At 72.4% G+C, this 115,343-nt stretch carries 76 protein-coding genes (2 of these 76 cut by a window edge); 38 read left to right on the forward strand and 38 right to left on the reverse strand.

The window, feature by feature from the left end:
• On the forward strand, window positions 1-1,220 hold the 3' portion of the coding sequence (locus tag IG62_RS0104365) for a DUF2252 domain-containing protein (protein WP_030797785.1). Its footprint begins 181 nt before the window's first position; only the last 1,220 of its 1,401 coding nucleotides appear in the window; its start codon lies beyond the left edge, outside the window; its stop codon occupies window positions 1,218-1,220.
• A gap of 27 nt (window positions 1,221-1,247) precedes the next feature.
• Here IG62_RS0104365 and IG62_RS0104370 read toward each other — a convergent pair whose 3' ends face one another.
• Entirely contained in the window at window positions 1,248-2,558 is a 1,311-nt protein-coding gene (locus IG62_RS0104370) for a cation:proton antiporter (protein WP_051797577.1), read from the reverse strand.
• Window positions 2,559-2,912: 354 nt separating this feature from the next.
• Here IG62_RS0104370 and IG62_RS0104375 point away from each other — a divergent pair, with 354 nt between their 5' ends.
• Together IG62_RS0104375 and IG62_RS0104380 are read left to right on the forward strand one after the other, a co-directional pair.
• On the forward strand, window positions 2,913-4,418 hold the full coding sequence (locus tag IG62_RS0104375) for a hypothetical protein (protein WP_063755328.1): 1,506 nt from the start codon (window positions 2,913-2,915) through the stop codon (window positions 4,416-4,418).
• A gap of 83 nt (window positions 4,419-4,501) precedes the next feature.
• A complete protein-coding gene (locus IG62_RS0104380; RefSeq protein WP_030797792.1) occupies window positions 4,502-4,903 on the forward strand; it encodes an SHOCT domain-containing protein in 402 nt (133 codons plus the stop codon).
• Between the two features lie 25 nt (window positions 4,904-4,928).
• Here the strand turns inward: IG62_RS0104380 and IG62_RS0104385 are convergent, their stop codons facing one another.
• The 4 genes from IG62_RS0104385 to IG62_RS0104400 form a co-directional block, all read right to left on the reverse strand.
• Complete coding sequence (locus tag IG62_RS0104385; RefSeq protein ID WP_030797794.1) at window positions 4,929-5,801, reverse strand: DUF4231 domain-containing protein; 873 nt, start codon at window positions 5,799-5,801, stop codon at window positions 4,929-4,931.
• A 583-nt stretch (window positions 5,802-6,384) separates the two neighbouring features.
• A complete protein-coding gene (locus IG62_RS0104390) occupies window positions 6,385-6,996 on the reverse strand; it encodes a hypothetical protein (RefSeq protein WP_030797795.1) in 612 nt (203 codons plus the stop codon).
• 64 nt (window positions 6,997-7,060) lie between these two features.
• Window positions 7,061-7,525, reverse strand: coding sequence for an SRPBCC family protein (locus IG62_RS0104395; protein WP_030797797.1), 465 nt, complete (start codon window positions 7,523-7,525; stop codon window positions 7,061-7,063).
• Window positions 7,506-8,408: an RNA polymerase sigma-70 factor gene (locus IG62_RS0104400; RefSeq protein ID WP_030797799.1), complete on the reverse strand. Its 903-nt coding sequence runs from the start codon at window positions 8,406-8,408 to the stop codon at window positions 7,506-7,508. The genes IG62_RS0104395 and IG62_RS0104400 overlap by 20 nt, the downstream gene beginning before the upstream one ends.
• Before the next feature lie 232 nt (window positions 8,409-8,640).
• Here IG62_RS0104400 and IG62_RS0104405 point away from each other — a divergent pair, with 232 nt between their 5' ends.
• Window positions 8,641-9,378, forward strand: coding sequence for a DUF6333 family protein (locus tag IG62_RS0104405; protein WP_030797801.1), 738 nt, complete (start codon window positions 8,641-8,643; stop codon window positions 9,376-9,378).
• Window positions 9,379-9,488: 110 nt separating this feature from the next.
• Here IG62_RS0104405 and IG62_RS0104410 read toward each other — a convergent pair whose 3' ends face one another.
• The 3 genes from IG62_RS0104410 to IG62_RS49775 all read right to left on the reverse strand — a co-directional run bounded on the left by IG62_RS0104410 (window position 9,489) and on the right by IG62_RS49775 (window position 13,999).
• Window positions 9,489-12,395, reverse strand: coding sequence for a BTAD domain-containing putative transcriptional regulator (locus IG62_RS0104410; protein ID WP_030797803.1), 2,907 nt, complete (start codon window positions 12,393-12,395; stop codon window positions 9,489-9,491).
• Window positions 12,396-12,443: 48 nt separating this feature from the next.
• Window positions 12,444-13,220 (reverse strand): SDR family NAD(P)-dependent oxidoreductase, encoded by a 777-nt coding sequence (locus IG62_RS0104415; RefSeq protein ID WP_030797805.1) that lies wholly within the window; start codon window positions 13,218-13,220, stop codon window positions 12,444-12,446.
• 371 nt (window positions 13,221-13,591) lie between these two features.
• The gene (locus IG62_RS49775; RefSeq protein ID WP_078871811.1) at window positions 13,592-13,999 is read right to left on the reverse strand and encodes a chaplin; all 408 of its coding nucleotides are present in this window, start codon (window positions 13,997-13,999) and stop codon (window positions 13,592-13,594) included.
• A gap of 401 nt (window positions 14,000-14,400) precedes the next feature.
• Between IG62_RS49775 and IG62_RS0104425 the strand changes: the two genes are divergently transcribed.
• On the forward strand, window positions 14,401-15,387 hold the full coding sequence (locus IG62_RS0104425; RefSeq protein ID WP_030797809.1) for an LLM class flavin-dependent oxidoreductase: 987 nt from the start codon (window positions 14,401-14,403) through the stop codon (window positions 15,385-15,387).
• Window positions 15,388-15,539: 152 nt separating this feature from the next.
• On the opposite strand, the gene IG62_RS0104430 is transcribed toward IG62_RS0104425, so the two are convergent.
• Together IG62_RS0104430 and IG62_RS0104435 are read right to left on the reverse strand one after the other, a co-directional pair.
• Window positions 15,540-16,667, reverse strand: coding sequence for a tetratricopeptide repeat protein (locus IG62_RS0104430; RefSeq protein WP_030797811.1), 1,128 nt, complete (start codon window positions 16,665-16,667; stop codon window positions 15,540-15,542).
• The gene (locus IG62_RS0104435; RefSeq protein ID WP_030797812.1) at window positions 16,664-18,010 is read right to left on the reverse strand and encodes an ATP-binding protein; all 1,347 of its coding nucleotides are present in this window, start codon (window positions 18,008-18,010) and stop codon (window positions 16,664-16,666) included. The genes IG62_RS0104430 and IG62_RS0104435 overlap by 4 nt, the downstream gene beginning before the upstream one ends.
• A gap of 513 nt (window positions 18,011-18,523) precedes the next feature.
• On the opposite strand from IG62_RS0104435, the gene IG62_RS0104445 reads away from it, so the two are divergent.
• The 3 genes from IG62_RS0104445 to IG62_RS0104455 all read left to right on the forward strand — a co-directional run bounded on the left by IG62_RS0104445 (window position 18,524) and on the right by IG62_RS0104455 (window position 21,848).
• Entirely contained in the window at window positions 18,524-19,267 is a 744-nt protein-coding gene (locus IG62_RS0104445) for a TetR/AcrR family transcriptional regulator (protein WP_037837755.1), read from the forward strand.
• Window positions 19,264-20,502, forward strand: coding sequence for a cytochrome P450 (locus tag IG62_RS0104450; protein WP_030797819.1), 1,239 nt, complete (start codon window positions 19,264-19,266; stop codon window positions 20,500-20,502). The genes IG62_RS0104445 and IG62_RS0104450 overlap by 4 nt, the downstream gene beginning before the upstream one ends.
• Window positions 20,503-20,783: 281 nt before the next feature.
• The gene (locus IG62_RS0104455) at window positions 20,784-21,848 is read left to right on the forward strand and encodes an NAD(+)/NADH kinase (protein WP_030797820.1); all 1,065 of its coding nucleotides are present in this window, start codon (window positions 20,784-20,786) and stop codon (window positions 21,846-21,848) included.
• Window positions 21,849-21,984: 136 nt separating this feature from the next.
• Here IG62_RS0104455 and IG62_RS0104460 read toward each other — a convergent pair whose 3' ends face one another.
• The 3 genes from IG62_RS0104460 to IG62_RS0104470 all read right to left on the reverse strand — a co-directional run bounded on the left by IG62_RS0104460 (window position 21,985) and on the right by IG62_RS0104470 (window position 25,190).
• Window positions 21,985-23,373, reverse strand: coding sequence for a WD40 repeat domain-containing protein (locus tag IG62_RS0104460; RefSeq protein WP_030797821.1), 1,389 nt, complete (start codon window positions 23,371-23,373; stop codon window positions 21,985-21,987).
• A 27-nt stretch (window positions 23,374-23,400) separates the two neighbouring features.
• Window positions 23,401-24,453: a hypothetical protein gene (locus IG62_RS0104465; protein WP_030797823.1), complete on the reverse strand. Its 1,053-nt coding sequence runs from the start codon at window positions 24,451-24,453 to the stop codon at window positions 23,401-23,403.
• A gap of 275 nt (window positions 24,454-24,728) precedes the next feature.
• Window positions 24,729-25,190: a GNAT family N-acetyltransferase gene (locus IG62_RS0104470; protein WP_030797825.1), complete on the reverse strand. Its 462-nt coding sequence runs from the start codon at window positions 25,188-25,190 to the stop codon at window positions 24,729-24,731.
• A 274-nt stretch (window positions 25,191-25,464) separates the two neighbouring features.
• Between IG62_RS0104470 and IG62_RS0104475 the strand changes: the two genes are divergently transcribed.
• Together IG62_RS0104475 and IG62_RS0104480 are read left to right on the forward strand one after the other, a co-directional pair.
• The gene (locus IG62_RS0104475; protein WP_030797827.1) at window positions 25,465-26,046 is read left to right on the forward strand and encodes a TetR/AcrR family transcriptional regulator; all 582 of its coding nucleotides are present in this window, start codon (window positions 25,465-25,467) and stop codon (window positions 26,044-26,046) included.
• A 36-nt stretch (window positions 26,047-26,082) separates the two neighbouring features.
• Window positions 26,083-26,910 (forward strand): alpha/beta fold hydrolase, encoded by an 828-nt coding sequence (locus IG62_RS0104480; RefSeq protein ID WP_030797830.1) that lies wholly within the window; start codon window positions 26,083-26,085, stop codon window positions 26,908-26,910.
• Between the two features lie 155 nt (window positions 26,911-27,065).
• On the opposite strand, the gene IG62_RS44225 is transcribed toward IG62_RS0104480, so the two are convergent.
• Window positions 27,066-27,398 (reverse strand): chaplin, encoded by a 333-nt coding sequence (locus IG62_RS44225; RefSeq protein WP_267887854.1) that lies wholly within the window; start codon window positions 27,396-27,398, stop codon window positions 27,066-27,068.
• A 278-nt stretch (window positions 27,399-27,676) separates the two neighbouring features.
• Here IG62_RS44225 and IG62_RS0104490 point away from each other — a divergent pair, with 278 nt between their 5' ends.
• Both IG62_RS0104490 and IG62_RS0104495 read left to right on the forward strand, forming a co-directional pair.
• Window positions 27,677-28,726, forward strand: coding sequence for a bifunctional class I SAM-dependent methyltransferase/NUDIX hydrolase (locus IG62_RS0104490; protein WP_030797835.1), 1,050 nt, complete (start codon window positions 27,677-27,679; stop codon window positions 28,724-28,726).
• A gap of 33 nt (window positions 28,727-28,759) precedes the next feature.
• Window positions 28,760-29,875 (forward strand): hypothetical protein, encoded by a 1,116-nt coding sequence (locus IG62_RS0104495; RefSeq protein ID WP_030797837.1) that lies wholly within the window; start codon window positions 28,760-28,762, stop codon window positions 29,873-29,875.
• 40 nt (window positions 29,876-29,915) lie between these two features.
• On the opposite strand, the gene IG62_RS0104500 is transcribed toward IG62_RS0104495, so the two are convergent.
• The gene (locus IG62_RS0104500) at window positions 29,916-31,082 is read right to left on the reverse strand and encodes a PP2C family protein-serine/threonine phosphatase (protein WP_051797582.1); all 1,167 of its coding nucleotides are present in this window, start codon (window positions 31,080-31,082) and stop codon (window positions 29,916-29,918) included.
• 188 nt (window positions 31,083-31,270) lie between these two features.
• Window positions 31,271-32,017, reverse strand: a complete 747-nt coding sequence (locus IG62_RS0104505) for an AraC family transcriptional regulator (protein WP_030797842.1) — start codon at window positions 32,015-32,017, stop codon at window positions 31,271-31,273.
• A gap of 53 nt (window positions 32,018-32,070) precedes the next feature.
• On the opposite strand from IG62_RS0104505, the gene IG62_RS0104510 reads away from it, so the two are divergent.
• From IG62_RS0104510 to IG62_RS0104525, 4 genes are all read left to right on the forward strand, one after another.
• Complete coding sequence (locus tag IG62_RS0104510) at window positions 32,071-33,423, forward strand: MFS transporter (RefSeq protein ID WP_051797584.1); 1,353 nt, start codon at window positions 32,071-32,073, stop codon at window positions 33,421-33,423.
• The gene (locus IG62_RS0104515) at window positions 33,420-34,181 is read left to right on the forward strand and encodes a class I SAM-dependent methyltransferase (RefSeq protein ID WP_030797845.1); all 762 of its coding nucleotides are present in this window, start codon (window positions 33,420-33,422) and stop codon (window positions 34,179-34,181) included. Before IG62_RS0104510 ends, IG62_RS0104515 begins: the two co-directional genes overlap by 4 nt.
• Before the next feature lie 194 nt (window positions 34,182-34,375).
• Entirely contained in the window at window positions 34,376-34,933 is a 558-nt protein-coding gene (locus tag IG62_RS0104520) for a hypothetical protein (protein ID WP_030797848.1), read from the forward strand.
• 19 nt (window positions 34,934-34,952) lie between these two features.
• Window positions 34,953-35,519: a hypothetical protein gene (locus tag IG62_RS0104525; protein ID WP_030797850.1), complete on the forward strand. Its 567-nt coding sequence runs from the start codon at window positions 34,953-34,955 to the stop codon at window positions 35,517-35,519.
• A 44-nt stretch (window positions 35,520-35,563) separates the two neighbouring features.
• Here the strand turns inward: IG62_RS0104525 and IG62_RS0104530 are convergent, their stop codons facing one another.
• Window positions 35,564-36,157, reverse strand: coding sequence for a TetR/AcrR family transcriptional regulator (locus IG62_RS0104530; protein WP_030797851.1), 594 nt, complete (start codon window positions 36,155-36,157; stop codon window positions 35,564-35,566).
• Window positions 36,158-36,367: 210 nt separating this feature from the next.
• Between IG62_RS0104530 and IG62_RS0104535 the strand changes: the two genes are divergently transcribed.
• Window positions 36,368-37,210, forward strand: a complete 843-nt coding sequence (locus IG62_RS0104535; protein ID WP_030797853.1) for a class I SAM-dependent methyltransferase — start codon at window positions 36,368-36,370, stop codon at window positions 37,208-37,210.
• A gap of 34 nt (window positions 37,211-37,244) precedes the next feature.
• Here IG62_RS0104535 and crcB (IG62_RS0104540) read toward each other — a convergent pair whose 3' ends face one another.
• The 9 genes from crcB (IG62_RS0104540) to IG62_RS0104585 form a co-directional block, all read right to left on the reverse strand.
• Window positions 37,245-37,619 (reverse strand): fluoride efflux transporter CrcB, encoded by a 375-nt coding sequence (gene crcB, locus IG62_RS0104540; RefSeq protein WP_030797855.1) that lies wholly within the window; start codon window positions 37,617-37,619, stop codon window positions 37,245-37,247.
• Window positions 37,616-37,969 carry a DUF190 domain-containing protein gene (locus IG62_RS0104545; RefSeq protein ID WP_030797857.1) on the reverse strand — a complete coding sequence of 118 codons (354 nt, stop codon included), beginning with the start codon at window positions 37,967-37,969 and terminating at the stop codon, window positions 37,616-37,618. Before IG62_RS0104545 ends, crcB (IG62_RS0104540) begins: the two co-directional genes overlap by 4 nt.
• Window positions 37,966-38,430, reverse strand: coding sequence for a fluoride efflux transporter CrcB (gene crcB / locus IG62_RS0104550; protein ID WP_030797859.1), 465 nt, complete (start codon window positions 38,428-38,430; stop codon window positions 37,966-37,968). Before crcB (IG62_RS0104550) ends, IG62_RS0104545 begins: the two co-directional genes overlap by 4 nt.
• A 202-nt stretch (window positions 38,431-38,632) precedes the next feature.
• Window positions 38,633-39,292: a class F sortase gene (locus IG62_RS0104555; RefSeq protein ID WP_051797586.1), complete on the reverse strand. Its 660-nt coding sequence runs from the start codon at window positions 39,290-39,292 to the stop codon at window positions 38,633-38,635.
• Window positions 39,293-39,466: 174 nt separating this feature from the next.
• A complete protein-coding gene (locus IG62_RS0104560; RefSeq protein ID WP_158794977.1) occupies window positions 39,467-39,946 on the reverse strand; it encodes a hypothetical protein in 480 nt (159 codons plus the stop codon).
• 286 nt (window positions 39,947-40,232) lie between these two features.
• The gene (locus tag IG62_RS0104565) at window positions 40,233-40,910 is read right to left on the reverse strand and encodes a DUF5825 family protein (protein WP_030797867.1); all 678 of its coding nucleotides are present in this window, start codon (window positions 40,908-40,910) and stop codon (window positions 40,233-40,235) included.
• Window positions 40,911-40,973: 63 nt separating this feature from the next.
• On the reverse strand, window positions 40,974-42,905 hold the full coding sequence (locus IG62_RS0104570) for a RiPP maturation radical SAM C-methyltransferase (RefSeq protein WP_030797869.1): 1,932 nt from the start codon (window positions 42,903-42,905) through the stop codon (window positions 40,974-40,976).
• Between the two features lie 247 nt (window positions 42,906-43,152).
• On the reverse strand, window positions 43,153-45,036 hold the full coding sequence (locus IG62_RS0104580; RefSeq protein ID WP_030797871.1) for an alpha/beta fold hydrolase: 1,884 nt from the start codon (window positions 45,034-45,036) through the stop codon (window positions 43,153-43,155).
• On the reverse strand, window positions 45,033-46,388 hold the full coding sequence (locus IG62_RS0104585) for an MFS transporter (protein ID WP_078871814.1): 1,356 nt from the start codon (window positions 46,386-46,388) through the stop codon (window positions 45,033-45,035). Before IG62_RS0104585 ends, IG62_RS0104580 begins: the two co-directional genes overlap by 4 nt.
• Window positions 46,389-46,745: 357 nt before the next feature.
• Between IG62_RS0104585 and rox the strand changes: the two genes are divergently transcribed.
• A complete protein-coding gene (gene rox / locus IG62_RS0104590) occupies window positions 46,746-48,176 on the forward strand; it encodes a rifampin monooxygenase (protein ID WP_030797877.1) in 1,431 nt (476 codons plus the stop codon).
• Window positions 48,177-48,286: 110 nt separating this feature from the next.
• Here the strand turns inward: rox and IG62_RS0104595 are convergent, their stop codons facing one another.
• The 3 genes from IG62_RS0104595 to IG62_RS0104605 all read right to left on the reverse strand — a co-directional run bounded on the left by IG62_RS0104595 (window position 48,287) and on the right by IG62_RS0104605 (window position 52,044).
• Window positions 48,287-50,248 carry a collagenase gene (locus IG62_RS0104595; protein ID WP_030797879.1) on the reverse strand — a complete coding sequence of 654 codons (1,962 nt, stop codon included), beginning with the start codon at window positions 50,246-50,248 and terminating at the stop codon, window positions 48,287-48,289.
• Between the two features lie 185 nt (window positions 50,249-50,433).
• Window positions 50,434-51,393: a LysR family transcriptional regulator gene (locus IG62_RS0104600; RefSeq protein WP_030797880.1), complete on the reverse strand. Its 960-nt coding sequence runs from the start codon at window positions 51,391-51,393 to the stop codon at window positions 50,434-50,436.
• 150 nt (window positions 51,394-51,543) lie between these two features.
• On the reverse strand, window positions 51,544-52,044 hold the full coding sequence (locus IG62_RS0104605) for a peptidylprolyl isomerase (RefSeq protein ID WP_030797882.1): 501 nt from the start codon (window positions 52,042-52,044) through the stop codon (window positions 51,544-51,546).
• Window positions 52,045-53,257: 1,213 nt separating this feature from the next.
• Here IG62_RS0104605 and IG62_RS0104610 point away from each other — a divergent pair.
• The 6 genes from IG62_RS0104610 (at window position 53,258) to IG62_RS0104635 (ending at window position 95,680) form a co-directional block, all read left to right on the forward strand.
• Complete coding sequence (locus tag IG62_RS0104610) at window positions 53,258-54,466, forward strand: cytochrome P450 (protein WP_030797885.1); 1,209 nt, start codon at window positions 53,258-53,260, stop codon at window positions 54,464-54,466.
• A gap of 62 nt (window positions 54,467-54,528) precedes the next feature.
• On the forward strand, window positions 54,529-55,878 hold the full coding sequence (locus IG62_RS0104615) for a serine hydrolase domain-containing protein (RefSeq protein ID WP_030797887.1): 1,350 nt from the start codon (window positions 54,529-54,531) through the stop codon (window positions 55,876-55,878).
• Between the two features lie 143 nt (window positions 55,879-56,021).
• The gene (locus tag IG62_RS0104620) at window positions 56,022-74,648 is read left to right on the forward strand and encodes a non-ribosomal peptide synthetase (RefSeq protein WP_030797889.1); all 18,627 of its coding nucleotides are present in this window, start codon (window positions 56,022-56,024) and stop codon (window positions 74,646-74,648) included.
• Window positions 74,649-74,659: 11 nt separating this feature from the next.
• Window positions 74,660-94,708, forward strand: a complete 20,049-nt coding sequence (locus IG62_RS0104625) for a non-ribosomal peptide synthase/polyketide synthase (protein ID WP_030797891.1) — start codon at window positions 74,660-74,662, stop codon at window positions 94,706-94,708.
• A gap of 77 nt (window positions 94,709-94,785) precedes the next feature.
• Window positions 94,786-94,989 carry an MbtH family protein gene (locus IG62_RS0104630; protein ID WP_030797894.1) on the forward strand — a complete coding sequence of 68 codons (204 nt, stop codon included), beginning with the start codon at window positions 94,786-94,788 and terminating at the stop codon, window positions 94,987-94,989.
• 145 nt (window positions 94,990-95,134) lie between these two features.
• Complete coding sequence (locus IG62_RS0104635; RefSeq protein WP_051797588.1) at window positions 95,135-95,680, forward strand: GNAT family N-acetyltransferase; 546 nt, start codon at window positions 95,135-95,137, stop codon at window positions 95,678-95,680.
• Window positions 95,681-95,822: 142 nt separating this feature from the next.
• Here IG62_RS0104635 and IG62_RS0104645 read toward each other — a convergent pair whose 3' ends face one another.
• Entirely contained in the window at window positions 95,823-96,212 is a 390-nt protein-coding gene (locus IG62_RS0104645) for a VOC family protein (RefSeq protein ID WP_030797898.1), read from the reverse strand.
• Between the two features lie 248 nt (window positions 96,213-96,460).
• Between IG62_RS0104645 and IG62_RS0104650 the strand changes: the two genes are divergently transcribed.
• A complete protein-coding gene (locus IG62_RS0104650; protein WP_030797900.1) occupies window positions 96,461-96,961 on the forward strand; it encodes a hypothetical protein in 501 nt (166 codons plus the stop codon).
• A 31-nt stretch (window positions 96,962-96,992) separates the two neighbouring features.
• On the opposite strand, the gene IG62_RS0104655 is transcribed toward IG62_RS0104650, so the two are convergent.
• Complete coding sequence (locus IG62_RS0104655; protein ID WP_030797903.1) at window positions 96,993-97,799, reverse strand: amidohydrolase family protein; 807 nt, start codon at window positions 97,797-97,799, stop codon at window positions 96,993-96,995.
• 97 nt (window positions 97,800-97,896) lie between these two features.
• On the opposite strand from IG62_RS0104655, the gene IG62_RS0104660 reads away from it, so the two are divergent.
• Complete coding sequence (locus IG62_RS0104660) at window positions 97,897-98,298, forward strand: MerR family transcriptional regulator (protein ID WP_030797905.1); 402 nt, start codon at window positions 97,897-97,899, stop codon at window positions 98,296-98,298.
• A gap of 37 nt (window positions 98,299-98,335) precedes the next feature.
• Here the strand turns inward: IG62_RS0104660 and IG62_RS41390 are convergent, their stop codons facing one another.
• Window positions 98,336-98,545: a hypothetical protein gene (locus IG62_RS41390; protein WP_158794978.1), complete on the reverse strand. Its 210-nt coding sequence runs from the start codon at window positions 98,543-98,545 to the stop codon at window positions 98,336-98,338.
• A 102-nt stretch (window positions 98,546-98,647) separates the two neighbouring features.
• On the opposite strand from IG62_RS41390, the gene IG62_RS49455 reads away from it, so the two are divergent.
• Entirely contained in the window at window positions 98,648-98,782 is a 135-nt protein-coding gene (locus IG62_RS49455) for a hypothetical protein (RefSeq protein ID WP_267887855.1), read from the forward strand.
• A gap of 57 nt (window positions 98,783-98,839) precedes the next feature.
• Here IG62_RS49455 and IG62_RS0104675 read toward each other — a convergent pair whose 3' ends face one another.
• A complete protein-coding gene (locus IG62_RS0104675; RefSeq protein ID WP_030797908.1) occupies window positions 98,840-99,397 on the reverse strand; it encodes a TetR/AcrR family transcriptional regulator in 558 nt (185 codons plus the stop codon).
• 187 nt (window positions 99,398-99,584) lie between these two features.
• Between IG62_RS0104675 and IG62_RS0104680 the strand changes: the two genes are divergently transcribed.
• The 3 genes from IG62_RS0104680 (at window position 99,585) to IG62_RS0104690 (ending at window position 102,584) form a co-directional block, all read left to right on the forward strand.
• Window positions 99,585-100,742: an FAD-dependent monooxygenase gene (locus IG62_RS0104680; protein ID WP_030797910.1), complete on the forward strand. Its 1,158-nt coding sequence runs from the start codon at window positions 99,585-99,587 to the stop codon at window positions 100,740-100,742.
• A 103-nt stretch (window positions 100,743-100,845) separates the two neighbouring features.
• Entirely contained in the window at window positions 100,846-101,883 is a 1,038-nt protein-coding gene (locus tag IG62_RS0104685) for a MerR family transcriptional regulator (protein ID WP_051797590.1), read from the forward strand.
• 104 nt (window positions 101,884-101,987) lie between these two features.
• Window positions 101,988-102,584, forward strand: a complete 597-nt coding sequence (locus tag IG62_RS0104690) for a hypothetical protein (protein ID WP_030797914.1) — start codon at window positions 101,988-101,990, stop codon at window positions 102,582-102,584.
• A gap of 26 nt (window positions 102,585-102,610) precedes the next feature.
• Here IG62_RS0104690 and IG62_RS0104695 read toward each other — a convergent pair whose 3' ends face one another.
• A complete protein-coding gene (locus IG62_RS0104695; RefSeq protein ID WP_051797593.1) occupies window positions 102,611-102,952 on the reverse strand; it encodes a hypothetical protein in 342 nt (113 codons plus the stop codon).
• 507 nt (window positions 102,953-103,459) lie between these two features.
• On the opposite strand from IG62_RS0104695, the gene sbnA reads away from it, so the two are divergent.
• From sbnA to IG62_RS0104720, 5 genes are read left to right on the forward strand one after another with little or no spacing between them, the layout of a single operon-like run.
• Window positions 103,460-104,428, forward strand: coding sequence for a 2,3-diaminopropionate biosynthesis protein SbnA (sbnA, locus tag IG62_RS0104700; protein WP_037837797.1), 969 nt, complete (start codon window positions 103,460-103,462; stop codon window positions 104,426-104,428).
• A gap of 17 nt (window positions 104,429-104,445) precedes the next feature.
• Complete coding sequence (gene sbnB / locus IG62_RS0104705) at window positions 104,446-105,447, forward strand: 2,3-diaminopropionate biosynthesis protein SbnB (RefSeq protein ID WP_030797919.1); 1,002 nt, start codon at window positions 104,446-104,448, stop codon at window positions 105,445-105,447.
• Entirely contained in the window at window positions 105,444-107,384 is a 1,941-nt protein-coding gene (locus tag IG62_RS0104710; RefSeq protein ID WP_199812410.1) for an FAD/NAD(P)-binding protein, read from the forward strand. The genes sbnB and IG62_RS0104710 overlap by 4 nt, the downstream gene beginning before the upstream one ends.
• Entirely contained in the window at window positions 107,381-108,583 is a 1,203-nt protein-coding gene (locus IG62_RS0104715; protein WP_030797924.1) for a trans-sulfuration enzyme family protein, read from the forward strand. Before IG62_RS0104710 ends, IG62_RS0104715 begins: the two co-directional genes overlap by 4 nt.
• Window positions 108,580-109,950, forward strand: coding sequence for a benzoate/H(+) symporter BenE family transporter (locus IG62_RS0104720; RefSeq protein ID WP_051797597.1), 1,371 nt, complete (start codon window positions 108,580-108,582; stop codon window positions 109,948-109,950). Before IG62_RS0104715 ends, IG62_RS0104720 begins: the two co-directional genes overlap by 4 nt.
• A gap of 141 nt (window positions 109,951-110,091) precedes the next feature.
• Here IG62_RS0104720 and IG62_RS0104725 read toward each other — a convergent pair whose 3' ends face one another.
• On the reverse strand, window positions 110,092-111,084 hold the full coding sequence (locus IG62_RS0104725) for a hypothetical protein (RefSeq protein WP_030797930.1): 993 nt from the start codon (window positions 111,082-111,084) through the stop codon (window positions 110,092-110,094).
• 168 nt (window positions 111,085-111,252) lie between these two features.
• Between IG62_RS0104725 and IG62_RS0104730 the strand changes: the two genes are divergently transcribed.
• On the forward strand, window positions 111,253-112,215 hold the full coding sequence (locus tag IG62_RS0104730) for a quinone oxidoreductase family protein (protein ID WP_030797932.1): 963 nt from the start codon (window positions 111,253-111,255) through the stop codon (window positions 112,213-112,215).
• A gap of 5 nt (window positions 112,216-112,220) precedes the next feature.
• On the opposite strand, the gene IG62_RS0104735 is transcribed toward IG62_RS0104730, so the two are convergent.
• Entirely contained in the window at window positions 112,221-112,814 is a 594-nt protein-coding gene (locus IG62_RS0104735) for a hypothetical protein (protein ID WP_030797934.1), read from the reverse strand.
• A gap of 88 nt (window positions 112,815-112,902) precedes the next feature.
• Window positions 112,903-113,559: a sigma-70 family RNA polymerase sigma factor gene (locus IG62_RS0104740; RefSeq protein ID WP_234326270.1), complete on the reverse strand. Its 657-nt coding sequence runs from the start codon at window positions 113,557-113,559 to the stop codon at window positions 112,903-112,905.
• Between the two features lie 77 nt (window positions 113,560-113,636).
• Here IG62_RS0104740 and IG62_RS0104745 point away from each other — a divergent pair, with 77 nt between their 5' ends.
• Complete coding sequence (locus IG62_RS0104745) at window positions 113,637-114,476, forward strand: alpha/beta fold hydrolase (RefSeq protein ID WP_234326272.1); 840 nt, start codon at window positions 113,637-113,639, stop codon at window positions 114,474-114,476.
• Between the two features lie 112 nt (window positions 114,477-114,588).
• Complete coding sequence (cpt, locus tag IG62_RS0104750) at window positions 114,589-115,122, forward strand: chloramphenicol phosphotransferase CPT (protein WP_030797941.1); 534 nt, start codon at window positions 114,589-114,591, stop codon at window positions 115,120-115,122.
• 123 nt (window positions 115,123-115,245) lie between these two features.
• Here the strand turns inward: cpt and IG62_RS0104755 are convergent, their stop codons facing one another.
• A protein-coding gene (locus tag IG62_RS0104755) for a CGNR zinc finger domain-containing protein (protein WP_030797944.1) crosses the window boundary here: on the reverse strand, window positions 115,246-115,343 show its 3' portion. 436 nt of this gene lie beyond the right edge of the window; only the last 98 of its 534 coding nucleotides appear in the window; its start codon lies beyond the right edge, outside the window; its stop codon occupies window positions 115,246-115,248.

A 115,343-nucleotide genomic window follows, 5' to 3' on the forward strand; every position in this document is an offset into this window, starting at 1 on the left:
ACGGGCGGATGCTGGAGTCGCCGTTCGCCTTCTACCGCGGCGCCGCGGCCCTCATGGCCGCGGACCTCGGCACCCGCCCGTGCACCGGGATCGAGACCCAGCTGTGCGGTGACGCCCACCTGCTGAACTTCGGGCTCTACGCCTCGCCCGAGCGCCGGCTGGTCTTCGACGTCAACGACTTCGACGAGACCCTGCCCGGCCCGTGGGAGTGGGACGTCAAACGCCTGGCCGCCAGCATGGCGATCGCGGGGCGCGCAGGCGGCTTCGCGGCCGAACAGCGCCGGGACGTCGTGCGTGCGACCGTCCGCTCCTACCGGCAGGCGATGCGCGGCTTCGCCGGTATGCGCAACCTCGACGTGTGGTACGCCCGGTCCGGCACCGATGACCTGCGCGTGCTGTTCGCCGACCGGCTCGGCAAGCGAGGACGCCGCCGGCTCACCCGGACGCTGGAGACCGCGCGCAGCCGGGACCACCTGCAGTCCTTCGAGCGGCTCACCGAGGTCGTCGACGGCACCCGGCGGATAGCCGCCGACCCACCCCTGATCGTCCCGCTGGGCGACCTGATGACCGGCACCGACCGGGCCGCACTCGAAGGACACCTCCGCCTCCTCGTCGAACGCTACGGCCAGAGCCTCCCCGCCGACCGCCGGCACCTCCTCCGGCAGTTCCGGATGGTCGACGCGGCCCGCAAGGTCGTGGGTGTCGGCAGTGTGGGCACCCGCTGCTGGATCGTGCTGCTGCTCGGCAGGGACGCCGACGACCCCCTGTTCCTGCAGGCCAAGGAGGCCGGCCCGTCGGTCCTGGCGCCCTACACGGACCCGACGGCGTACCCCAACGAAGGCCAACGCGTGGTGCACGGCCAGCAGTTGATGCAGGCCGTCAGCGACATCTTCCTCGGCTGGGAACGCGTCACCGGCATCGACGGGCGTCAACGCGACTTCTACGTACGCCAGTTGCGCGACTGGAAGGGCAGCGCCCACACCGAGCGGATGCCGCCCGGCCGGATGCGGCTCTACGGCGAGTTGTGCGGCGCGACACTGGCCCGCGCCCATGCCCGGTCCGGCGACCGGATCGCGATCGCGGCCTACCTGGGCGGCAAGGACGTCTTCGACCGGGCCCTGGCCGAGTTCGCCGAAACCTACGCCGACCACAACGAGCGCGACTTCCGGGCACTCGCCGAGGCCGTGCACCGCGGCGAGGTCACCGCCCGACGGGACTGACCGCCGGGGCCCGCTGGCGCGCCGTGGTCACTCGCTCTTCCACTCGGGCGGCCGGCGCTCGTCGGGCAGCCGGTCCGTCACGCCCTCGCGGAGCGACGGCCGGCGGGCCGCGGCTCCCTCGTACCACCGCCCGTACCGGTCCGCCAGGACGACGGACGAGAGCCCGTGCAGCAGGATGCTGAGCCCGACGGTGAGGGCGACCACGGTGCCCGTCGGCAGGGCCCCGGGTGCCGCTTCGGTCGCCACGAGCAGACCGAGGACGAGGGACGGCAGACCGCGGGAACCGAACCAGGCGGTGTAGAGCACGGTGGGCGCACGCAGCCCGCTGCCCGCGAACGCGACGGCGGTGGGCAGCAGCCGGACGACGGTCAGGCTCAACACCGCGTAACCGACGGCCTGCCAGGTCAGACGCGTGAGCGCGGGGCCGAGCAGCACCGCGCCGAAGATCAGGAAGCTCAGCGCGGCCAGCAGCGCGGCCAGATGCTCGACCGCCTCGAGGGTGTCGTCCTCGCCGTCCCGATCGGTGCCGGGCCGGGCCGCCGGGCGCTGGGCCACCGAGAAGACGAAGCCCGCCACCCAGGCCGCGACGAAGGGACTGCCCTCCGTGACCGCCGCGAGCGCGCCCGCTCCGGCGGCGAGGGCCAGCGGAAGGATGCGTCGCCAGTCATGGGCGATCCGGTCCGCGGCACGCGACCGGCGCAGCAGCAACCCACCGGCGCCACCGACCGCCAGTCCCAGCGCGGGGCTGAGCAGAAGCACCCGCTGGAGAGTCCCCACCACGCCCTGGTGAGCGGCGGCCGTGCCGGGCAGCCCGGCGAGGAGGACGGCGAAGAGCGGCAGGACCAGGCACTCGTTCAGGCCGCACTCGGCGTTGAGCCCGTGTCGCACGACCGCGGGGATGCGCGGGGCGAACACCGCGCTCTTGCTCACGGACGCGTCGGTGGGCGCGAGGATCACGGCGACCAGCACCAGTTCCCAGCCGCTCAGCCCCGGCAGCAGTGGCCACGCCAGCAGGGCGCCGCCCGCGATCGTCAACGGCAGTCCGACGGCGAGCAGACGGGCGGGGAAGAACCAGCCGCTGCGGAACTCCTCGGAACGCACGGTGGCGGCGTCGGAGAACAGGACCAGCGCCAGGGCCGCCTCGACGAGGGTGAGCACCGGCCCGGTGTCGTGCTCCAGATCGAGCAGCCCGAGACCTACCGGACCGATGAGCACGCCGGCCGCGGTGAACACCATCGGGGCCGATACGGAGCGTGCGGCCAGTCGCCGGGAGACCAGGGCGTATCCGCCGGTGACGGCGGCCACCGCAGCGATGGCCCACCCGCCGTTTCCGCTCACCTGTGCTCCTTCGGCTGGGCGCGGCGGGTGCCGGGCCTCGGGCACCGCGGGCTCCGGCCCGCCTGTTCGCCCGGGGGTTGCGCGGTCGCACGGAGCGTAACGCCGGCAGCCCGCGCCGTGCCGCAGCACGGGCGGCGTCCGGCCGCCGGGTCCCCTGAGTGGAGGCGGCTGCCGCCCCGCCGGCATCCCGCAGGCGGCGCGCCAAGGCCACCCGCAACGGGTGATGGCCGCCCCTCCCGGACGCGGCAGCCTACGAGGGATTCCGCCGGCCCGTGAGCCGAGCCGCGGGCCGCGCCCGGGCGGGAGACCCGCGCGGGCGCCTCAGGGCAAGGGCCGGCCAGGGAGGAGCCGCGCATGTCCACGTCCGCCACCCCCGGCCCGGACGGCCCCGACCGCCCGAACGGTCCCAACGGTCCCAACGGTCCCAACGGCCCGGACGGCCCGGACGGCCCGGACGAAGGCCGCGAGCGCTGTCGCCCGAAGGACCCTCGCCCGGAGGACCGCCGCCCCCTCAGCCCCGCCGAGCGCCACGAGTACGAGCGGCTCCGGCGCGCGTCCCGCGTACAACACCGGAAGCTGCGCACCGCCTGCGCGGCCGTCCTGCTCGTCCTGGCCTTCCTGCTGGCCCCGCTCGGAGCCGTAGCCGCCTGGGCGCAGTCCCAGGTCTCCGACGCCCACCGTTACGTGCAGACCGTCGCCCCGCTGGCCCGCGAGCCGGCGATCCAGAACGCGGTGACCACGAGGCTGACCAACGACGTGGTCAAGGAGCTCGACGTCAAACGGGTCACCGACGCCCTCGCCAAGTCGCTCGCCCAGCGCAACGCGCCGCCCGTGGTGGTCAACCAGACCAGGCGACTGGGCGGCCCGCTGGAGAACGCGGTGACCGACGTGGTCCACAAAGTGGTGTACAAGGTGGTCACCAGCGAGGAGTTCGCGAAGGTCTGGGACGCCGCCAACCTGCGCGCCCATGCGGCCGTGGTCAAGGTCCTCACGGGCGAGGGCAACAGCGCGATCCAGGCCCGCGGCGACACCGTCGTCCTGAACATCGGGACCCTCGTGGACAAGGTCCAGCAACGGCTCATCGACCACGGCTTCGAGAAGGCGAAGTACATCCCCGACGTCGACCGGCAGGTCGTCCTGTTGAAGACGGACAAGCTCCAGCAGGCGCAGAACGCCATGATGGTGCTCGACATCGTCGGTGTCTGGCTGCCCGTGACGGTTCTGGTGCTGGTCGTGGTGGCGGTGTGGACGGCACCGGCCCACCGGGCCACGCTGCTGACCGCGGGCGTCGGGCTCGCCGTGATGATGCTCCTGCTCCTGGTCGGGCTCGCGTTCGCGCGCCGCCAGTACCTGGATTCGGTGCCCCCGAGCACCCAGACCCAGCAGGCCGCGGCAGCCGTCTTCGACACGCTGGTGCGCTTCCTGCGGAACAGCACCTGGACGGTGTTCGTCGTCGCCGTGATCACCGCGATCGCCGCCTACCTCTACGGACCCGGCCGCCCTGCCCGCGCGGTACGCTCCGGCACCGCCCGAACCACGGGCGCGGCCGGCGGACGGCTCACCCGCATCGGCGTGCGCACCGGGGGAGTGGGCCGGTGGCTGGATGCCCACCGGGCCTGGACGACCGGGCTCGTCATCGCGCTCGGTGCGCTGGTCCTGGTGCTGTGGAACTACCCGACACCGGCCTCGGTCGCCCTCGTCCTCGGCATCGTCCTCGTCGTGCTGGTGCTGCTGGGCGTGCTCGCCGCGACCGGTGCTCCGCCGTCCACCGCCCCACCGACGCCCGCGCCGACCGGCACCCCACCCGGCCCTGGCCCCCGTGCGGACGATTCCCCGCCCGGCCCGCCTGTTCGCCCGTAGCGGGTGATGCCGTCGGCAGCCGGCGCGCGCGACGGTGGGGACGTACCACTGGTGATTGATCGGCTGGTGATCAGGAGAGAGCGATGGAGTACTTGGCGTACGACTATCCGGTCCTCGGTGCCTTCTGGACCGTGATGTGGATCTTCCTGTGGATATGGTGGCTGGTCCTGCTGTTCCGCATCATCGTCGACATCTTCCGCGACCGGAAGATGAACGGCTGGGCGAAGGCCGGCTGGCTCATCTTCGTGATGGTCATCCCGTTCCTCGGCGTGCTGGTCTACGTGATCGCGCGCGGCCGTGACATGGGTGAACGCGAGATCCACCACGCGCGGGCACAGCAGGAGGCCATGAACGCCTACATCCGGGACGTGGCGGGAGGCCCCGCCGAAGACGTGGACAGGCTGGCCAAACTCTCCGAGCTCAAGAGCAGGGGCGACATCACCGAGGCGGAATTCCAACGGGCGAAGGAAAAGATCCTGCACTAGCGGGCCGCCGCCGTGGCCGCCGGACCTACCCCGCGCCGCGGGACGCCCGCCACATGGTGTGCTCCCGGCTGATGGCCTCCTCCGCGTCGGCCACCTCCTGCGCCCACCGTGACTCGTCGTGCACCGCGGTCAACCGCTGGTGCACGATGCTCAGTTCGGTCGCCGCGAAGGTGTAGGCCCGGCCGAGCGACTCGTACTGCCGGACCGCGAACCACGCGGCCCCGGCGCCCAGCACCGCCGCCAGTACGCCGGGCAGGTCGAAAGGGATGATCTCCAGGAGGCGCAGTACGGCGGCGAGTACCCCCAGCCCCTCGATGGTGATCAGGCCGATCCGCCAGCGGCGGGCGAGGGTGGTGTTCATGGTGGCCTTGGTCCCGTACCACTGTTGTTGATCGGCGATGCGTCCGGTGAGGTAGGCCTGTTTGCGGTCCGCGAACGGGCCCCGGCGCAGCTCGGCCATGACCTCGGTGGCGGCCATCGAACCGACCGGGACGATGCTGTCGCTGGGCGCCTCCCGCAGCAGCAGTGCCAGGCGTTGGTGAAACCTGCGCTCCGCGGTGTCCGCGGGCAGGTCGGCGGGGAAGGGATCGCCGGCCACCGCGTACCGCCAGGACAGCGTCTTCGCCGACTCGGCCAGGGCACGCCCGTCGTACCAGGCGCGCTCCGGCCGCTCGGTCAGCATCCAGACCTCTACGTAAACGGTCGCCAGGAATGCCAGGAGCACCATCGCCACCGCCGCGACCGCGTTCGACACCGCGCAGCCCGCGGCGGCGATGGCCAGCAGCAGCCGCCACTTCGTGCCGGTCATGTAACGCCGCTGCCCCGACAGGGAAGCGGCGTCGGCCGACCGGAACACCGCCGGGAAGTCCTCGTCCCCGAGTGTGCGCACCTCGCCCATCCGCAGCCCGCCCCCCGCCCCAGCAGAATGAGTCCGACTTACCAGAGGAAGGTGAAGTCTAGAGGCGATCGGAGGCGCCCGGGCAGGAACGCGGATCGTGGCCCGCGGTGGCTGCAACTCACTCCCCCGGAGGGGACGTTGCCGAACCACCCATCCGCCCCAATGGCCCCTACGGCACCAGCCGAAGGGGCCATCGCGTCAGCGGGTTCGTCGGCGCGTCAGTGGGTTTGCACCCACCACACCACGAAACTGATGGCCGCGGTACCGCACGCATAGGACGCGCCGCGCAGGAAACTGGTGGCGACGAGCCTGCGGTAACGGCGCCATCGGCCCAACCGCCGGGGTGCCGGCGGCCGTGCGTCCGTAGACTGCATGGGGATCCCCTCTCTCGAAGCTGAGTGATGACGGTGATTCCAGGCAGGGAGCCCTCCTCAGCCGGAGGTTGGTCGCCGGACGGCTGAGCGGGCTCCCTCGCACGGAAGACAGCTTACGAGGTTGTGCGTTTGTGAAAGCGAGGGGGGTCCCATGGCGCCGGCCCCCGCCGCGCGCCGGTGCCGGGGGGCCTTGTGCGTCAGCGCGTTCGTCAGTGCGCGAAGGGCGGTTCGAAGCAACCCGACTCCAGGTACGGCCCGTTGACCTGCACCTGGTAGTTGGTCTTCTGCACGAACGCGGTGACGCAGGCGTCGTTGTGGACGCGGAGGCCGATACGGGCGCCTTCGTGCGTGACGTAATGGTCGCTCTCGAAGCGGGGTTCCATGCCCCGCACGTCGAGCTTCCCGCCGAGCTGCTCGCCCTTGGGGCCGGTCCGCTGCTCCTCGTACCCGAGCGCGAGCATCGCCGAGCGGACGCTCTTCGGGTCCCACTTCCCCTGCTTCCAGAGGTGTTTGAGGACCGGCTCGATGCGGTGGGCCTCCCGCTGCGCGTCCTTCTCGCTGGCCGGGGACATCTCGCGGGGTTGCCGGCCGGCGTTGTTCTCGTTGTAGTGCGGGGCCCCGTCGTGGGCCCCTGGCTCCACGTAGGGGGAGGCGCCGGGCCCGGACGGGGTGGGGCGGGAGCTGGGACTCGCACCGGCGGACGTGCTCGGCGCACCGGCCGCGACACGCTGCTGACCACAGGCCGTCAGGGGTATCGCGGCGCCCAGGAGGAGGAGCGCGGCGGCGAGACGTCTTCGCCGTTGCGGCGTGGAGAGGGACATGCGAGCACTCTGCCACGACCGCCGACATTGCGGCGGTCGTGGCCTCGGTCCCGGTCCCACGGGGTCATACCTGGCGGCGTTGGGGCCGTTGGGTCAGTGCGGTGTTGGCGGCGTTGAGGATGTTGCCGAAGGTGCGGCTGAGGATCGGTCGTAGGAGGAGCCCGGTGAGCGGACGGCCGAGCAACGGGAGGCGGATCTCGGCGCGGGTGGTCCAGCGCACCTCGGTACCGCCGTCGACCTCGGCGAACGTCATGCGGCCGAGTTCGTGCCTGGATGGCGGCAGGCTGCGTTCGACGACGTACTCGGTGGCGTACGGCGGGTCGTAGTGCGTGATGCGCTCCCGGAACCAGCCCACCAACCACAGATGACTGCGCACCGCGCCGACCCCGTAGGGCGCGCCCTCGCCGTGCCGGGTCAGCCGGCAACGCACCACCAAGGGCGAGCTCGTGTAATGGGTGGTCGTGGTGAGCCAGGCGAAGACCTCGTCGATCGGGGCGTCGATGACGCGTTCAACGGTCACGGTTTCCACGGCTGGGTACTCCTCTGTCGAGTGGGCACACCGCATCCGCGCGGTGCAGCTTGTCCGGGTTGCGCATGCCGTAGAGGCCGGTGATCCGTCCGTCCTGGATCTCGAACGCGACCAGCCAGTCGAGTGCGTCTCCGGTGACGAACCGGGCCGCGGGCATGCCGTTGTACGTGGCGGGCTCGGCGCGGGACGTGGCGGCGCTGGTGCGGACCACGCCGAGGACGAACCGGGCGACGTCGGCGGGGCCGACGATCGGGCGGCGGGCGGCGGCCACCTTCCCGCCACCATCGGAGAGCACCACGACATCGGGTGCCAACAGGTCCATCAGCACCTGGACCTCGCCGGTCGTCGCGGCGAGCAGGAACCGCTGGGCGATCTCCTGGCCGGTGACGGAATCGGGTGCGAAGCGGCGGCGCCGTGCGTGGACGTGTCCGCGTGCGCGGTGGGCGATCTGCCGGACGGTGACCTCGGTCTTGCCGATCGAGGCGGCGATCTCGCCGTGGGTGTAGCCGAACACGTCGTGCAGCACGAACACCGCGCGCTCGGTCGGGTTCAGCGTCTCCAGGACGAGCATCATGGCCATCGACACCGACTCGGCCAGGATCGCGTCGTCGCTCACCTCCGGTGCGGTGCGGATGGGCTCGGGCAGCCAGGTGCCGACGTACTCCTCCCGCCGCGCCTTGACCGCGCGCACGTGGTTCAGGGCCTGCCGGGTCACCGTACGGACCAGATAGGCGCGCGGATGCTCGACCCCGGCCGGATCGACCGTGCGCCACCGCAGATAGCTCTCCTGCAGCACGTCCTCGGCGTCGGCCGCGCTGCCCAGCATCTCGTAGGCGATGGTGAACAGCAGCGGACGGTGTTGGGTGAAGGCGTCCTCAGTCATGGCCCGCCCCCACCCCGCGTACGCGTCGGCCCCCCGGCAGCACGCCCGGCATCACCCTGCTCCTCTCGTCGGCTGCCCATCGAGACACTCCGCACCGGCAAACCGTGACAGCCCCCTGCTGTGATTCGCTTCACAGCACACGGAGTCCATGCCGCCCCCATCCCTCAGCACTCCCCGCACCTGAACTCCCCACCCGAAAGCCGTAGTTCACCGAAAAGCTAAGGTGACACCCATGACGGACCCCGTACTCCCCGAATCCTCCTTCTGGGACGTCCCGCCGGACACGGACGTCGTCCGGTACGGCGCATACGGTCTGACCCTCGTCCGGCCCGGAACCCGCACGGACCCGGCCGGCCTTCCGGCGCACGACCCGGCAGCGGCCCGCCGGTTCGCCTCATCCTTCGGCACCATCGACACGGTCCTCGAAGACCTCGGCACCGTTTCCGCGACGGCTGACACCTCCGCCGGGATCCGCGCGGACCTGGAACTCGTACGGGTCGGATGCTGGGGCGGCGTCACCGAGATCACCGACCCCGGACTCGTGCACTGCAACGGCATCTACCCGGTCGAGGAGGAAGCGGAATCCCTCGCCGAGCGCTTCCCCGACGCCGTGATCGTCGCCTCGTGCACCATCGACTACCCCATGACCTACGGCGCCTGGAAGATCATCCACCCCGACGGGCCCCGGCTGTTCGCCGCCGGCTGGTACGGAGAAGACGTGGACCACTGGGACCTCGCAGGCTCACCGGCCGACGTGGCCGCCGCCTTCGGCATCACCGCACCAGACCTGACCGACGCGGGCATCGACCTGCACGCCGCCGCCAACGTCTTCTCCTGGGGCAGCCTGTGCCGCCTCGCCCTCAAAAAGGTCGCACCCCTCGACCACACCGGCCGCACCGAGTCCCTCTTCCGCGTGCGGCACACCGAAGACGCCACCGGGAACATGGAAGAGATCTGGCTCGAAGCGTAACGCCGGGGAAAGGGAGGCCACCTACATCAGTCGCCCGACGTGCGGCAGGACTCCTTGAGCTCGTCGATCTCGGCGTCGGACATCTCGTCCGGATTCACCCGGAGTCCCGTTCACCCGGAGTCCCGTCGCATCTCTTCTCCGCCCACCACCTCGACCAACGCCTCGGGCAGTCCCAGGAAGCGCAGCGCGTCGGGCAGGGTCGCTCCGGGGACGGCGGCGGACCGGGCGGCCTGTTGGTAGTGGGCCCGGGCCGCGGCCCGGTCGCCGCGGGACTCTGCTGCGCGGCCGAGTCCGGCCAGTGCACGGACCCGGTGGCCGAGCCCCTTGATCCAATGCGGGTCGAGCCGCGCCAGGGCCTGTGCGTACAGCTCCTCCGCCGCGGCCGGATCCCCCGCCAGGAGGGCGAGGTCGCCGCATGCGCGCCGGGTGGCCGCCGTCGCCGAGGCGCTGCCGGCCCGTCGGGCGAACTCGGCGGCCTGGGCGTAATCGGCGCGAGCCGCCGCCGGGTCGGCGTCAATGCGGTGGTCGCCCCGGTTGACCAGCAGGTCAGCACAGTCTTCCCAGGCGCCCAACTGCTCGGCGAGGGCGAGGGCTTCTTGGGTGAGCGCGAGCGCCTCCTCGCGGGCGCCGCGCGCGGCCGCGAGACCGGCCAACGCGTCCAGTGCCAGCGCGGCACCCCACCGCTCGCCCAGCGCGCGGAATCCCGCCACCGCGGTACGGAGCGCCGGATCGGCCTTCTCCCCCTGCCCGTTGCCGAGGAAGCCGAAGGCGCGGACGTAGTGCGCGACCGCGCGCACCCACGGCTCGGGGCGGTCACATTGGGCGGAGACGAGGGCGAGGGCCGCGGGCCCGTCGCCGTCACCGGCGTTGTGCATCATCCAGAGCAGCAGAGCGGCCGGGTAGCGACCCGCCTCGGGGCCCGACCACGCCGCTGCCAGGGCCCGTTCGGCCGCGATCCGGTGACGGCGCCACACCTCGCGGCCCGCCGGGCCGGACGCCGCGAGCAGCACACAGATCGCGTACGCCTCGCCGTGCCCGGCCGGTGGGGCGTCGCCCACGGTGTCGAGCAGTGCGACCGCCGGTGGCGCCAGCGCGCCGGAGACACCTCGGATCCACCCGTACGTCGAGGCCGAGGCGAGCAGCTCAGCGGCGGTCCCGGCCTCCCCGGCCGCCACCGCCCACTGCACGGCCGCGAGCAGATCGGAGTGCTCGGCCGCGAGGACCGCCAGCCACCGGAGCTGCTCATGCCGGCGCAGCCACGGCTCGGCGTCGCGGGCCAGCTTCAGCAGCGTCCGGGCGTGCGCCCGCCGCACCGCCGCCGTTTCGCCCGCGGCGTCCAGCCGTTCGGCGGCGTAGGCACGGATCGTCGCCAGCATGCGGTACCGGCCGCCCGCCCACTCCAGCAGCGACTTGTCGGCCAACGACTCCAGCGTCTCCTCGTCGGTGTCACACACCCGCAGCGCGGACTCGACGCTCGCCCCCTCGGCGAACACCGCGAAGCGCCGCGCGGCCCGCATCTCCGGCTCGGACAGCAGGTCCCAGCTCCAGGCGATCACCGAGCGCAACGTCCGGTGCCGCTCGTCCACCGTCCGGGTGCCGCGCGCGGCCACGGCGAGCCGATCGGTCAGCCGCGCCGCCAGCTCGTCGAGGCTGACCGTACGCAGCCGGGCCGCCGCGAGCTCGATGGCCAGCGGCAGGTTGTCCAGCGCCAGGCACACGCGCCGTACGGCCTGCGGGTCGGGCACGAACCCGCGTCGCACCGCGCGCGCCCGGGCGGTGAACAGCTCCACGGCCGCGCCGTCGTCGAGCGGCCGTACGGGATGGAGGTGCTCACCGATGACGCCCAGCGCCTCCCGGCTGGTCGCCAGCACCTTCAGCCGAGGAGACGCCGCCAGCAGGCGCGCCGCCAACGCGGCGACCTCCTCGACCAGATGCTCGCAGTTGTCCAGAACGAGAAGGAGAGCCCGCCCTGACAGCGCCGCGACCAGACGCTCCAGCGGATCCCGGTCACCGGCCGCCACATGCAGTCCCCGCTCCCGCAGGCCGAGGGCGCGCAGCAGCGCCGGCGGTACGAGCGCGCCGTCGCGCACCGCGCCCAGCTCCACGAAGCAGACCTGCCCGGTCTCCGTCGCGCAGACCTCCACCGCCAGCCGGGTCTTGCCGACGCCACCCGGCCCGGACAGTTTCACCAGCCGTGCCTCGCCGAGGAGTTCGGCGATCGCGGCCACCTCGCCGGCCCGGCCGACGAAGGCCGTCAGCGGGGCGGGCGGTGCGGCGAGGGAGGGGGACGGGTCGGCACTGAGCAGTTCGTGGTGCAGTCCGACGAGTTCCGCCGACGGATCGGCGCCCAGCTCATCGGCGAGGTGCCGCCTGGTCTCCTCGAACAACACCAGCGCCTCGGCCTGCCCGCCGTCGGCGAACAGCGCCCGCATCAGCAGCCCGGCCAGCCGTTCCCGGAGCGGATGACGGTCGTGGAGTTCACGCAACTCCGGTACGACAGCGCGGTGTTCGCCCAGTCGCAGCGCGGCCTCGATCCGGTCCTCGTGCGCGGAGAGCCTGAGCTCCTCCAGCCGTGCGGCGGCGGCCCGGGCCGGCTCGCTGTCGGCGGCGTCGGCGAGCGCCGGCCCCCGCCACAGCTCCAACGCCGCACCCAGCAGGGAGGCCGCCCGCTCTGCCTCGCCCTCCCGTAGAGCCGTCCGGCCCTGCTCCGCCAGCCGTTCGAACCGCCCGGCGTCGACGTCGTCGGCGGGGACGACGAGCCGGTAGCCCGCTCCGGTCCGCTCGATCGCCGCCGCCTCGCCCAGGGCCGAGCGCAGCCGGGAGATCTGGGACTGCAGCGCGTGCGGCGACGGGGTGCCCTGCGGCCCGGTGCCGTCGGCCAGCCGGTCGGCCGGGACGACCTCCCCGGGGCGGACGAGCAGCAGGGTGAGCAGTGCGCGCCGCGCGGGTCCGCCCAGGGAGACCTCCGCCCCGTCGTCGCCCCACATCAGCGTCCCGCCGAGGATTCCGAAGCGCATGTGGGTGATTATCCACAGCGCCTGCGGGTGGTGAGCCACCCGCACCGGTCAGACGATCGGTCCGAGGTACGTACCGCCGGAGACATCGATGGTCCGGCCGGTGATCCACCGTCCCTGCGGGCCCGCCAGGAATCCGACGACGTCGGCCACGTCCTCGGGCTCCCCGAGGCGCCCCAGCGCGGTGACCGCCTCCAGCCCGGCCACCACCTCGGGCACGGACGTGTAGGCGGCGGTCAGGTCGGTCCGGACCGCGCCCGGCGCGACCGTGTTCACCGTGATCCCGCGCCGGCCGAGCTCATTGGCCAGCGACGGGGCCAGGGACTCCAGCGCCGCCTTGGTCACGGTGTAGCCGATCTGCGTGGAGACGGCGAACCGGCTGGCCGTGGAGCCCATGTTGACGATGCGGCCGCCGTCGTTCAGCAGCGGCAGGGCCCGCTGGATGACGAAGAACGGTGCGGTGATGTTGACCGCGAGCAGCCGGTCCCATTCCGCACGGGTCACCTGAGCCACGGAATTCCCCGAAGAGATGCCCGCGTTGTTGACCAGGATGTCCAGCCCCTGCCCCGCGAGCCCGGCCGTCAACTCCTCGAACAGCCGGTCCACCGCACCGTCGTCACCGAACCGGGCCCGTACGGCGAAGGCCCGTCCGCCCGCCCCCTCGATCCGGTTCACCGTCTCCCGGGCCGCTTCCTCGTTGTCCCCGTAGTGGACCGCGACCCACGCGCCTTCGGCAGACAGCCGCAGCGCCACCGCCCGGCCGATGCCCCGGGACCCGCCCGTCACCAATGCCGTCTTCCCAGTCAACGCACCCGTCGTCGCAGCCATCGTCAGCCCCTCACTCGGCGGCCGGTCCGCTCCGTGGAACCGGCGATGCCCTCACACTGCCGACGTCGCCTCACCGCACACTCACCGTCCGCTCACCGGCACCGGCACCGGCCCCGGCACCGGCACTGGCACCGGCGCCGGGGCCGGGGCTCCGGTGAGGAAAGGGAAAACCCATCTGCCCGGACACGCGAAAGTGCCCAGGCACACATACCTGCCTGGGCACACGAAAATGCCCGGGCCGGGCCGTCTCCTCCGGTGAAAGTGGAAGGGCTGTCGGAGGAAGCGACCCGGTCCGGGTGTTGTGGTACGGGCTTCAGCGATATCCCGGGTGGTGCCGTGACCGTGGGGCCACGCCCGGGACGGCTCCCGTCCTAGCCGGCCAAGCCGCCGCCACCGGTGTGAATGCCACCGGCCGGCTGGTGGTGCTTCTTCTTGTGGTGCTTCTTCTTCTTGTGGTGCTTCTTCTCGACGGGCTTGGCGTGGTGGTGGCGCTCGAAGTGACGGTGCTCGACGTCGTGACGGAGGAGCACCACGTGCCGAGACTCGTTGATGCAGGTGTTGCCGAAGGCCGGGTTCAGCAGAGCAACGATGTTGACGGTGTTGCCGCACAGGTTGATCGGAATATGGATCGGGACCTGAATGACGTTGCCCGACACCACTCCCGGGGACCCGACCGCGCCGCCGGATGCGTCACTGTCTGCGAACGCTGCCGACATGCCGCCCAGCGCAGTGCTTGCCGCCAGAGCGGCAACAGCCGTCACTCGCGTGAAGCGTGACATAAGCAAATCTCCCGATCGATCGCGGCGGCACGCTGCCGCCTCCTGTCACTTCTCTTCGGCAGCCGGGAGCTCCTGGTGAAGGGTTTGAGATCATTTCACTCTTTCGATTCACCCTGAGTGCTCTGCCTGGACGCGGGCGGCCAGCGGTTCTCCTATCCGCCGTAGGTCGGGGTACTTGCCGGTACCCGTGCGGTTGACGGCGAAAACGGACCGATGGACGGGCTGGGCCAACGGATGGAGGCTCAGGGCCGCGGCGCGGTCCGGGAGCGCCGTCCGGGGAACCAGGGCAACCCCTGCCCCGCGGCGGTGGGCTTTCGCTGTCCCAAGCTTCCGCATCACTTGTTGACGTCGAACCAGTAGATCGAGGCACGTCGTCGAACACTCGTCCTTATGCTGGCGCCATGATCGATGTACCGCTTTCAGCGCTGGAAGTCGCGATGGTCCAAACGGGTACCCGGGCCGAGGAGACCCTGCGCGACACCGCCGCCTTCGCACGGGAGATGGAACGGCTGGGCTACCACCGGATCTGGTACGCCGAGCACCACCACTCCCCGGCCATCGGCGCGTTCCCACCCGTCGTGCTGATCGCGCACGCCGCCGCCTCGACCTCGACCATCCATCTCGGTTCGGGCGGAGTGCTGGCCCCCAACCACGCGCCCCTCATGCTTGCCGAGCAGTTCGGAGCGCTGGCCGCCCTCCACCCGGACCGCATCGACCTGGGCATCGGCCGCGGTCCCGGCACCTTCGACGAGGGCATCGCCCGGGCGCTACGCCGCGGAGCCGGGCCCACGACGGACGCCGAGTACCACGACGACGTGGCCGCGATCCTGTCCTTCCTCGTCGACGAGGTCGCACTCGACCCGCTGCCGGAACCCTGGCTGCTGGCGTCCAGCACCGCGGGTGCCGCCCTCGCCGCGGACCTCGGCCTGCCGATCGCCCTCGCCCACCACATCCGGCCGGACAACACCCGGGCGGCGGTGGAACGTTACCGGGCGGAGTTCACCCCCTCCCGCTGGAGCGAGCGCCCTCGGGTGCTGGTGTGCGTGGAGACGGTCTGCGCCGAAACGGAAGAAGAAGCCGCATGGCGCATCGGGCCGATGAACGTCGTCAAGGCCGGCCTCCTCAAGGGCCTGAGCGAGATCCCCTTCCCCACGCCCGAGGAAGCGGCCACCCACCCCTTCACGGCGCAGGAGCAGCAGGCGCTGGCCGGCTTCCGCGCCCAGCAGGCCGTCGGAACACCCGAGACCGTCCTGCACCGCCTTGCCCAACTGGCCCAGGAGACCGGAGCGGACGAACTGATGCTGACCACACCGGTCTACGACCTCCGCGACCGCATCCGCTCCTACGAACTCATCAAGAAGTACTCCGCGGCCGCGACAGCACCGTAGGAACCGCGTGCCGCGGCTGACGCCGGCAGTCACTCCCGCCCGGCGGACGAACGGACCGCAGGCACCCGGCCCCCCAGTCATGGTGCAGAGACCCGTCCCGGACCCGTCCGGTGCGGCGCGCCCTTCGTTCACGGACGAACGCCGCCGTTGTGTCAGCGGGTCCTGGGCCGGTCGAACCAGACCGTGGCGAGCGTCGGCACGAGCCCGGCCCAGAACAGCACCTGCGGCAACGGCCGTTCGGCCCAGGGGACTTCGGCGATCAGCAGGGCGCACAGCATGGCCCAGGCCGCCTGGGCCACCACGACGCGGGACCAACCGTGGCGGCGGATCAGCGAGCGCACGTTGAGCCGGACGCCGGCGCGCCGACGCCGGTAGCGCCGCAGTCCGCCGACCAGCCAGATGGCGGTCATCGGCACGAGATACCACAGGCGCTGGCCGAGCGGCAGCGGCAACTCCCGCTGCACCTCGCCGTCGACGGCGAACAGGTCCACCATCGTCCCGGCGAGGCCGACACAGAGCAGGGCGAGCCACCGCACCCCACGCAGCATGCGGTACGTCGCCCGGTCCAAACCCTGTTGCAGCTCGGCGGAGTCCGGTACGGCGGCCAGCCCGCCGGCGTACAGGTCGGCGGCCTGCGCGGCCCGGACGCCCGGGGCCTCGGCGTCCTGCCGGGTCTGCCGGGCCAGGGCCTCGGCGTGCGTGGGGTCGATCCGGAGGATGGCGCGGTTGAGCTGCTCGGCGAGCGTCCGGTTGCCCGAGAAGTCGGCGATCTGCTGGGCGACTTCATGGGCGTAGACCTCGTCGGGGCCCAGGCGCAGCGCCTCCCGCGCCAGGCCGGTCGCCTCGTGCAGGACCTCGGCCATGTCCTCGTACCGGAGTTCCCGGGCGCCGGTGGCCCGGGCGTGGCGGATCACGGACATACGGCTCACGGCGTCGGCGAGCAGCGCGTAACCGAACCAGTGGTGCGGGGCGGCCCGCACCGCCTCGCGCAGTACGGGCTCCGCCTCGCGCCATGACCGGTCGGGTATCCGGGTCAGTGCCCGAGCGCGCAGGATGAGCCCGCCGAAGTCCCCGGGAGCCAGTTTGAGCGCCTCGTCAGCCGCGTCGAGGGCTCGTTCCGGCTGGTCGGTGTTCAGCTGGCAGTAGCCGATCTTGATCCAGGCGCCCGTGTCGTCCGGGTTTTCGGCGAGGTGCTGGGCGAGCAGGGCCAGGGCCTGGTCGTAGCGGTCGAAATCGATGAGGGCCTGGGCCTTCTCGACGGCCGGATGCACGGTGGTCACAGCTTGCGCCTCTTCTTCAGATAGGTCACGAGGTCGTCGTACATCCCGCCGTCGTTCGCGTACATCGCCACATTGCGGGCGGCCGCGAACCACGGCTCCGTCGAAGGCGCGACCTGCCCCGCCGCGGACAGCAGGTCCGTCATCCCGATCATGCGCACGGTCCCGGTACGCGCCGAGTCCAGCAGCGCATGCTCGGCCGCCGCCTCGCACACATGGGCCAGATCGGCGCCGGACAGCCCGTCCGTGGCCTTGACGAGCTTGCCGAGGTCGACGTTCTCGATCGGCCGCTCCCGCAGGTGGTAGCGGAGGATCGCCTCCCGGGCCGGTGCGTCGGGCGGCAGCACCAGCAAGGTCCGGTCCAGCCGGCCGGGCCGGCGCAGGGCGATGTCCACGTCCCAGGGCACGTTGGTGGCGGCGAGCACGAAGACGCCCTCGTTCGCCTCCGCCTCGACACCGTCCAGCTCGGTCAGCAACTGGTTGACGGTGTTGCGCATACCAGCGCTCTGCGTACGGCTGCGCTTGCCGCCGAGCGCGTCGAGTTCGTCGAGGAAGACCACGCACGGGGCCTGGCGGCGCGCCGTCTGGAAGAGCTCGTGCATATTGCGCTCGGAGTTGCCGATCCACATGTCGAGCACATCGCTGACCGATACGGACAGGAAGCTCGCCCCGAGCTCACCGGCGACGGCCCGCGCGATGAAGGTCTTGCCGCAGCCGGGTGGCCCGTACAGCAGAAGCCCGCCGCGCAGACTCTTGCCGTACAGGCGGCGCAGCTCCGGATTGCGCAATGGTGCCAGGAAGGCAGCCTCCAGCCGCTCCTTGACCTCCTGCATGCCGCCCACGTCGGCGAGCCGGACGGCTCCCGGTCGTTCCACGTCCCAGGCGGCAGCCTCCCCGGGATCACCGCTGCCGTCCACGCTGAGCGGCGCCTCCACGAACCGGGGCGGCACGGCATCGCCGACTTGGTCCTCGGCGGCTTTCCAGTCGAAGTTGGGGGGCGGCGCGGGCGCGGGTGCGGAGCTCTGCTGAGGTGCGGGTGCGGGGCTCTGCGCCGGCGTGGTCGGGGGGCCGGCGGGGCGGTCGGGCGCCGGGGCCTGCGGCGTCGGCGGAAGCGCGGCCGCACCGGGCTCGGGTGCCGAAGTGCCCGTGAGCGCACGGATCATCAACTCCCGTGCCTGGCCGTCACCGGGAGCGTGCTGCAGTGCCACCGCGACCTCGCTCACCGCGGCATCGCCGAGGCCGGCGGTCAGCAGCAACTCGGCGAGGTGCAGCCGCAGGGGAACGTCATCGGGCGCCGCGGCAACGGCCGAACGCATGCTCTGTATGAGGGGTGATTCCGCCGACATGACCCACACTTTACGGAGCCGATCACGGCGGCGACCGTGGGGGTGAGCCCGCTGACGTGGTGCGGAGCGAGTGACGTGGATTGTCGTGCGAATCGAGCGACGTGGGCTCAGCCTCCGAGAATGTCCTCAGATTGGCATCGGGCTCCTGCGCGGGAAGGGGAAGCCCGAGCTTGCCAGGATGCCGGCGTCCAACCGCTGGCTACCGTTGGAAGTTGAGATGCCGGTGACATCCGAACTGAAGAAAGTGAAGGCCCCGGCGAAGGTGCTGCCCAAGCCCGGGACCCCGGTATCCGTGAACTTCTGGAAGGCGAACCGCACTTGCGGACTTCCGTCGTTGTCCTCGATCCAGTCGGCCCAGCCCGCCCAGTCCGCCCAGTCATTTTCATGGAACGCCGGATGGATCCGGTGCGCCAGCAGGACCGCCGCTCGGACCGCCAGCCGGTCCTCCGCCGGGGCCCGCTTCGGATATTATGAGCTATTGACATAGTGACTGCTATCCGTAGTGTGGAAGATGTGAGCGCGGATGCCGATCACACCCCGAAGCGCCGGCCGACCAGGGCGGAGGCCAAGGCCCGCACCCGGCAGCTGCTGCTCGACGCCGCGGCGCGCACGTACGCGCGCAAGGGATTCGCCGCGGCTTCCGTCGAGGAGATCGCCGAGGCGGCGGGCTTCTCCATCGGCGCGGTCTACTCCAATTTCGGCAGCAAGGAGCGGCTCTTCGTCGAGCTGCTGAAGGAGCGTGCCAGCCAGCAGGTGTCCCGGGCGACCGAGATCGTGGCCGAGGCGCAGCACGGTGATGATCCGGTCCCGGCACTCGGCCGGCTGCTGGCGAACGCCGCCGACAAGGACCCCGACTTTGCTCCGCTCCAGGCCGAGTTCTGGCTCTACGCGGTGCGCAATCCGCCGCTGTTGGAAACCCTTGCGGAGGAGCTGCGCGGGCCCCGGTCCGAGTTGGCGAGCCTCATGGCCAAGGCGCTGAGCCATATCGGGGCGCCCGAGACCGTCTCCGCCGATGCGGTGGCCACCATCGCGATCGCGCTCTTCCAGGGTCTGGTGCGCCAGCGCCGGATCGACTCCGCCAGTGTGCCGGACGAGCTGCTGGGCCAGGCGATGCGGTGGCTGTTCGCCGGCATCGCGGCCACCGGCACCACGGACGCCGCCGCGCCCGCCCCCACGAACGACGCCGCGCCCGCCGAGACACCGGCCGCCGGCCCGCCACCCGCTGACCGGCCCGAGGACGACGAGGAGAACCCATGACCCACGTCGACGCCACGGCCGCACTGCCGTCGCTGCAGGACCTGCTCGACCCGCGTCATCAAGCCGACCCCTACCCGCTCTACTCCCGCTGGCGCACGCAGGCGCCGCTCGCGCGTCTCGACGAGCAGCTACTGGTGCTCACCCGGTACGAGGACTGCGCCGCGGTCCTGCGCGACGGGCGGTTCGGGCACCCGGACGCCGACGACCCCCGCTTCACCGGACGGGCCCGCCCGGCCCTCGAAGTCCTGGTCGATGACGACGGCCGACCCGTGCGCGGCTTCCTGGGCCTGAATCCGCCCAGCCACACCCGGCTGCGCTCGCTGGTCTCCCAGGCGTTCACCAGGCGACGCGTGGAGCTTCTGGCGCCGCGGATCGAGGAGCTCACCGCCGAGTTGTTCACCGCCATGGAGAGCGCGCCGGGACCGGTCGACCTCATCGAGGGCCTGGCCACGCCCCTGCCCGTAGCGGTGATCAGCGAACTGCTCGGCGTGCCCGATGCCGACCGCCACCGGATGCTGATGTGGTCGCACGCGGTGGCGCGTGCCCTCGTCCCCGACTTCCTCCTCCCGCCCGGCGCCGCCGAACAGGAGGCGCAGGCCCGCCGGGAGTTCACCGACTACCTGCGCGAACTCGTCGTCGAACGTCGTCACGCACCGGGTGACGACCTCCTCTCGGCGCTGGTCGGCGTGCACGACGGCGGCGACACCCTCACCGAGAACGAGCTGCTGGCCACCTGCACGCTGTTGCTGATCGCCGGTCATGAAACCACCGTCAACCTGATCGGCAACGGCACCCTCGCCCTGCTCCGCCACCCCGACCAACTGGAGCGGCTGCGCAGCGACCCGGACCTGACCGACAACGCGGTCGAGGAGCTGCTGCGCTACGACTCGCCGGTCCAGCTCACCGTCCGTTTCGCCCTGCAGGACGCCGAGGTCGCCGGAGTCCCGGTCCCGGCGGGCACCACGCTGCTGCTGCTCATCGGCGCGGCGAACCGCGACCCCGCGGCGTACGAGGACCCCGACCGGCTGGACATCGGCCGCACGCCCGTACGGCACCTCGCGTTCGGCCAGGGCATCCACTTCTGCCTCGGTGCTCCGCTCGCCCGCCTCGAAACGCGGATCGCTCTGCGGACGCTGCTCCAGCGCGCCCCACAGCCCCGTCTGGCCGGCGAACCCGAATGGAAGGACCACATCACCCTCCGCGGCCTGCGCCGCCTTCCCCTCTCACTCGGCTGACGCCCCCTCGTCCGTGTGGTCGGACGTGACCAGGGCGCCCCGGACGCGGTCGCCGCGGACATCCCTGACGAAGGCGGTAGCGCGATCCGCGCGGTCGCCAGACCGGACCAGACCAGGCAGGCGAGGTCGTTGGAAGGTCAGGGAGCCCCTTAAGATGCCCGAGAAGGTAGACAAAAGGTGTCATAAGTGGCGTTATCGGTCCGTGGAGGGTGGCCGGTGTTCGGCAGTGCGTCCATGGTCAGGCGCCTCCGAACAGGGCACCCGGAGGGAAAGGACGCTGGGTGAGCGTGCAACGGGTGGGCGTCGTCGTCCACGGGGGCCGTCCTGGCGCCGTGGCGGCCGCCGATGTTGTCCGGCGATGGTGCGAGCGTCAGGAGGTCGGCTGCGTCGCCATCGATGTGTGGGGTGAGGGCGAACAACGGCGGGATGCGGGGGAGGAGGTCGACGCTGCCGGCCGCCCCGATCTGATCGTCACGCTCGGAGGAGACGGCACCTTCCTGCGCGGAGCCCGCCTGGCCGCCCAGAACGACGCGCTCGTCCTCGGCGTTGACCTGGGCACCCTCGGCTTTCTGACCGAGGTTCCGGCCGACGACGTCGAATGCGCGCTGGACACCATCCACCGCGGCCACGTGGACGTCGAGACCCGCCTCATGCTGACGATGCGGGCGTCCTGTCCGCTGGAACTCCCCGAGGGGATGGAGACGCTCCTCCGCTATGGACGGGGTCCTGCGCTGCCGCCTCCACCGGTGCGCCCCGAGTGTGCCGTCGCCCGGGACTGGGGGGTGGCCCTGAACGTGACGGCCCTCAACGACATCGTGCTGGAGAAACTGGCACGCGACCGGCAGGTCGCCCTCGGCGTGTACCTCGCGGGCCGACTGCTCGCCTCCTACTCCGCCGACGCCGTCCTGGTCGCCACACCGACCGGATCCACCGCCTACAGTTTCGCCGCGGGCGGCCCCGTCATCTCCCCCCGGGCGGACGCCATCATCTTCACCCCCGTCGCCCCGCACATGACCTTCAACCGCTCGGTGGTCGCCGCCCCCGACGAGGCCGTCGCCCTCCGCGTCCTGAGGCACTCCGGCCGCGCGGCGGTGAGTGTCGACGGCCAGTTGCGCGGTGTGCTGGATCCGGGGGACTGGATCGGTGTCTACGCGGCCCCTCAGCGCCTGCGCGTCGTGCGGCTGGGGCCCACCGACTTCTACGGGAGGCTGCGCGAGCGGATGCGCCTGACCGATGCCCCCGCGGCCGTCGACGCCGACGTCACCCCCATGTGGCCGCACACCACTCCGGCCCCCGACGACCTGGCCCACCTGCGCCTTCCACCCCTGCCCGCGGACGTCGACTGATTTGCCGAGCTGCCGAGCAGCTGACCTGTCCACCGGCCCCGACGCCTCCGTGATCCCGGCCGCCATGCCGCCGCCCGCCGCCATTGCCTTCCGCCGCCAGCGCCTTCCGTCGCCTTCCGCCGGCCACCGCCTGGCGTCAGTCGATGGCCGCGGGCAGTTCCGGGACGGCGAGGCCCGCGAGGAACCAGGCCTCGATGGCCTCGTTGACGGTCACCATCGCCTGCCCATCGGGCGTGAAGGACACGGTCTGCTGGTTCGGGTCCGCCCAGAGCGTCCGTGCGGTCGAGTCGAAGAGCACCGAGCCGTTGCCGGTCCGGACGAAGGCGTACGGGCCGCGGTCGGTCCACACGGCGCGGGTGCCGGAACCGGCGAGGACCGAGTGTCTGCCGATCTTGACCGGGAACTCCGTCGGCCGGATCAACTCACCGACCGTGGGAGCGGGGTCCAGGCTCAGCAACTGGGCGGCGGGTGCGGTGTTGTCGGCCACAGCGCCCACCGCGAACACGGCGGTGCCCTCTGGGGAGAGGGCGAGGGCGTGCACCTGGCTGAGCCGGGTCGGGGCGGTGGCCAGTACGGCGCCGCTGTCGACCTCGCGGACCACCACACGGCCTTCCGGCGACGTGTGCACCAGCAGCCGGCCGCTCGTGTCCAGTGCGACGGGGCCGAACGCCTTCTCCTCGGCCGGAACGGTGAGCACCACCCGGCCGGTATCCGCCTCCATAACGGCGACCCGGCCCGACACGCAGGTGCCGGTGGCCACCCGGCAGCCGTCGCCACTGAAACCGATCCGGACGGGGTCATCCATGCCGAGGCTCACCTCGTCCTCGAAGCCGTCCTCGAAGCCGTCCTCGTCCTCGTACCCGTCCTCATCCCCCTCCTCGTCCTCGAAGTCGTCCTCGTCCCCCTCCTCGTCCTCGTCGTCCCGGTCGGAGGGCCCGGAGGTCACCGGAAGGGCCCACAACTGCTCCCCGGTCGCGGCGGACCAGGCGTGCAGGCGGCCTTCGACAGACGTCACCACTGTCCGGCCGTCCGGGCTGACCTGCATGTCGTGGGGCTCGTCGTGATAGTTGGCTCCGTGGAGGAACCAGATCAGCCGGTCCGTCTCCACGGTGTCCCAGCGGACGATGTCGCCACCGTTGTGGTGCCACTCGGCCGCGGCGCCCAACGCCACCCAGGACAGGTCGGAGGGCACCGCCACCGCGGTCGCCCCGTGGTAGAAGTACGCCTCGTCGAGCCCCGTCTCCTCCGCCACTTCCGCGTCCTCATCCACCACACGCTCGCCCTCCGCAACACCAAGGTGTCCGAGGTGGCGCACTCCGGCGAGGGAGTGGTACGGGCGCACCTCGCCCGCCGTCCACTGGGCCCACCAGTCGTCGGGCATCGGGCGCTGCTGCGCGGGCCAGGCCAGCACCCGCGGCGCGACAGCGGCCAGGCCTTCCTCGTCCAACTGGGCCAGGTGCAGGCAGACTTCGTGCCAGACCTGCTTGGTCGGGCGTGCCTTCAGCAGTTCGTCAAGGGAGCTCATCGCAACGGCGTCCTACGTGGTGCGGAGTCAGGGGAGGGGGTGGGCGTGCACACCGTCGACGGGCGAAGCGATCACCAGGGTGCGGCCGTCGGGCGTGAGCGTGGCGGCGATCCGCGGGCCGGGGACGTCCACCGAGTGGACCTTGGTGCCGCTGGCAAGGTTCCAGACGGTGACGCGGTTCCGGTCGACGATCGGCACGCGCGGTTCGGCGCCGCACCATACGGGCCGCAGGTTGGTCCGGTCGACGCGTTGATCGGTCGGCAGAACGAGCGGTTCCGGGTCGTCCGCCGGGTCGTTCAGGTCGACGACCGTGGCCACCGTTTGATCCGGGCGGGCACCCACGACGGCGAGCGCGGCACCGTCCGGACGGAACGCCAGGCCGTTCGCCCACGGGATACCGGTACGGTGCTCGGCGTACGCTCCGCTGCCCATTTCCTGGCCGCTGCCGCTTTCTTGGCCGCTGCCGATTTCCTGGACGACGACACCCTCGTCCTTCGTCACGATCGAGCGGCGAGGGCGGCTGAAGGCCAGGCGTGCTCCATCGGCACTCAGGGCGACGGTTCCCTCGCCCACCACTCGGTCGTCGTACGCGAGGTCCTTGAACGCTTCGTGGATGTCATGGCGGACGCTCCGGGTCTGTGCGTCCCACACGACGACGTTCTGGGTGAACGCGTTGGCCGTGGCGAACGACCCTCCGCCGACCGCGACTTGGGCGAGCCGCAGCTCGTGCGATCCGCCGCTCCCGAGCATGCCGAGCGGCCACCGCTCGCCGGTGCCGGTGAGGGCCCAGCGGTGGATGGAGTTGCCGCTGACCATGGCGGTCAGCGCCGATCCATCGGGGTCGAAGAGGAGATCCTGGACGCGTCGGCGATCGGGCACGGCCAGGCGGGTCACGGCCCCGTCCGTCACCACCAGCACCTCGGTGAACTCGCGGAACCACGGCGCGGCCGTCGCGATCGCCGTCCGGCTCAGGTCCGTGGTGACCGCGACCGCGGTGATCCGCTGAGGGACGGGCGAACGCGCGGGGAGGGGGTGCGGCGTCTCCAGGTCTTCGGGCGCAGCGAGCCGTCGGACCGACATGGCATCTCCGATCGGCCGTGTTGATCAACAAGTCGCCGAAAGTATAGGGACCACCACTGACATTCTCAGGCCGTCACGGAATCCCACGGTGAAACGGACCGACCCTCAGAAACGGACCGGGACGCCCTGCTGGCCGGCGCCCGGATCCTGCCCAACGGGCAGGTATTCGGCGCCCGTTACTGGCCCAACCTCAAGGGCCGCCACCTCGGCCCCCGCCGGGACTTCCTCGCGGCGGCCCTCCAGGGCACCAGTCCCGAACCGTAATTCTCGTCTCTTCACGTCCCGAGGGCGCCCGCGCCCGCACCCGGTCCTCGCACCATGTGAACGTCGATCGGGTCCTGGGCCTCCATGGTGAACCCGTGACGCTCGTACAGCCGCCGGGCGGCGCTGCCCTGCAGGACGTTCAGGCGGACGGGCACGCCGTCGGCATCGATCCGCTCCAACAGGGTTCGCAGCACGGCCGATCCGAGGCCCCGCCCCTGCAGGCCCGGAGCGAGATAGAAGTGCTCCAGCCACCGCCCCTCCTCGGTCGGGCGCACCGTGACGCAGCCCGCGAAGGCGTCATCGGCCACGATGACCGACGTGTACCGCGGGGAAAAGGAATCCCGCAGTCGCTGCCGGACCCGATGCTCGTCGAACCGCCCCAACCGCTCCAGGTCCGGGCGCATCACCACGGCCCGCAGCTCCACGATCGTCTCGATGTCCGCCGGCTGGGCGGAACGCAGCTCCCACTCCATCGGACGGCCCGATTCGTTCGCCGGTCCCGGCACCGGCCCCGGACGCCCCGCCCGACCTGGCCGTATCCCGTCCGCCCTCGCACTCATATCCATGGCCGGAGTATGTCAACCGACCACCCCGAGGCAGCCCGAAATATCGTCGGCAGGCCGCTCCCTAACCATGCTAGCTTTTTTCCTAGAGGCCCTAGGAAGCGAGAGCGGCCTGACGGAAGCATGGCCTGACGAAACCAACCGGGTGTCAAGTCCCGGGCCCGGAACGGAAACTGGAGGCTGCATGGTGCGCGCGGGGGTCAATGCCGCCAGGCTGACGCGGGCGGCCGCGGAGATGGCCGACGAGGTCGGGATGGACAAGGTCACGGTGTCCGCGCTCGCGCGGCACTTCGGCGTCAAGGACGCCAGCCTGTACTCGCACATCAAGAACCGGCGTGACCTGTGCGTCCGGGTGGCCCTGCTGGCGTCCGAGGAGATGATGGACCGGATCGCCGCGGCGGTGGCGGGCCGCTCCGGCAAGGCCGCGCTCGTCGCCTTCGCCAACGCCTACCGGAGTTACGCGTTGGAGCACCCCGGCCGTTACGCGGCGACCCAGATACAGCTCGGCCCCGACGAGGTCGGCGACTCCACGGGATTGCGCCGCAGTGTCGAGCTCACCTACGGCATGCTGCGCGCCTACGACCTCACCGAGCCGGACCTGACCGACGCCGGCCGCCTGCTGCGCAGCACCTTCCACGGCTACATCCACCTGGAGTTGAGCGGCGGCTTCGGCCACCCGCGCGCCGTCCAGGAGTCCTGGTCCCGCTCCCTCGACGCACTGCATGTGCTCCTGGAGAACTGGCCGACCCGACCTGATCCGACCTGACCTGCCTGATCCGACCCGACCCCAGGGGGAACGACGATGAACGAGCCCACCACCGGCACTCTCGACGTGCCCGGTGCCACCCTCCATTACGAACGGCGCGGCCGCGGCCCGGTGTTGCTGCTGATACCCGGCGGCGCCGCGGACGCCGGACTGTACGCGGCCATGACCGACGATCTGGCCACCCGCTACACCGTGGTCTCCTACGACCCGCGCGGTCTGTCCCGCAGCCGCCTCCATGGCCCGCTCACCGACCAGCGGGTCGAGGTCTGGAGCGACGACGCCCACCGGCTGCTGGAACTGCTCTCGCCGAACGAGGAGGCGTCCGTCCTCGGCAGCAGTTCGGGGGCCATCGTCGCCCTCGACCTGCTCGCCCGGCACCCGGAGCGGCTGCACCGGGTCGTCGCCCACGAACCGCCTCTGCTGGAGCTCCTCCCGGACCCCGCCCCGCACCGGGCGCTGTTCGCCGACGTACGCGAGACGTTCCGCACCCAGGGCGTCGCCGCCGCGATGGCGCGCTTCAGCGAAGGGCTGGGAGGCCGGCCGGAGGACCGGGAATCAGTGACCGAACTGCCACCGGAAATCCAGGAGATGGCGCCGCGGATGCACGCCAACCTGCCGGTCTTCCTGGAACACATCCTGTGCCCGTTCTCGGGCTCGGTGCCCGACGTCGCCGCACTGCAGCGCGCCGCGGACCGCCTGGTGCCGGCGGTCGGCCGGGACTCGCGCGCGCAGGAGGCACTGTACGGGCCGGCCACCCGGCTCGCCGAACTGATCGGCGGAAAGGCCGTGGAATTCCCCGGCGGGCACGTCGGCTGCACCGAGCACCCGAAGGAGTTCGCCCGGCAACTGCTGGCCGTGCTCTGAAAGATCACCCGGAGACGCTCCGGAAAAGCACCGGGCCGCACCATGCTCTGCATGGTGCGGCCACGGAACGCCGCGCGAAGGCGGGCCGATCCCGCCGGGAAGAGTGGAAGGGCTATCGGAGGGAAAACGGCCCGGCCCGGTCGCGGCGGCGCCGGTTACTTGCTGTGGCTGTGGTGCTTGGAGCCGTGGTGGCCCATCTTGTGCTTCCCCTTGAAGTCGTGGTGGTGATAGTGCTTGACGACGCGGTGGATGATCACACGCCGCTCCAGACCGTTGAGGCAGTTGTTGCCGAAGGCCGGGTTCAACAGGCCAACGATGTCGACGGTGTTGCCACAGACGTTGATCGGAATGTGGATCGGGACCTGGATGAGGTTGCCCGACACCACCCCCGGTGAACCAACAGCGCCGCCGGCCACGTTGCTGTCGGCGAATGCAGCCGATGTACCGCACACAGCGGTGCCTGCCGCGAGAGCAGCCAGAGCGGTCATCCGCGTGATCCGTGACATACCGAACCTTCCGATTAATGCAAGCGACCCTTTGCCGCTTCCTGTTCTCCCCTTTCGGCATACACGTGCTCAAAGTGAGGCCGGTGGAGCACTTTTCACCCATTCGGGGTGGGAATGCGCACGGGGCGGTGAGACCGATCCCGATGTCTCCAGGGGACGTTCACTTCGACGTGCCGAGGTGAAGACTGGCGACGACGGGCCGAGGAAGTCCGACGACGGACCCAGGAAGGGCCGAAGGCGGCCGGAAGGTGGGACGTGGAATGGGATACACCGCACCGCGTGAATGGGATGCGCACTACGACGACGGGAAATCCTTCCGCCCGCTCGGCGATGTGGAACGGGCCCTGTTGCACGCACTCGTGCCGGCACCGGACGGTGGCGGTCGAGCACTGGACGTGGGGTGCGGGCTGGGTGAGCTGGCCCGCCACCTGGCGGCCGACGGGTATGAGGTGGACGCGATCGACCACGCCCCGGCGGCCCTCCGGCTCGCCGCGGCGCAGCCGCCCGCCCGGGCGGCGACCCGCGTGCGTTTCGTCCGGTGCGACATCGAGAGCGACGCGCTGGACGAACTGCACGCCGGCTACGACCTCATCACCCTCCGCCTGTCCCTGGCGTTCGTCCGGGACCGCACCCGCGTCCTGAATCGGCTGCGCGAACGCCTGCGTCCCGGTGGTGGCCTGGTCGTCATCACCCCCGTCGCCGATTCCGTACCCGACGACAGGCGCGAGATCGCCCTCGACGAGGCGGAGATCGCGCTGCTGACCGCGGGTTGGCGCACGGTCCAACGCCGGGACGCCGAAGGGCTCGCCGTCCTGGTGCTGCGCACTCCGGTCTCCTGGCCGGTGGCGTACGGCAACAAGGGGCGTCCATCCCCGCACGCGCTGTCGGGCGCCGGCGTGGTGGTCACGGACGCGGCCGGCCGCGTGCTCCTGGGGCACTCCGTCCGAGGGGGCTGGGAGCTTCCGGGCGGGAAGAACGACGCGGACGAGTCGTTCACCGAGGCCGCCGTCCGGGAGTTGGCGGAAGAGACCGGGCTGCGGGCCGAGCTCGGCGACGCACGGCTGTTGGCGATCCTGATGGACTCCACCCACGGCATCCCGCGTCTGACCGCCGCCGTGCGGGTCACCGCCTTCACCGGCGAGCCGGTCGTACGGGAGCCCCACCTGATCCGCCGCTGGGAGTGGCACGAGATCAGCGACCTGCCGGCCCTGGCGTCCGGGCTGTTCACGCCGAGTGCGCAGGTGCTGGACACGGTCTGGCCCGGTCTCCTGCCCGACCTGCCGCCCGTGCACCGCCACCCGGTGGCTTGACCAGCGCTTCCGGGCGTACGACAGAATCGGCGCATGACGGAACGACACCTCACCCATGCCGGCGAACCGCTGGCCGAACTCGCCCTACGTCTCCGCACGGCGGAGACCGGAGACTGGACCGAGGACGGCGCCCGCGCCCTCGTCGAGGGTCTGGGCCGGCGGTGGGACGAGATCGTGGACCAGGCGTCGGCGGGCGACGCCGGGACCGGCGAGGCGAAGGCGGGTGACCTGAGGTTGCGGCCCGTCGGGCCGGCTGAGGAGCGGTATGTCGAGAAGGAGACCTATCTCGAACTCGTGGCGAGCGTGACGGCGACCGCACCCCAAGCCGATCACGCCTCCCGAGCCGACGCCGCAACCGACCTCGACCCTGTGCGGCAGGCGGAGATGTTCCGTACCGCGAAGGACGAACTCGCCGACGCGCTCGGCGAGCCGTCGGCCATCGGCTCGTACGGTTCCATGGGCCCGTACTACGCCGCCACGCCGGCCTGGGGTGCGCCGTTCCTGCGTTGGCGCGGGAGGCGGGACACCCTGGAGCTGCGGGCGGGCAGCCGCGGGCCGGAACTCGTCCTCGCGCCCACCGCCCCGTTCGAGAACTGGCTGTGGAGCCTCGGCCACGGCGAAGAGCACGCGATCAGCGGCTACTTCGGCAGCCGGCCGGGCCCCGCCAACAATGGTCTGAGCCTGCCCGCCCGCTGGTCGGTGCGGAGTTGGGAGACGCTGACCGACGCGCTGGCGGCCTTCTTCACCACCCTGCCCGCCGAGTTCGCCGCACTCGGCATCGCCCGGGTCATCCCGGTCTACGGCCGGGTCGGCGGCTCCGCACCGATCCTGTTCGACATCGACGCCGACCACCGCCTGATGCTGGCCTCCTATGCGGAAAGCGATATCGACCCGGCATCGTTCGGCTGGGGCACCGTTGCCGAGCACCCCATGAGCCGGGAGACCTGGCAGGACGACCACGACCCGAAGTGGCGCTTCGACGCGGGCGGCCCAGGGGAGCCGCGGGGCCGCGCACTGGCGGAGATGGTCGTGGCGACGGCACGTGCGGAAGGCGTGGCGTCCCCGCACGACCTGCTGATCGGCGGTGAGGGCGAGGACATCCGTCCGTACGCGGTCCGGTTCTACGGTCTGGGGCTGGCCACCGTCTGATCCCCACCGCCCTGGCTCACCGCCTCACCGCCTCACCGCCTCACCAGCGGGAGCCGTCGGTCTGGCTGAAGAACCCCAGACGGTGGCGGGGCTGGGGGACGGGCGTGCGCTGGATGGCGATGAGGGCCGCGTCGTCGCCGAGGTGTCCGCTGCAGTGCGCGAGGAGATCGCGGCGAATGTGGTGCAGGAGTGCCTCGGGGTCGCTCCTGGGCCAGCGGGCGACGCGCTGGGCGAGGGGGTAGAAGGTGCCGTCGCGGTCCCGGGCCTCGGTGACGCCGTCGGTGTACAGCAGCAGCGTGTCACCGAACTCGAAGGTGATCTCGTCCACGGGGTAGCTGCCCGCCCCCATTCCGCCCATGCCCAGAGGCGGAGCGGGGTGCGGGCTCGGGACGAGGGTGACGTGCCCCTGGCTGAGGAGCAGGGGCGGAGGGTGCCCGCAGTCGGTCATCCGGGTCGCGGGGCCCTCGTCGGGGATCTCCAGCAGCAGCGCGGTGATGAAGTGCTCGGGGATGTCGCGGTCCGACTCGACGAAGTCGGTCAGATAGCGGCAGACGCTGCGGTCGAGTGCGGCGGCGAGGGCGGGCAACGTCAGGTTCTGGTGGGCCGTCTCGCGAAAGGCGCCGAGCAGCAGGGCGGACTCGCCGATGGCGGCCAGGCCCTTTCCCCGTACGTCACCGATGATCAGCCGGGTTCCGCCGGCGGTACGGGTCGCGGTGTACAGATCACCGCCGATCTCCGCCTCCTGCTCGGCGGCCAGGTAGAACGAGGCGATGTGCAACGGACCGATGTGGTGGGGGAGCGGACGGAGCAGCGCCTTTTGGGCGGCCTCGGCCACCGACCGTACCTTCGCCAGCTCCTGCCGGTGTCGCTCGCGCACCACGCAGAAGAACACGATCATGGCCGAAAGCGCGGCCAGGGCGAGCACCTGCACCATCACATTGCGTTCCGTGAAGAGCACGCCGAAGTGCAGCCCGATGTACGCCTGGGCCAGCACGGCCAGGAATCCGACGAACCCGGTGAGCCAGGGGCCGGCGAACGAGGCGGTGAGCGCGGGAGCGACGACGAGCAGCGGCCCCAGATGGACATCGGCCGGGACCACGATGTCGACGAGGGTGATCACCGCGATGAGCACAAGCGGAATCAGGACCAGCGCATGACTGGCTTGCCACGGCTGCCGCAGATCACCGAAGCGCGGCCGGAGGCTCACGCCTTCCACTCTGCACCCTGAGCGCCCGACGGACGAGTGCGCCGCGGGGCGGCCCGGCCCGCCTTTCCGGCCGCGCGTCGAGGCCGGCGTGCTGCGCGTCACTCTCGGTGATGCCGGGCAGCAGGCCCGAGGGCGCCGGCCGACGCCCGACGGCCGGGGGCGTGCGGCGCTCCCGCAGGCGGCGGAGGTCAGGAGCGACGGTTGTGGGTGCCCGGCGTGTAGCCGAAGGAGCGGCGGAAGACATCGATGAAGGCGCTGGTGGAGGACCAGCCGCAGCGGTGGGCGACGGTGGTGACCGGGGTGTCGTCGGCCAGCATCCGCAGTGCGTGGTAGAGGCGTGACTGGGTGCGCCACTGCGGGAAGGTCATCCCGAGCTCCGCGCGGAAGAGGCGGCTGAGAGTGCGCTCGCCGGAGCCCGTCGCGGTGGCGAGGGCGGCCAGGGTGCGAGGTTCCGCGGGGTCGTCGTGGAGCAGCGCGCAGACGGCCGCCAGCCGCGGGTCGGTGGGGGAGGGCAGGTGCACGGGCTGCTGCGGCGAGGCCCGCAACTGGTCGCGCAGGACGGCGTGCAGACGGCGGCGTTCGGGGCCGTGGTCATCGGGGGCAGTGGTGTAGGCGCGGATCAGTTCGCGGAGCAGCGGGCTGACGGTCAGTACGGTGGGGGCGTCCAGGCGGAGCGGATTGTCGGTGGCGGGCAGGCCGACCAGGTGCAGGTCGAGGTGGCCGTGCGCGCGGTGGGCGTGCACGGTTCCGGCGGGGACCCAGAGGGCGCGGGTCCCGGGCGCGAACCAGGTGCCGGCGTCGGTGGTGACGGCCACGACGCCGGAGCCCGCGTAGACGATCTGGTGGTCGTCGTGGCGGTGCGCGTCGATGATTTCTCCGGCGGCCAGCGACTGGACGCGGGTGGGGGCTTCCGGCAGGTGGCGGATGTTCGGCATGGGTTGGCAATTTATCGGAAGCGCGACATGCGGGGAGTCGCGACGATCGACGAGTGACCACGACCCACCACCACCACACCACCGCGCCGCGCAGCAGCTCCCTCACGCTCCTGGCCCTGAGCCACGCCTGTGTCGACGTCTACCAGGGAGCGGTCGCCGCACTGGTGCCGTTCTTCGTCTCCGAACGCGCCTACACCTACGCGGCGGCCTCCGGCATCGTGCTGGCCGCCTCGCTGCTGTCATCGGTGATCCAGCCGCTGTTCGGGGCGCTCACCGACAGGTGGGCCCTGCCGTGGCTGCTGCCGGTGAGCACCGTGGTGGGCGGCGTCGGCGTCGCCCTGAGCGGCATCGCCGGCTCCTACACCCTCACCCTGGCCGTGGTCGCCGTCTCCGGCATCGGCGTGGCCGCCTACCACCCCGAGGCGGCGCGCGTCGCGCGCCAGGCCAGTCGCGGCAGCCACACCGCGATGGGCTGGTTCTCCCTCGGCGGCAACCTCGGCTTCGCCACCGCCCCGTTGATGGTCTCCGCGGTCATCACCACGGGCGGCCTGCACGCCTCCCCGCTGCTGGCCGTCCCCGCCGTCGCCGGCGCCGCACTGTGCACGGCCGCCCTCCGGGCAATGCGGGCCAGGGACGCGGTGGCGACGACGGCAGCCGGTGCGTGGGGGCTTGTGGCGGCGACAACAACCGGCGTGATTCCTGCGGTAGTTGGCGACCGGAACCCCACCATCGGCAGTCCGGACGACGTGGTCGGCGGCCGGGACGACTGGGCGTCCTTCATCAAACTCTCCGGGGCCATCGTCTGCCGCTCGATCGTCTTCGTCGGCCTGAGCGCCTTCATCTCGCTCTACGTGCGCCAGCGCACCGGCGGAGGCGACGTCTCCGGTACCGCCGCCCTGTTCGTGCTCTACCTCGGCGGCGCGATCGGCACGGTGGCCGGCGGCAAGCTCGCCGGCCACTACGGACGCATCCGGGTCGTCCAGTGGTCCTACGCGCTGACCGTCCTCGCCGTGGCCGGCGTCGTCTTCGTGCCCGGCCCGCTCCTGTACGTACTGGTCGCCCTGACCTCGGCCGGCCTGTACGTGCCCTTCTCGCTGCACGTCACCCTCGGCCAGGACTATCTGCCCCGGCGCGTGGGCACGGCCAGCGGCGTCACCCTGGGCCTGACCGTCAGCATCGGCGGCATCGCCAGCCCCCTCCTCGGCGCCCTCGCCGACGCCACCTCCCTCCGGACCGCCCTCACCCCCCTCATCGCCCTGCCCGCCCTCGGCTGGCTCCTCCTCCGCAGCTTGCCCGAGCCCGCGATGCCGGAGGGAATCGCTGGTGCGTCCCCCTCCGGGGCGGTGGCCCCAACGGCGGCCGCGAAAGGCCGACTTCAGAACGGTGGCGGCATGATGGGCAGATGACCACCGATTCGCGCGCCCGAGCATTCGACAAGGCCGCTGCCGACTACGCGATGAGCCGCCCCTCGTACCCGCCGGCCCTCTTCGACGTCATCGAGGAGCTCCTGGGACGGCCCCTCGCAGGGGCCCGGGTCGCCGACGTCGGGGCGGGGACGGGTATGGCCACCGCGCTGTTGTCCGAGCGCGGCGCCGAGGTGATCGGTGTGGAGCCCGGTGAGGGGATGGCGGCTCAGTTCCGCAGTGCCCTCCCCGGCGTGCCGATCGTCCGGGGCGACGGTAATGCGCTGCCGCTCACCGACGGCTCCCACGATCTGATCACCTACGCACAAGCCTGGCAGTGGACCGATACCGACCGCTCCGTACCGGAGGCAGTGCGCGTGCTCTCCCCGGGTGGCGCGCTCGCGGTGTGGTGGAACACCCACGCCTTCGACGTACCGTGGATCGCGGCGCAGCACGAGCGGATCGCGCACCACTGCGGGGTGAAGTCCCCCGCCGGAACGCGCCTGAGTGACGGTGAGGCCACCCGGCTCGCGGGACTTGCGGGGCTGCATGTCGTCCGCCGCCAACTGCGGTGGAGCCGTACCGTCCCCCTCGACACCCACCTCGCGAATATCAGCAGTCGTTCCGCATTCCTCGTCCTCGACGAAACCCACAACCGGGCCTTTCTCACGGCCGAACGCGGTCGGCTGCGCGACATCTTCCCCGATGAGATGGTGACGGAGACCTACGTGGTCGACCTCCTGCTGGCCCGACGTCCCTGAACCCCACTTCTTCGGGACGCTCCGCATTCGACCCCTCACGCCTGTGTCGCCGACAGCGCTCAGCAGGGGGCGGGAAAGCTCCTATGAAGGGGCGGGAAAGACAGTGAGGGCGAGTGGGGAAATCCGTCGCCTGACCAACCTGCGCACAGCCGTCTTAGAGTGGAATGAGGACGCTTTCAACGGAGGTGCGTTCGATGTCGACAGGGACCCTTCTTGCGATCATTATCCCCGTCGTGGTGGTCATTGCGCTCCTTGCGGTGGCGGCCTCGCTCGTGGTTCGGCGTCGCCGGCTCCGCGAGCGTTTCGGGCCCGAATATGAGCGGACCGTCGAGAGTGCCGACGGTCGCATGGCCGGTGAGCGTGAGCTCAGGGCCCGGGAGAGACGGCATGACTCGCTGGAGATAAAACCCCTGCAAAGCAGCACCCGCGAGCGCTACAGCCGTGAATGGACCGGCGTGCAGCAAGAATTCGTCGATCGGCCCGAGGACGCCGTGCACGACGCCGACCGCCTCGTGACCTCGTTGATGCATGAACGGGGTTATCCGACGGAGAACTTCGAGCAGCGCCTCAAGGACCTCTCGGTCGCACACGGCCGCACGTTGGAGCACTACCGGGCTGCTCATGAAGTCGAAACGCTCAGCGCCCAGCACCGGGCGACCACTGAGCAACTACGAGGAGCGATGGTGCATTACCGCGCCCTCTTCGAGGATTTGCTGTCCGACGGTGGCCAAGCGCGCCACGCCAGAGCCTGAGACCGTGAGGGAGGAGAAAATGGAACGCGATCAGGACACGAGGGCCAGGGGCCTGTCCACCGAAGACCTTGCCGCTCAGCCCCCTGCTTCCCCACCAGCGTCGGAGTCCATGCCCCCACCGGTGCCGGACGACACGACGGTACCGGCGAGCGACGTTCCCACCGCTCCCGGCGAGAGTGTCCCCATTCCGGGGGAGACCGCGGAAACGGAGGGGGCCGCGGAAACGGAGGGGGCCGCGGAAACGGAGGGGGCCGCGGAAACGGAGAGGACCGGGCGGGAAATGCCGGCTTCGGGCGCGCCACCCGACGACGAAGCGGCTCCGCAGCTTCTCGCCCCGGACGACGCGGAAAGTTTCCGTGACCGTTGGCAGGCAATTCAGACGACCTTCGTGGATGACCCGCGCGAGGCCGTACACGCCGCCGACGCGCTGGTGGCGGAGGTCATGCAGACGCTGGCCACGACGTTCGCCGAACACAAACAGACGCTGGAAGAGCAGTGGAAGCAGGGCGAGAAGGTCGATACCGAAGGTCTGCGGGTGGCCCTGCGCCAGTACCGCTCGTTCTTCCACCGCCTGCTCGCTGAATAAAGAGCTTCCTGGCCTCACGGGAGCTTCCTGGACTTCCGGGCGCCTCAGCTGCCGGCGCCGCCGATCAGTTGGGCCACCAGCCCCTCGACCTGTTCGCGGGGGTCCGGTGTGCCGGCCCAGCCGGTCATCAGGAGGTGGTGGACGGACCCGACGAGGGCGAGCGCGACCGCGTGGCTGTCGGTGTCGTTCGCGAGACGTCCGTGGTGCCGCTCGGCATCCAGGTACGCCGCGATCGCGTCCTGGATCGCCGCGAATCCCGGAGCGCCCGCCTCCAGCGCCTGACGGACCGCCGAAGAAACCGTGGGGCGGGTCATGGCGAGGCCGGCGACCGTCGGGTTCACGGACGTCAGCAGTGCGAGAGCGACCTTCCGGAGGTTCTCGGCCACGGTGGCGGTGCCCGCCTGGCCGGGGAGTTGTCCGGCCTGCCGTGCGATGCGCGCGAAGCGGTCCAGGACCAGCGCGGCGATGAACTCGTCCAGTCCGGAGAAATGCGCGTGCAGCAGTCCCTTGGCGCAGCCCGCCTCGGTGGTGATCGCCCTGCTGGTCAGGGCGGACGGGCCGGCGCCGGCCAGGACCCGTTCCGCGGCGTCGAACAGCCGGTCGCGAACGTCGGGGATCGCTACTCCACGGGGTGACATGAGCCTCTCCTGAGGGCGAGGGGAACACCGGACTGCCCGACGGGGTGTTGCCGGGAAGCGGAGTCCTGGAAGCGGGTGAGTGGAAGCGGACTGTGGGAAGGGGATTGCCGGTATGGGCAGTTGCCCATACTGTTTGGGCGGACGCCCATACTAATCCGACGGCAGCTCCGCGCCCAGTGCACGGTTCACGCCCGGCAGCAGGAGGTACGCATGTCACGCATCGTCAACACCGACCAGGCGGCGGCCTGGAACGGTTACGAGGGCACCTACTGGGCCGAGAACCAGGAGCGTTGGGACGCGGTGAACGGGGGCTTCAACGAGCCGCTGCTGACCGCCGCCGCGGTCGGCGAGGGTGACCGCGTCCTGGACGTCGGCTGCGGGGCCGGGCAGACGACGAGACTGGCCGCGCATCGGTCACGTAGTGGCCAGGTCCTGGGGCTCGACCTGTCGGGGCCGATGCTGGCGCGTGCCCGTGACACCGCCGAGCGCGAGGGGCTCGGCAACGTCAGCTTCGAAGCGGGCGACGCCCAGGCCCACGCCTTCACACCGGAGACGTTCGACGTCGTCATCAGCCGCTTCGGGGTGATGTTCTTCGCCGACCCGGTGGCCGCCTTCACCAACCTGGGGCGGGCCGTGCGGCTCGGCGGCCGGATGGCCTTCATCTGCAGTGCGGAGCCGGGAGACAACGAATGGCTCCAGGCGATCGCCGCACTGAGCGACCTCCTCCCCGTCGGGGACTTCGGAGCGCCGGGAGCTCCGGGCATGTTCTCCCTGGCGGACCCGGACCGCACCCGGGAAGTGCTGTCCGCCGCCGGGTGGCGGCACGTCACCGCGGAGCGCGTGCAGGCGGTGGGACTGTGGGGCCGCGACGCGGGCGATGCGGCCGCCTTTCTGCTGGACTCCGGTCCGGGGCGCCACCTGACCGGCCAAGTTCCCCCAGAGGTTCAGGGCCGCGCGCGGCAGAAGCTCACGGACATCCTGCGCGCCCACGAGGAGAACGGCGCGGTACGGCTCCGCAGCGGGGCCTGGTTGGTCACCGCCGCGCGGCCGTGATCCGACTCTTGAAGGCCGGGATGACCCGGATGCCCTAACCCCAGACGGCCTGGGCCAGCGCAGCGCCGGCGAAGGCGGCGCCGAGGCCCGCCACCAGGCTCGCCACGACGTTGGCCAAGGCGAAGAAGCGGGCGCCGTCCTCCGCCAGCCGCAGCGTCTCGTACGAGAACGTGGAGTACGTGGTCAGGGCGCCGCAGAAGCCGGTGCCGAGCAGCAACTGCAGATGGGAGGAGGCCGCCCCGGCAGCGGCCGCTCCCGTGACCAGGCCCAGGATCAGCGAACCGACGACGTTCACGGTGAACGTGCCCCAGGGGAACAGGGTGTCGTGCCGGGCCTGCACGGCACGGTCGGTGAGGTAGCGCAGCGGGGCCCCGACCACTGCTCCGGCTATCACGAGCAGCCAGTTCACCGTTTCCGTCCCTCCTTGGTGCGGCCCGTGTAACGGATGACCTCGCACTCGTCGAGGATGACCAGCCCCTCGTCGACGAGCTCGTCCAGTTGCGGGAGGAAGGCGCGGATCCGGTCCTCGGTGTCGACGATCACCACGGCCACCGGGAGGTCCTCGCTCAGCGACAGCAGGCGGGTGGTGTGGATCAGGGACGAAGCCCCGAAGCCTTCGATGCCGCGGAAGACGGACGCGCCGGCCAGGCCGGCCTGATGGGCGCGGTGGACGATCTCGGTGAAGAGCGGCTTGTGGTGCCAGGTGTCGTTCTCCCCGATGAAGACGGTGACGCGCAGGGCGGGGCCGGTGAGTCTCACTGCTGCCTCCACTCGACGATGCGGCGGGTCAAGGTGGCCGTGATCCAGACGGCGGCCAGCGCGGCGGCGAGGGTGAGCGCCAGGTACGCGAGCCCGGCGCCGGCCTTGCCCCGGGCCAGCAGGCGCTGGAGGTCCACGGCGTAGGTGGAGAACGTCGTGAAGCCGCCGAGGACACCGGTGCCGAAGAACGGGCGCACGAGCCTGTGGGCTGCCCACACGTCGGTGATCACGACCATGAAGATACCGATGATCGCGCAGCCGACGGCGTTGACGACCAGCGTCGTCCAGGGGAAACCGCCGGGTGCCGTGGGCCACAGGAGGGCGGCTCCGTAGCGCGCGGCCGCTCCCACGCCCCCGCCGATCGCCACGGCCGCCACGACCGGGCCCTGCCGCGCCGGGAGGCCCTTGCGGCGGACGGGCTCGCGGAGGTCGAGGTCAGGATCGACGGGTTCGTTCAGCATCGAGGGGCGGGGCTTCGGCACGTACGTCTCCTACTCGCCAGGCATGGGTGGCATTGCCCACATGCGGGTCGCAAGTAGGGACCGTTGGCGGCCTCGTCGCCGCGGTTGGGGACGGCGGGCCCCACCGCCGTAACGGTGCGCCCGAGGCCACCGTCGCAGGCCAGCTTACCTTCCGGCCCGTGCGGGGGCGGGCCTGGGCGGGTCAGGCGATGGCACTCATGCGGGCGAAGACGACGACGTTGCCGAGGTATTCGTGGTGGGCCCGGTCGTAACCGCCGCCGCAGGTGAGGACGCGGAGTTCGGGGTGTGCCGAGGCGCCGTAGACCTTTTCGTCGGGGAAGTGGGTGCCGCTGAAGACCTCCACGGCATACACCGTGAAGACCGCCGTGCGACCGTCCTTGCGGACCACGCGGATGGTGTCGCCCTTCTTCAACGCACCGAGCGAGTAGAAGACCGCGGGTCCGGTCTTGGTGTCCACGTGTCCGGTGATCAAGGCGGTTCCCGTGTCACCGGGTGTCACGCCGTCCTGGTACCAGCCGGCCAGATTGCGGTCGTCGGGGGGCGGGACGTCGAGATGACGGTCGTGGTCCAGTCCGAGCCTCATCAACGGTGCGTCCACGCCGGTGCGCGGGATCCGCACGCGCACCGGTTCCGATTCCGGAAGCGGCGCGGGGCCCGGGCGGCCCCCGGCTTCGGTGTCCGGTTGCCGGGTCAGGGTTTCGGCACGCGAGGGCTGGGGCGGTGGCGTGGAGTGATGGCTGTGCCATCCCCACACCAGGCAGGCGATGCCGGCGGCGGCCAGGAAGAGGGCCACGATGCGGGCGGTGCCACGGGGGAGGGACGCAGGCGCGATGCGTTTCACGAGGTGTCTTTCACGAGGTGTCTGTCACGAGACGTTTTTCACGAGACGTATTTCGAGGGATGACCGGCGCGGTGGGGTGGCTACGGGGCGGAGCCCTGCCCCCCGCTGCCCTGCCGGCGGCAGTTGCCACGGCCAGGCGGTGGGGGCAGAGCTCCTGTGACCGGAGAATCCGGGTCAGCCGAGCTCTTCGTCGTCCCGGCGGCGCAGCAGCCACACCCCGGCCGCACCCGCGACCAGCGCTGCGGACATGGTCAGGGCCAGGTCCGACGGACCCGACGCGGCACTCATGGCCCCGGAGCCGGCCTTCACCTTGCCGTGCGGCATGGCCTTGGGGCGGGGCTTGGCGGGCATGGACTTCTTGGGCATGGACTTCTTGGGCTTCCCGCAGGTCCGGTTCGCCATGGAGGACGCGTTGTCGGACTTCATCCTGAGCATGCCCAGGTGGTCGCGCTGCGACCGGTCCGGGTGTCCGCCCTGGTTGGTGAGGTCCCTGAGCTCCCTGTCGTAGGAGTCGTACATGGACTTGGCCGACTTGGCCGTGGCCATCGCGCCGGAGCACGAGCCCTTGGCCGTCTCGGCATGCACGGCCGGGCTGCTCAGGGCCAGCGCACCGCCGACGACCACGACACCGCAGAGAGCGGATATGGAACGCATGAGTTCCTCCAAGAGGGATGAGACTGCGGGAGGGCGTCTCCCACCTTCAGGACATGCGTTCTCCCTTCCGCCCGCCAGTTGGCCGAAGCGCGAACCGGGCCCGCGCCGAAGGCCCCGCCGGGGAGCCTGCGCGGCGGCGCGTACGGTGACCCGGACAGGGGATGAGCAGGGGATTTCCCGTGGCTGAGCGGAGCGGGGTGAGCCCGCGCCGGATCGTCCCTACCGGTGGGTTGCCGCCCGGCCACGTGTCACCCGCATGGCCCCGCGAGACCCGAGGGCGGGCCGGTCAGATCGCCATCGCCTCCTGGATCCAGCGGTTCACCCGGTACGGCAGCCACCACAGGAACGGGCCGGTGCGGCTGACCAGGCGTTCGGTCAGGAAGTCGGCGGCGATGGCTTCCGGCACCGCGGACGACGGCGCGCCGTAGGAAAGCCGCGCGATCGCCTCGCGGTAGGCGGGCTCGTCGGCGGTGAAGCGGCGCAGGTCGCCCCACCGGCGGTCGCGGATCTGGACGAAACCGGGGCCCTGCCGCCACAGGCACTTGCAGAGGTAGTGCTCGTCGCGCCATTGGGACAGTGCGGCGTCGGCATCGGCCGGCCCGGTCAGGGCCGTGGGCGGCTGGAGGTGGCTGAGGTCACGCCAGGCGTCGTCGCCGGAGCCGGCGGGCAGCCGCAGGCGCCAGTGGACGAGTACGGCGTGCGCCGTGAGGTCGCGGATCAGGCACAGCCGGCGGACGGCGTGCGCGGCGGCGTCCGGGGCTTCCACCGCCGTCAGGTCGATCTCGTCGGCGAACTGCACGCGGCGGGCGCCGAGTTCCCACAACTGGGCGGCCTGCGCGTCGGCGGGGCCGGTCAGGTCGAGCCGGCCCAGGCTCATTCCCGGCAGGGCGCAGGCCTGCTCGTCGTAGTCGCGCCAGGCGTGCAGCGTCAGTGGTCGGTCGGTGGGGGTGAGGACGGGGGGCATACGGTCTCCTGGGAAGCGCGAAGTGCTCGGCGGGGAGCGGAGGGTGGCGGCTCAGGCTCGGGCTCAGGCGCGGGCGATGGCGGGGGCCTTCGCGCCGGGCTCCGGCCGCGCGGTGGCCGCCCCGTGGCTGTGCCGCATGAAGTCGAGCCGGAGCAGGTCCTCGTTGACCGCGGCGGGCGCGAGGTGGACGTACTGGCCGCCGTCGGTGAAGACGAGTCCGAGCGTCACCCAGTGCTGGAGCAGGGCGTGCACGGCGGCGGCGTCGACGGTGTGCTCGGGCAGGCGCGCTGCGAGCTTGCGGGCCAGCGCGGCGGGTGCGTGCGGCTGGTCGAGGAGGCGGAAGGCCTCGGTCTCGACCGGGTGGGTGAGTTCCCGCGTGCCCCAGTCGAAGGCGTGCCGGCGGCTGACGAGGACGATCCGGTCACCGAGGTCGGCGTGGGTGAGCCTGCTGTCCACGTGGCGTTTCTTCCAGGCGCCCAGTGCCTCGTTGAGGGCGGTGACGGTGGGCTCGCCGATGCCGCGTTCCGGGGCCTCGAAGACGTAGGCGAGATCGAGGAGTTCGCTCTCCGGCAGGTCGTACGTGAAGCGGTAGTGCTCCTCGGGGCGCAGCCCGGTGAAGCCGAGTTCGGGCCGGTTGAAGTACGGGCTGAAGCGCTCGATGGCGATCCGCGCGGACAGGTCCACCGGCGGGTTGAGGTGTTCCAGGGCCGGGATCTGGGCGATGACCGGCTCGTAGTCGGCGGCGGTCTCGCCGGGGAAGCCGTGCAGGTAGTTCCAGGAGACGGAGAGTCCGGTCTCGGCCCCGTCGCGGAGCATGCGGACGTTCTGGCAGCCGTTGACGCCCTTGTCCATCAGGTCGAGCACCCGGCTGTTCAGGCTCTCGATGCCCGGCTGCACGTAGATCATGCCCGCGTCGGCGAGGGTGCGCAGCTGAGGGCGGCGCATATTGGCCTTGATCTCGATGTGCATGCGCAGGTCGTAGCCGCTGTCGATGATGCGCGGCAGGACGGTGCCGAGGTAGCCCATGTCGAGGATGTTGTCGACGACGTACATGTCGAGGACGCGGTGCCGGCGGGCCAGGTCCATGATCTCGGTGTAGAAGGTGTCCGGGCTCTTGCTGCGGAACTGCATGAACGAGCCGTTGAGGCCGCAGAAGGTGCAGTGGTGCTTCTCACCCCACCAGCAGCCGCGCGCCCCTTCGACGACGAGTTTGGGCTCCACCCAGTTACGGGCGACACAGGAGGCCAGGCGCTCGAAGTAGCCGCTGTAGTCGGGCGGCAGGATGTCCGCGGGCGGCAACGGGCTGGTACTCATCGGGTTGGCGGTGCTCGTGCCGTCGGCGCTCCGGTGGCACAGCCCGGGAACGGCCGCCGGGTCCGTGCCCTCGTCGAGCGCGGTCAGCAGCTGGGGGAAGGCGGCCTCGCCCTCGCCGCGGACCACGAAGTCGAGGAAGGGGAAGTTGCGGTGGGCGGCGGCGCCCTGCTCGGCGTCGCAGTTGGCACCGCCCATGACGGTCCGGATGTGCGGCGCGAGCCGTTTGACGTACTTGGCGGCGGCGAGCGCGGCGGTGTTCTGCTGGAAGGTGGAGGTGAAGCCGACGACATCGGGCCCGGCGGCCACGATCCGCTCGGCGATCTCCTGTACGAACTCCGGTACCACGCGGTGCAGTTCGTGCGACATGCGCAGCCGTTCGGCCTTCAGCTTGCCGCGCATCGCGGCGCTGAATTCCGCCGTGCGCCACTCGGGATCGTCGTAGAGCGCGGACGAGAACACCCAGTCGCCGCACCCCATGAAGTACGAGGAGAGCGCATAGAACTGGTAGTCGTCGCCGGTGAAGCCGGTGCGCCGGGTGATCCAGTCCGTGAACTCCAGGTTGGCGTGCAGGACGTCCGCCTGTCCCGTGGTGCGTTCGTCGACGCTGCGTCGGAGGATGCCGAGCGCCAGGGACGGCAGATCGATCGGGGACCAGGGCATGTTGACCAGCAGGACGCGCATGTCGGCTCCTCGTGGGCGGTGACGGGGACGTGAGGTGGCCGGCGGGTCGAGCGGGCCGGCGGGCGAGGTGGCCGGCCGGCCCGGTGGCGTACCACCGGGCCGGCCGGTGGGATCACTCCTCCTCGGTGTCTTCCGCGGTACGGAACGGGACGGTCACCGTGATGCCGATGCCCGGCTTGCGGTTTTCCTCGTCGCCCGCGAGCGGGTCGTTGTGGATGATGTCCTTCTGCATGGCTGACTCTCCTTGTCAGTGAACGGAGTTCGGGTCGTGCGATCCGGGAGCACCGGATGGGCCGGTGCTTCCGGATACCCCGCTCTCGGGGAAGCGGGGAGCTTGGTGGGCCGCCGGGACCGGGCGCAGGTGCCGGTCGAGGAAGGCCAGGGCGCGCCGCAGGACGGCCATGTGGTCGGCGCCGGTGTATCCGTCGTGTCCGGTCTCCAGCCACATCGACTCGTGCGCGATGCCGGCCGTCCGCAGTGCGGTGAGATAGCTGCGTACCTGGCCGGGCGGGCACTTGGCGTCGAGGCTGGCGGCCACCACCAGTAACGGGGCCCGGACGTCGGCGGCGTAGTGGAGCGGCGAACTGAGCCGGTAGCGGTCGGGAACGGTCTCGGGGGTGCCGCCGAACAGCCGCTCGTCCAGGGCGCGTAACGCGGGGGTGCCGGCCCGGTACGCCGCCGCGCAGTCGGCGACCGGTTTGACGGCGACGCCCGCCTGCCACAGGTCCGGCCGGGTGCCGAGCGCCAGCAGGGTCAGATAGCCGCCCCAGGAGCTGCCCCACAGACCGAGGGCGTCCTCGCGTGCCAGGCCGCGGCGCAGCAGGTCGGCACGTACCGCGACCAGGTCGGCGACCTGGGCGAGCCCGACGCCCTCGGCGTACGCGGTGTGCCAGCGGGGTCCGTAGCCGGTGGAACCGCGGTAGTTGACCCGGGCGACCGCGAAGCCGGAGGCGACCAGGGAGTGCACCTGCGGGTCGTAGGCGTCGCGGTCGTGGTCGGCGGGACCGCCGTGGACGAGGAAGACCAACGGGGGCGGCGGGCCGGGTGCCGGGTCCGGTTGGCTCAGCAGGGTGTGCACCGGGCCGTCCGGGCCGGGTGTCCACAGGTCGCGGTGCCGGCCGGGTACGGGCGCGGGCAGGCCGCCGAGCGCGGGCAGCCGGGTGCCGGCGGTGGAGCGCAGCTGCGGGGGAGTGGTGGTGTCGGTCCAGAGGTAGTGCACGTCATCGCCCGGGTGCGGGGCGGCGTCCAGCAGTGCGCCGGGTGGCGTGGGCACCGGGGTGAGGGTGCACCGGTCGAGGTCGGCGGTGGCGAGGGTGGAGCGGCCGTGCCGGTCCTGCCGGACGAGGACACGGCGTCCCGCGGGGTACCAGCGCGCCGTGATCTCGGTGTCGAAGCAGCACCAGTGGTGGCTCCGCAGTCCGGTGCCGGGACGCCAACTGGCAAGCAGATAGCCCTCGTTGACCTCCTGGACGAGCAGCAGTTCGCCGTCCGCCGCGGCCCCCGGGGCGAAACCGAGCGCCCACAGCCGCCCGCGCCTACCGGACAGCCGGGCGACCTCCGCAACCTCCCCACCGGAGCAGCCCACGAGGGTGACCGCACGGTCGGAACCGGCCGGTCCCGACACCGCCAGCAGCCGGCCCATCGGTGAGATGCCCGTGAGCAGCGCCGGCCCGTCGACGGTCAGCACCGGACGGCCCGGTCCGCCCGCAGGGCCGAGGTGCACGGTCGTCCGGCGGCCGTCGCCCAGGCCGATCGCCGCCGTCCCGGTGTCGCTGACGGCGAGGCCGTGCGGCAGTCCCGGCCGGAGACCGGCCAGGCCCGGGACGGCCGGCCCGCCGTCGAAGTCCTGGAAGTACCACCGCCCCCGGCCGCTCCGGTCCTCCGCGAACCACCACACCCGGGCCTCCGCGTCGACCGCGCAGTGCAGCGTCCCGTCGCGGCTGTCGGTGACCCGGCGGGTGGTGCCGGTACGGGCGTCCCAGGTGAAGATCTCGCACCGGCCGTCGGCGTCCGCGGCGAGCGCCATCCGCGCTGGGTCGCGCGGGCAGACCTCGGGGAGCGCCGGCCGGTAGACCTGGAATCCCGTCCCGGGGGCCTGGAGCGGGCGGGCGTGTGCCGCGGACGCGTTCATGCCCGCTCCTTCGGGGTGGCGGGGAGTTCCTGCGGGGCGAGACGCGACGCCTTCGCGTCTCGACGGGACGCCGGGGCACGGTGTGCGTACAGCGCGAGTGCGGCCAGCACCACGGCGCAGCCGGTGGAGGTGGCGACGGCCCCGGCCTGTTCGGTGACCAGCCCGGCGACCGCCGGCGCCACGGCCGCTGCCGCACCCGACGCGGTGGCGAGCACGGTTCCGGTACGGGCCTGCAGATCGGGCGGGACAACGTGGAGGACGCGGGCCTGGAGCGCCACGGTGGCGAGCGGGGTCAGCGCACACAGCAGACCGAAGAGGAGGCCGAACTGCCAGGCGTCGCGGGCCACCGCCAGGGCCGCGGCGGGCGGCACCAGCAGCCAGGACACCGCCCCCAGCACCTGCGTCGCGGAGCGCCGGGCGGCCAGGCGGGGCGCGGCGAGCGCACCGGCAAGACCGGCCGCGCCGGCCAGCGCGAGGACCACACCCAGGGGAGCCGCGCCCCGGCCGTGGTCCTGCAGAGCGAAGACCGCTGTGTAATACAGCGCGGCGAGCACGGCGTTGACGGTCGCGATCCATATCAGTGCCAGCCGGAGAAAGGGCTCCCGGCGCACCACACCGATTCCCGCCCCGGCTTCGGCGGCCGGCGCCCACCAGGGCCGGGACGGTCCGCCGGCCGCCGGGCGTCCGGTGTGCCGCGGCGACAGCCCGGCCCGCATGGCCGCGATGCAGGCCGCGGCAACGACGTACGACACCGCGTCCACGAGGAACGGCAGCCAGCGACCGGCGTGGAAGAGCAGTCCGCCCAGTGCGGGCCCCAGGACCAGGGCGGCCCGTTCGCCCGCCTGTAATCGCGACAGGACGCGGTGGTGGTCGGCGGGGGCGCACACCAGGGCGACGGTGCCCAGCGATGCCGTCTCGTAGCAGGCGGTCGCCGCCCGTTCGACGAGCACGAGGGCGAGGAGCACGGCCAGCGGGGCCGAACCGGACCATGCCGCCGCGGTGACGACGGTCATCGATGCAGCAGACACGACCGCGGAGCCCACCATGACACGCTTGCGCGCCCCGCGATCGGCGGGAACGGCGGCGAGCGGGCCGAGCAGCAGGGTCGCTGCCGCCGAGAGGCCCGCGACGGCGCCGACCTCGGCGGGCGAGTGGCCCAGGCTCAGCAGCAGCAATGGCAGGACGAGTCCGGATGCCTGGCTGCCCAGCGCGTCGGAGGTGCCGGCCCACCAGAAGAGCCGGATGTCGCGACGGGCATACGGCGCACCGCCGGTGAGGGTGCCCGGCCCAGAGCCTTGAGGTAAGTCGTACGGGGAGTCGCCTGTTGAGGGCCCCGCTGGTCTTCGTTCCATGCGAAGCCACCCCGCATCTGTGTGCCGATCGTGAAGATCGGCACACGTTTAGGTCAACTTGCGAAGGAAATGTGCTCGAAGCGTGCCGGAGCTTAGCCATACCGTGACGCAGGCCACAAGGCCCCGAAGGGGGAGTCTTGGCAGTGCCGATCCGCCGCGCCGCGAGGAGGTGGTCCGTCCGTGGCGGACCACAAGGGAAGGGCGCGAAAACAGCGGCGCAAACAAAAAAGGCAACGAGCGCAACCGCTCCTTGCCACTCCCAACATATAGCGCACGGGGGGCCTTGCGGCAAGGCCCCCGGCATCCCGCACAATCATCGCCTCAAAGCCATGACCTGCGGAAACAGACGGGGATTTCATGATCGACGTGATCGTTGCCGGCGCCGGACCGACCGGCTTGATGCTGGCCGCCGAATTGCGGCTGCACGGTGTGCAGGTGGTCGTGCTGGAGAAGGAGGCGGAGCCGACCGGCTTCGTCCGTGCGCTCGGCATGCACGCGCGCACCATCGAAGTGATGGATCAGCGGGGTCTGCTGGACCGGTTCCTCGAACACGGTCAGAAGCACGAGGTCGGCGGCTTCTTCGCCGGCATCGGCACCTCCTGGCCCGCCCACCTCGACACCACGCATGCGTACGTCCTCGGCATCCCGCAGACCACCACTGACCGCCTGCTGGAAGAGCGGGCCGCGGAGCTCGGCGCCGAGCTCCGGCGCGGCTGCGAACTGGTCGGGCTGAGCCAGGACGAGGACGGGGTGACGGTCGACCTGGCCGACCGGACGCAGCTGCGCGCCCGCTACCTCGTCGGCTGTGACGGCGGCCGCAGTACGGTGCGCAGGCTGCTCGGCGTCGACTTCCCCGGCGAGCCCACCAGGACCGAGACGCTGATCGGCGAGATGGAGGTGGGCGTGCCACCGGAGACGGTGGCCGCCGTGGTGGCCGAGGTCCGCAAGACCCAGAAGCGGTTCGGCCTCATGCCCTTCGGGGAGGGGGTGTACCGCGTGGTCGTGCCCGCCGAGGGGGTGACCGAGGACCGCACGGTCCCGCCGACCCTGGAGGAGTTCCAAAAGCAACTGCGGACGGTGGCCGGCACCGACTTCGGCGTGCACTCACCGAGCCGGCTCTCCCGCTTCGGCGACGCCACCCGGCTGGCCGCGCGCTACCGGGTCGGCCGGGTGCTGCTGGCCGGCGACGCGGCGCACATCCATCCGCCGACCGGTGGGCAGGGGCTCAACCTCGGCGTCCAGGACGCGTTCAACCTCGGTTGGAAACTGGCCGCCGAGGTGGGCGGTTGGGCACCGGAGGGGCTGCTGGACAGCTACCACACCGAACGGCACCCGGTGGCCGCCGAGGTCCTGGACAACACCCGTGCGCAGATTCAGCTGATGTCCACCGAGCCGGGGCCGCAGGCGGTGCGCCGGCTGCTGTCGCAACTGATCGAGTTCGAGAACGTGAACCAGTACCTGATCGAGAAGATCATCGCGATCGGGGTCCGCTACGACTTCGGCGACGGTCACGAACTGCTCGGCCGGCGGCTGCGGGATGTGAAGCTGGAGCAGGGGCGTCTCTACGAGCTGATGCACGGCGGCCGCGGACTGCTGCTCGACCGGACCGGCAAGCTTTCGGTGGCGGGCTGGGCGGACCGGGTCGACCATGTCGTCGGCACCAGCGAGGAACTGGACGTGCCCGCGGTGCTGTTGCGGCCGGACGGCCATGTGGCGTGGGTCGGTGACGACCAGGAGGAGCTGGTCGGACACCTGCCCAAGTGGTTCGGCACTGCGTCGGTTGAGTGAGCGGTAGCGGCCGGAAGGGCGGACCGTGAGCGGCCCCTCCCGGCCGACTCCGTCGGGGTCGGCCGGGAGGGGCGCCGGCATGAGCCGCGCGGCGGGAGGTGCCGCGTCGATCAGAGGTGCTTCGGCTTGGCGGCGCAGCCGCCGGAGGCGCAAGCGGTGAGCCAGGAGTCGAAGTCGGCGTCGTAGCGGTTGCCGATGGTGTCGTGGTAGACGGCGTAGCCGCCCGTGTAGTCACCGGTGCGGAAGTGGCCCAGCATGGTGGCGACGTCGTCGGGGTGCTTCTCCATCATGTAGCGCACCGCGAGGTAGCCCCAGGGGTAGGTCCGGGTCACGTCGCTGTTGTCGTAGGTGCTCTCGAAGAGTGTGCTCAGCTTGTAGGTGTGCTTCCCGGCCTCACTGACCGCCTCGGTGTCGGTGATCTTGCGGTAGCCGTACGAGACGTACTCGGCGAAGCCCTCGATCCACCAGATGTCCGGAACCGCCGTCTGCTGGCCGAAGTCGCCCTTCATGTCGTCGCGGGCGTCTATGTAGTGCGTGTACTCGTGGTTGAGGTTCCAGATCCGGGCCGGGAAACCGTTGTCGTCGCTCCTCTGGTACATGATGGACATGGGCTTGTTGTCCGGCTTGGTCGGGTCCCCGATCATGGTGATGCCGCCGTTGTTGGTGTCGACGCCGAAGATGGCCCCGGCGTAGGTTTGATAGTCGCCGCGACTGCCGAACACCACGAGCTGAACGGTCGATTCGTACTGGTCGGGGATCGGGCCGTTGTTCTTCACCAGGTCGTGGACGTACGCGTCCTGGCTCAGGACACTGGCGCAGGTGGCCTGGAGCTCCTCGGAGGTCAGTGCCTGCGTCTTGATGGTGTGGGTGGCATCGCACTCGTGGGTGACCGGCAGCGCCGCCTTGGTCAGCTGATCGGACAGCTCACAGACACCAAAGTACGAGCAGTTGTCCTTGTCGTAGGAGTCTGCCTGGGAGGCGACGGTGACCCACAGGGGCGCCGTCTTGCCGGTGATCTTCGAGGCGCCCAGCAGGCCCTTCATGAGCGGCCGGACCTTGTCCCTGAGGGCCTGGTGCTCGACGTACCGCGCGACATTCATCCCGGCATTGGAGTCGAGGTAGGAATTGGCGGTGCCCAGCAGGTCCAGGTGGCCGAGCGCGAACTTGTTGAGGGTGTCGATGATGCTCGGATCGGCCGTGACCGCCTTGACGTATTCGGGGTTCCAGTTGCCGCGCCACAGTGGGGTGTAGACGTTGTTGACGGCTGCCAGCATGCTGGGGATCTTGTCGTAGGAGCTGTTGTAGCCGCTGAGCACCCGCTTGTAGGTGTCCAGATACCGGCCTTGCTCGTTGGCGCTGTCGCTGAGGATGATGACCTCGCTCAGGACGTCCCCGTTTTTCGACGTCACGTCCCTGGAGCGGGAGTTGGCGAAGAACGCGTCCAGGCCGCCCTCGCTGGCCGCTGCCAGGTTCGGACCGTAGTCGCCGACGTCGTCCGGATGGTTGGACTGCACGTAGTAGCCGGCGCGCAGGAACATCACGAGCTGCAACACGTTGGCCGAGTTGTCACCGGGATAGGACGTCGCCCCGCCCTTGAAGGCGTTGGCCACGGTGACCATCTGGTCCTCGCGGAAGACCTTGCGGGCGTCTTCGCCGGTGATGCTGAACAGCGTGTTGACGCACTCCGTGGTCGAGGCCTGGACGAACGTGACCAGTTCCGACCCGGTGCGGCTGCCGAAGTCGCCCGGGCTGCAGGAGGCCTTGGCGCCCGGCTTCCGGGCGTGGTGACGTCCCGCGTCGGTCGAAGAAATGGGGGGCTTCTTCGCGCTGAGCGGGCGGAGTTGGGGGACGCGGAGGGGGTGGCGCTGTAGCGCGGGCCGTTCGTTCGTGCCGACGGTCGGACCGGTCGGCGGTACGGGGTTGGGGGTGGCGCTCCGGGACGCGGACACGGCCTGGTCCGGGGCGGCCGACGGGCGCGGTGCCGCCAGTGCCGGTGCGGTCAGGAGGCCGGCCACGGTGGCGCAGGTGGCCAGGGCGGTCACGTATCTGGGCAGGGGGAAGCGGTAGCGCATCCATGCTCCTTCGTGGGGGGTCAGATGCGCCTCGAACAGGGCTGAGGCGCGGCTCGCACCTTCTCAGCGGCGCACCGGCCGCGACAATACGGTGTGACATAGCACATGGCACACCCTTGCCATAACCTTCGGACTCAGGGACCCCAGGAACCCCAGCGGCTCATGTGAGTTGGGGCGCCCTCCGGCTACGGTCTGGTCGTCACGTTCCAGGTGCGCGAGGCCCAGGAACGGAAGTGCGGTGACTGGGCGATGAGCGCGCGGTACGCCGCGGCCGCGGAGGTGAAGAGGGTGTCCGCGACCTCGTCGGCGGGGCTCCCGCGCCGCCAGGCCAGCACGTAACGGCACCACAGGGGCGTGCCGGCCAGCGGTTTGACGAGGACGCCGGGGATCGGCCGGAACGTCGCCTGCACGATGGACGTCCCCAGTCCTTCGGCGATCATGTTCTGCAACTGCTGCTGGTCACCGAGGAATTCATGCACCGTCGCCGGTGTGAAGCCGGCCGCGTCGCAGGCCGCGTAGAAGACTCCCGGCCAGCCCGCACCGTCGTCCGGGGTGAGGAACCACGGGTCGTCGGCCAGGTCGGCGAGTGAAACTTCCTGGCAGTGCCGGAGCCGGTGCCCGGACGGCAGGGCGACGAAGCTCGGCTCGGTGACGATCCCGCGGTGCGCCACGGCGGCGGAGTGCCGCAGTTCGCGTCCGGGGTAGTCCGCGGCGATCGCGGCGTCCACCTCGCCGCGCTCCAGGAGTTCGACGATCTCCGAGGACGGATACACGCTGCTCACCGTGAGCGCGAGATCGGACAGCCGGCTGCGCAGCCGGACGAGCATCCCGGCGAGGACCGGCGAGTTGGTCGCCGCGAGGCGGAGCGGCCGGCCGGCGCGGGTGCCCGCGGCCGGCAGGCGCCCGATCGCGGCCGCACGGGCCAGGACGTCACGGGCCTGCGCCAGGACCTCCGTACCGTACCGCGTCAGCTCGACGCCCGAGGGGTGCCGCTCGAACAACGGGTGGCCGAAGTACCGCTCTATCCGCCGGAGTTGGGTGCTCATCGCGGGCTGCGAATACCCCAGTTCCGAGGCCGCCCGGCCCACGCTCCCGGCATCGGCGATCGCGCACAGCACCCTCAGGTGCCGAAGCTCCAACTCCATGCCCGAACTCCTCCCGTCCGTGTGGAAGCCACCTCATCGCGCTCCGGGCGCCGGCGCCAGAGCCGAGAGAGACCTGCCGGCCGTCGGGCGGGCGGGAAAGGCCGAGCGCCCCTGCGTGAGGGGCGCTCGGGCTCGGTTCCGGGGGAGGGGCTACTGGCCCACCACGCCCGACTTGGCGATGACGATGTCGGCGCTCGTGGCACCGCTGCGCGAGCCCAGGGCCTCGACCTTCTTCACGACGTCCATGCCCTCGACGACCTCGCCGAAGACGACGTGCTTGTTGTCGAGCCAGTCGGTGACGATGGTGGTGATGAAGAACTGCGAACCGTTGGTGTTCGGGCCCGCGTTGGCCATCGACAGCTGGCCGGGCTTGGTGTGCTTGATCTGGAAGTTCTCGTCCGCGAACTTCTCGCCGTAGATGCTCTTGCCGCCGGTCCCGTTGCCGGCCGTGAAGTCACCGCCCTGCAGCATGAAGGCCGGGATGACCCGGTGGAAGCTGGAGCCCTCGTAGCCGAAGCCGTGCTGGCCGGTGGCGAGCTCGCGGAAGTTCCGCGCGGTCTTGGGGACCACGTCGTCGAACAGGGTGAAGACGATCCGGCCGGCCGGCTCGCCGTCGATGGTGATGTCGAAGTACACGTCGTTGTTGCTCATGGAGGCATCTTCACATCCCGTCGCTCCAGGTCGCGCGCGGGGCCCACCCTCCGCGGCGGGCGACCCCTCCGGACGCCCTGGTGCGGCAAGCGTGCCTTGCCAGGGCATTCCGGTAATTCCGGCCGCCTGACCACTACTCCGGCGTACGCCTCCTGGCAATGCATGAAATTCGGCCATGAATAGACCGTCGAAAGTCAGACATCGTGTGCAGCCTCTCTCTGACTGGCCGGGCACTGCAGAATCTGCCCCGTGAAGGACTGTGCTCGCGTACACTTCCGGCCCGCCGGGAAGCCCGACGTGGCCGCCGGCCTGCGGCCTCGTTCGAACGGGCGGGCGATTTCCTCGTCCCATGTGCAACGGAGGTCTCCGGGGTTGGCGAGAGTTAAAGTAAATGAGGGTAAAAGTTACCCTCGGTTAGTCTTGGTGGGGGTTGCTAGCGCGTGACCGGGGGTGAGACTGTGGCCAAGTTGAACTGGCGCAAAAAGCTTCTGCAGCACGGATCGCGGAGAATGTCGAACGGTACTTGTCGGTAATACGTACGCTTCTCTCGTTCCTCCTTTCAGGTGCCGCCGGCTCGTATGCAATGGGCTGCGACGTGCTGAGGGGGGTCTCGTGCGCGTCGGTTGTCAGCAGCTCTTATGTGGGGGGTCTGTGGTAGCGAGTCGGGCCGTGGTGCATACGTCGCCGGGCGTCCTCGCGGGGACGTGGAGCGGGGAAAAGACCCCGCAGATGTCCGCATCGAATCGGATGTGTGCATCGAGGCGGAGGGGGTACACGGCGTGGCCTGGACGGTATCTCGTCGGCTGTCCGCGCCCGGACGCATATGCGGCCGTCGCGGGTGGCCAATGGCACCGCCCGACCCGCACATCCGCATAATCCCGTCGGCCACCGGGCCGGGGCGCTGACGGGCGCGTACGGTGCGCCATTCCGTCGGTGCCGCCGGTGACATCGTGAATACCGCTACCGCCGTTCCGGCTGCGGTCATTTCGGCATGGGCGGCCCCGGCGCGGAGCGCACGCATAACGACAACTCGGCAGCAGCAACAGGATCTGGAGTTGGTGACAGTGAGTTCCTCGACTTCCTCATGCCGTTCGGAAAGGTGCTTATCCGGCGGCATACCCGGCTGCCGACCGATAGGGGTGCCGCCCGCGCGCGGCGAACGTTCCTATTCCTGCCCCGCGCCCCGTTTCCATCCGGCCTTCAGGGAGAAGCGGTGACCAGTAAGCAGGTGAGCCAGGCACCCTTCGCCTTCGACACGCTCGTCGACCGGTGGAGAACGCGGCGGGCGGCCGGCCCGCTCCGTTACGACGAGGACCAGAAGCTGTGGCAGGTGGCGGACCACCGCGGGGTGACCGCCGTGCTCGCCGACCCGGCGACGTACTCCTCCGACTTCTCGGGGATGGTCCCGACCCAGGAGGACTTCGAGACCTTCCGCCGGGGCAACTTCGTCGGGATGGACCCGCCGGCGCACCGCACCCTGCGGACCCTGGTCAGCCAGGCGTTCACCCCGCGCGTGGTCGCCGGGCTGGAGCCGAGGATCGAGGCCATCACCGGGGAACTGCTGGACGCCGTGGCGGACCGCGACCGGTTCGACCTCGCGGACGCGCTGGCCTACCCGCTGCCGATCATCGTGATCGCCGAGTTGCTGGGCGTGCCGGTCAGCGACCGCGGGATGTTCCAGGACTGGGCGACCACCCTCTTCGCCGGGGACGGCATCGGCGAAGCGCTGGACATGGCCGATGTGGAGCAGGCGCTGGACTCCATCGCGCCGACCGTCCGCGAGATGAACGGCTACTTCCTGGACCACATCCGGCAGCAACGGAAGGACCCGGGCGACGGGTTGCTCGGCCGGCTGCTGGAGGCCGAGGTGAACGGCACCCGGCTGGCGGACCAGGAGATCGTCGGGTTCGTGGCCCTGCTGCTGGTGGCCGGGCACATCACCACGACCGCCCTGCTGGGGAACGCCGTGGTGAGCTTCGACCAGTACCCGGAGGCCGCCGCGCTGCTGCGGGCCGAGCCCGGTCGGCTGCCGGACGCCATCGAGGAGGTGCTGCGCTGGCTCCCGCCCTTCCCCGAACTGGGCCGCCGCACCACCCGTGATGTCGAGCTCGCCGGCCGCGCCATCCCCGCGAACTCCGTGGTGATGGCGAACCTGGCCACCGCCAACCGCGATCCCGAGCGGTTCGCCGACCCCGACGTCTTCGACGTGACGCGCAGCCCCAACCCCCACCTGACGTTCGGGCACGGCATCCACTTCTGTTTCGGTGCCCCCCTCGCCAGGCTGGAGGCCCGGATCGCGCTGCGGCAGCTGATGGATCGTTTCTCCGCTCTGGCGATCCCTTGTCGCGACGAGGTCGAGCTGCAGAATCCGGCCGTCATCGTCAGCGTGCGCCGACTGCCGGTGGAGGTGCAGCGGCGATAGCCCGCCCGGCGGGCCCGCGCGTCACCCCCTCCTTCGTCCCCGATTACGGGAGTTCCCTTCTCATGCCCTACGCCACGCCTGCTCCGGTCACCACCAGGGAGCCGACGCAGATACGACGCCTCTTACAGAAGCGTCTGGAAACCCTCGCCCGCGCCCACCAGGTGCCCGGAGCCCAACTCGCGGTGCACACGGGCGGGGTGACGTACGCGGTGCACACGGGTGTCGCGGACGTCACCACCGAGGAGGCGTTGGGCAACGGCACCGCGGTGCCGCTGGGATCCGTCACCAAGGTCTACACCGCGGCCGTGGTCATGCTGCTCGTGGCCGACGGCGATCTGTCGCTGACCGACCCCGTCGGCACCTACGTACCGGAGCTGGCGCGGTTGCCGCGGATGACCGTGCGGCAGCTGCTCAGTCACACCGCCGGCCTCCCGACCGGACCCGACTCCGACGACGCGGCGGCGCTGACCCCGGCCCGCTATCTGTCCGGCCACGCCACCGACACCGTGTGCCCGCCCGGCAGCGGCTTCTCCTACTCCAACGCCGGATATGTCGCCGCCGGACGGCTGATCGAAGAGGTGACCGGCATGTCCTGGCAGGAGGCCGTGCGGGCCTTCCTCCTCGAACCCCTGGGCACCGCCCCGGCCTTCCTCACCGGCCCCGCACCGGTCAGACCGGTGGCGCGCGGCCATTCCGCGAACGCCCTCACCGGCCGCGTCCGCCCGGTGCAGCAGACCCTGGCACCGGTGGAGGCACCGGCCGGCGCGCTGCTGGCCAGTGCGCTCGATCTGGTCGCACTGGGGCGGGCGTTGACCGGTGACGGCCCCCGTACGGTGCTCACGGAGGAGGACGCCGAGGAGATGCGCCGCCCCGTGCCCGGCGCCCACCCCGGGGTGCTCGCGGATGCCTGGGGCCTGGGTCTGGCGCTGTTCCAGGACGGCGGGCCGCAGTGGTGCGGCCACGACGGCAACGCCCAGGGCACGTCCTGCTTCCTGCGGGCCGAACCGGAGAGCGGCGATGTCGTCGCCTTCACCAGCAACGCCAACAGCGGCACCGCCCTGTGGCACGAACTGGCCGACGACCTCGACCGGATCGCCGGCGTGAGCGTCCCGCCCGCCCCCGGTCCGCGCGACGGCACCCCCGTCCGCGCACTTCCCCAGTGCGCGGGGACGTACCGCAACGGCACCGTCGACTACCGCGTCACGGCCGGCGAACGGGGCTCGCTGACCCTGTCCGTCAACGGCGACAGCCCCGCCCCGCTGGTCTGCCACCCGGACCTGAGCTGCGACCTGGTGGACCCCGCCACCGGCCGTCGGCTGCCCGGCGGACGCTTCCTGCGCGATCCGGACACCGGCGCGATCGACCGGCTCCAGATCTCCGGCCGGATGGCACGCCGCACCGATCTCGGCTGACCGCTCGCGGCCCGGCGGTTCCGCGCGCCTCCCCCCTTCGTGCGCCGAACCGCCCGTACCCCCCACCCGTCCGGGACCGCTCACCCGGACCGCTCGGCGCACCCCTGCACCATTTCCGTCCCCGCTTCGAAGGACTGACCTCCATGACGGACCAGCCCCAGAACTCCGTACCCGCGTCCGGATCAGCGCAGGACCGGACCGCTTCGCAGGTTCCCGGGGCCGACCCGGTCCGTCCGGTGCCGCGCTCCCCGCTCGGTGAGCTGTTCGCGGCGTGGGTCGCCCGTACCCCCGAGGCGCCCGCCGTGACGGACGGCCGGCGGACCTGGTCCTACCGCGAGGCCGACGCCTGGGCCAACCGCCTCGCGCACGAGCTGATCGCGCAGGGCGTGGGCCCGGAGCGCACGGTGGCGCTGGTGCTGCCGCGCTCGGTCGAACTGATCGTGGCGGAACTCGCGGTGGCCAAGGCCGGCGGTGCCTTCCTGCCGGTCGACCCGGCGTACCCCGCCGAACGCCGGGAACTGCTGCTGTCCGACGCCGCGCCGGCGGTGGTCCTCGACGACCCGGCCCGGATCCGTCGCGCGACCGGCCCGGACCACGCCCCGCAGGACACCGACCGGCTCGCCCCGCTGCGCCCCGGGCACCCGGCCTATGTCATCTACACCTCCGGCTCGACCGGCGTTCCCAAGGGTGTGGTGGTGACCCATACCGGACTGGGTGCCTTCACCGCCGCGGCGCGGGAACGATACGCCGTCGGACCGGGCGACCGGGTGCTGCAGTTCTCCTCGCCCAGCTTCGACGCCTCCGTCCTGGAGCTGTGCATCTCCCTGCTGTCGGGCGCGACTCTGGTCATCCCGCCGGACGGCCCGTGGCTGGGTGACGAACTCGCCGAGGTGCTGCGGGACCACCGGATCAGCCATGCCCTGATCCCGCCCGCGGCGCTCGGCACGCTGCCCGGCCCGGCGGACGGCAATCCGCTGCCGGACCTGCGCACCCTGATCGTGGGGGCCGAGGCATGCCCGGCCGACCTGGCCGACCGCTGGGCGGCGGGCCGCCGGCTGATCAACTCCTACGGCCCCACCGAGGCCACCGTGGTCGCCTCCTGGACCGGACCGCTGGCCGTCGGCGCCGGCACCCCGCCCATCGGCCGGCCGCTGCCCCGCACCCAGGTCCACCTGCTCGATGAGGCGATGCGGCCGGTGCCCACCGGGACCGCCGGCGAGCTGTACGTCGGCGGCGAGGGAGTGGCCCGCGGCTACCTCGGCCGCCCGGGCCTGACCGCCGCGCGCTTCGTGGCCGATCCGTACGGGCCGGCCGGCAGCAGGCTCTACCGCACCGGCGACCTGGCGCGCCGGAACCCCGACGGTGAGCTGGAGTTCCTCGGGCGGACCGACCACCAGGTCAAGATCCGCGGCTTCCGCGTCGAACTCGGCGAGATCGAGGCGGCGTTGGCGAGCCAGGAGGGGGTCGGCGAGGCCGTCGTCGTGGTGCGCGAGGACGAGCCCGGACGGCAGCGGCTGGTCGGTTACGTCACGGCCGGCGACCCGGCGAGGCCGCCGCGGCCCGGGACGCTGCGGACGGCACTCGCCCGCACCCTGCCGGCCCATATGGTCCCGTCCGCCGTCGTCGTCCTGGACGCCCTCCCGCTCACCGCGCACCACAAGGTCGACCGGCGCGCCCTGCCCGCGCCCGGCCCGCTCCACGGCACCGGCCACACCCCGCCCCGCACGCCCGCCGAGCGGACCGTCGCCGGCATCTGGTCCGGCGTCCTGGGCGTCCAACCCATCGGCGCCGACGACGACTTCTTCGCCCTCGGGGGCGACTCCGTGGTGGCCGTACGCGTGCTGTCCCGCATCCGGGACGAACGGGCCGTCCGGCTGACCGTCCGCGACCTGTTCACCGCCCGGACGGTGGCCGGGCTGGCCGCCCTCCTCGACGCGGCGGAAACCCACGACCCGTCGGGGCCGGTCACCGCGGCCCCGCGCACCGGCCCGCTGCCGCTCTCCCGCGCCCAGCAGCGCCTGTGGTTCCTCGACGACCTCACCCCGGGCGGCACCGAGTACCACACCGGCGTGGGGTTACGGCTGCACGGCCCGCTGGACGTCGGTGCGCTCGGCCGCACCCTGGACCGGCTCGCCGCCCGCCACGACGCCCTGCGCACCACCTTCACGACGGTCGACGGGCGCGTGGTGCAGCGGGTCGACGGCCCCGCATCCCTGCCGCTGCGCACCGCCGACCTGCGCACCCTGCCGGCCGCCCGGCGCCCCGAGGAGACCGAGCGCCTGCTCACCGAGGAACTGCAGCGCGCCTACGACCTGGACCGGGGACCGCTGACCCGGGCCCTGCTGATCCAGCTGGACGAGGACGAGCACCTGCTGCTCCTGGCCCAGCACCACATCGTCACCGACGGCTGGTCGGTCGGCCTCCTCGTCCGCGAACTGGCCGCGCTCTATGCCGCGGAGGCCGAGGGAACACCCGATGGACTGCCCGAACCAGCCCTGCAGTACCCGGACTTCGCGATCTGGGAGCAGGGTCGGCCGGCCCCGGAGCGGCAGGCCGACGACCTCGCGTACTGGAAACGGCAGCTGGCCGGCCTGCCGCAGCTGGACCTGCCCGCCGACCGGCCCCGGCCGCCGGTACGCACCACGGCGGGTGCCGCACACCGGCACGAGCTGCCCGCCGACCTCACCGACCGCCTGTCCCGGCTCGCCCGGGCCAAGGGCACCACCCTGTTCACCCTGTTCTCCGGCGCGGCCGCGGTGCTGTTCTCCCGCTACACCGGCCAGCGGGACATCGTCTTCGGCACCGTCACCAACGGCCGCGACCGCCGGGAACTGGAGGAGGTGGCCGGTTTCTTCGTCAACACCGTGGTGCTGCGCAGCGACGTCGACGGCAGCGCCACCGTCGACCGCTTCCTGGACACCATGCGTGCGACGCTGCTGGACGCCTTCGCCCACGACGGGGTGCCCTTCGACCGGGTCGTCGAGGAGCTCGCGCCGCCCCGCGACCCCAGCCGCACGCCGCTGGTGCAGGTCCTCGTCGTCCAGCAGACCGCCATGGTGCCTCCCGGGCGGGCCGGCGGCGTCCGGATCGACGAGCACCCACTGCCGCGCCCGGCCGCCCGCTTCGACCTGGTGCTGGAGTTCCTGCCGCGCGGCGACGGGTCGTTCGGGCTGACCGTCGAGTACAACACCGACCTGTTCGACGCCCCGACCGTGGCCCGGCTGGCCCGCCATCTGCACCTCCTGCTGGAGGGCATGGCCGACGGCCCGCACCGGACCGTCGCCGAACTGCCGCTGCTCACCGACGACGAGCGGCGCACCATGCTCGACGCCTGGAACACCCCGCAGGCGCCCGGCCGCGAGACCACGCTGCCGGCCCTCTTCGAGGAGCAGACCGCCCGTACCCCCGACCGCACCGCCGTGGTCTGCGGGGAAACCCGGCTCAGCTACGGCGAGGTGAACCGGCGCGCCAACCGGCTGGCCCGGCTGCTGGCCGGGCGCGGAGTCGGCCCCGAGTCCCTGGTGGCGCTGGCCCTGCCGCGCTCGGCCGACCTGGTCACCGTCCTGTGGGCGGTGCTCAAGGCGGGCGCCGGCTACCTCCCGGTGGACCCCGGCTACCCGGCCGACCGGATCCGCTTCATGCTCGCCGACGCCCGCCCGGCCGTGGTCCTCACCACCCGCGAGACGGCCGGCTGCCTGCCCGACGGCACCGAGGCACTCGTACTGGACGAGCCCGGCACCGCCGACGCGCTCGCCGGCCGCCCCGCGCACGACCTGACCGACGCCGAACGGGTCCGGCCGCTGGACCCCGGCCACCCCGCCTACGTCATCTACACCTCCGGCTCGACCGGCCGGCCCAAGGGCGTGCTGGTCACCCACCGCAGCGTGGCGGACCTGGCGGCCTGGGCGGGGGAGTGGTTCGGCCCGCAGCGGCTGGCGCACGTGGTGGCCTCCACCTCGCTCAACTTCGACGTATCGGTCTTCGAACTGCTCTGCCCGCTGCTCTCCGGCGGCACCATCGACGTGGTGCCCGACCTGCCGGCCCTCGCCGACGGGCCGTCCGAGGGCGCCCCGCGGCAGGCCGGGCTGATCAGCGGCGTGCCCTCGGTGCTGTCCCGGATGCTCACCCGGGACGCCGCCGTGCGGGCCGGCACCGTGGTCCTGGCCGGCGAGGCGCTGCCCGCGCAGACCGTACGGGAGATCCGCCGGACCATGCCGGCCTGCGAGATCGCCAACATCTACGGCCCGACCGAGGCCACCGTGTACGCCACGGCGTGGTTCGCCGGCGACGGCACCCCCGAGCAGGCCCCGCCGATCGGCCGCCCGGTCGCCCGGACCCGCGCCTACGTCCTCGACGCCCGGCTACGGCCCCAACCCCCGGGTGTGACGGGTGAGTTGTACCTCGGGGGCGGCGGGCTGGCCCGGGGCTACCTCCGGCGGCCCGGCCTCACCGCCGCCCGGTTCGTCGCCGACCCGTTCGCCGGGCCGGGCAGCCGGATGTACCGCACCGGCGACCTGGCGCGGTGGACCGCCGACGGCGAGCTGGAGTACCTGGGCCGGGCCGACCACCAGGTCAAGGTGCGGGGCTTCCGGATCGAGCTGGGCGAGGTCGAGGAGGCGCTGCTGGCCTGCGACGACGTCGCCGAGGCCGCTGCCACCACCCGGGAGGGCGACGGCCACAAGCGGCTGATCGGCTATGTCGTCCCGGCGCCCGGAACCGAGGCCGACCCGGACGCGATCCGCCGCGCGCTCGGCCGCCGGCTGCCCGACTACATGGTGCCCGCCGCGGTCGTCGTCCTGCCGGCGCTGCCGCTCAATCCCAACGGCAAGCTGGACCGCGACCGGCTGCCCGCCCCGGACTGGTCCGCCGAGGCCACGACCGACTACGTGGCGCCGCGCACCGCCACCGAGCGGGCGCTGGCCGCGGTCTGGGCCGAGGTGCTGCGGGTGGAACGGGTCGGCGTCGACGACAACTTCTTCACGCTGGGCGGCGACTCGATCCTCAGCATCCAGGTGGTCGCCCAGGCGCGGCAGGCCGGCCTGGCCGTGACCTCGCGCGACGTCTACCGGCACCAGACGGTCGGCGCGCTCGCCCAGTGCCTGGACGCCGCCGACCGCCCCGCCGAGCGCGCCCGTGCCGACGAGGCCGCCACCGGCGACGCCCCGCTCACCCCGATCCAGCACTGGCTCTTCGAGAGCGACGCCGAGCGGGCCGGCCACTTCGGGCAGACGCTGTCCGTCGAACTCCCCGACGACTACGACCCGTTGGCGCTGGAGCAGGCCCTGCGGGACGTGGTCGCCCACCACGACGCGCTCCGTTCGCGCTTCGACCGCGACCACGACGGCCGCCGGCGGCAGCACATCGACGCCGAGCCGCCCCACCTCGTCCTGCACCGGCACACCGGGCCGGACGACGACGCACCCCACCTCGGCCCGTTCGACCTCGCCCGGGGCCCGCTGCTGCGCGCCGTCCTGCACGACCAGGCGGACCACCGCCCCGCCGTCCTCCACCTGACCGTTCACCACCTGGTCGTCGACGGCGTCTCCTGGCGGCTGCTGCTGGCGGACCTGGACCGCGCCTACCGGGCCCGCCGCAAGGGCGAACCGGCCGCCCTGCCGCCGAAGTCCACCCCGCTGCGTCACTGGGCACGACGGCTGACCGCATACGCGCACTCCGGCGGCTTCGACGACGAGGCCGGCTACTGGGCGGACCTGGCCGCCGGCTGCGACCCCACGCTGCCGACCGACCTCGACGGTCCCAACACCTATGCCTCGGCCCGCTCGGTGACCGTCCGCCTCACCCCGAAGACCACCGCCGTCCTGCTGCACACCCTCCCCGCCGCCTATCGGACCCAGGTCAACGACGTGCTGCTGAGCGCGCTGGGCCGGACGCTGCACGACTGGACCGGCCGCGACCGGACCCCGGTGGACCTGGAGGGCCACGGCCGCGAGGAGCTCTTCGAGGACGTCGACCTCAGCCGTACGGTCGGCTGGTTCACCACCCGCTACCCGGTCGCCCTGACCGTGGCGCCGGACGCGGACTGGGGCACCGTGCTCAAGTCCGTCAAGGAACAGTTGCGCGCGGTGCCCCGCCGCGGCCTCGGCCACGGCGTCCACCGCCATCTGCGCGGCATCACGGCCGGCCTGTCCGACGCGCCGGCCGCCGGCCTCAGCTTCAACTACCTGGGGCAGTTCGGCCTGCCCGGCGGCGAGGACGGCCTCTACCGCGGCCTGCACCGTGGACTGTCACTGGACGCCGACCCGGCCGCGGCACGGCCGCACGCACTGGAAGTCGTCGGCCAACTCGACGGCGACGCCCTGGAGTTCACCTGGTTCTACTCGGCGAACCTGCACCACGAGGAGACCGTCGCCCACCTCGCCGCGCGGTTCGCCGGCGCGCTGGAGGAGATCGCCCGGCACGGCGCCCGGCCCGGGGCGGGCGGACGCACCCCGTCCGACTTCCCGCTGGCCGACCTCGACCAGCCCACCGTGGACCGGCTGGTGGGACACGGCGGGACCGTCGAGGACATCCACCCGCTCACCCCCACCCAGGCCGGCATGCTCTTCCACCGGCTGTCCCAGGACGACCAGAGCGTCTACCACCAGCAGCTCACCTTCGTGCTCGACGGCGTGCCCGACCCGCAGGCGCTGGCCGCGGCCTGGCAGCGGGTGACCGACCGGACCACGGTGCTGCGCGGCCACGTCGTCTGGCACGACGTGTCCGAGCCGCTGTTCGTCGTCGCACGCCGCGCCGAGGTGCCGGTCACCCACCTGGACTGGCGCGGCCTCACCGACGAAGAACGGCAGCAGCGGCTCCGGGACCTCACGGACCAGGACCGGCGGCGCGGCATCGACCTGGACACCGCCCCGCTGCAACGCCTGACCCTGGCCCGGCTGTCCGCCACCGAAGTGCAGGTCGTATGGGCCTTCCACCACCTGATACTCGACGGCTGGAGCCTGTTCCAGGTGCTGTCCGACGTCTTCCGCTGCCACGCGCTGCTGCGCGATCCGGCCGCCGGCGACGACGGCACCGCCACGGACACCGGCCTGCCGGTCCGCCGGCCGTTCCGCGACTACGTCGCCTGGCTGCGCGACCGCGACCGGACCGAGGCCGAACGGCACTGGCGGGACCGCCTCGCCGGGCTCGGCGAACCCACCGCGCTGCCCTACGACCGCGAACCCACCGAGACCCACCGCGCGGAGTCCTCCGCGGCGGTACGGGTCACCCTGCCGGCCGCCACCTCCCGCCGCCTGGACGACCTGGCCCGCAGTGCCGGCCTGACCGTCAACACCCTCGTCCAGGGCGCCTGGGCGCTGCTGCTGGCCCGCCAGACCGGCCGGCCGGACGTCGTCTTCGGCACCACCGTCTCCGGCCGGCCGCCCGAGCTGCCCGGCGTCGAGGCGATGAACGGCCTGTTCATCGCGACCGTACCGACCCGGCTGACGATCCCCGCCGACGGCACCGTGCGGGACTGGCTGCGCCGGGTGCAGGAGATCCAGACCGACGACCGGCGCTTCGACCACGTACCGCTCGCCCGGCTCAAGGCGCTCACCGAACTCCCCGAGCAGGTCCGGCTGTTCGACAGCATCGTGGTGTTCGAGAACTATCCCGTGGGCGACGACCTCGCCGCCGCGCACGGCCTGCGGCTGACCGGACTCGACGGCATCGAGACCACCAACTACCCCCTCAGCCTCGTCGCCTACCCCGGCCCCGAGATGGCCCTGCGGCTGGGCTACGACCCGGAGCTGTTCGACGCCGCCACGGTCGAGCGGATGGCCGAGTACCTCACCGTGCTGCTGGCGGAGATGGCCGCCGACGCCGAACGCCCGCCCGCGCGGCTGCCGGTCCTCGGCGCCACCCGCCGCCGGCAGGTGCTGGAGGAGTGGAACGACACCGCCACCGCGCTCCCCGAGGACACCGTCGCCGGGCTGTTCGCCGCCCAGGTCCGGCGCACCCCCGACGCCCCCGCCCTGGACACCGGCGACGAGATCCTGAGCTACCGCGAACTCGACGCACGAGCCGGGGAGTTGGCCCAGCGGATGCTCGCCCTCGGGGTCCGCCCCGAGCGTCCCGTCGCCGTCCTCATGGACCGCTCGGCCGCGCTGGTCGTCGCCCAGCTGGCGCTCGCCCGGACCGGCGGTGTTTACGTGCCGTTGGACGGCCGCGCGCCCGAGCAGCGGCTGCGGCAGGTGCTGGCGGAGAGCACCGCGGACCTGGTCCTCACCGACACCGCCTGGCAGGACACCGCCGCGGCGGTGGCACCCGGCGGGCGCACCCTGCTGGTGACCGACGAGGCGGCCGACCCCGCACCGGCCGGCCTGCCCGCACCCGCGGTCCACCCGGACCATGTGCTCCAGCTGATGTTCACCTCCGGGTCCACCGGGCGGCCCAAGGGCGTCGCGGTGCGCCACCGGGACGTCGTGGCACTCGCCGCGGACCGTGCGTTCGCCGGACACGACCGGGTCCTGCTGCACTCCCCGCAGGCCTTCGACGCCGCCACCTACGAGCTGTGGGTGCCGCTGCTGCGCGGCGGGCGGGTCGTCCTGGCACCGCCCGCGGACGTGGACGCCACCACGGTCCGCCGGGCGATCACCGAACAGGGCGTGACCTGCCTCTGGCTGACCGCCGGGCTGTTCCGGCTGCTGGCCCAGGAGGACCCCGGCTGCCTGCGCGGCGCGCGGGAGGCGTGGACCGGGGGAGAGGCCGTACCGGGCGGGGCCGTGCGCCGCGTCCTCACCGCCTGCCCCGACCTCACCGTGGTCGACGGCTACGGCCCCACCGAGACCACGACCTTCGCCACCCGGCGGGTCTTCCGGGCCGGCGACCCGCTGCCCGCCACCCTCCCCATCGGACGCCCGCTGGACAACACCCGGGTCTACGTCCTCGACGGCGCCCTGCAGCCCCAGCCGCCGGGCATCCCGGGCGAGCTGTACATCGCCGGGGCCGGACTCGCCCGCGGCTACCACGGCCGGCCCGGCGCCACCGCGGAACGCTATCTCGCCGACCCCTTCGGCCCGCCCGGCAGCCGGATGTACCGCACCGGCGACCTGGTGCGCTGGAGCCCGGACGGCGAACTGCACTTCGTGGGACGGGCCGACGACCAGATCAAGATCCGCGGCTTCCGCGTCGAACCGGCCGAGATCGCCGACCGGCTCATCCGCCACGAAGCCGTCGCCGAGGCCGTGGTGGCCGTCCCCGCGGACGGCGGACGCAAGCGGCTGGTCGCCTACCTCGTGCCCGCCGCGGGCGCGAGCCTGCCACCGGCGGACGAACTGCGCGCCTCGCTCGCCGCCGAACTGCCCGACTACATGGTCCCGGCCGCGTTCGTCACCCTGGACGCACTGCCGCTCACCGCCAACGGCAAGGTCGACCACCGCCGGCTGCCGACCCCTGCCTGGTCCACGGCCGGTGCTGGGGACCACGTGGCGCCCCGCACCGGGACCGAGCGGATCCTCGCCGGGATCTGGCGCACCCTGCTGGGCGTGGAACGGGTCGGTGTCCACGACAACTTCTTCACCCTGGGCGGCGACTCGATCCTCAGCATCCAGGTCGTCTCACGCGCCCGGAAGGCGGGCCTGACCCTCACGCCCCGGGACGTGTTCCGGCACCCGACCGTCGCGGCCCTGGCGGCCGCCACCGGTTCCGCCGCGCCCGTCACCGGCACCGGCCCGGTCGAGGGGGACGTCGGCCTCACCCCCATCCAGCACTGGTTCCTCGACGCCGACCCGCAGCGCCCCGGGTACTTCAACCAGTCCGTCGTCATCGACCTGGCCGAGGACCCCGACCCGCGGGCGCTGGAGCAGGCGCTGCACGCGCTGTGGCGCCGGCACGACGCGCTGCGGGCCCGCTTCGACCGGCGGGCGGACGGCACCTGGCACCAGTACTGCCCCGGCCCGGACGCGCCCGAGCCGCAGCTGCTACGGATCCACCACCTGACCGGGCACACCGCCGAGGAGTGCACCGCCGAGGCCGACGCGGTCATGGCCGAAGCCGACGGCGGCTTCCGGCTCGCGGACGGCCCGCTGCTCGCCGCCCGGCTCTTCGCCGGCGGACAACTCAGCTCGCCACAACTGTTCCTGACGGTGCATCACCTCGTGGTCGACGGCGTCTCCTGGCGGGTCCTGCTGGAGGACCTGGAGACCGCGTACCGCCAGGCACGCACCGGCGAGCCGGTCCGCCTGCCCGCCCGTACCACCTCCGTACAGGAATGGGCCCGGCGGCTGCGGGCCCACACCGAAGCCGGCGGATTCAGCGGCGAGAGGGCCCACTGGGACGCCGTGGCCGAGCACTGCGCGGCCCCGCTGCCGGTCGACGCCGACGGCGGCAACACCGTCGCCGACCTGCGCTCGGTCACCGTCCGCCTGGACCCGCGGGACACCGCCGACCTGCTGCACATGGTGCCCGGCGCCTACCGCACGCAGATCAACGACGTCCTGCTCACCGCACTCGGCCGGGTGCTGGCCGACTGGACCGGCCGCCGCACCGTCGCCATCGGCCTGGAGGGCCACGGCCGCGAGGACCACCTCTTCGACGGCGTCGACCTGTCCCGCACGGTCGGCTGGTTCACCAGCCTGTTCCCGGTCGCCCTCGACGTGCCGGCCGGCGGCTGGGCCGAGGCGCTCAAGGCGGTCAAGGAGCAACTGCGCGCCGTACCCGGCCGGGGACTCGGCCACGGCGCGCTGCGCCACCTCGCACCGACCGCCGGGGGCGCCGCCGCGCCCTTGCCCCCGATCAGCTTCAACTACCTGGGCCGGTTCGACTGGTCCGCCGACGGCGGCGGGCTGATCCGCGCGGTACGCGGCGGACTCGGCGGCGCCGCCGCACCCGAGTCCGTACGGCCGCACCAGCTCGACGTCGTGGGCCGGGTCGAGGACGGCAGCCTGGAACTCACCTGGCACTACAGCCGCGGGGTGCACCGCGAGGAGACGGTCACCGCCCTGGCCGAGGGCATGCGCACCGCACTGACGGAGCTCATCGCGCACTGCGCCCAACCGGGCGCCGGCGGCCGCACCCCCTCCGACTTCCCGCTGGCCCGCCTCGACCAGGCGGCCGTGGACCGGGTCGTGGCGGACGGACGTACCGTGGAGGACGTCTACCCGCTGACCCCGATGCAGGCCGGCATGCTCTTCCACGGCCTGATGGACCCGTCCTCCGACGCCTACTTCAACCAGGTCCAGCTGCTGCTGACCGGCGTCACCGACCCCGCGGCGCTGGCCACCGCCTGGCAGCACACCGCCGACGCCAACCCCATGCTCCGCACCCGACTGGTGTGGCAGGAGACCCCCGAACCGCTGCAGATCGTCCAGACCCGCGCCACCGTCCCCGTCACCCACCACGACTGGACCGGCCGGAGCGCCGAGCGGTGCGAGGAAGCCCTGACCGCCCTGCTCGCCGAGGACCGGGCGGCCGGCCTCGACCTCACCACCGCACCCCTGATGCGGCTGACGCTCATCAGGCTCTCCGCCGACCAGGTCCGCCTCGTGTGGACCTTCCACCACATCCTGCTCGACGGCTGGAGCGCGGCCCAGGTCGTCGACGAGGTCTTCGAGCGGTACGCCGCACTCACCGCCGGCCGCCACCCCGAAGTCCCCTCGCGGGCACCGTTCGCCGGGTACCTGCGCTGGCTGGCGGAGCAGGACGGCACCCACGCCGAGCAGTACTGGCGCCGCACCCTGGCCGGCTTCACCGCGCCCACCGAACTGCCCCGCGACCGCACGCGGTTGGAGGCCCACCGCAGCGCGTCCTCGGACACCGTTCACCTCACGCTGGACGCGGCGGCCTCCGCACGGCTGCGGGAGACCGCGCAGCGGGCCGGCCTCACCATGAACACCGTGCTCCAGGGCGCCTGGGGCCTGCTGCTCGGCCGCTACGGCAACACCGACGACGTGGTCTTCGGCAGCACGGTCTCCGGCCGGCCCGCCGACCTGCCCGGCGTGGAATCCATGGTCGGCGTGTTCATCAACACCCTGCCGACCCGGGTGCGGATCGATGCCGACCGCCCGCTGCTGGACTGGCTGCGCGAGGTGCAGAACGCCCAGTCGGAGTCCCGCCGGCACGACTTCGTCTCCCTGGCCCAACTGCAGAACTGGAGCGAACTCCCCGGCGGTGTCGGCCTGTTCGACAGCATCGTGGTCTTCGAGAACTACCCGTTCGACCGCGACGCCCTCGCCCGGCACGGCCTGCGCGTGGCCCAGCAAAGCGAGCTGGAGCCGACCAGCTATCCGCTCAGCGTGGTCGTCGCCCCCGGCGAGCGCCTCACCATCGCCCTGGACTACGACCCGGCCGCTTTCGACGCCGCCACCGTCGAGCGGCTCGGCGGCTGCCTGCGCGTGCTGCTCACCGAGATGGCCGCCGACCCGGAGCGTCGGCTCGCGGACCTGCCGCTGCTCACCGCGGAGGAGAGCGAGCGCCTCCTCGACCGGTCCGGCACCCCGGCCGCCGCGACGCCGCAGCGGGTACTGCCGGAGGTCTTCGCGGAACAGGCGGCCCGCACCCCCGACGCCCCGGCCGTACTGGCCGGGACCGAACGCCTCACCTACCGGGAACTCAACGCCCGGGCCAACCGGTTGGCCCGGCTGCTGATCGCCGCGGGCGCCGGCCCGGAACGGTTCGTCGCCCTCGCCCTGCCGCGCACCGCCGACCTGCCCGTGGCCCTGCTGGCCGTCCTCAAGAGCGGCGCCGGCTACCTGCCGGTCGACCCGGCGTACCCGGCCGAGCGGATCTCCTTCCTCTTCGACGACGTCCGCCCGGACATCCTCCTGACCACCACCGACCTCGCCGCCCGCCTGCCCGACGGGCCCACCGTCCGCCTCGCCCTGGACGATCCGGCGCTGGCCGGCCGCCTCGCGGAGCAGTCCGCCGCCGACCCCGGCCGCGCCGAGCTGCCCGGCACCCTGCTGCCCGCCCACCCCGCCTACGTCATCCACACCTCGGGCTCCACCGGCCGCCCCAAGGGCGTCGTCGTCACCCACGGGTCGGTGGTGGCACTGGCCGACTGGGCGGCCACCGCGTTCGGCAGCCGGGGCCTGTCCCACGTCGTCGCCTCGACCTCGCTCAACTTCGACGTCTCGGTCTTCGAGCTGCTCTGCCCGCTGCTCTGCGGCGGCTGCATCGACCTCGTACCGGACCTGCTGGCGCTGGCCGAACGAACCGAGCCCTGGACCGCGAGCCTGCTCAGCGCCGTACCCTCCGCCCTCGGCCGGCTGCTCGCCGAAGACACCGTCCACGTCACCGCGGACACCGTGGTCCTCGCCGGCGAAGGGCTCGCCGCCCGCACCGTCCGCGACGTCCGTGCGGCCGTCCCCGGCTGCACGGTCGCCAACATCTACGGCCCCACCGAGGCCACCGTCTACGCCACCGCCTGGACCTGCGACCCCGCGGACCCGGACCGCACCCCGCCCATCGGCAGTCCGGTCGGCGGCGCCCGCGCCTACGTCCTCGACGCCCGGCTGCGACCGGTACCCGTCGGCGTACCCGGCGAGCTCTACCTCGCCGGAACCGGCGTGGCCCGCGGCTACTTCGCCCGGCCCGGCCTGACCGCCCGCCGGTTCCTCCCGGACCCGTACGGCCCCGCGGGCGCGCGGATGTACCGCACCGGCGACCTCGTACGCCGGGACGCCGACGGCCAGTTGGTGTACCTGGGACGGACCGACGACCAGGTCAAGGTGCGCGGCTTCCGGATCGAACTCGGCGAGGTCGAGGCCGCGCTGACCCGTCACCCCGATGTGGCCGAGGCCGCCGCCCGGGTCGTCGAGACCGACGGCCACAAGCGCCTGATCGGCTACGCCGTCGGCCGGGGCGGGACCCGCCCGGACCCCGTCGCGGTTCGCGCCTTCCTCGCCGCGCGCCTGCCCGATCACCTCGTCCCCGCGGTCGTCGTCCCCCTGGACCGGCTGCCGCTGGGCACCACCGGCAAGCTCGACCGGCGCGCCCTGCCCGCCCCCGACTGGACCGCCCCCACCGGCGGCCAGGTGGCCCCCCGCACCGACACCGAACGGACCCTGGCCGCCATCTGGGCCCAGGTGCTGGGCGTGGAGACGGTCGGCGTGGAGGACAACTACTTCACCCTCGGCGGCGACTCGATCCTCAGCATCCAGATCGTCTCCGCGGCCCGCCGCGCCGGCCTCGACCTGGCACCCCGGCACCTGTTCGTCCACCAGACCGTCGCCGCCCTGGCCGCTGCCGTCGGGCAACTGCCGGCCCCGGCGACCCCCGCGGACCGGGGCCCGGTGGTGGGCGAGGTGCCGCTCACCCCCGTCCAGCACTGGCTGTTCGAGACCCTGCCGGACACCGCGGCGCACTTCACCCAGTCGCTCTCCTACGAACTCGCCCCCGACACCGACGAGGACGCGCTGCGCACCGCCCTGGCCGCGGTGCTGGAACACCACGACGCGCTGCGCTCCCGGTACGAACCGGCCGCCGACGGCCGGTGGCGGCAGCACACCGAAGCCCCCGGCGCGGCGCCCGCACTGGAGGTCCGCGACCTGCCCGGCCGGGACCCGAAGGACCGGGCCGCGACGCTGCGCGCCCTGTCCGGTGAGCTCTGCGCGGGCTTCGACCTGGCCCACGGGCCGCTGCTGAAGACCGTGCTGTGCCGTCCGGCCGACGACGAGGAGGCCCGCCCGGTGCTGCTGCTGGCCGCCCACCACCTGGTCGTGGACGCGGTGTCCTGGCGCATCCTGCTGGAGGACCTCGACACCGCCTACCGCGCGGTGCGCGCCGGGGGACGGGCCGGGCTCGGGCCCCGGACGACCTCCTTCCGCGACTGGGCGCAGCGGCTCCGGGACCACACCGCGGCCGGCGGCTTCGACGACGAACTCCCGTACTGGACAAGGGCGCACGCGCCCGCCGCCCTGCCCACCGACCGCACCGGCCGCAACACCGCCGCCTCCGAGGACACCGTGACCGTCCGCCTGGAGGCCGAGGAGACCCGCCGGCTGCTCCAGGACGTACCCGACGCCTACCGGACCCGGATCAACGACGTCCTGCTGTGCGCCCTGGGCCGCGTACTGGCCCGCTGGACCGGACACGACCGGGTGCTGGTCGGGCTGGAGGGCCACGGCCGTGAGGAGATCTTCGACGACGTCGACCTGTCCCGCACCGTCGGCTGGTTCACCACCATGTTCCCGGTCGCGCTGGACGTGCCGCCCGGGGCCGGGCTCGCCACCGCCCTGAAGTCGGTGAAGGAGGGCCTGCGCGCGCTGCCCCGGCACGGCCTCGGCCACGGCGCCCTCCGACACCTGCGAGGCTCCTCGGCCCCAGGCCTCCCGGACGCCCCGCAGATCGGCTTCAACTACCTCGGCCAGCAGGACTGGCACGCCTCCGCCGGCGACGGCCTGCTGCACGCGCCGTACGGTCCGCTGGAGGGCGGCATGGACCCGACGGCCGAACGGCCCCAGCTGATCGACGTGGTCGGCCGGGTCGCGGACAAACGGCTGGAGTTCACCTGGTCGTACTCGACCGAGCGGCACCTGCGGTCCACCGTGGCCCGGCTGGCCGAGGAGATGGCCGCCGAGCTGCGGGACATCGTCCGGCACTGCGCCGAACCGGGCACCGGCGGCCGCACGCCCTCCGACTTCCCGCTGGCCCGCCTCGACCAGAGCACCGTCGACCGGCTGGTCGGCAACGGCCGGGACATCACCGACCTCTACCCGCTGACCCCCACCCAGACCGGCATGGTCTTCCACGGCCTCGACGCCCCCGAGGAGGGCCTCTACGTCGAACAGGCCACCTTCGTCGTGGACGGCGTACGCGACCCGCGGCGGCTGGCCGCGGCCTGGCAACACGTCGTCGACCGCACCCCCGTCCTGCGCACCGCGGTGCTGCTGCACGAGACGCCCGCCCCGCTGCAGGCCGTGCACCGCGCCGTCACCCTGCCGGTGACCGAGCTGGACTGGAGCGAGCTGCCACCGGTCGAGCGGGCGGCCGCGCTGGAACGGCTGCTCGCCGAGGACCGGGCCCGCGGCATGGCCCTGGACCGGGCGCCGCTGCTGCGGCTCACCCTCATCCGGCTCGCCCCGGCCGAGGTACGGGTCGTGTGGACCTTCCACCACGTCCTGCTCGACGGCTGGAGCGTCTTCCAGGTGCTCGCCGACGTGTTCGCCTGCCACGCCGCGCTCACCGCCGGCACCGAGCCCCGGCTGCCGGACCGCAGACCGTTCGCGGACCACGTCGCCTGGCTCGCCGCCCAGGACCCGGCCCCCGCCGAGGCGCACTGGCGCCGGGCGCTGGCCGGGCTCACCGCCCCCACCCCGCTGCCCTACGACCGGCGCCCGGCCCCCGGCGCCGCCACCCGCTCCGGCACCTGGCTCTCACTCCACCTCGACGAGGAACACACCGCGGCCCTCCAGGACTTCGCCCGGCGCCACCACCTCACCCTCAACACCGTCGTCCAGGGCGCCTGGGGCCTGCTGCTCTCCCGCTGGAGCGGGGAACGGGACGTCTGCTTCGGCTCGACGGTCTCCGGCCGGCCCGCCGGCCTGCCCGGCGCCGACGCCATCCCGGGCCTGTTCATCACCACCCTGCCGGTACGCCTCGACGTCACCGGCGACACGCCGCCGGAACAGTGGCTGCGCGGCGTTCAGGCCGCACAGGCCGACGCCCGCGGATATGAACACGTCGCGCTGTCGGACCTGCACGACTGGAGCGAACTCGCCCCCGGAACGCCGTTGTTCGACAGCCTGGTGGTCTTCGAGAACTACCCGATCACCACCACGGCCGCCACCGCGCACGGCCTCCAGGTGCGCGATCTGCACGCGCTGGAGGCCACCAACTACCCGCTGACCGTCGTGGTCTCGCCCGGTGACCGACTGACCGTCGAACTCGGCTACGACCCGCGGTACTTCGAGGAGACCACCGCCGGGTCCCTGGCCGGACAGCTCGTGCACACCCTCGGCGCGCTCGCGGAGCCCGGGGCGGCGACCTCCCTGGACGGGATCGACGTGCTGCCGCCGGAGGAGCGGGCCCGGCTGACCGGACGGTCCCACGGCGAGGCGGTACCGCCGGCCACCCTGGCCGCGCTGGTCGAGGCCGCGGTGGACCGGTGGCCGGACCGACCCGCCGTGGAGGAGCCCGAACTGCGGCTCACCTACGCCGAGTTGGAGAGCCGTGCCAACCGGCTCGCGCACCGCCTGATCGCCCGCGGCACCGGCCCCGGCGACCTCGTCGCCCTGGTGCTGCCCCGCTCGGCCGACATGGTCGTCGCCCAACTGGCCACCGCCAAGGCGGGCGCCGCCTACCTGCCCGTCGACCCCGGCTACCCGGACGAGCGGATCGCCCTGATGCTGCGCGACGCGGCACCCGCCGTCACCCTGCGGGCCACGGATGTCCAAGGCCTCCTGGCGGCCGGCCCGGACGGCATCCCGTCCCACCGTCCCACCGACCACGACCGGACCCGCCCGCTCGACCTCGACGACCCGGCCTACGTCATCTACACCTCCGGCTCCACCGGCACCCCCAAGGGCGTCGTCGTCACCCACCGCGGACTGGCCGGCTTCGCCGCCGCCGAGGCCGACCACTACCAGGTCCGGCCCGGGGACCGGGTACTGGCCTTCGCCACGCCCAGCTTCGACGCCTCCGTGCTGGAGCTGTGCACGGCCCTGCCGTCCGGCGCCTGCCTGGTGGTACCGCCGCCCGGCCCGCTGCTCGGCGCGCAACTCGCCGACGTACTACGGACCGCCCGCATCACCCACACCCTGCTGCCGCCCGCCGCGCTCGCCACCGTGCCGCCGGACACCCCCGGCACCCTGCCGGACCTGCGCACCCTGATCGTCGGCGCGGACACCTGCGGCGCCGAACTGGCCGCCCGCTGGGCCCCGCACCACCGGATGATCAACTCCTACGGGCCCACCGAGACCACCGTCGTCGCCACCTGGTCCGATCCGCTGCGGGCCGACGGCGGCACGCCCCCGATCGGCCGCCCGCTGCCCGCCACCGGCGTCTACGTCCTCGACGCCCGGCTCCGGCCGGTCGCCGACGGCGTCCCCGGGGAACTGTGGATCAGCGGTCCCTCCCTGGCCCGCGGCTACCTGGGCCGCCCCGGCCTGACCGCCGCACGCTTCCTCGCCGACCCCTACGGCCCGCCGGGCACCCGCATGTACCGCACCGGCGACCTGGTGCGGCGCGACGCCCACGGCGACCTGCACCACCTCGGCCGCACCGACCACCAGATCAAACTGCGCGGCCACCGCATCGAGGCGGGCGAGGTCGAGGCCGCGCTCGCCCGCCACCCCGGAGTCCGCGACGCCGTGGTGACCCTACGGGAGGACGAGCCCGGCCAGCCGCGGCTGGTGGCCCATCTGCTCGCCGCCCCCGGGGCCGAGACCCCCACCGGGCCGGAACTACGGGCGTTCGCCGCGCGTACGCTGCCCGCCCACATGGTCCCCGCAGCCTTCGCCGTCCTGGAGCGCTTCCCGCACACCGAGAACGGCAAGACCGACCGCGCCGCCCTGCCCGCGCCGGAACCGGAGCCCGAAGGGCCCGCCGAGCACACCGCCCCGCGCACCCCCACCGAGGAGGTCCTCGCGGAGATCTGGGCCCAGATCCTGGAAACGGCCGTGGGCGTCGAGGACGACTTCTTCGCCCTCGGCGGCGACTCCCTGCGCAGCCTGCACATCGCCGCCCGCGCCAACGAGACCTTCGGCGTGGCCCTGACCCCCCGGGACGTTCTGGCCTCCCGCACCGTCGCCGCCCTCGCGGAGCTGGTGGAGGAGCACGTCCTGCGCGAACTCGAAGACGCCGCACGCGGCGACCACGACCCCGACGAACGGTGAGGACCGACGACATGACGTCTTCGAAGGAAGGCCGCGCCGCGGCCCTGCCGCAGGACCTCCAGGAAGCCCTGCGCCGTCGTCTCGCCGGCAAGGCCGGCGGCCCGGCAGCCGGCGCCCGGCCCGCGATCCCCCGCGCGGACCGGTCCGGTCCGCTGCCGCTGTCCTTCGCCCAGCAGCGGCTGTGGTTCCTCGACCAGCTGCGGCCCGGCGATGCCCGCTACAACAGCGCGGTCGCACTGCGGCTCACCGGCGCCCTGGACCGGACCGCGCTGTCCCGGGCGCTGGACGCCGTGGTCGAGCGCCACGAAGCACTGCGCACCACGTTCGACGACCACGACGGCCGGCCCGTACAGACCGTGCGGCCTCCGGCCCCGGTGCCGCTGCCGCTGCGGGACCTCGCGGACGAGCCGGACCGCGCGTCCGGCGACGGCCCGGAGGCGGCGCTCGACGCGCTGCTGCTCGCCGAGTACTCCCGCCCGTTCGACCTCCGCACCGGGCCGCTCCTGCGCGCCCTGCTGATACGCACCGCCACCGACCAGCACGTCCTGCTGGTCACCGCGCACCACATCGTCACCGACGGCTGGTCGATGGGCGTGCTGCTGGAGGAACTCTGCACGCTCCACGACGCCTTCGCCGCCGGGGAGACGCCCGCCCTGGCGCCGGTGGCGACGCAGTACCCCGACTTCGCCGTGTGGCAGCGCGGCCGGCTGTCCGGCGCCCTGCTCCAGGAGCAGCTGTCCTACTGGACCAAGCAACTGGACGGCGCGGTACCGCTGGAGCTGCCGCTCGACCACCCCCGCGACGGGGCGGAACCGGCCGGCGGCGCGGTGCACACCTTCCACGTCCCGTCACGGACCACGGCCCGCCTGAGGAAGGTGGCGGCCGACCAGCACACCACCCTCTTCACCGCGCTGATCGCCGGCTGCCAGGCACTGTTCGCCCGCTGGTCCGGACAGGACGACATCACCCTCGGATCCCTGACCCCCGGGCGGGCCCGCACCGAGCTGGAGCGCGCGGTCGGCTTCTTCGTCAACACGGTCGTGCTGCGCTGCCCCGTCGACACCGCCCGCCCCTACCGCGACCTGCTGGACACCGCGGCCGCCACCGTCCTCGACGCCTTCGCACACGACGACACCCCCTTCGAACGGCTGGTGGAGGCGGTCGGCGCCACCCGGGAAGCCGGCCGCAACCCGCTCTTCGACGTCATGGTCCTGCTCCACCCCGCCCCGCCCGCCGCCGCCGGCCTGCGCGGACTGACCGCCGAGAACGTCACCGTGCCCCGCCGCTCGGCCACCTTCGACCTCAGCGTGGAATTCGTGCCCGACGGGGACGGCCTGACCGGGCTCCTGGAGTACCGCACCGACCTCTTCGACGCCCCGACCGCGGCGCGGATGGCCGAGCAACTGGTCCTGCTGCTCGACGGGGTGGCCGCCGAACCCGACCGGCCGCTGGGCGAGCTGCCACTGCTCGCCGAGGACGACCGGCGGCGGCTGACCACCGAGTGGAACGACACCGCCCTGCCCGTCGCCCCCGCCACCTACCCCGGCGTCTTCGAGGCGCAGGCCGCCCGCACCCCGCACCACACGGCACTGGTCGCCGGCGCCACCACCCTGGACTACGCCGAACTCAACGCCCGCGCCAACCGGCTCGCCCACCACCTCATCCGCCGGGGCGCCGGCCCCGAACGGCTCGTCGCGCTGCGGCTGCCGCGCACCGCCGACATGGTCGTGGCCCTCCTCGCCGTCCTCAAGTCCGGCGCCGGCTACCTGCCCCTCGATCCCGAACTCCCCGCCGAACGCGTGGAGTTCCTGCTCGCCGACGCCCGGCCGATGCTGGTGCTCGACGAGCCCGCGCTGCGCGCCGTACCCGGCGACCTGCCGGCGACGAACCCCACCGACGCCGACCGCCGCGCCCCGCTGCACCCCGGCCACACCGCCTACGTCATCTACACCTCCGGCTCGACCGGCCGCCCCAAGGGCGTCGCCGTCGAGCACCGTTCCCTGATGAACCTGCTGGCCGCCCACCGGCACGGCTTCGTCGCCGAGGCGGGCGGCGGACCGCTGCGGGTCGCCCTGACCGCGTCGTTCTCCTTCGACACCTCGCTGGAGGGCGTCCTGCTGATGGCCGACGGCCATCCCTTGCACCTGGTCGACGAGACCACCCGGCTCGACCCGGCCGCGCTGGTCGAGTACGTCGTCACCCACCGCCTCGACTTCCTCGACCTCACCCCCTCCTACCTGCGGCAACTGCTGCCCGCCGGACTGCTGAGCGACCCCCGCCACCGGCCCCGCGTGCTGATGCTCGGCGGCGAGGCCGTCGGCCCCGCGCTGTGGCGGGAGCTGTCCGCGCTGCCCGACACCGCCGCGTACAACTTCTACGGCCCCACCGAGTGCACCGTCGACGCACTGGCCGGCCGCATCACCGGCACCGGACGACCCGTGGTGGGCCGGCCGCTCGCCAATGTGCGCGCCTATGTCCTCGACGACCGGCTGCAGCCGGTACCGCCCGGCGTCGGCGGCGAGCTGTACCTCGCGGGCGCCCAGGTCGCCCGCGGCTACCTGCACCGCCCCGGCCTGACCGCCGCCCGCTTCACCGCCGACCTGTACGGGCCGCCCGGCAGCCGGATGTACCGCACCGGTGACCTCGCCCGTTGGACGGCCGACGGACGGCTCGACTACCTCGGCCGCGCCGACGACCAGGTCAAGATCCGCGGCCACCGCATCGAACCCGGCGAGATCGAGGCGGCCCTGCTGGCCCTGCCGGACGTCGCCGAGGCGGCCGTCCTCGCCGTCGACACCGGCCAGGGCCACGCCCGACTGGCCGCCTACGTGGCGCCCTCGGCCACCGGACGGCCCACCCCCTCCGCCCTGCGCGACGCCCTCGCCCGCACCCTGCCCGGCCACCTGGTGCCCGCCGCCTTCGTCGTCCTCGACGCCCTGCCCCTCAACAGCAGCGGCAAACTGGACCGGCGGGCCCTGCCCGCGCCCGACCTCGACGCGGCCCCGCGCGAGCGGGAGTTCGTCGCCCCGCGCACCCCCGCCGAGCGCGAGCTGGCCGCCGTCTGGTCCGAGGTCCTCGGTCTCGCCCGGGTGGGCGTGACGGACAACTTCTTCGAGCTGGGCGGCGACTCGATCCTCAGCATCCAGGCGGTCTCCCGGGCCCGCGCCGCCGGCTGGCAGCTGACCTCCCGGGACGTCTTCCGGCACCAGACCGTCGCCGACCTCGCCGCCGCGGTCGCCCCGCGCACCGCCCCGGCGACCGCACCCCGGCCGCAGCACGACGCCGGCCCGGCCCCGCTCACCCCCATCCAGGAATGGTTCTTCGCCACCCACGGGCCGCAGCGGCACTTCACCATGTCGATGCTGCTCGACCTGCCGCACGACCTCGACCAGGCCGCCCTGGAACAGGCCCTGCACGCCCTCGCCGCCTACCACCCCGCGCTGCGCACCCGCTTCGTCCGCACCGGCGACACCTGGCGCCAGCACCCCGGAGCCCCCGTGGCACCCGGCCTCCTGACCCGCCACGACCTGTCCGGCACCAGCGGCGCCGCCCGGGACACCGCCCGCACCGAGGCGGCCGACGCGGCCCGCGCCGCCCTGGACCCGGCCGTCGGCACCCTGCTGCGCGCCGTCCTGTTCCTGCCCGGCCCGGACGAGCGCCCCCAGTTGTTCCTGACGGCCCATCACCTGGCCGTCGACAGCGTCTCCTGGCGCATCCTCCTCGCCGACCTGGAAACCGCGTACCGCCAGGCCGCCGCCGGCCGGCAGGTCCAACTGGAGCCCACCGGCACGCCGTTCACCACCTGGGCGGCCACCCTCGTCCACCATGTCCAAAACGGCGGCCTCGACGACGACCTCGCCTACTGGAACGCGCAGAGCGCCGTCCCCCGCACCCCGCTGCCGGCGGACCGCACCGGCACCCCGGTCGCCGGATCGGTCCGCACCGTACGCGCCCGCCTCGACCGCGACACCACCGAGGCCCTGCTCCGCCGGGTCCCCGGCGTGTACCGCACCCAGGTCAACGACGTCCTGCTGAGCGCACTGGGCCGGGTCCTCGCCGACTGGGCGGGCACCGACCGGGTGACGGTGGCGCTGGAGGGCCACGGCCGCGAGGACCTCCACGCCGAGGGCGACCCGGACGCCGCCGACGCCCCCGACCTGTCCCGGACCGTCGGCTGGTTCACCACCCAGTACCCGGTCACCCTCACCCCGGCCGGGCCGGCGGGCGACCCGGACTGGGGCGGCACGCTCAAGGCGGTCAAGGAACAGCTGCGGGCCGTCCCGCGGCACGGCCTCGGCTACGAGGCGCTGGCCCGCCTCGGCTCACCCGACCCGGCCGCCCGCGCCCTGCGCGACCGGCCGCTGCCTGAGGTCTGCTTCACGTACCACGGCCAGTGGGAGACCCCGCAGGACGCCGACTTCGCGCCCGCCGGCCCGGCCCCCGGCCGCGACCTGGCCGCCGACGCGCGGCTCGACCACCTGCTGGACGTCTCCGCCGTAGTGGCCGACGGCGTGCTGGAACTGACCTGGCACTACAGCGACCAGGTGCACCACGAGCGCACGGTCCGCGACCTGGCCGACGGCACGGTCCGCGCGCTCGCCGGGATCGTCGCCCACTGCGCCCGGCCCGAGGCCGGCGGCCGCACCCCGTCCGACTTCCCCCTCGCCGGACTGGACCAGGCCGGCCTCGACCGCCTCATCGGCGACGGACGCGGCATCGAGGACCTCTACCCCCTGACGCCCCTCCAGGAGGGCATGCTCTTCCACCGCCTCGTCGGCGGGGACGACGGGGCGGGCGGGGGTGACGATGTCTATCTCGACCAGGCAACCCTGCTCCTCGACGGGGTGACCGAACCGGAGACCTTCGCCCGGGCCTGGCAGCGGGTGGTCGACCGGACCCCCGTACTGCGCACCTCCGTCGTCTGGGACGGCGTACCGGCCCCGCTGCAGATCGTGCACCGCCGGGCCACCGTGCCGGTCGTCCACCTGGACTGGCGCGACCTCGACGACGCCACCCGCACGGACCGGCTGGCCCGCCTCCGCGCCGACGACCTGGCGCGGGGCCTCGATCTCGGCACCGCACCGCTGATGCGGCTCACCCTCATCCGGCTGCCCGGCGGGCAGCTGCGGCTGCTGTGGACCTCGCACCATCTGATCCTGGACGGCTGGAGCCTGGCGCAGGTGCTGACCGAGGTGTGCGAGGAGTACGCCGCCCTCACCACCGGCCGGGACGCCACACCGCCGGTCCGCCGCCCCTTCGCCGACCACGTCCGCCGGCTCGCCACCCGCGACGGCCGCGCCGCCGAGGAGCACTGGCGCACCGTCCTCGCCGGCTTCGCCACCCCGACCCCGCTGCCCTGCGACCGCCCGCCGCGCGAGGCGCATCGCGCCCGCTCCGCCGGCGTCCTGGCCGCCGGTCTGACCCCCGAGCGGTCCCGCGCGCTGGAGGACACCGCCCGGCGCAGCGGCCTGACCCTCAACACCGTGGTGCAGGGTGTCTGGGCCCTGCTGCTGGCGCGCTACAGCGGGGAGCCGGACGTGGTGTTCGGCACCACCGTCTCCGGCCGCCCCGACGACCTGCCCGGCGTCGAAGCCATGGTGGGCATGTTCATCAACACCCTTCCCACCCGGGTACGGGTCGAGGGGCACCGCACGGCCGCGGACTGGCTGCGGGACCTCCAGGACGCCCAGTCCGAGTCCCGCCGCTTCGAGACCGTCTCGCTGGCCCAGCTGACCTCGCTCAGCGACGTACCGGCCGGCACCGCCCTCTTCGACAGCATGGTCGCCTTCGAGAACTACCCCTTCGACGAGGCCCGGACCTCCGGCGCGGGTGTGCGCATCCTGGACGTCTCCTCCCTGGACGCCACCAACTTCCCGCTGGTGCTCCGCGCCCACCACGGCGACCGCCTCGGCTTCGACCTCGCCTACGACCCCGCCCTCTTCGACGAGGACACCGTCCGCTCGCTCGCCGGCCGGCTGTGCCTGCTGCTCGACGAGATCGCCGCCGACCCCGAACGGCCGCTGCGCGAGCTGGCCTGGACGACCGCCGAGGAACGCCGGCGGATGCTGGTGGACTGGAACGGCTCCGCACACGGCCGGCCCGAGCGGACCCTGGTCGACCTGTTCGAGGCCCAGGCGGCCCGCACCCCCGACGCCCCCGCCGTGACCTGCTCCGGCGACACCCTCAGCTACGCCCAACTCAACGATCGGGCACAGCAGTTGGCGCACCGGCTGGCCGCGTCCGGAGCCGGCCCCGAGCGCTTCGTGGCGCTCGCCCTGCCCCGCTCGACGGACCTGCTCGTGGCGCTCGTGGCGGTGCTCAAGACCGGCGCGGCCTACGTACCCGTCGACCCGGACCTGCCCGGCGACCGCATCAGCCACCTGCTCACCGACGCCGCCCCCGCCCTGCTCGTCACCACCACCGCGGTCGCCGGACGGCTGGGCGACAACGCCGTGCCGCGCCTCCTCCTCGACGACCCCGAGGTCCGCGCCGACCTGGCCCGGCGTCCCGTCACCGGCCTCGCGCCGGAGCACCGCCCGCTGCCGGAGAGCCCCGCCTACGTCATCTACACCTCGGGCTCCACCGGCCGTCCCAAGGGCGTGGTCGTCCCGCACGCCAATGTGGTGCGGCTGTTCACCACCACCCGCGACCGGTTCGGCTTCGACGCGCACGACGTGTGGACCCTGTTCCACTCCTACGCCTTCGACTTCTCCGTGTGGGAGATCTGGGGCGCCCTGCTGCACGGCGGCCGCCTGGTCGTGGTGCCGCACGACATCGCCCGGTCCCCGGCGGACTTCCTCCGCCTGCTGGCGCACGAACGGGTCACCGTGCTCAACCAGACGCCCTCCGCGTTCTACCCGCTGATGCACGCCGACGCCGAACACCCGGAAATCAGCGGCAAGTTGACGCTCCGCTACGTCATCTTCGGCGGCGAAGCCCTCGACCTCGGCCGGATCACCGACTGGTACGAGCGGCACCCGGACACCGAGCCGGCCCTGGTCAACATGTACGGCATCACCGAGACCACCGTGCACGTCACCCACGCACCGCTCGACCGCGCCACGGTGACCGGCGCCACCGGCAGCGCCATCGGCTCCGGCCTGCCCGACCTGCGGCTCCATGTGCTCGACGGCGGCCTAGCCCCGGTACCGCCCGGCGCCGTCGGCGAACTGTACGTGTCCGGCGAGGGCCTCGCCCGCGGCTATCTGAACCGCCCCGGCCTGACCGCCGCACGGTTCGTCGCCAACCCCTTCGGGCCGCCCGGCACCCGGATGTACCGCACCGGCGACCGCGTCCGGTGGCGCCGCGAGGGCACGCTGGTGTACCTGGGCCGGGCCGACCAGCAGGTCAAGATCCGTGGCTTCCGCATCGAACCCGGCGAGATCGAGGCCGCGCTGAACGCCCACCCCGCGATCGGCGCGTCCGTGGTCTCCGTGCGCGAGGACACCCCCGGCGTGCGGCGGCTGGTGGCCCATGTCGTCGGCACCGGCCGGCAGGCTCCGCCGCCCGCCGCCGCACTCCGCGCCCACCTGGAACGGACCCTGCCCGCCCACATGGTCCCCGCGGCCTATGTGGCCCTGGACGCGCTGCCGCTGACCGTCAACGGCAAGCTCGACCACCGGGCGCTGCCCGCCCCCGGCCCGGACGGTTTCGCCGCCGGCGAGCGGCACACCGCCCCGCGCACCGCGGCGGAACGGCTGGTCGCCGGCGTCTGGGCCGACGTCCTGGACACCGAGGAGATCGGCGTCGAGGACAGCTTCTTCGCGCTGGGCGGCGACTCGATCCTCGCCATCCGCGTCACCTCCCGGCTGCGCGCCGCCTTCGGCGTGGACGTCTCGCCGCGGCTGCTGTTCACCCGGCCGACGGTGGCCGCCCTGGCCGCCGCACTGCCCGACCCGGCCGCGGACCGCCGGCCACCGGCCGACCTGATCCCGCCGGCCGACCGCCACAGCGCCCTCCCGCTGTCGTTCGCCCAGCAACGCCTGTGGTTCCTCGACCACTTCGAGCCCGGCAGCACCGAATACCTGACCTTCTTCGTGCTCCGCCTGCGCGGCCGGCTCGACGAGGCCGCACTGCACACCGCCCTGGACGGCCTGGTGGCCCGGCACGAACCGCTGCGCACCACCTTCGCCGAGCAGGACGGCCGCGCCCACCAGCACGTCCACCCGCCCCACCCGGTGGACCTGCCGACGCACGACCTGTCCGCCGTCCCGGCCGCCGCGCGCCCGGGCGCCCTCGACGAACTGCTCACCGACGAGGCCGCCACCCCCTTCGACCTGGGCCGCGGGCCGCTGCTGCGCACCCGGCTGATCCGCCTCGCCGCGGACGAGCAGGTACTGACCCTGGCCATGCACCACGTCGTCACCGACGGCTGGTCCACCGCCGTCCTCGGCCGGGACCTGGGCGAGCTGTACGCCGCGGCCCTGCAGGGCCGCCGGCCCGATCTGCCCCCGCTGCCCGTCCAGTACGCCGACTACGCCGCCTGGCAACGCGCCCGGTCCGCCGACGCCGAGCAGCAACTCGACTACTGGCGCGAGCAGTTGGCGGACATCGCCCCGCTGGAGCTGCCCACCGACCGGCCCCGGCCCGCGGTGCGCACCAAGAACGGCGCACTGCTGGAGTTCTCGCTGCCCGCCGCACTGACCGAACGGCTGCGGGAGACCGGCCGGCGCGCCGACGCCACCCTCTACATGACCCTGCTCGCGGCCTGCCAGGTCCTCCTCGCCCGCTGGGCCGGCCAGGAGGACATCGCCGTCGGCACCGTGACCGCCGGCCGCGACCGCCCCGAACTGGAGCATCTGGTCGGCATGTTCGTGAACACCCTCGTGCTGCGCAGCCGGGTGCGCACCGAGGAGCCGTTCGACGCGCTGCTGTCGCGGGTGCGCGGCACCGTGCTGGACGCCTTCGGCCACCAGGACGTGCCGTTCGAGCGGGTCGTCGACGCGCTCCAGCCGGAACGGGACACCAGCCGCACCCCGCTGTTCCAGGTCATGGTCGCCCTGCACAACCTGGGCGGCCGGGCGCCGCAGCTGCCCGGACTGGACGTCGAGACGGTCCAGCCGCCCGGCCGGAGCGCCACTTTCGACCTCGGCCTCGACTTCGTCGAGCAGGACGGCGGCGGCCTCACCGGATTCGTCGAGTACCACACGGACCTGTTCGACCGGGACACCGTCGAGCGGCTGACCGGCCGGCTGCGCCTGCTGCTGGAAGCGGTCGCCGAGGACCCCGGACGCCCGGTGGGCGAGCTGCCGCTGCTGTCCGACGCGGAGCGCCACCAGGTGCTGGAGGAGTGGCAGGGCGCCACGCTGCCCGTCCCGGAGGCCACCTTCCCGGCGCTGTTCGAGGCCCAGGTGGCCCGTACCCCGCACGCCACCGCACTGGTGGCGCGGGACGCCACCCTCGACTTCGCGGAGCTCAACACCCGCGCCAACCGCCTGGCCCACCACCTCATCTCGCTCGGGGTCGGCCCCGAGCGGGTGGTCGCCGTCAAACTCCCGCGCACCACCGAGATGTTCGTGGCACTGCTGGCCGTCCTCAAGGCCGGCGGCACCCAGCTGTCCGTCGACCCGGAGCTGCCCCCGGACCGCGTGGCCTACCTCCTCGCGGACGCCGCACCGCAGACCGTCCTCACCCCCGACGCGCTGCGCGACGCCCCGCTGGACCGGCAGCCCACCCACAACCCCACCGACGCCGACCGCCTCGCCCCGCTGTACCCCGCCCACACCGCCTACCTCACCTACACCTCCGGCTCCACCGGCCGCCCCAAGGGCGTCGCCGTCGAACACCGCCAGCTCGTCAACCTTTGCCACGACCACCGCGAAGGGCTGGTCGCCCCGCACACCACCGACGGCACCCCGCTGCGCGCCGCGCTGAGCGCCGCCTTCTCCTTCGACACCTCCTGGGAAGGCCCGCTGCTGCTGGCCCTCGGACAGCAGGTGCACCTCATCGACGAGGACGTACGGCTCGACCCGGCCGCGTTCGTCGCACAGATCGCCGCCCACCGCCTGGACTGCCTCAACGTGACGCCGTCCTTCCTGCACGAGATGCTGGCCGCCGGGTTGTTCACCACCGACGGCCACCGCCCCCGCCTCGTCCTCGTCGGCGGCGAGGCCGTCGGCACCGCCGCCTGGCAGCAGCTCCGCGCGCTGCCCGGCGTCACCGCGTACAACATCTACGGCCCCACCGAATGCACCGTCGACGCCGTCTACGGACGCTTCACCGACCACGCCGCGCACCCGGTCATCGGACGGCCCGGCCGCAACCTGCGCGCCTACGTGCTCGACGGCGCGCTGCGGCCCGTACCGGTCGGCGTGCCCGGTGAGCTGTACCTGGCCGGCGCGCAGGTCACCCGCGGCTACCGGGGCCGGCCGGGCCTGACCGCAGGGCGCTTCGTCGCCGACCCGTTCGGCCCGCCCGGCACCCGGATGTACCGCACCGGCGACCGTGCCCGCCGGCACCCCGACGGCCTCCTGGAATTCCTCGGACGCACCGACGACCAGGTCAAGATCCGCGGCTTCCGCATCGAGCCCGGCGAGGTCGAGGCGGCCCTCCTGGACCACCCCGAGGTGGACGACGCCGTCGTCGCGGCCCGCACCCAGGCCGGCCGCACGCTGCTGGTGGCCTACGTCGTGCCGAGCGGCACCCGGCAGCCTGCCGCCGAGGAACTCCGCGTCCACCTGCGCCGTACGCTGCCCGACTACATGGTCCCCGCGGCCTTCGTCCCGCTCGCGCGGGTGCCCCGGACCAGCAGCGGCAAGACCGACCGGCGCGCCCTGCCCGCACCCCCGCTCCAGCCGGACACCGACACCCCGTACGTGGCCCCGCGCACCGACACCGAAACCCTGCTCGCCGGCATCTGGGCCGAGGTGCTCGGCACGCCCCGGATCGGCGTCGAGGACAACTTCTTCGCCCTCGGCGGCGACTCGATCCTCAGCATCCAGATCGTCTCCCGGGCCCGCCAGGCTGGACTCGCCCTCACCTCCAAGGACGTCTTCCGCCACCAGACCGTCGCCGAACTCGCCCTGCGCACCGGCTCGGTGGCCGCCCCGCCGGCCGACGCCGCCACCCCGGCCGGACCGGCCCCGCTCACGCCCATCCAGCACTGGTACCTCGACGGCCGCCGGCCCGGCGACCGGCTGCACTTCACGATGACCCAGCGCCTGGAACTGGCCCCCGGTACCGACCCCGAGGCCCTGCGCCGCGCCGTTGACGCCCTGATCGCCCACCACCCGGCGCTGCGCACCCGGTTCCGCCACACCGACGGCACCTGGCACCAGGAGGTGCTGCCCGCCGCACCCGGGGACGTCTTCGCGCACCACGACCTGACCGGCCTCGACGACCGCGCGCAGGAGGACGCCGTCCAGCGCGCGGCCACCGACGCCCAGACCTCCCTGGACCCCACCGAGGGCCGCGTGGTGCGCGCCCTCCTCTTCGACCGCGGCCCCGTCATGCCGCCCCAACTCCTGCTCACCGCCCACCACTTGGTCATCGACGGAGTGTCCTGGCGCATCCTGCTGGCCGACCTGGAGGCCGCCTACCGCACCACCTCCGCCGGCCGCCCGGCCGCCCTGCCCCCGGTGAGCACCGGCTACGCACAGTGGGCCGACCGCCTGCGACGGCACACCCGCTCCGGCGCCTTCGCGGGCGACCTGCCGTACTGGACCCGGGTCTGCGGCACGCCCGCCGCCCTCCCCGTCGACCGGCCCGGCGCGCACCCGCGGGGCCCCGCCACCACCGTGACCGTCCACCTGGGCCGGGAGGCGACCGACGCCCTGCTGCGCCAGGTACCGGACGTCTACCGCACCCAGGTCAACGACGTGCTGCTCAGCGCCCTGGGCCGCACCCTGAGCCGCTGGAGCGGCCGGGACACCGTCCTCCTCGGCGTCGAGGGACACGGCCGCGAGGACCTCTTCGACGACCTGGACCTGTCCCGCACCGTCGGCTGGTTCACCGCGGAATTCCCGCTCGCCCTGACCGTCGACCCGGACGCCGACTGGCGCGACACCGTCCGGTCCGTCAAGGAACAGCTGCGGGCCGTCCCGCGGCGCGGACTGAGCTACGGCGCGCTGCGCCACCTCGCCCCCAACGCCCCGCTGCCCGACGCGCCCCGGCCGCGCATCGGCTTCAACTACCACGGCCGGTGGGACGTCGCCACCACGGACCGGTCGGCGGACGACGGGCTCTACCGCGCCGCCCTGCCGCCCGCCGGACAGGACACCGACCCCGCCGAGGAACGCAGCTATCTGCTGGACGTGACCGGCGTGGTCCAGGACGGCCGGCTCGAACTGGGCTGGACCTACCCGCCCGCCGTCTACGACGAGTCCACCGTGCGCCGCCTCGCCGAGGACACCCTCGCGGCGCTGGACGAGATCGTCGCGCACTGCGCCCGCCCGGACACCGGCGGCCGTACCCCCTCCGACTTCCCGCTCGCCGGACTCGACCAGCACCAGGTGGACCGGCTCGCCGGCGACGGCCGCGAGGTGGCGGACGTCCATCCGCTGACGCCGCTCCAGGCCGGCATGCTCTTCCACCAACTGGTCGACGAGGCCGGCGCCTACTTCGACCAGATGGCGGTCCGGATCGCCGGCATCGCCGACCCGCGTGCCTTCGCCGCGGCCTGGCAGCGGGTCGCCGACCACACCCCGGCCCTACGCAGCAGCGTCCACTGGCACGGTCTGCCGCACCCCGTCCAGGTCGTCCACCGGCACGCCGTCCTGCCCGTCACCCACCACGACTGGCGGACCCTGACGCCCGGCGAACGCGACCGGGCGCTGGAGAAGCTGCTCGCCGAGGAACGCGCCATCGGCGTGGACCTCACCCGCGCCCCGCTCAGCCGGATCGCGGTGGCCGCGCTCACCGGCGACGAGATCGTCCTGGTGTGGTCCTCGCACCACCTGATGCTCGACGGGTGGAGCACCGGCCAGATCTTCACCGACGTGTGCACGCAGTACGCCGCCGCAGCCCGCGGCGCCACCGTCCGGCCGCCGGCCCGCCGCCCGTTCCGGGACTTCCTCCAGTGGCTGGCGGACCAGGACGAGGAACAGGCCGAGCGGCACTGGGCCGAAGCGCTGGCCGGATGCACCTCCCGCACGCCGCTGCCGTACGACCGGCGGCCCACCGAGGCGCACCGTGCCCGGGCGACCGACAGCGTCACCGTCGAACTGACCCCCGAGGACTCCGACCGGCTGCGCACCATGGCCAAACGGCACGGGCTCACCGTCAACACCGTCGTCCAGGGTGCCTGGGCGCTGCTGCTGGCCCGCTCCGGCGGCCGCCGCGACGTCGTGTTCGGCACCACCGTCTCCGGTCGCCCGGCCGAGCTCCCCGGTGTGGCATCCATGGTCGGGATGTTCATCAACACCGTCCCGACCCGGGCCCGGATCGACGGCGCCCGGACCGTACCGGACTGGCTGCGCGACCTCCAGGAGCAGCAGAGCGACTCCCGCCGCTACGACTTCGTCGCGCTCTCCCGCATCCAGGCCCTGAGCGAACTCCCCGCGGGGGAGCCGCTGTTCGACAGCATGGTGGTCTTCGAGAACTACCCCTTCGACGAGACGGCCGCGGCCGGTGCCGGCATCCGCATCACCGACGTGCGCGCCGACGACGCCCCCACCTTCCCGCTGTGCCTGCGCGCCTATCTCGCCGACCGTCTCGGCTTCGGCCTCGCCTATGACCCGGCGCTCTTCGACCGCACCACCGTGGAGCGCACCGCGGACCGGCTGCGGGCCCTGCTCAGCGCCGTCGCCGACGGCACCGCCCGCACCGTGGACGACCTCGACCCGCTCACCGACGCCGACCGCGGCCTGCTGCACCGGTGGAACACCCCGGCGCGCCGGACGCCGGCCGGTTCACCGGTGTCCCGCTTCGCCGAGCAGGTGGACCGCACCCCGGACGCCCTCGCCGTCACCGACCACGAGCAAGAGGTGACATATCGTCAACTCGACGAATGGGCGGACAAGTTGGCCCATCGTCTGCGGGCCGCGGGGCTGTCCGCCGAGGGGCGGGTGGCGCTGCTCATGGAGCGTTCGGTGGCGCTGGTCGTGGCTCAGCTCGCGGTGCTCAAGGCCGGCGGCGGCTACGTCCCGGTGGACGTCCGCGCCCCCGAGGAGCGCCGCCGCATCCTGCTCCAGCAGGCGGGCGTCACGGTGCAGCTGACCGAGCGGGACGTGACCGACGCCCGCACCGACGGCCCGGCAGGCAATCCGCCGGCAGCGGCCACCGACCCCGACCGTCTCGCGTACGTGATGTTCACCTCCGGATCGACCGGAGAGCCCAAGGCCGTCGGCGTGCGCCACCGCGACGTGGCCGCGCTCGCCACCGACAGCCGCTTCCAGGGCCCCGTCTGCCAACGGGTTCTGCTGCACTCTCCCGTGGCGTTCGACGCCGCCACCTTTGAGGTCTGGGCGCCGCTGCTGAACGGCGGCCGGATCGTCGTCGCCCCGCCGGGCGCCGTCGACGCGGCCCTGCTGCGGCGGCTGGCCGGCGGGGGAGAGGTGACCGCGCTGTGGCTGACGGCCGGGCTGTTCCGGCTGCTGGCGCAGGACGCGCCGGACTGCTTCGCGGGGCTGCGCCAGGTGTGGACCGGCGGTGACGTGGTCCCGGCCGCGGCCGTGCGCCGGGTCCTCGACGCCTGCCCCGGCCTGACCGTCGTGGACGGCTACGGCCCGACCGAGACCACCACCTTCGCCACCGCCCACGCCATGACCGACGCGGCCGCGGTCCCCGACCCGGTGCCCATCGGACGGCCGCTCGACGACATGCGGGTGCACGTCCTCGACGCCCGGCTGCGGCCCGTACCGCCCGGCACGGCAGGCGAGCTCTACCTGGCCGGGGAGGGCGTCGCCCGCGGTTATCTCGGCCGGGCCGGAGCAACCGCCGAACGCTTCGTCGCCGACCCGTCCGGCCCGCCCGGAACCCGCATGTACCGCACCGGCGACCTCGCCCGACGACTCCCCGACGGCACCGTCGAGTTCCTCGGCCGCGCCGACGACCAGGTGAAGATCCGCGGCTTCCGGGTCGAACCAGGCGAGGTCGAGGGCGCCCTCGCCGCCCATCCGGCCGTCGCGGACGTGGCCGTGGTGGCCCGGGAAGGACGGTCCGGCGCCAAACAGCTCGTCGCCTACGTCGTCGGCCACGACGGACTCGACCCCGACGCGCTGCACGCCCATGCCCGCCGCACCCTGCCCGACTACCTCGTGCCCACCGCCGTCGTCCCGCTGGACGCGCTGCCGCTGAGCCACAACGGCAAGGTCGACCGGGCCGCCCTGCCGGCGCCCGACGCCGCCGCGGGCCGTGCGGAAGCCGTCGCACCACGCACCGACGCCGAACGCCGCACCGCCGCGATCTGGGCCGACGTCCTCGGCGTGCCCGAGGTCGGCGTGACGGACGACTTCTTCGCCCTCGGCGGCGACTCCATCCTCAGCATCCGGCTCACCTCCCGGCTCGCGGAGGCGTTCGGCACCGAGCTGACCCCGCGGGCGGTGTTCACCCACCCGACCCCGGCCGCCCTCGCCGCCCTGCTCACCGCGCCCGAACAGCCCGCCGGCCGGCCGGGCGCCGCCCTGGTCCCGGTCGGCCGCGACACCCCGCTGCCGCAGTCCTTCGCCCAGCAACGCCTGTGGTTCCTGGACTCGTTCGCGCCGGAGAGCACCGAGTACCTCACCCCGCTCGCACTGCGGCTGCGCGGCCGGCTGGACACCACCGCGCTCGCCGCCGCCCTGACCGCACTTGTGGCCCGGCACGAGTCGCTGCGCACCACCTTCGACTCCGTCGACGGCCAGGGCGTCCAGATCGTCCACCCGCCGCAGGACGTCCCGCTGCCGCTGCACGACCTGACGGAACTGCCGCCCGGCGACCGACCGGCGCGGCTGGCGCAACTGCTCGCCGACGAGCGCACCCGCCCCTTCGACCTGCGCCGCGGGCCCCTGCTGCGGGCCGGACTGATCCGGCTCGCGGACGACCACCACGTCCTGACCCTGACCCTGCACCACATCGTCACCGACGGCTGGTCGACCGGGATCCTCACGGGCGACCTGGCCCACCTCTACCGCGCCGCGCTGACCGGCACCCCGGCCACGCTGCCGCCGCTGCCCGTGCAGTACGCCGACGTCGCCCAGTGGCAGCGCACCACGCTCACCGGCCCGGCTGCCGAGGACCAACTGCGCTGGTGGAAGGAGCGGCTGACCGGCATCGAACCGCTCCAGCTGCCCACCGACCGGCCCCGGCCACCCGTCCGTACCCGGCACGGCGCCACGACCGGACTCGTCCTGCCGCCGGAAACCGCCCGCCGGCTCACCGAGTTCGGCCGGACCCGGCAGACCACCCTGTTCATGACCCTCGTCGCCGCGGTCCAGACGCTCCTCGCCCGGCTCTCCGGACAGCGGGACATCGCCGTCGGCACGGTCACCTCGGGCCGCGAACGCCCGGAGACCCAGCGCCTGATCGGCTTCTTCGTCAACACCCTGGTGCTGCGTTCCACCGTCGACCCGGAGCGGTCCTTCCCGAACTTCCTCGCCGAGGTCCGCGACACCGTGCTGAACGCCTTCGCGCACCAGGACGTGCCGTTCGAGCGGGTGGTGGACGAGGTCCAGCCGGACCGCGACACCAGCCGCACCCCGCTCTTCCAGGCCATGGTGGTGCTGCAGAACGCCCCCGGCGCGCCGATGGACCTGCCCGGCCTCCAGGTCAGCGACATCGAGCCCGAGCGTGAAGAGGCGCCCTTCGACCTCACCCTGGAGTTCGCCGAGACGGACTCCGGCGCCCTGCACGGGCTGCTCACCTACCACACCGACCTGTTCGACGCGGACACCGCACGCCGGATGGCCGACCAGCTCACCACCCTGCTCACCGCCCTCGCCGACGACCCCGAACGCCCCCTCGACGCGCTCCCGCTGGCGCCCGCCGAGGAACTGCGGCGCCTGCTCACCGACCGGCACGGCAACGCCCCCCAGGCCCCGCCGGCCACCCTGCCCGAGCTGTTCGCACGGCAGGTCACCCGGCACCCCGACGCCCCCGCCGTCGTCGACGGCGACCGCGTGCTGACCTACGCCGAGCTGGACACCGCCGCCAACCGCCTGGCCCACCGGCTGATCTCCCGCGGGGTCGGCCCCGAGCGCCTGGTCGCGCTGGCGCTGCCGCGCGGAACCGACATGGTCGTGGCACAACTGGCGGTGGCGAAGGCGGGCGGCGCGTTCCTGCCCGTCGACCCCGCCTACCCGGCCGAACGACGGGAGTTCATGGTCCGCGACTCCGCGGCGGCCCTGGTCCTCGACGACCCGGCGGACGTGTGGTGCCCCGACGGCCCCGCGACCGCCCCCACCGACGCGGACCGCCTCGCCCCCCTCACCACCGACCATCCGGCCTACGTCATCTACACCTCCGGCTCCACCGGCACCCCCAAGGCCGTGGTCGTCACGCACACCGGACTCGCCGGCTTCGCCGCGGCCGCCGCCGACCGCTACGACGTACACCCCGGCGACCGGGTCCTCCAGTTCGCCTCGCCCAGCTTCGACGCCTCCGTCCTGGAGCTGTGCATCTCCCTGCTCGCCGGCGCCACCCTGATCGCGGGGGAGGAGGGACCGCTGGTCGGCGACCGGCTCGCCCAGGTGCTCGCCGACCGGCGGATCACCCACACCCTGATCCCGCCCGCCGCGCTCGCCACCGTCCCGCCCGAAACCGCCCGCACCCTCCCGGACCTGCGCACCCTCATCGTCGGCGCCGAGGCCTGCCCGGCCGACCTGGTCGACCACTGGGCCCCGGGCCGCCGCATGATCAATTCCTACGGCCCCACGGAATCCACCGTGGTGGCCACCTGGACCGGACCCCTCACACCCGGAGCGGGCGCCCCGCCCATCGGCCACCCCGTCGACGGCACCCGTGCCTACGTCCTGGACGGCGCCCTGCGTCCCGTACCCGTCGGCGTCACCGGCGAGCTGTACGTGGCCGGCGCCGGACTCGCCCGCGGCTACCTGGCCCGCCCCGGACTGACCGCCGCCCGCTTCCCGGCCGACCCCTACGGCCCGCCCGGCAGCCGGATGTACCGCACCGGAGACCTGGTGCGGTGGGACGCCGACGGCCAACTGCGTTACGCCGGACGCGCCGACGACCAGGTCAAGGTCCGCGGCTACCGCATCGAACCCGGCGAGATCGAGAGCGCACTGCGCCGGGCCCCGCAGGTCCGGGACGCCGCTGTCGTGGTCCGCACCACTGGCACCTCCGGCGCCGAGCCCCCCGCCCCCGGCCGGCTGGTCGCCTACGTCGTCCCCGCCGACGGGCCACCGGAGGCCCTGGACGTCCAGGAACTGCGCACCGACCTCGCCCACACCCTCCCGCCCCACATGGTGCCGTCGGTGTTCGTCCCGCTGACGGAGCTGCCCCTCACCCCCAACGGCAAGACCGACCGCCGGGCCCTGCCCGCACCCGCCCCGTCCACCGCCCCCACCGCCCACCACGTCGCCCCGCGCACGGACACCGAACGCCGCATCGCCCAGATCTGGGCCGAGGTCCTCGGCCTCGACACCGTGGGCGCCGACGACAACTTCTTCGCCCTCGGCGGCGACTCCATCCTCAGCATGCAGGTCGTCTCACGACTGCGCCGCACCGGACTGCACCTCGCGACCAAGGACCTGTTCACCCATCAAACGGTCGCCGAACTGGCCACCGTGGTGACCACCGGACCCGACCGGACCGACGACGGCCCGGTCACCGGCGACCTGCCCCTCACCCCCATCCAGCACTGGTTCCTGACCACCCCCCGCGCCAACCACCACCACTTCAACCAGTCCGCACTGCTCGAACTCGACGGCGCACCCGACCCCGCCGCACTGGAGGTGGCACTCACCGCCCTCCTCACCCACCACGACGCCCTCCGTCTGCGTTTCACCGAACAGGACGGCCGCTGGCACCAGCACAACCCGCCCCCGCCCGCCACCCCGGACCGCCTCCTCTCCCACCACGACCTGACCGGCTGCACCCCCGACCAGACCGACACAGCCCTCCGCACGACCGCCGACAGCCTGCACACCGGCTTCGACATCGGCCGGGGCCCGCTGCTCCGCGCCGCACTCTTCACCGGCGGCCAGGACCGGCCCACCTACCTGCTTCTGGTGGCCCACCACCTCGTCATCGACGCGGTGTCCTGGCGGATCCTCCTGGACGACCTGGACACCGCCTACCACCAGGCCGCCCAGGGCCACCCGGTCACGCTCGGCGCCCGCACCACCTCCTTCCGCGACTGGGCACGCGGCCTCGCCGCACACGTCGCCGCGGGCGCCCTGGACCACGAACTCCCCTATTGGGAAGAGGCATTGGCCTCCGCGCCGCTCCCCGTGGACCACACCCCGGAGCCCGCCACCGCCGCCGAAACCAGCACCCTGACCCTCAGCCTGGACGAGCCCGACACCACCGCACTCCTCCGGGCCGCCCCGACCGCCTACCGCACCCGCATCAACGACGTCCTGCTCGCCGCCCTCGCCCTCGCCCTGGCCCGCTGGACCGACCGGGACCGGGTCTCCGTGGACCTCGAAGGACACGGCCGCGAGGACGTGCTGGACGGTGTCGACCTCTCCCGCACCGTCGGCTGGTTCACCACCGTCCACCCGGTCGGCCTGCACATCCCCGACCGCACCGACCTCGGCCCCACCCGGGACTGGCGCGCCCTGGTCAAGTCCGTCCGACGGCAACTCCGCACCGTCCCCGGCAACGGCCTCGGCTTCGGCGCCCTGCGCACCTACGGCAGCCCGGACATCCGCCGACGCCTGGAGCGCACCGGACACGGCCAACTCGTCTTCAACTACCTTGGCCAATGGGACTCCCGCCGCACGGGCACCGACACCGGCGGCGGCCTGATCCGCGCCGAACACGGCAGCTTCGGCCAGGACCACGACCCCCGCGACCCCGGCTCCCACCTCCTGGAGGCGGTCGGTGCCGTCCAGAACGGCCGCCTCACCTTCACCTGGCACTACCGCCCCGGCACCCACGAGGAGACCACCGTCCGCGCCGTCGCCGAGGACTTCACCGAGGCCCTCCACCAGATAGCCCGGCACGCCCGTAACAGCCTCTGAACCGAGCCCCGAGCCACCACACTCACCCAACCCACCTCAACCAACCCCAACTCCCGCGTGAAACAAGGAGAATCGACATGGACGAGAACGCCCGCTACCAGGTCCTGCGCAACGACGAGGACCAGTACTCGCTCTGGCTCGCCGACCTGGAGGTCCCGGCCGGCTGGCACGCCGTCGGCAAGGAGGGCACCCAGGACGAGTGCTCCGCCTACGTCGACGAGGTCTGGACCGACATGCGCCCCCGCAGCCTCCGCGAGCGCATGGAGAACGCCGACGCCTGACCACCCGTCACCGGCAGCCGTGGGGCGCGGCACCCGCCGCGCCCCACGCCGTCCGAGCGACCCGTCCCCCCACACCCCGCACCCCCCGGATATCGCTATGTGGCCCTTCGCCCGCGGCCCTCCCATCGAGACAAGGACGTCTGCCATGACCCCGACCCTGCGTACCGCCCGGCTGCTCTTCCGCCCCTACGGTCCCGAGGACGAGAACGTCTTCGTCGAGCTCCTCAGCGACGAAGTGGTCTGTCGCTGGATGGGCCAGGAGAGATGCTCCGAAGCGGAAATCCGCACCGTCTACCGCTCGATCCTCACCGACGTCTACGGCAAGAACCTCTTCGACGTGTGGGGCGTGTGGCGCGACGGCGACTACGTCGGCCACGCCGAGATCAAGAAGACCGGCAACGTCGACGGCCACGAGGCCATCGTCGCCCTGGTCAGAAAGCACTGGGGCCAGGGCCTCGGCGGCGAACTCGTCCAGGGCCTGCTGACCTACGCCGCGGACACCCTCGGTCTCAAGGAGGTCTACGGCATGGTCGGCGCCGAGAACACCGCCAGCCTCGCCCTCTCCGAACGACTCGGCTTCCGCCACGTACGCGACGTCGTCTCGGACACCGGCGGGGTCACCAAGATGCTGGTGGTATCCACGGTGAAGGACACTCCGGCTTCCTCCGGGAGCACCCACCGGCACCGTTGACCGACCACCGTGACTCCCTCGTGGTGACGGCCGACCTCATCCGCGACGGCCTGCCCGGCCCACCGCTCGCCCTGCCGCCGCGCAGCCGCTGAGCTTCACCGGGCCGCACCCCTTGCGGGGGTGCGGCCCTCGCCCCAGGTGCTTATGCCGGCAGGCCGCCGTAGGGCACGGTGATGAGTTCCATCGCATGACCCGCCGGGTCCAGGAAATACACGCCCCGGCCACCGTCGTTGTGGTTGATCGAGCCGGGCTGTTGCTGGCGCGGATCGGCCCAGTGCTCGATACCGAGCTGCTTGATCTGCGCGTACGCCCGGTCGAACTCCTCCTCGGAGATCAGGAAGGCGTAGTGCTGCGGGGTGATTTTGTCCGCGGGGATCGTGGCGAAATCCAGCGTGACGCCATTGCTCAGACCGACGGCGATGAACGGGCCCCATTCCGCGGTGAGGTCAAGGCCCAGCAGTTCCGCGAAGAAGGTGGCGGACTCCCGGTTGTCCCGGGCGTGGATGATCGTGTGGTTCAACTCGACTGACAAGGAATGCCTCCGAAGGCATCTCCCGACACCTCCATGCCTCACCCAGCCGGTGACCGACACGCGATGTCGCCGCAGAGCGTAACCGACCTCCTTGTGGTCTGCAGCCAATTTCCCCGGAGCACCGGTTCCCCCGCATCTCGGCGTGCGGATCCGCCCGTCCGGGCAAACGCTGGAGGGAGAGAGCCGCCCGCGGCGGTGTCCGCTCAGCGCCCGCTGCCCGTGGCGCCGCGCCCCAGTGAGGAGGACCCATGGACGCGTCCCGGCCCGGATACACCGCAGAGCTGCTGAGGCATTTCGCCGATCTCCGTGACGGTACGCACGAGCGCGCGGTCTCCCGTGAGGACAAGGAGCGTCTCTTCGCCCGGACGATCGAGCTCCTCGACCCGTACGCGCGGCAGGCACTCGGCGAGATCAACGAGGACCTGCTCCTGGGCACCGGAGAGATCCTGGCCACCGGGATGCGGTCGGACGACGCGGGCGCCGATGCGGTCTGGTCCCTCACCTGGCCCGAGCAGCGGGACGCCGGTGTCAGCCCGATCGTGCTGCACGCCTTCTTCGGCGCTGCGTTTCACCATCCGCATCTGCGCGGTGGCCCCCTGCGCGACTGGCCGCTCAACGTCTTCACCGAGGAGCAGGCCGCCGCCAAGCTGTCGGCCCTGCGCGAGATCGCGGCCGCGGAGCTCCACAACATCGTCTTCGAACGGGACTACCGGATCATCCCGGCCATGGTGCAGGAGCACGCCCACTGAGCACGTCCACTGGGCACGCCCACCGAGTGGGTCACCCCAGGCCCAGCAGCTCCGCCAGGTTCCCGCCCAGCACCCGCTCCCGGACCTCGCCGGGCGCCGTGACCCGCTCCACGGTGGCGCGGGACAGGACGGGGTCGCCATACGGGGCGTCGGAGCCGAAGAGGGTGCGGGTGGGGAGTGCCTGGATGGCCAGGCGGACGGCGAAGACGATGTTCGCCGTGGACAGTTCCAGGTAAATGTTGGGTGTGACCTGGGCCAGTTCGATCGCTGCCATCCAGTGCGCCCCGCCCAGTTGGCTGATCACCAACGGCACCTTGGGGTAGCGGGCCGCCAGTCCCGCCAGGGTCCGGACGTCCGCCGCCGTCGTGGGCGCGTAGCCGTGGACGACCACGGGGAGCCCGCCGTGGTCGTGGGCCGCCCGGAGCACCGGCTCGACCAGCGACGCCCGGTCCGGGGGCGGGGTGAGCTCCCCGATGCCGTGCAGTCCGCGGCCGGCCACTTCCCGCGCCACCCACGCCGCGGTCCCGGCCTCACCCAGTCCCAGGGGCACCGAGCCGAAGCCCAGGAAGCGGGTGGGGTGGGCGGCCAGAGCCTCGTCCAGCTCCCGCCACGCCGCGGCGTACCCGTCGTCACCGGCCGGGTCCGTACGACCGTCGGTGCCGCCGCTCAGCGCGCGGTCCAGGACGCCCATCTCGTGACGGAGGGAGGCCAGGTCCGTCGCCCGTTCCGGGTGCGGGCGGGTGGGGAAGAGGACCGTACGCTCCACGCCCGCGTCGTCCAGCGCGGCCAGGTGGAGGTCGAGCGGGTCGTGGACGTGGCTGTGGGCATCGATGATCATGTGAGCCTTCCTGGGGTGCGGGCCACCGGCGGAATGCGGGCGGTGGGGCCAGTGTTGATCCCTGACACCGTGGGAAGGTCAAGCGAGAGGGGGAGTCGTGCTGATCGGGGAGCTGGCCGAGCGGACCGGGACCAGCGAGCGGCTGCTGCGCTACTACGAGCGGGCGGGGCTGCTGCGGCCCGAGCGGCTGGCCAACGGCTACCGGGCCTACGCGGACTCCGACGCCGTCGCCGTACGCCGCATCCGCGCCCTCCTCGCGGCCGGGCTGCCCACCCGGGTCATCCGTCAGGTGCTGCCCTGCACCACCGGCACGGCCGCCGTACAGCCCTGCCCCGGCGTGCTCGACGCGCTCCGGGAGCAGCTGCGCGCCCTCGACCAGCGGTCCGCCGAGCTCGCGGCGGCCCGTGAGGCGCTACGGGAGACGCTCGCGGGCGCGGAAGGTCGCCGCGGGGAGGAACGGACGGCACCACCCGGGGAGCGGCCGACACCACCGCGCTGAACCCCGCTCGGGCCTCGGGCCGTCAGCCGATGGTCCCTCACTCGTCGTCTTCGGCCCGGCGCTCGCCCTCCGCCTGGGAAGGCTGGGTCCGCATCGTCTCGGGGTGCCGCGGCTCGCCCGGATCCATGTCCTCCTCCAGCCGCTCGCCCTCGGCCTGCGACGGAGTCGTGTATTCGTCGTACTGGCTCATGGCCGCCTCCGCGTACTGGCTCGTGGCCGCCACTGCGGTCGGAACGCCTGCCTTCATCGAGCGTAACCCTTCCGCTGACCGGCGGCCCGTGCTGGCCGGCGACCCTCGCGACCGGCACCCCGCCGCACACTCCGGACAAGGCGAGGGGAGAATCGAGGCATGGCAAATAGCGCAGGTGCCACAGCAGTTGTGATCGGAATCGCCGCACTCGGCGTGGTCGCGGCGCTCGCCGTGCTGTGGGTGCTCAGCATCTTCGGGGCGATCTTCTTCGGCTGGGAGCCCCTGGGTCCGTGAGCGGCCGAGGGGGGCGGCCGGGCAGCATCCTCCCCGCGACCGCCTCCCTCCGCGGGGCTACCGCAACGCGGTGGCGATCAGCCCCCGGATCTCCTCCTCCAGAACGCCCCCGCCGCCCAGCAGACGGTCGAAGACCAGCCCGTCCACGCAGGCCAGCACGGTGAGCGTGCGGCCTTCGGCATCGGCCACGCCCTGCGCGGCCAGGAAGTCGCGCACGGTGTCCCGTCCGGCGTTCTCCCGCGGTACCAGGATCTCGCGCAGCTCGGGATGGCGCGCGCTCTCCAGGGCGCAGGCATAGCGCGCGAAGGACCGCTGCCGCCCTTCGCCCGTGAGCCGCTGCTCGACGAACCCGGCGATCTGCGCGGCCAGTTCGTCGGCGTCGCGCGGCACGGGCGTCTCTTCCCCCGCTCTCTGCAGCTCCGCCTGGTCGCGTGCGACGAGCCGCCGGACCAGCGCGGTGAGCAGCGCCTGCCGGGTGCGGTAGTACGCGGAGGTGGTACCCGGCGGCAGGTCCGCCGCGCGGTCCACGGCCCGGTGGGTCAGTCCTCGCATCCCGGCCTCGGCGAGCACCTCGATGGCGGCATCAGCGAGCACCGTACGTCGATCTGTGGTCACCCCTCCTTTCTACACCTGTAGAGGTGCGGGGTACGATCTTCTACATCTGTAGAAGCCTGGCCTGTAGAAGCTGACAGAGGTCGACAGGGATCGACAGAGGTCGGAAGCGGCCAGCAGAGACCGGTAGAGGCCGGCAGCAGGCGTCTCCTGTCAGACCTGACCGGAGACGGGGAGAGAGGGGGCCGTTGTGGGCAGCAGTGCAGTGGTGGTCGGCGGAGGCATCGGCGGGCTGGCCGCGGCGATCGGCCTGCGCCGGATCGGCTGGGCGGTGACCGTCGTCGAACGCGCCCCGGCCCTCGACGACGCCGGCGCGGGCATCTCCCTGCACGCCAACGGCCTCCGCGCCCTGGACGCCCTCGGCGTCGGCGCAGCGGTACGCGCGGCCGCACGGCCCCAGTACGTCGGCGGCACCCGTACGCCGGACGGAGGCCGGCTGGCCCGTATGGACGGCGTCGCGCTGGAGCGCGAACTGGGCAGCCCGATCGTCGGCATCCCGCGCGCCACGCTCCACCGGGTGCTTCGCGAGGCCCTGCCGCCCCAGTCACTCCGCATCGGCGCCGAGGTGACCTCCGTCGACCGCTCCGACCCGGCCCGGGTGCGGATACCGCTGGGGGAGACCCGGCTCGACGCGGATCTGGTCGTGGCCGCCGACGGCATCAACAGCCGGCTGCGCGGCCAGCTCTTCCCCGGCCACCCCGGCCCGGCGTACAGCGGCTCGACCGTACTGCGTGCCATCACCGAGCACCCGGTCGAGCTGCGCACCGACTTCGAACTGACCTGGGGCCCGGGCGCCGAGTTCGGCCACATCGCCTTCACGGACGGCCGCGCCGAGTGGCATGCGGTCCTCAACTCGCCCGCCGGCGTGCGTTTTCCCGATCCGCTCGCCGAGCTGCGCCGCCGATTCGCCGACTGGCACGACCCCATTCCGGCGCTGCTGGACGCCACCCGTCCCGAGGCCGTCCTGCACCACGACATCAACGAACTGGCCACCCCGCTGCCCACTTACGCGGTGGGTCGCATCGCCCTGCTCGGCGACGCGGCCCACGCCATGACCCCGAACCTCGGCCAGGGCGCCTGCCAGGCTCTGGAGGACGCGGCCACACTCGCCGCCGCCTTGGCCGCCGAGCCCGGCGTCGAGGCGGCGCTGACCCGCTACGACGCGGAACGCCGCCCCCGTAGCCAGTCCGTCGCCCGCGCGGCCCGCCAGGCCGGCCGTATGGGCCAGCAAATGACCCACCCCTTGGCCATCGCCCTGCGCAATACCGCACTCCGACTCGCCCCGTCCCGCGTCACCGTCCGCACCGTCCTGCGCCATGCCGACTGGACGCCGCCGCGACTGCACTGACGGGTACGTACGGATGCGCTCACGCGGTACGTACCGAACGCGTAGCCCCCATGGCACCCGATGGACTTGAGTCTCCAGTAAGGGGAGACGCAAAGGTAAGGACATGCACGGCGACGACCTCCACTCCCACCACTCCGACGGTGACGGCCTCCACGGCGAAAGCCTCTGCGGCGACGGCCTCTACTCCATCGGTGAACTGGCCAGGCGCACCGGTCTCACGGTCAAGACCATCCGCTTCTACTCCGACCGCGGCATCGTGGCGCCGACCGACCGCAGCCCGGCCGGCTACCGCCGCTACGACACCACCGCCGTCGCCCGCCTGGAGCTCGTACGGACCCTGCGCGACCTGGGGCTGGATCTCGCCACCGTCCGCAAGGTGATGGAACGCGAGGTCTCCCTCCCGGAGGTCGCCGCGGCACACGCCGAAGCCCTGTCCGTACAGATCCGCGTACTGCGGCTGCGGCACGCGGTGCTGACGGCGGTGGCCGAGCGCGGTTCCACACCCGAGGAGACCGAATCCATGCACAAGCTGTCCCAGCTCACCGAAGAGCAACGCCGAGACCTGATCGACGACTTCCTCAACGCCGTCTTCGGCGAGATCGACGCCCCTCCCCACCGTGGTCCTGAAATAAGCCCCGCCGGCACGGAATTCACGGCGATCGTGCGCTCGATGACCCCTGAGCTGCCCGACGACCCGCACGCCGAGCAGGTCCGGGCCTGGGTGGAACTCGCCGAACTGTCCCTGGACACGGACTTCCGGGCGACGGTGCGCCGGATGGTCGAGGAGTACTCCGCCGAGCAGCCCGGTGCCGCCGTGGGCCCGCGCCCCGACCTGGCCGCGGAGGTCCGCGCGTACGTCGGTCCGGCGCTGGCCGCGGGCATCGACCCGGCCGCGCCCCAAGCCGATCCGACCGTCGCGGCCCTCACGGCCCGCTACGCGACCGTGTTGGGCCGTCCTGACACCCCTGAGGACACGCCCTTGGTCCACCGCCGACTGCTGCACCGTCTGGAATCCATGAACGACCCTCGCAGGGACCGCTACTTCCAGCTGCTCGCGGCGATCAACGGCTGGCCGGCCCCGGAGGCCCTGGCGCCGGTGCTCGACTGGTCCGTCCGGGCGCTGCGACTCCGGACCTGCTGATGATGACGGGGCACCCACGGTCTGCAGCGTCTCGAACGGCTCAGGCAACCGAAGTTGAGACTAGAATCGTCTGATCATCTTGCTTCGACCAGTGACGAGGGACCATGTTCGAGGAGCGGCTCGCAGAGTTTTCCCGTGAGCGTCTGGACGGCCGGCCCCTCCCCGACGATCTGCGCACCATGCTGGTGGCGCAGTGGGAGGGTCGTAGCGGCCTCTGTCGCTTTCTCGACCTGACGTTCCTGGAGCCCGGGCAGCTCAACCCGCTCCTCGACACCAGCTACCTCAGCGAAGCGGAACTCGCCGACCCGGAGATGCAGGCCGTCAACGCCGCCTCCGCGGAAATGGCCAAGTACGTCAAGATCGTCGCGGAGGGCGGCAAGGGCTGGATCGGCTACTGGCTGCACCCCGACGAGCCCGCGGACCGTCCTTGGCCCGTCATCGAGCTCGACACCGAGTTCTCGTACTGGGGGATGGTGGGCAGCACCCTGGCCGAAGCCTGCCTCGCCGAGCACGTCCAGTACCAGGACGAGGCCGACGAACAAGTCGCCTTCTCCCGTCTGTCCGCACGGCTCGCCGAGCTCGGTGTGACCCTCGGCGTGCAGGACTACGACGCCCTGTATGAGCCCGAGTTGACGGTGGATCCGGAGCAACTCACCGACGAGCTCATCGGTAGCGAGCGCGCGAGGCGCGGCCTGGTCTGAGTGCCGCGAGGCCTCGGGAGGCCGGGCTATTCGCCCCGCTTGTCGGCCCGGCGGGTGGCCACCGTGTCGCAGAGCCGCCAGCCGTCCAGCTCCTCGGTCAGCGGATCGTCGGGCCGCCAGCCCTTGGACAGGGCCTCGTCGAGGAAGGCGCGTGCGGTCCCCGGCTCGTGCAGGTTCAGCAGGGGGCCGTTGGCGGTGCCGACCGCACCGGAAGGCATGACGTAGCCGTCCGGGACGAGTCTGTAGGGGCCGCTCCGGAAGTGGATGTGCAGCCGGCCGGGTGCCTTGAACAGGCGGAGGACGAGGATCTCGCAGCAGCCGTGGTACCGGCCGTTGCCCACGGCGTCGTGGACGTGGGCAACGACCACAGGAAGGTTCGGCCGTCGACGACGAGGCGGCGGGCTGTCTTTTCACTGCGCGGCATCGGCAGACGGTAGCCGCGTCCGGGTGCCGGCTCACCGACGGTCAATCCTCAAATGGAGATTGGAAATCCACTTCCATTACGCGTGGGGGCGCAACGGGGGATGTGGCAACTGGGCGCCGGGGAAGTGCCTCTGATCTGCACATTGCCGCTCCATTCAAAATGTTGAGCACTGAAGAACATTTGGAATGTCAAATTCCGGACGGTCGGAACCTGGTGGAAACGCCCCTAGTCGAAAAAATGTCCTGTACGAACCCTGCTGGCGTGTGGCACCATTTGAGCGTCGCGGACTCGGGGGACAAGTAGGCGACAAACGGGGGGAAACCATCTTCTGCATGTCTGCGTATTGACCGGGCGCAGTGAGCACGCCCATGGGTTCTCGCAACTTCGGCCTGGGCCGCGCAATCTGCGTGCCCGCACTCAACAGTGTTGGATTTCCGTGATAGCAGAAGAAATTTATGATCTGGTATTGGATGACTTGTTCATCCGGGCCGATCATCTCGTACCTGGAAGTTCAGTCTTCCTCAAACTCGAGGGCCTCAATCCGGCAGGCTCGGTCAAGCTCAAGACGGCCAACGCCCTGGTGGCCCAGGCCGAGGACTCGGGACGTGAATTTCCGCGTACCCGCCTCATCGAATCGACCTCGGGGAATCTCGGCGTGGCCCTCGCCATGGTCTGTGCGGCCAAGGGGTACCGCCTGACCTGTGTGACGGACCCCAATGCCAACGCGCAGTCCGTGCGGCTGATGCAGGCGCTCGGCGCAGAGGTCGTCGTCATCGACATCCGCGACGGCAACGGCGGTTATCTGCAGTCCCGCATCAACTACATCCGCGACCGCCTGGCATGCGAACCCGACACGTACTGGCTGAACCAGTACGCGAATCCGGCCGGCCCCCAGGTGCACCGTGACCGCACCGGGCGCTCCATCCTGGACGAGATCGGCCATGTCGACTACGCCTTCATCGGGGCCGGCACGACCGGGACCCTGATGGGGTGTGCGGAGTACTTCCGGCAGCACAGCCCGGCCACCCGGATCATCGCCGTCGACGCCGTCGGCTCGGTGTCCTTCGGCGGCCCACCCGCCCGGCGCCACATCCCCGGACTCGGTACCAGCCGGCGTCCCGAAATCCTCGACGAGCGCCGCATCGACGAAGTCGTCATGGTGCCCGAAGCGGATGCCGTGGAAATGTGCCGGATGCTGGCCGAAGAACGCGGGATGCTGCTCGGCGGATCCAGCGGAACGGTGCTGTCCGCCGTACGCGCCAAGGCCAAGGAAATCCCCGAGGGAAGCGTCGTGGTCGCCCTTTCACCGGACTTCGGTGAACGCTATCTGGAGACGATCTACAACGACTCCTGGGTGGCCGCCCGCTGGCCCGAACTCATCTGCTCGGAAATTTCAGAAGTTTCTCAGGCCGGCGCCTGAGGAGAGGTGTGTTTTTCATGTTCGACTTCGACGTGGTGGCGGGCGAGACCGTACGCGAGATCCTGAGCGACCGGCGGGCCGAGGTCCTCGGCATCGTCAGCCAGGCATATCGCAGCCATGAGGCCGGGGAAAGCATCAACCCCGACAGCTATTTCCTCCGGTTCCCGGAGAAGCCCGACTCCCGGATCATCGCGCTGCCCGCCTATCTCGGCGCCGACGTCCAGCTCGCGGGCATCAAGTGGATCGCCAGCTTCCCCAAGAACACCCAGGTCGGGAAGCCCCGCGCCTCGGCCGTGCTCCTCCTCAACGACTACGAGACCGGCTACCCGATCGCGTGCCTGGAAGCCGCGAACATCAGCGCCGCCCGCACCGCCGCGTCCGCCGCGGTGGCCGCAACCACCCTGCGCCCGGGCGGCTTCGAGGGCACGCGGATCGCGATCGTCGGCGGCGGTGTCATCGCCCGCAACATCTGCGACTACCTCCACGCCGCCGGCGCCACCCCGGACGCCTACCTCGTGCACGACCTCCACGAGGAGTCGGGCCAGTCCCTCGTCGACCATCTGCGCACCACCCAGCAGCGCCCCGCCTCGTTCACCGCCGACCTGGGCACGGCGCTGGAGGCCGAGACCGTGGTCTTCGCCACCACCGCACTGGAGCCGTACGTCACCACGCCGTTCAAGCCCGGCCAGCTCGTGCTGAACATCTCGCTGCGGGACCTCGCGCCCGAGGTGGTACTGGCGGCGGACAACGTCTTCGATGACGTCGACCACTGCATGAAGGCCAACACCTCACCGCACCTCGCGGAGCAGCTGACCGGTTCGCGGGACTTCGTGACCGGCACCCTCGCGGGCGTCCTGAACGGCGATGTGGCGGTGTCCGGGCAACGGCCGGTGATCTTCTCGCCGTTCGGCCTCGGCGTCCTCGACCTGGCCGTCGGCGCGTACGTCCTGCAGCGGGCCCGGGAAGCCGGCTCGGCCATCGCGGTCCCCAACTTCTTCGGGGAGACCAGTCGGTGGTGACCACGGAGCAGTACACCGAACACGCACAGCGCGCGAAGGCCCCGTCGGCCACCCCGGCCGGCTCCTGGGAGGCCGAACGGCCCGCCACCCTCGCGATCGTCGGGGCCGGATCGCGCGGACTGGGCATCGTGGAGCGGCTCGTCAGCCAGTGCCTGGCGGAGCCCTTCCCGGTCACCGTCCACCTCGTGGACCCCCAGCCCCTCGGCCCCGGTTTCCACCTCCCCGAGCAGCCCGACCACCTCCTGCTCAACACCGTGTGCGCGCAGATCACCGCCTTCGCGGACGACGCGATGGTGGACGGCCCCACGCGTATCGGCGGCCCTTCCCTGTACACCTGGTGCCAGGAGAGGGACCTGCGGCTGGGCGCGGACGGCTACACCGTACGGGCGGGGGACGGACGGCAGATCCGGCCCAACGACTTCCTGCCCCGGAGGCTGCTGAGCGAATACCTCACCTGGGCGGCCGAACGCATCGTCGCCGCCGCACCGCCCTGCTTCGCCCTGATACGGCATGCCACCACGGCCACCGACATCCGTCCCGGCGAAGACGGCGGGGAGGTCGTGCTCCTCGACGACGGCACCCACCTGGAGGCCGACGCGGTCTTCGTGACCGTCGGCCACCACACCCTCCACCTCCCGGCCGCCTCCCGGCCCGAACCGCCCGCCGGACCCGGCCTGATCACCCTCCCCTACCCGCTGCCCACCGCCCTGGACAGCATCGGCCCCGGCGACGACGTCGCCGTGCTGGGCATGGGGCTGACCGCCATGGACGTGATCGCCAGCCTGACGCTGGGCCGTGGCGGCCGGCACGAGCCGGCGGACGACGGCGGGCGGCTGCGTTACGTACCGAGCGGCCGCGAGCCGCGGATCGTGCTGGTCAACCGTTCCGGGATGCCCTCGCGCAGCCGGCCGCACCTCAACCCGGGCCGGACCCGCCTCGCGCCCCTGGCCCTGACCACGGACCGGATCGAGACCCTGCGCCGCCGGCGTGCCGACGGTCGGCTCAACTTCCTCGACGACGTACTGCCGTTGGTCGAGGCCGAGATGGAACTGACCTACTACCGCACCGTCCTGGCCGGTAGGACGGGCGACGTCACGGGCGCGGGCGCCGAGTTCGCCCACCGGGTGGCCACCTCGGGCGTCGACCGGGCGCTGGCCGCCGCACGGGAGGAGTTCGGGCCGTACCCGCTGCACGGCGTACTGACCGAGGAAGCCGCCGACCGGCAATGGGCCGACGCGGAGGCGTACGCCGAGTGGTTCGCCGCCCGGGTCGCGGACGACCTGGCCGAGGCCCGCGAAGGGCTGGGCGTCAGCCCCGTCAAGGAAGCCCTGGAGGTGCTGCGCGACCACCGCGACGTCCTCCGGGCCGTCATCGACCCGCCGGGTGTCGACGACCCCTCGTTGGACCACTTCTTCGGTGAGTTCAACTCCGCCGTCAACCGGCTGGTGATCGGCCCGCAGCTGGACCGGTCGGCGGAACTGCTGTCGTTGCTGGACGCCGGAGTCCTCCGGCTCGGCCCCGGACCGCGCCCGAAGGTCATCGCGCCGAGCGGCCAGGGCCCCTGGCGCCTGGAGTCCACCTGCCTGGCCGTCCCGGAGAGCGTCGAGGTCGGACACGTCGTGCACGCCCATGTCGCCGAGCCGAGCGCGGACCGGCTGCCCGCCTCGCTGCTGGGCCGGCTCGTCGCAGCCGGCCGCGTCACCACCCTGGCCCGGCGCGGCACCCGGGTCACCGGACTCCACGTCACCCGCGAGGGACAAGGCATCGGCCCCGCCGGGGAGGTACGGCCCACGCTGTTCTTCCTCGGCCCGCACACCGAGGGGTCCAGCTACTACAACCACTACGTCCCCTCGCCCGGCGCGCCGTCCCGCGCGCTGAAGGACGCCGAACTCGCCCTCCGCACCGCCCTGCCGGCCCTGACCAAGAGGACATCATGAGCAACCGCGAGACCTACACTCCCTGGACCCGGGAGTACCGCGTCGAGACCCGAGCCGCCCAGGGCGACGGCTGGCGCTGCCCGACCACCGGTGCCGTGCCGCCGCCGGTGAGCATGGGGGCGACCTTCGCCCGCGACGACCAGTACCGCACCCCGGCCGGCTTCGCCTACCTGCGCGACCAGGGCACCCCGGGCTACCAGCAGGTCGAGGACGTCGTCGCCGGGCTGGAGGGCGGTTCCGACGCGCTGGTGTTCTCCTCCGGCATGGCCGCCGCCACCGCCGTCTTCCAGGTCCTGCCGGCCGGGGCCCGGGTCGTGGTGCCGCAGACCATGTACTTCGGCCTCACCAAGTGGCTGCTGGAGTTCGGTACGCAGCGCGGCCTGGAGGTCGTACGCGTCCCGATGGACGATCTGGACGCGGTGGCCCAGGCGGTCGAGGCGGCGCCGACCGCCCTGCTGTGGGCGGAATCCCCGGCCAACCCCACCTGGCTGGTCACCGACCTCGAAGCCTGCGCCGACATCGCCCACCGGGCCGGCGCGCTGTTCGGCGTGGACAACACCGTCCCCACGCCGGTGCACACCCGGCCCTTCGAGCTCGGCGCCGACCTGATCATGCACTCCGGCACCAAGTACCTGAACGGTCACAACGACGTGGTGGCCGGTCTCCTGGTGGCCGCGCCGGACCTGACCGAGGAGCGCCAGGCGCTCTGGGAGCGGCTGCGCCTGCACCGCCGTCTGACCGGCCCGATCCTCGGCCCGTGGGAGACGTACCTGCTGCTCCGCGGCATACGGACGCTCTTCCCGCGCATGCGCCAGATATCGGCCTCCGCCATGGCCCTGGCCGAGCACTTCTCCGCCCACCCGCTGGTCAGCCGGGTCGCCTACCCGGGACTGCCCACCGACCCGGGCCACAAGGTCGCCTCCCGGCAGATGACCGGCGGCTACAGCGGCATGCTCTCGCTGCACATCGCCGGGGACTGGACGCGTTCCTTGCGCGCGGCCGAACATTGCGAACTGTTCATTCGCGCCACATCCCTGGGTGGGGTGGAAAGCCTGATTGAACACCGCTACACATTCGAGGGACCGGACAGTACATCACCCAAGGACATGCTCCGGCTGTCCATCGGCGTCGAGGACCCGGCCGACCTCATCGCCGATCTGGAGCAGGCACTGGAACGCGCCGCGAAGGACGCCCCGTGAGCTCAGACACCAGCAACACCAGCACCACCGACAGCACCACCACAAGTACAAGCACCACCAGCAACACCAGCACGAGCACCAGCACCCCCACCGCGGAGAGCACCGGCGCGACGGGCAGTGGCGGCCCGGCACCCACGGAATCCGGCCAACCTGCCGCCCGGCGGGGCCTGATGGGCGACCTCTCGCTGTCCGCGGTCCTCGCCGGTTTCGTGGCCGTCGTGGTCTCGTACTCCGGCCCGCTGGTCATCGTGCTCGCCGCCGCCGCGGCCGGCCACCTGAACCAGGCGCAGACCGGCTCCTGGGTCTGGGCCATCTCCATAGGCAGCGGTCTGACCTGCATCGGGCTCAGCCTGCGGACGAAGATGCCGGTCATCACCGCCTGGTCGACACCCGGCGCGGCCCTGCTGGTCACCAGCCTGGGTGCCTACTCGTACCCGGAAGCCATCGGCGCGTTCCTCGTCACCGGTGTCGTGATCACGCTGGTCGGGCTGACCGGGGTGTTCGGGTGGCTCATCCGGCAGGTCCCCACGGCCGTGGTGTCGGCCATGCTCGCGGGCATCCTGTTCTCCTTCGGCACCGGTGTCTTCACCTCCCTGAAGACCGCGCCGTGGATCGCCGGGCCGGTCCTGCTGGCCTATCTGCTCGGCAAGCGGTGGCTGCCGCGTTACGCCGTGCTGATCGCGCTGGCCACCGGTGTGGTGTGCAGCGCCGTCACCTCGCGCCTGCACGTCAACCTGCACAGCATCGAGCTGGCCCGCCCCGTGCTGACCACTCCCGAGTTCTCGATCGCCTCGCTCATCGGCATCGCGGTGCCCATGATCCTGGCCACTCTGGCCTCGCAGAACGCCCCGGGTATGGCGGTCCTCACCGCGTCCGGATACCGGCCCAAGGACCGGCTGCTGATCGGCTCGACCGGCCTGGTGTCCACGCTGCTCGCCCCGTTCGGGTCGCACGCCATCAACCTCGCGGCCATCACCGCGGCGATCTGCACCGGACCCGAGTCCCACCGCGACCCCAAGCGCCGCTATGTCGCCGGCGTCGCGTGCGGAGCGTTCTACCTCCTGATCGGCGCCTTCGGCACCACCCTCGTGGTCTTCTTCGCGGGGCTGCCCAAGGAACTGGTCGCCGCCATCGCCGGCGTCGCCCTGCTCGGGGCGCTGGCCGGTGGCCTGACCGGAGCGGTCACCGAGGAGAAGGACCGCGAGGCCGCCCTGATCACCTTCCTCACCACCGCATCGGGGGTCACCCTCCTCGGCGTCGGCTCGGCCTTCTGGGGCCTGGTCTTCGGCGTCGTGTCGCACCTCGTCCTCACCCGCTGGCGCACCACCCGCGCCGGCGCCAAGGCCCCGCAGCCCGCTACCAAGTAACCGCCTGGCACAGGCAATTACCAACCGGCACACCCTCAGCGGCCGCTCCGACCACCCGGTCGGGGCGGCCGCTGCCGTGTGCGCCCTCCATGCTCCGGCAGGCGAAGGCCCTTGGCATGCGGTCTCGCCCTCGGCTTCGGTCTAGTCCTCGCTCCCGTAACTCCCGTAACTCTCGAACCAGTGGTTGTCGAAATAGCGGGCCGTGGAGAAGGGGTGCTGTCGGTCGGTGAGCATGCGGTAGATGAATTCGGTGGTCGTACCGTCGAAGCGGACCCAGGAGTCGGGGATGTCTTCCGTGATGAGGACGGGCCACCTGTCGGGATCGGTGCCTTCGGTGAGCCAGAAGAACGCGTCGGCCTGTTCGGTGCTCGCCCACTGCAGGAGCCCGCCGGGCGCGGGGTACAGCTCGTACGGTTCCCATAGGCCGCTGCGTCTCGCCCTTGCCCACTCGCTCAGCCACGCGGTCTGCCGCACGATGTCAGTGGTCTTGAAGCAGGAACTGGGTATGTGGAGTTGGAGATAGCCGTCGAAGGCGCCGTCCCCGAAGAGGTCGACGAGGCGTTTGTAGTCACTGGGCAGCGGAGTCCCGAGGCGGGCCTCGGTCTCCGCCCAGTCGACCGTATGCCCTCCGGAGGCGTCCCATCCGGTCACGGCCACGACCCCGTCCACCCAGGACGAGCCCTCCGGTACGTCCGCGGCCGGATCCTGGCCTTCCGCGACCAGCACCACGGGCCGTATGCCGTCGTCGAAACGGGCGCTGCCGCAGCCGATCCACCGGCTCCCGTGCGCCCAGGCGCGCATCTCGACGAGCCGTTCACCGAACGGGGTCAGGAGCGGCAGCCCCGTCCGCCGGGTGACGGTCGGATCGGTGTACCCGTCCATCGCCAGGCTGCGCGGCCGCCCGTAGCGTCCGCTGAGCGCCTCCTGGAGTGCGGACAGGTCGGGCCGGTGCGAAGGGTCCGGAGAGTTCGAGAGTCCGGCGGGGTTCAGCGGGGCCGACGGCACCGCCAGACATACGTGCCCCGTCGGGTGTCCGGCCTCTTCACACACCAGATCGCCGGTGCCCGGCCAGGCCAGGCGGTGGACGGCCGAGAGGAGTGCGTCCTGGCCGGCCTGTTCGTCGAGTTCGTTCATGGCAGGCATTGAAGCGGACGCCACTGACAGCCGGGCCGGCCGGCGGCTTCGGGCTTCGGGCTTCGGCGAGCGGGCTGCTGAACCATGGCTCTTCCTCCTTGCCGATGGCGGCTCGCAATGAGTGACACTGAGGCCAGGCGTGATGATCGATACGGCGAGAGGTGTGTCATGCGCGCGATGCAGTACGAGCGGTTCGGTGGCCCCGAGGTCCTGCGGGAGGCCGATGTGCCGGACCCGGTGGCAGGGCCGGGCGAGAGCCTCGTGGAGGTGGCGGCCGCCGGCGTCAACTTCGGTGACATCAAGCAGATCGCCGGCGAGCACACCGAGGGCCCGTACGCGCCGAAGGGGCCGTTACCGCGCATCCCCGGCATGGAGGTCGTCGGCCGGACCGCGGACGGCCGACGGGTGCTCGGCTATGTGGCACAGGGCGGTTACGCCGCGAGGACGGTCGTCGCCGACCGCGACCTGGTCGCGCTGCCGGACGGAGTGAGTGCCGGCGAGGCGCTGGCGTTGCTCGTCCAGGGGCTGACGGCATGGCATCTGCTGCGCTCGGTCGCGCGGATACGGCCCGGTGAGAGCGTGGTGGTGCATGCCGCCGCAGGCGGGACGGGCAGCCTCGCCCTGCAGCTGGCCCGGGAGTTCGGAGCCGGACGCATCATCGCCACGGCGTCCTCCGACGAGAAGCGCGCCTTCGCCCTGGAACTGGGCGCGGACGCGGCGATCGACGGTGGCGCGGAGGGCTACCGGGAGCGCGTCCTGGACGCCAATCACGGACACCCGGTCGACATCATCCTGGACGCCATCGGTGGTCCCGTCCTCGACTCCGCACTGGAGGCACTCGGGTACCTGGGACGCCTGGTGACGTACGGTGCCTCCTCCCGGCAGGCCGCCGCTGCCATCGACCCCGCACGGCTCGCGGTGGACAGCATCACCGTCGCCGGCTTCTGGCTCATCCCGCTGATCGCCGCGGAGGGGGCCGGTGGCCCGGCACTCGAGGAACTGCTCGACCTCGCCGCGCGGCGACGCCTGCGGCCGCTGGTCGGTGCCGCATACGACCTCGGGCACGCCCGCGACGCCCACGAGGATCTCCTGGCCCGCCGCACCAAGGGCAAGCTGATCCTTTCCCCTTGAGGCCGTCACGCCGCGAGTGACGTGCCGATCGGCTGGTGCGTGGCCGCGCGGCGGCGGTACAGCGGGGCGAAGGAGACCAGCAGGAGTGCGGCTCCGAGCGGTATGAGGTCCTTGTCGGCGAGGGGCAGTGTGGTGTCGATGAGTACGAGGACGGGGGCCCACGGCTTGAGGATGCGCCGGACGGCGAGCTGGGCGACGAGGATGAGCTGGCCGACGAAGAAGAGCAGGGGCCCGTAGTCGTAGAAGACCGGAAGCATTCCAGGTATCGCCTGGATACGGGCGAACAGCTCCTGCATGGCGCCGTGGTCGGCAGAGAGGAACCCCACCACGAGGTCGATGAGGAACTGCACGGCAACGGCGACGGCTCCCGCCGCGCCGGTCCAAAGACCCACCGTGGCCAGCCGGTTGCGACCCGCCCACGCGCGCATCATGCCGAAGCCCTGCACGAAGAACACGAGCCCGCCGAGGAAGCACAGGTGGCCGGCGGTCCATGCGACGCCCGGTCCGCGGCTGCCGTCGAGGCCGTCGATGAGGCGGAGCACGCCGTACGCACCCATCAGGATGGGCGCGGTGAGGAATGCGGTGCGTGGTGAAGTCATGATCAAAAAGTACGGACTCGGCACCCTGAGTCACATCAGGTACTGACCCTGGCGCATCCCCGAGATCCACCCCTGAGACGCGCCGCGGTCAGGAATCGCCCCGGAGCCGGTCACGCTGGATCCGGCAGGCGAAGGTTCGCCGTGCGGAGGGCGATGCGGTGGGCGATGCCGAGGGCGTGGCGGCGCCTGCGGCAGATGGGGCCTTCGCGGGGACGTCGAGAGCCCGGCTGATCTGGTCGTAGGCGTCCCGAAAGCTGCCGGACAGGAATGACCGATGCAGCCTCAGGTCCTCCTCCACGAGGCGGCGCAGCTCATCGACGTTCTGGGGGGTGAATCGCTTCCGCCCTCGGGCGAGGGCGTTGACGTAGCGGGTGCAGCGCGCGGCGTCGTGGCAGGCCTCGGAGATCTCCTCGGCGAGGCCCCACAGACGCCCTTCGAGCCATGGGACGTCGCGCTGGTCGAGGGAGAGGTCCATCAGGGGCGGTGGGTCGCCCCTCCTCGACTTCGTCACCTGCTTGGACACGGCGGGCTGGCTCATCTCGGTGAGCTGGGCAATCTTGTCCTGGGTCCAGCCCAAGCCGGCGAACATCCTGATCATTTCGGTGCGCAGCTTCCGCATCTCCTCGCCCGCACGGATGACCTCGTTCATGCCGGCGAGTATCCGCGCGGCCTGTTCCTCGGTGAGCGTCTGCGAGGGCTGGTGCGCGCCGCCCTCGTTGGGGTCCCTGATGTCGTTGCCTCCCACAACTTGGTTATACACCTTCCCCGTTCACCGTCATAACCCGGTTGTACAACCTGGTTATGACTGCCACCATGCGCGTCATGTCTCTTACCTTCTCTGCGCCCGACGGCACCCGGCTCGCCTACCGCATACAGGGCGAGGGCCGCCCCGTGGTCTGCCTCCCGGGCGGCCCCATGGATTCCCGCTATCTCGGCGACCTCGGCGGCCTGGCGGCGCACCACCAGGTGATCTTCCTGGACCTTCGCGGCACCGGTAGGTCCGCGATTCCCGAGGACCCTTCCACCTACCGCTGCGACCGCCTCGTCGACGATGTCGAGGCCCTGCGCGTCCACCTCGGACTCGCCCGGATCGATCTGCTGGGCCACTCCGCCGGCGCGAACCTCGCGACGCAATACGCGGCCCGCTACCCGGACCACGTCAGCAAACTCGCCCTGATCGCCCCCGGTGCTCGCGCCGTCGGCATCGCGATCCCCGGCGAGACACGACGTGAGCTCGCACAACTACGGCAAGGCGAACCGTGGTTCGCGTCGGCCTTTGCCGCCCTTGAGGCGATCACCGAGGGCGCGGGCAGCGACTGGGAGGCCATCGCCCCCTTCCTCTACGGCCGGTGGGACACTGCCGCGCAGCACCACCACGCGGCCAGCCGGCCGAGCAATCAGGAAGCCGTCGCTCTCTTCGCGGCCGAGGGCGCCTTCACCCCGGAGGCCACGCGTACGGCACTCGCCGCCTACGAGCGCCCCGCCCTGCTGCTCGCCGGAGAATTCGACCTGAACAGCCCGCCACAGGCGGTCGCGGAGTTCGCGGGGCTGTTCCCCGACGCCACACTCTCCGTGCAGCCGGGAGCGGGCCACTACCCCTGGCTCGACGACGCCGACCGGTTCGTGGCAACCACCGCGGCGTTCCTGGGGCAAGCCGCCTGACCACCTTCCCGAGGCGGCCCGTGGGCCCGGAGCCCGGGCACGCACGGGCAGCAGAGCAGTGTGTGCCGATATTCGGTTCAATGCCGTGGGGGCAGCGCCCTACTGTGGCGCGGTGACGACTCAGATGATCATTCTCAACGGTGGTTCCAGCTCGGGGAAGTCCGGGATCGTGCGGTGTCTGCAGGCCGTATTGCCGGATCCGTGGCTGGCGTTCGGCTGCGACTCGTTCGTCGACGCCATGCCCGCGAAGATGCAGGCGTCGGACGGCGGGATCGTGTTCGCGGCGGACGGCGAGGTGAGCGTCGGGGCGGATTTCCGGGCGCTGGAGGCGGCCTGGACGGAAGGCATCGCGGCGATGGCCCGGGCGGGCGCCAGGATCATCGTCGATGAGGTCTTCCTCGGCGGAACGGCCTCCCAGCAGCGGTGGCAGAAAGCACTCGGCGAACTGGGCGTGCTGTGGGTCGGCGTCAGGTGTGAGCGTGCGGTCGCCGCGGGACGGGAGGTCGCACGAGGAGATCGCATCCAGGGGATGGCCGCGGCGCAGGCGGATGCGGTTCACCAGGGGGTGTTCTACGACCTGGAGGTGGACACGACGCATACCGAGTCCCTGGCGTGCGCGCGCACCATCGCGGCCCACGTCAGCTGAACGCCGGATCGGTGCGCCCCGGCCGATCAGCATCCGCACGAGCTGGTGGTCGTGGCCCATTCCCGGGTTCCGGAATTGCGTTGTGAGGGCGACCTTGAGCTTTTGCACTGAATTCCGGCTAGCTCACGGTCTGCTCACCGCCCGGCGCGCGCGATGCCGGCGTACCGCGTCGCGGTTGGTGCACCGCGGGGAGCAGTAGCGCTGCCGCCCGGTGGGAGAGG

This window comes from Streptomyces sp. NRRL S-337 (genome assembly GCF_000720175.1).
GTDB lineage: Bacteria > Actinomycetota > Actinomycetes > Streptomycetales > Streptomycetaceae > Streptomyces > Streptomyces siderophoricus.

Excerpts from the sequence above, each read along its gene's own strand:
- IG62_RS0104375 (WP_063755328.1), top strand. The coding sequence starts at position 2,913 with ATGTCCACGTCCGCCACCCCCGGCCCGGACGGCCCCGACCGCCCGAAC.
- IG62_RS0104380 (WP_030797792.1), top strand. The coding sequence starts at position 4,502 with ATGGAGTACTTGGCGTACGACTATCCGGTCCTCGGTGCCTTCTGGACC.
- IG62_RS0104385 (WP_030797794.1), bottom strand. The coding sequence starts at position 5,801 with ATGGGCGAGGTGCGCACACTCGGGGACGAGGACTTCCCGGCGGTGTTC.
- IG62_RS0104390 (WP_030797795.1), bottom strand. The coding sequence starts at position 6,996 with ATGTCCCTCTCCACGCCGCAACGGCGAAGACGTCTCGCCGCCGCGCTC.
- IG62_RS0104400 (WP_030797799.1), bottom strand. The coding sequence starts at position 8,408 with ATGACTGAGGACGCCTTCACCCAACACCGTCCGCTGCTGTTCACCATC.
- IG62_RS0104405 (WP_030797801.1), top strand. The coding sequence starts at position 8,641 with ATGACGGACCCCGTACTCCCCGAATCCTCCTTCTGGGACGTCCCGCCG.
- IG62_RS0104410 (WP_030797803.1), bottom strand. The coding sequence starts at position 12,395 with ATGCGCTTCGGAATCCTCGGCGGGACGCTGATGTGGGGCGACGACGGG.
- IG62_RS0104415 (WP_030797805.1), bottom strand. The coding sequence starts at position 13,220 with ATGGCTGCGACGACGGGTGCGTTGACTGGGAAGACGGCATTGGTGACG.
- IG62_RS49775 (WP_078871811.1), bottom strand. The coding sequence starts at position 13,999 with ATGTCACGCTTCACGCGAGTGACGGCTGTTGCCGCTCTGGCGGCAAGC.
- IG62_RS0104425 (WP_030797809.1), top strand. The coding sequence starts at position 14,401 with ATGATCGATGTACCGCTTTCAGCGCTGGAAGTCGCGATGGTCCAAACG.
- IG62_RS0104435 (WP_030797812.1), bottom strand. The coding sequence starts at position 18,010 with ATGTCGGCGGAATCACCCCTCATACAGAGCATGCGTTCGGCCGTTGCC.
- IG62_RS0104450 (WP_030797819.1), top strand. The coding sequence starts at position 19,264 with ATGACCCACGTCGACGCCACGGCCGCACTGCCGTCGCTGCAGGACCTG.
- IG62_RS0104460 (WP_030797821.1), bottom strand. The coding sequence starts at position 23,373 with ATGAGCTCCCTTGACGAACTGCTGAAGGCACGCCCGACCAAGCAGGTC.
- IG62_RS0104465 (WP_030797823.1), bottom strand. The coding sequence starts at position 24,453 with ATGTCGGTCCGACGGCTCGCTGCGCCCGAAGACCTGGAGACGCCGCAC.
- IG62_RS0104470 (WP_030797825.1), bottom strand. The coding sequence starts at position 25,190 with ATGGAGTGGGAGCTGCGTTCCGCCCAGCCGGCGGACATCGAGACGATC.
- IG62_RS0104475 (WP_030797827.1), top strand. The coding sequence starts at position 25,465 with ATGGTGCGCGCGGGGGTCAATGCCGCCAGGCTGACGCGGGCGGCCGCG.
- IG62_RS0104480 (WP_030797830.1), top strand. The coding sequence starts at position 26,083 with ATGAACGAGCCCACCACCGGCACTCTCGACGTGCCCGGTGCCACCCTC.
- IG62_RS44225 (WP_267887854.1), bottom strand. The coding sequence starts at position 27,398 with ATGACCGCTCTGGCTGCTCTCGCGGCAGGCACCGCTGTGTGCGGTACA.
- IG62_RS0104490 (WP_030797835.1), top strand. The coding sequence starts at position 27,677 with ATGGGATACACCGCACCGCGTGAATGGGATGCGCACTACGACGACGGG.
- IG62_RS0104495 (WP_030797837.1), top strand. The coding sequence starts at position 28,760 with ATGACGGAACGACACCTCACCCATGCCGGCGAACCGCTGGCCGAACTC.
- IG62_RS0104505 (WP_030797842.1), bottom strand. The coding sequence starts at position 32,017 with ATGCCGAACATCCGCCACCTGCCGGAAGCCCCCACCCGCGTCCAGTCG.
- IG62_RS0104515 (WP_030797845.1), top strand. The coding sequence starts at position 33,420 with ATGACCACCGATTCGCGCGCCCGAGCATTCGACAAGGCCGCTGCCGAC.
- IG62_RS0104520 (WP_030797848.1), top strand. The coding sequence starts at position 34,376 with ATGTCGACAGGGACCCTTCTTGCGATCATTATCCCCGTCGTGGTGGTC.
- IG62_RS0104525 (WP_030797850.1), top strand. The coding sequence starts at position 34,953 with ATGGAACGCGATCAGGACACGAGGGCCAGGGGCCTGTCCACCGAAGAC.
- IG62_RS0104530 (WP_030797851.1), bottom strand. The coding sequence starts at position 36,157 with ATGTCACCCCGTGGAGTAGCGATCCCCGACGTTCGCGACCGGCTGTTC.
- IG62_RS0104535 (WP_030797853.1), top strand. The coding sequence starts at position 36,368 with ATGTCACGCATCGTCAACACCGACCAGGCGGCGGCCTGGAACGGTTAC.
- crcB (WP_030797859.1), bottom strand. The coding sequence starts at position 38,430 with ATGCTGAACGAACCCGTCGATCCTGACCTCGACCTCCGCGAGCCCGTC.
- IG62_RS0104560 (WP_158794977.1), bottom strand. The coding sequence starts at position 39,946 with ATGCGTTCCATATCCGCTCTCTGCGGTGTCGTGGTCGTCGGCGGTGCG.
- IG62_RS0104565 (WP_030797867.1), bottom strand. The coding sequence starts at position 40,910 with ATGCCCCCCGTCCTCACCCCCACCGACCGACCACTGACGCTGCACGCC.
- IG62_RS0104570 (WP_030797869.1), bottom strand. The coding sequence starts at position 42,905 with ATGCGCGTCCTGCTGGTCAACATGCCCTGGTCCCCGATCGATCTGCCG.
- IG62_RS0104580 (WP_030797871.1), bottom strand. The coding sequence starts at position 45,036 with ATGAACGCGTCCGCGGCACACGCCCGCCCGCTCCAGGCCCCCGGGACG.
- IG62_RS0104585 (WP_078871814.1), bottom strand. The coding sequence starts at position 46,388 with ATGGAACGAAGACCAGCGGGGCCCTCAACAGGCGACTCCCCGTACGAC.
- rox (WP_030797877.1), top strand. The coding sequence starts at position 46,746 with ATGATCGACGTGATCGTTGCCGGCGCCGGACCGACCGGCTTGATGCTG.
- IG62_RS0104595 (WP_030797879.1), bottom strand. The coding sequence starts at position 50,248 with ATGCGCTACCGCTTCCCCCTGCCCAGATACGTGACCGCCCTGGCCACC.
- IG62_RS0104600 (WP_030797880.1), bottom strand. The coding sequence starts at position 51,393 with ATGGAGTTGGAGCTTCGGCACCTGAGGGTGCTGTGCGCGATCGCCGAT.
- IG62_RS0104605 (WP_030797882.1), bottom strand. The coding sequence starts at position 52,044 with ATGAGCAACAACGACGTGTACTTCGACATCACCATCGACGGCGAGCCG.
- IG62_RS0104615 (WP_030797887.1), top strand. The coding sequence starts at position 54,529 with ATGCCCTACGCCACGCCTGCTCCGGTCACCACCAGGGAGCCGACGCAG.
- IG62_RS0104620 (WP_030797889.1), top strand. The coding sequence starts at position 56,022 with ATGACGGACCAGCCCCAGAACTCCGTACCCGCGTCCGGATCAGCGCAG.
- IG62_RS0104625 (WP_030797891.1), top strand. The coding sequence starts at position 74,660 with ATGACGTCTTCGAAGGAAGGCCGCGCCGCGGCCCTGCCGCAGGACCTC.
- IG62_RS0104630 (WP_030797894.1), top strand. The coding sequence starts at position 94,786 with ATGGACGAGAACGCCCGCTACCAGGTCCTGCGCAACGACGAGGACCAG.
- IG62_RS0104635 (WP_051797588.1), top strand. The coding sequence starts at position 95,135 with ATGACCCCGACCCTGCGTACCGCCCGGCTGCTCTTCCGCCCCTACGGT.
- IG62_RS0104650 (WP_030797900.1), top strand. The coding sequence starts at position 96,461 with ATGGACGCGTCCCGGCCCGGATACACCGCAGAGCTGCTGAGGCATTTC.
- IG62_RS0104655 (WP_030797903.1), bottom strand. The coding sequence starts at position 97,799 with ATGATCATCGATGCCCACAGCCACGTCCACGACCCGCTCGACCTCCAC.
- IG62_RS41390 (WP_158794978.1), bottom strand. The coding sequence starts at position 98,545 with ATGAAGGCAGGCGTTCCGACCGCAGTGGCGGCCACGAGCCAGTACGCG.
- IG62_RS49455 (WP_267887855.1), top strand. The coding sequence starts at position 98,648 with ATGGCAAATAGCGCAGGTGCCACAGCAGTTGTGATCGGAATCGCCGCA.
- IG62_RS0104685 (WP_051797590.1), top strand. The coding sequence starts at position 100,846 with ATGCACGGCGACGACCTCCACTCCCACCACTCCGACGGTGACGGCCTC.
- IG62_RS0104690 (WP_030797914.1), top strand. The coding sequence starts at position 101,988 with ATGTTCGAGGAGCGGCTCGCAGAGTTTTCCCGTGAGCGTCTGGACGGC.
- sbnB (WP_030797919.1), top strand. The coding sequence starts at position 104,446 with ATGTTCGACTTCGACGTGGTGGCGGGCGAGACCGTACGCGAGATCCTG.
- IG62_RS0104715 (WP_030797924.1), top strand. The coding sequence starts at position 107,381 with ATGAGCAACCGCGAGACCTACACTCCCTGGACCCGGGAGTACCGCGTC.
- IG62_RS0104725 (WP_030797930.1), bottom strand. The coding sequence starts at position 111,084 with ATGAACGAACTCGACGAACAGGCCGGCCAGGACGCACTCCTCTCGGCC.
- IG62_RS0104730 (WP_030797932.1), top strand. The coding sequence starts at position 111,253 with ATGCGCGCGATGCAGTACGAGCGGTTCGGTGGCCCCGAGGTCCTGCGG.
- IG62_RS0104735 (WP_030797934.1), bottom strand. The coding sequence starts at position 112,814 with ATGACTTCACCACGCACCGCATTCCTCACCGCGCCCATCCTGATGGGT.
- IG62_RS0104745 (WP_234326272.1), top strand. The coding sequence starts at position 113,637 with ATGTCTCTTACCTTCTCTGCGCCCGACGGCACCCGGCTCGCCTACCGC.